Source organism: Paenibacillus illinoisensis NBRC 15959 (assembly GCF_004000925.1).
In the GTDB taxonomy this organism is placed as follows: domain Bacteria; phylum Bacillota; class Bacilli; order Paenibacillales; family Paenibacillaceae; genus Paenibacillus; species Paenibacillus illinoisensis.
On sequence record NZ_BIME01000002.1, the window covers coordinates 576,715 to 692,057 of the forward strand.

The 115,343-nt window shown below is 44.9% G+C and carries 101 protein-coding genes and 2 pseudogenes (1 of these 103 running past the window's edge); 77 read left to right on the plus strand and 26 right to left on the minus strand.

What is annotated here, in order from left to right:
* Positions 1-157 precede the first annotated feature (157 nt).
* The 4 genes from PIL01S_RS07875 (at position 158) to PIL01S_RS07890 (ending at position 4,971) form a co-directional block, all read left to right on the plus strand.
* Positions 158-1,177 carry a LacI family DNA-binding transcriptional regulator gene (locus PIL01S_RS07875; protein ID WP_127537039.1) on the plus strand — a complete coding sequence of 340 codons (1,020 nt, stop codon included), beginning with the start codon at positions 158-160 and terminating at the stop codon, positions 1,175-1,177.
* 435 nt (positions 1,178-1,612) lie between these two features.
* On the plus strand, positions 1,613-2,815 hold the full coding sequence (locus PIL01S_RS07880; protein ID WP_127537040.1) for an MFS transporter: 1,203 nt from the start codon (positions 1,613-1,615) through the stop codon (positions 2,813-2,815).
* A gap of 34 nt (positions 2,816-2,849) precedes the next feature.
* Positions 2,850-4,037, plus strand: a complete 1,188-nt coding sequence (locus PIL01S_RS07885; protein ID WP_127537041.1) for an MFS transporter — start codon at positions 2,850-2,852, stop codon at positions 4,035-4,037.
* Positions 4,038-4,065: 28 nt separating this feature from the next.
* A complete protein-coding gene (locus tag PIL01S_RS07890; RefSeq protein ID WP_127537042.1) occupies positions 4,066-4,971 on the plus strand; it encodes a quinate/shikimate dehydrogenase in 906 nt (301 codons plus the stop codon).
* A 163-nt stretch (positions 4,972-5,134) separates the two neighbouring features.
* Here the strand turns inward: PIL01S_RS07890 and PIL01S_RS07895 are convergent, their stop codons facing one another.
* On the minus strand, positions 5,135-6,184 hold the full coding sequence (locus PIL01S_RS07895) for a YeiH family protein (protein ID WP_127537043.1): 1,050 nt from the start codon (positions 6,182-6,184) through the stop codon (positions 5,135-5,137).
* Positions 6,185-6,337: 153 nt separating this feature from the next.
* On the opposite strand from PIL01S_RS07895, the gene PIL01S_RS07900 reads away from it, so the two are divergent.
* Complete coding sequence (locus PIL01S_RS07900) at positions 6,338-7,231, plus strand: LysR family transcriptional regulator (RefSeq protein ID WP_127537044.1); 894 nt, start codon at positions 6,338-6,340, stop codon at positions 7,229-7,231.
* A gap of 93 nt (positions 7,232-7,324) precedes the next feature.
* On the opposite strand, the gene PIL01S_RS07905 is transcribed toward PIL01S_RS07900, so the two are convergent.
* On the minus strand, positions 7,325-8,860 hold the full coding sequence (locus PIL01S_RS07905; RefSeq protein WP_127537045.1) for a carboxylesterase/lipase family protein: 1,536 nt from the start codon (positions 8,858-8,860) through the stop codon (positions 7,325-7,327).
* Between the two features lie 202 nt (positions 8,861-9,062).
* Between PIL01S_RS07905 and PIL01S_RS07910 the strand changes: the two genes are divergently transcribed.
* On the plus strand, positions 9,063-9,878 hold the full coding sequence (locus tag PIL01S_RS07910; protein ID WP_127537046.1) for an AraC family transcriptional regulator: 816 nt from the start codon (positions 9,063-9,065) through the stop codon (positions 9,876-9,878).
* Positions 9,879-9,926: 48 nt separating this feature from the next.
* Here the strand turns inward: PIL01S_RS07910 and PIL01S_RS07915 are convergent, their stop codons facing one another.
* Together PIL01S_RS07915 and PIL01S_RS07920 are read right to left on the minus strand one after the other, a co-directional pair.
* Positions 9,927-10,130, minus strand: a complete 204-nt coding sequence (locus PIL01S_RS07915) for a hypothetical protein (protein ID WP_127537047.1) — start codon at positions 10,128-10,130, stop codon at positions 9,927-9,929.
* Entirely contained in the window at positions 10,131-11,294 is a 1,164-nt protein-coding gene (locus PIL01S_RS07920) for a glycoside hydrolase family 27 protein (protein WP_127537048.1), read from the minus strand.
* A 355-nt stretch (positions 11,295-11,649) separates the two neighbouring features.
* Here PIL01S_RS07920 and PIL01S_RS07925 point away from each other — a divergent pair, with 355 nt between their 5' ends.
* On the plus strand, positions 11,650-13,581 hold the full coding sequence (locus PIL01S_RS07925; RefSeq protein ID WP_127537049.1) for a fructose-1,6-bisphosphatase: 1,932 nt from the start codon (positions 11,650-11,652) through the stop codon (positions 13,579-13,581).
* A gap of 223 nt (positions 13,582-13,804) precedes the next feature.
* Here PIL01S_RS07925 and PIL01S_RS07930 read toward each other — a convergent pair whose 3' ends face one another.
* Positions 13,805-14,434, minus strand: a complete 630-nt coding sequence (locus PIL01S_RS07930; protein ID WP_127537050.1) for a flavin reductase family protein — start codon at positions 14,432-14,434, stop codon at positions 13,805-13,807.
* Between the two features lie 128 nt (positions 14,435-14,562).
* Here PIL01S_RS07930 and PIL01S_RS07935 point away from each other — a divergent pair, with 128 nt between their 5' ends.
* From PIL01S_RS07935 to PIL01S_RS07965, 7 genes are all read left to right on the plus strand, one after another.
* Positions 14,563-14,925 (plus strand): winged helix-turn-helix transcriptional regulator, encoded by a 363-nt coding sequence (locus PIL01S_RS07935; RefSeq protein WP_127537051.1) that lies wholly within the window; start codon positions 14,563-14,565, stop codon positions 14,923-14,925.
* Between the two features lie 58 nt (positions 14,926-14,983).
* The gene (locus PIL01S_RS07940) at positions 14,984-16,051 is read left to right on the plus strand and encodes a DUF1835 domain-containing protein (RefSeq protein WP_246058118.1); all 1,068 of its coding nucleotides are present in this window, start codon (positions 14,984-14,986) and stop codon (positions 16,049-16,051) included.
* 267 nt (positions 16,052-16,318) lie between these two features.
* Positions 16,319-16,507, plus strand: a complete 189-nt coding sequence (locus tag PIL01S_RS29805) for a hypothetical protein (protein ID WP_095286843.1) — start codon at positions 16,319-16,321, stop codon at positions 16,505-16,507.
* A 91-nt stretch (positions 16,508-16,598) separates the two neighbouring features.
* Positions 16,599-17,519 (plus strand): helix-turn-helix transcriptional regulator, encoded by a 921-nt coding sequence (locus tag PIL01S_RS07950; protein WP_127537052.1) that lies wholly within the window; start codon positions 16,599-16,601, stop codon positions 17,517-17,519.
* 23 nt (positions 17,520-17,542) lie between these two features.
* Positions 17,543-18,541 carry a cysteine peptidase family C39 domain-containing protein gene (locus PIL01S_RS07955; protein ID WP_127537053.1) on the plus strand — a complete coding sequence of 333 codons (999 nt, stop codon included), beginning with the start codon at positions 17,543-17,545 and terminating at the stop codon, positions 18,539-18,541.
* 18 nt (positions 18,542-18,559) lie between these two features.
* A complete protein-coding gene (locus PIL01S_RS07960) occupies positions 18,560-19,564 on the plus strand; it encodes a hypothetical protein (protein WP_127537054.1) in 1,005 nt (334 codons plus the stop codon).
* A 229-nt stretch (positions 19,565-19,793) separates the two neighbouring features.
* Entirely contained in the window at positions 19,794-20,213 is a 420-nt protein-coding gene (locus PIL01S_RS07965; protein ID WP_127537055.1) for a MarR family winged helix-turn-helix transcriptional regulator, read from the plus strand.
* Between the two features lie 243 nt (positions 20,214-20,456).
* On the opposite strand, the gene PIL01S_RS07970 is transcribed toward PIL01S_RS07965, so the two are convergent.
* Positions 20,457-21,308: an aldo/keto reductase gene (locus tag PIL01S_RS07970; protein WP_127537056.1), complete on the minus strand. Its 852-nt coding sequence runs from the start codon at positions 21,306-21,308 to the stop codon at positions 20,457-20,459.
* 171 nt (positions 21,309-21,479) lie between these two features.
* Here PIL01S_RS07970 and PIL01S_RS07975 point away from each other — a divergent pair, with 171 nt between their 5' ends.
* Positions 21,480-21,929 carry a MerR family transcriptional regulator gene (locus tag PIL01S_RS07975; RefSeq protein ID WP_127537057.1) on the plus strand — a complete coding sequence of 150 codons (450 nt, stop codon included), beginning with the start codon at positions 21,480-21,482 and terminating at the stop codon, positions 21,927-21,929.
* Between the two features lie 514 nt (positions 21,930-22,443).
* On the plus strand, positions 22,444-22,590 hold the full coding sequence (locus PIL01S_RS29435; protein ID WP_164764185.1) for a hypothetical protein: 147 nt from the start codon (positions 22,444-22,446) through the stop codon (positions 22,588-22,590).
* A gap of 202 nt (positions 22,591-22,792) precedes the next feature.
* Here the strand turns inward: PIL01S_RS29435 and PIL01S_RS07980 are convergent, their stop codons facing one another.
* The gene (locus tag PIL01S_RS07980; RefSeq protein ID WP_164764186.1) at positions 22,793-24,391 is read right to left on the minus strand and encodes a PucR family transcriptional regulator; all 1,599 of its coding nucleotides are present in this window, start codon (positions 24,389-24,391) and stop codon (positions 22,793-22,795) included.
* Between the two features lie 273 nt (positions 24,392-24,664).
* On the opposite strand from PIL01S_RS07980, the gene PIL01S_RS07985 reads away from it, so the two are divergent.
* From PIL01S_RS07985 to ggt, 13 genes are all read left to right on the plus strand, one after another.
* Positions 24,665-25,462 carry an ABC transporter ATP-binding protein gene (locus PIL01S_RS07985; RefSeq protein ID WP_127537059.1) on the plus strand — a complete coding sequence of 266 codons (798 nt, stop codon included), beginning with the start codon at positions 24,665-24,667 and terminating at the stop codon, positions 25,460-25,462.
* 30 nt (positions 25,463-25,492) lie between these two features.
* A complete protein-coding gene (locus PIL01S_RS07990; RefSeq protein WP_127537060.1) occupies positions 25,493-26,371 on the plus strand; it encodes an ABC transporter permease in 879 nt (292 codons plus the stop codon).
* Positions 26,372-26,397: 26 nt separating this feature from the next.
* Complete coding sequence (locus PIL01S_RS07995) at positions 26,398-27,426, plus strand: ABC transporter substrate-binding protein (protein WP_127537061.1); 1,029 nt, start codon at positions 26,398-26,400, stop codon at positions 27,424-27,426.
* A gap of 62 nt (positions 27,427-27,488) precedes the next feature.
* The gene (locus PIL01S_RS08000; RefSeq protein ID WP_127537062.1) at positions 27,489-28,301 is read left to right on the plus strand and encodes a cysteine hydrolase family protein; all 813 of its coding nucleotides are present in this window, start codon (positions 27,489-27,491) and stop codon (positions 28,299-28,301) included.
* Between the two features lie 21 nt (positions 28,302-28,322).
* Positions 28,323-29,510 carry an amidase gene (locus PIL01S_RS08005; RefSeq protein WP_127537063.1) on the plus strand — a complete coding sequence of 396 codons (1,188 nt, stop codon included), beginning with the start codon at positions 28,323-28,325 and terminating at the stop codon, positions 29,508-29,510.
* Between the two features lie 72 nt (positions 29,511-29,582).
* Entirely contained in the window at positions 29,583-30,425 is an 843-nt protein-coding gene (locus PIL01S_RS08010) for a creatininase family protein (RefSeq protein ID WP_127537064.1), read from the plus strand.
* Positions 30,422-31,288 (plus strand): fumarylacetoacetate hydrolase family protein, encoded by an 867-nt coding sequence (locus PIL01S_RS08015; RefSeq protein ID WP_127537065.1) that lies wholly within the window; start codon positions 30,422-30,424, stop codon positions 31,286-31,288. The genes PIL01S_RS08010 and PIL01S_RS08015 overlap by 4 nt, the downstream gene beginning before the upstream one ends.
* 35 nt (positions 31,289-31,323) lie before the next feature.
* A complete protein-coding gene (locus PIL01S_RS08020; protein ID WP_127537066.1) occupies positions 31,324-32,340 on the plus strand; it encodes an ABC transporter substrate-binding protein in 1,017 nt (338 codons plus the stop codon).
* 48 nt (positions 32,341-32,388) lie between these two features.
* Positions 32,389-33,723: an FAD-binding oxidoreductase gene (locus PIL01S_RS08025; RefSeq protein WP_127537067.1), complete on the plus strand. Its 1,335-nt coding sequence runs from the start codon at positions 32,389-32,391 to the stop codon at positions 33,721-33,723.
* Positions 33,724-33,819: 96 nt separating this feature from the next.
* A complete protein-coding gene (locus tag PIL01S_RS08030; protein ID WP_127537068.1) occupies positions 33,820-35,502 on the plus strand; it encodes a CocE/NonD family hydrolase in 1,683 nt (560 codons plus the stop codon).
* A 45-nt stretch (positions 35,503-35,547) separates the two neighbouring features.
* A complete protein-coding gene (locus PIL01S_RS08035; RefSeq protein WP_090898515.1) occupies positions 35,548-35,988 on the plus strand; it encodes a cupin domain-containing protein in 441 nt (146 codons plus the stop codon).
* Positions 35,985-37,313: an amidohydrolase family protein gene (locus PIL01S_RS08040; RefSeq protein ID WP_127537069.1), complete on the plus strand. Its 1,329-nt coding sequence runs from the start codon at positions 35,985-35,987 to the stop codon at positions 37,311-37,313. Before PIL01S_RS08035 ends, PIL01S_RS08040 begins: the two co-directional genes overlap by 4 nt.
* Before the next feature lie 57 nt (positions 37,314-37,370).
* A complete protein-coding gene (gene ggt, locus PIL01S_RS08045) occupies positions 37,371-38,951 on the plus strand; it encodes a gamma-glutamyltransferase (protein WP_127537216.1) in 1,581 nt (526 codons plus the stop codon).
* Between the two features lie 359 nt (positions 38,952-39,310).
* On the opposite strand, the gene PIL01S_RS08050 is transcribed toward ggt, so the two are convergent.
* Complete coding sequence (locus PIL01S_RS08050; RefSeq protein WP_127537070.1) at positions 39,311-40,519, minus strand: sugar efflux transporter; 1,209 nt, start codon at positions 40,517-40,519, stop codon at positions 39,311-39,313.
* A 304-nt stretch (positions 40,520-40,823) separates the two neighbouring features.
* On the opposite strand from PIL01S_RS08050, the gene PIL01S_RS08055 reads away from it, so the two are divergent.
* On the plus strand, positions 40,824-41,249 hold the full coding sequence (locus PIL01S_RS08055; protein ID WP_127537071.1) for a hypothetical protein: 426 nt from the start codon (positions 40,824-40,826) through the stop codon (positions 41,247-41,249).
* Between the two features lie 230 nt (positions 41,250-41,479).
* Here the strand turns inward: PIL01S_RS08055 and PIL01S_RS08065 are convergent, their stop codons facing one another.
* The 3 genes from PIL01S_RS08065 to PIL01S_RS08075 all read right to left on the minus strand — a co-directional run bounded on the left by PIL01S_RS08065 (position 41,480) and on the right by PIL01S_RS08075 (position 45,027).
* A complete protein-coding gene (locus PIL01S_RS08065) occupies positions 41,480-42,616 on the minus strand; it encodes an alpha/beta hydrolase (protein ID WP_127537072.1) in 1,137 nt (378 codons plus the stop codon).
* A gap of 34 nt (positions 42,617-42,650) precedes the next feature.
* A complete protein-coding gene (locus PIL01S_RS08070) occupies positions 42,651-43,310 on the minus strand; it encodes a TetR/AcrR family transcriptional regulator (protein WP_127537073.1) in 660 nt (219 codons plus the stop codon).
* A gap of 178 nt (positions 43,311-43,488) precedes the next feature.
* The gene (locus PIL01S_RS08075; protein ID WP_127537074.1) at positions 43,489-45,027 is read right to left on the minus strand and encodes a glycine betaine uptake BCCT transporter; all 1,539 of its coding nucleotides are present in this window, start codon (positions 45,025-45,027) and stop codon (positions 43,489-43,491) included.
* A gap of 642 nt (positions 45,028-45,669) precedes the next feature.
* Here PIL01S_RS08075 and PIL01S_RS30225 point away from each other — a divergent pair.
* Both PIL01S_RS30225 and PIL01S_RS08085 read left to right on the plus strand, forming a co-directional pair.
* Complete coding sequence (locus PIL01S_RS30225) at positions 45,670-46,122, plus strand: pentapeptide repeat-containing protein (protein WP_246058119.1); 453 nt, start codon at positions 45,670-45,672, stop codon at positions 46,120-46,122.
* A gap of 172 nt (positions 46,123-46,294) precedes the next feature.
* A complete protein-coding gene (locus tag PIL01S_RS08085; RefSeq protein WP_127537076.1) occupies positions 46,295-47,692 on the plus strand; it encodes a catalase in 1,398 nt (465 codons plus the stop codon).
* A gap of 144 nt (positions 47,693-47,836) precedes the next feature.
* Here PIL01S_RS08085 and PIL01S_RS08090 read toward each other — a convergent pair whose 3' ends face one another.
* The gene (locus PIL01S_RS08090) at positions 47,837-48,094 is read right to left on the minus strand and encodes a GlsB/YeaQ/YmgE family stress response membrane protein (RefSeq protein ID WP_024630063.1); all 258 of its coding nucleotides are present in this window, start codon (positions 48,092-48,094) and stop codon (positions 47,837-47,839) included.
* 155 nt (positions 48,095-48,249) lie between these two features.
* On the opposite strand from PIL01S_RS08090, the gene PIL01S_RS08095 reads away from it, so the two are divergent.
* The 5 genes from PIL01S_RS08095 (at position 48,250) to PIL01S_RS08115 (ending at position 53,432) form a co-directional block, all read left to right on the plus strand.
* Entirely contained in the window at positions 48,250-48,957 is a 708-nt protein-coding gene (locus PIL01S_RS08095) for a response regulator transcription factor (RefSeq protein ID WP_127537077.1), read from the plus strand.
* Between the two features lie 71 nt (positions 48,958-49,028).
* Positions 49,029-50,381, plus strand: a complete 1,353-nt coding sequence (locus PIL01S_RS08100) for a sensor histidine kinase (protein ID WP_246058120.1) — start codon at positions 49,029-49,031, stop codon at positions 50,379-50,381.
* 126 nt (positions 50,382-50,507) lie between these two features.
* Positions 50,508-51,209, plus strand: a complete 702-nt coding sequence (locus PIL01S_RS08105) for a hypothetical protein (protein WP_127537079.1) — start codon at positions 50,508-50,510, stop codon at positions 51,207-51,209.
* Positions 51,210-51,335: 126 nt separating this feature from the next.
* A complete protein-coding gene (locus tag PIL01S_RS08110) occupies positions 51,336-51,506 on the plus strand; it encodes a zinc-binding dehydrogenase (protein ID WP_307720981.1) in 171 nt (56 codons plus the stop codon).
* A gap of 186 nt (positions 51,507-51,692) precedes the next feature.
* Positions 51,693-53,432 (plus strand): ABC-F family ATP-binding cassette domain-containing protein, encoded by a 1,740-nt coding sequence (locus PIL01S_RS08115; protein WP_127537080.1) that lies wholly within the window; start codon positions 51,693-51,695, stop codon positions 53,430-53,432.
* A gap of 196 nt (positions 53,433-53,628) precedes the next feature.
* Here the strand turns inward: PIL01S_RS08115 and PIL01S_RS08120 are convergent, their stop codons facing one another.
* Genes PIL01S_RS08120 through PIL01S_RS08140 form a run of 5 tightly spaced genes read right to left on the minus strand, consistent with a single transcriptional unit; the run spans position 53,629 to position 55,942 of the window.
* Positions 53,629-53,925: a spore coat protein gene (locus tag PIL01S_RS08120; protein WP_127537081.1), complete on the minus strand. Its 297-nt coding sequence runs from the start codon at positions 53,923-53,925 to the stop codon at positions 53,629-53,631.
* A gap of 11 nt (positions 53,926-53,936) precedes the next feature.
* Positions 53,937-54,137, minus strand: coding sequence for a hypothetical protein (locus PIL01S_RS08125; protein ID WP_127537082.1), 201 nt, complete (start codon positions 54,135-54,137; stop codon positions 53,937-53,939).
* A gap of 31 nt (positions 54,138-54,168) precedes the next feature.
* Positions 54,169-55,305, minus strand: a complete 1,137-nt coding sequence (locus PIL01S_RS08130) for a zinc-dependent alcohol dehydrogenase (RefSeq protein WP_127537083.1) — start codon at positions 55,303-55,305, stop codon at positions 54,169-54,171.
* Complete coding sequence (locus PIL01S_RS08135) at positions 55,302-55,688, minus strand: spore coat protein (protein WP_095357838.1); 387 nt, start codon at positions 55,686-55,688, stop codon at positions 55,302-55,304. The genes PIL01S_RS08130 and PIL01S_RS08135 overlap by 4 nt, the downstream gene beginning before the upstream one ends.
* A gap of 11 nt (positions 55,689-55,699) precedes the next feature.
* Complete coding sequence (locus tag PIL01S_RS08140; RefSeq protein WP_095357839.1) at positions 55,700-55,942, minus strand: spore gernimation protein GerQ; 243 nt, start codon at positions 55,940-55,942, stop codon at positions 55,700-55,702.
* A gap of 185 nt (positions 55,943-56,127) precedes the next feature.
* Between PIL01S_RS08140 and PIL01S_RS08145 the strand changes: the two genes are divergently transcribed.
* The 7 genes from PIL01S_RS08145 (at position 56,128) to PIL01S_RS08175 (ending at position 63,041) form a co-directional block, all read left to right on the plus strand.
* Positions 56,128-56,403 carry a hypothetical protein gene (locus PIL01S_RS08145; RefSeq protein ID WP_127537084.1) on the plus strand — a complete coding sequence of 92 codons (276 nt, stop codon included), beginning with the start codon at positions 56,128-56,130 and terminating at the stop codon, positions 56,401-56,403.
* A 305-nt stretch (positions 56,404-56,708) separates the two neighbouring features.
* Complete coding sequence (locus tag PIL01S_RS08150) at positions 56,709-57,794, plus strand: L-dopachrome tautomerase-related protein (RefSeq protein WP_174818674.1); 1,086 nt, start codon at positions 56,709-56,711, stop codon at positions 57,792-57,794.
* A gap of 87 nt (positions 57,795-57,881) precedes the next feature.
* Positions 57,882-58,499, plus strand: a complete 618-nt coding sequence (locus tag PIL01S_RS08155) for a TetR/AcrR family transcriptional regulator (RefSeq protein ID WP_246058121.1) — start codon at positions 57,882-57,884, stop codon at positions 58,497-58,499.
* A gap of 359 nt (positions 58,500-58,858) precedes the next feature.
* Positions 58,859-59,710, plus strand: coding sequence for an SDR family NAD(P)-dependent oxidoreductase (locus tag PIL01S_RS08160; RefSeq protein WP_127537086.1), 852 nt, complete (start codon positions 58,859-58,861; stop codon positions 59,708-59,710).
* A 242-nt stretch (positions 59,711-59,952) separates the two neighbouring features.
* Positions 59,953-60,102 (plus strand): putative quinol monooxygenase, encoded by a 150-nt coding sequence (locus tag PIL01S_RS30165; RefSeq protein ID WP_371859939.1) that lies wholly within the window; start codon positions 59,953-59,955, stop codon positions 60,100-60,102.
* A 25-nt stretch (positions 60,103-60,127) separates the two neighbouring features.
* Positions 60,128-60,460, plus strand: a complete 333-nt coding sequence (gene csaA / locus PIL01S_RS08170) for a chaperone CsaA (RefSeq protein WP_127537087.1) — start codon at positions 60,128-60,130, stop codon at positions 60,458-60,460.
* Between the two features lie 334 nt (positions 60,461-60,794).
* Positions 60,795-63,041, plus strand: coding sequence for a glycoside hydrolase family 3 C-terminal domain-containing protein (locus PIL01S_RS08175; protein ID WP_127537088.1), 2,247 nt, complete (start codon positions 60,795-60,797; stop codon positions 63,039-63,041).
* 35 nt (positions 63,042-63,076) lie between these two features.
* On the opposite strand, the gene PIL01S_RS08180 is transcribed toward PIL01S_RS08175, so the two are convergent.
* Positions 63,077-64,300, minus strand: a complete 1,224-nt coding sequence (locus tag PIL01S_RS08180; protein WP_127537089.1) for a helix-turn-helix domain-containing protein — start codon at positions 64,298-64,300, stop codon at positions 63,077-63,079.
* A 153-nt stretch (positions 64,301-64,453) separates the two neighbouring features.
* Between PIL01S_RS08180 and PIL01S_RS08185 the strand changes: the two genes are divergently transcribed.
* The 7 genes from PIL01S_RS08185 to PIL01S_RS08215 all read left to right on the plus strand — a co-directional run bounded on the left by PIL01S_RS08185 (position 64,454) and on the right by PIL01S_RS08215 (position 75,815).
* Complete coding sequence (locus PIL01S_RS08185; RefSeq protein ID WP_127537090.1) at positions 64,454-67,183, plus strand: family 78 glycoside hydrolase catalytic domain; 2,730 nt, start codon at positions 64,454-64,456, stop codon at positions 67,181-67,183.
* A gap of 230 nt (positions 67,184-67,413) precedes the next feature.
* The gene (locus tag PIL01S_RS08190; RefSeq protein WP_127537091.1) at positions 67,414-68,841 is read left to right on the plus strand and encodes an MFS transporter; all 1,428 of its coding nucleotides are present in this window, start codon (positions 67,414-67,416) and stop codon (positions 68,839-68,841) included.
* Between the two features lie 119 nt (positions 68,842-68,960).
* Positions 68,961-70,193, plus strand: a complete 1,233-nt coding sequence (locus PIL01S_RS08195; RefSeq protein ID WP_246058123.1) for a cytochrome P450 family protein — start codon at positions 68,961-68,963, stop codon at positions 70,191-70,193.
* A 320-nt stretch (positions 70,194-70,513) separates the two neighbouring features.
* Positions 70,514-71,272, plus strand: coding sequence for an SDR family NAD(P)-dependent oxidoreductase (locus PIL01S_RS08200; RefSeq protein ID WP_127537220.1), 759 nt, complete (start codon positions 70,514-70,516; stop codon positions 71,270-71,272).
* 220 nt (positions 71,273-71,492) lie between these two features.
* Positions 71,493-72,704, plus strand: a complete 1,212-nt coding sequence (locus PIL01S_RS08205) for a sensor histidine kinase (protein WP_127537092.1) — start codon at positions 71,493-71,495, stop codon at positions 72,702-72,704.
* Positions 72,705-73,388, plus strand: a complete 684-nt coding sequence (locus tag PIL01S_RS08210) for a response regulator (protein WP_127537093.1) — start codon at positions 72,705-72,707, stop codon at positions 73,386-73,388.
* A gap of 201 nt (positions 73,389-73,589) precedes the next feature.
* On the plus strand, positions 73,590-75,815 hold the full coding sequence (locus tag PIL01S_RS08215) for an MMPL family transporter (protein WP_127537094.1): 2,226 nt from the start codon (positions 73,590-73,592) through the stop codon (positions 75,813-75,815).
* Positions 75,816-75,888: 73 nt separating this feature from the next.
* On the opposite strand, the gene PIL01S_RS08220 is transcribed toward PIL01S_RS08215, so the two are convergent.
* Complete coding sequence (locus PIL01S_RS08220) at positions 75,889-76,569, minus strand: TetR/AcrR family transcriptional regulator (protein ID WP_127537095.1); 681 nt, start codon at positions 76,567-76,569, stop codon at positions 75,889-75,891.
* Between the two features lie 120 nt (positions 76,570-76,689).
* On the opposite strand from PIL01S_RS08220, the gene PIL01S_RS08225 reads away from it, so the two are divergent.
* From PIL01S_RS08225 to PIL01S_RS08240, 4 genes and pseudogenes are all read left to right on the plus strand, one after another.
* On the plus strand, positions 76,690-78,036 hold the full coding sequence (locus PIL01S_RS08225; protein WP_127537096.1) for a glycosyl hydrolase 53 family protein: 1,347 nt from the start codon (positions 76,690-76,692) through the stop codon (positions 78,034-78,036).
* Positions 78,037-78,286: 250 nt separating this feature from the next.
* On the plus strand, positions 78,287-79,672 hold the full coding sequence (locus PIL01S_RS08230) for a lytic polysaccharide monooxygenase (RefSeq protein WP_127537097.1): 1,386 nt from the start codon (positions 78,287-78,289) through the stop codon (positions 79,670-79,672).
* 285 nt (positions 79,673-79,957) lie between these two features.
* The gene (locus PIL01S_RS08235; protein WP_127537098.1) at positions 79,958-80,746 is read left to right on the plus strand and encodes a glucose 1-dehydrogenase; all 789 of its coding nucleotides are present in this window, start codon (positions 79,958-79,960) and stop codon (positions 80,744-80,746) included.
* Positions 80,747-81,085: 339 nt separating this feature from the next.
* A pseudogene (locus PIL01S_RS08240) lies at positions 81,086-81,304 on the plus strand (helix-turn-helix transcriptional regulator); the annotation flags it as partial.
* Between the two features lie 89 nt (positions 81,305-81,393).
* Here the strand turns inward: PIL01S_RS08240 and PIL01S_RS08245 are convergent.
* Positions 81,394-82,341: an NAD(P)-dependent oxidoreductase gene (locus tag PIL01S_RS08245; RefSeq protein ID WP_127537099.1), complete on the minus strand. Its 948-nt coding sequence runs from the start codon at positions 82,339-82,341 to the stop codon at positions 81,394-81,396.
* Between the two features lie 266 nt (positions 82,342-82,607).
* Between PIL01S_RS08245 and PIL01S_RS08250 the strand changes: the two genes are divergently transcribed.
* The 6 genes and pseudogenes from PIL01S_RS08250 to PIL01S_RS08280 all read left to right on the plus strand — a co-directional run bounded on the left by PIL01S_RS08250 (position 82,608) and on the right by PIL01S_RS08280 (position 89,052).
* Positions 82,608-83,159 carry a dihydrofolate reductase family protein gene (locus PIL01S_RS08250; RefSeq protein ID WP_127537100.1) on the plus strand — a complete coding sequence of 184 codons (552 nt, stop codon included), beginning with the start codon at positions 82,608-82,610 and terminating at the stop codon, positions 83,157-83,159.
* A gap of 15 nt (positions 83,160-83,174) precedes the next feature.
* A pseudogene (locus PIL01S_RS08255) lies at positions 83,175-85,450 on the plus strand (ATP-binding cassette domain-containing protein).
* A gap of 407 nt (positions 85,451-85,857) precedes the next feature.
* Positions 85,858-86,418: a helix-turn-helix domain-containing protein gene (locus PIL01S_RS08265; protein ID WP_127537101.1), complete on the plus strand. Its 561-nt coding sequence runs from the start codon at positions 85,858-85,860 to the stop codon at positions 86,416-86,418.
* Positions 86,419-86,635: 217 nt separating this feature from the next.
* The gene (locus PIL01S_RS08270; protein ID WP_127537102.1) at positions 86,636-87,880 is read left to right on the plus strand and encodes a CynX/NimT family MFS transporter; all 1,245 of its coding nucleotides are present in this window, start codon (positions 86,636-86,638) and stop codon (positions 87,878-87,880) included.
* On the plus strand, positions 87,873-88,304 hold the full coding sequence (locus PIL01S_RS08275) for a universal stress protein (RefSeq protein WP_127537103.1): 432 nt from the start codon (positions 87,873-87,875) through the stop codon (positions 88,302-88,304). Before PIL01S_RS08270 ends, PIL01S_RS08275 begins: the two co-directional genes overlap by 8 nt.
* Positions 88,305-88,920: 616 nt before the next feature.
* Positions 88,921-89,052, plus strand: a complete 132-nt coding sequence (locus PIL01S_RS08280) for a sporulation protein YjcZ (RefSeq protein ID WP_127537104.1) — start codon at positions 88,921-88,923, stop codon at positions 89,050-89,052.
* 249 nt (positions 89,053-89,301) lie between these two features.
* Here the strand turns inward: PIL01S_RS08280 and PIL01S_RS08285 are convergent, their stop codons facing one another.
* Positions 89,302-89,655 (minus strand): winged helix-turn-helix transcriptional regulator, encoded by a 354-nt coding sequence (locus PIL01S_RS08285; protein ID WP_127537105.1) that lies wholly within the window; start codon positions 89,653-89,655, stop codon positions 89,302-89,304.
* 261 nt (positions 89,656-89,916) lie between these two features.
* Here PIL01S_RS08285 and PIL01S_RS08290 point away from each other — a divergent pair, with 261 nt between their 5' ends.
* The 5 genes from PIL01S_RS08290 (at position 89,917) to PIL01S_RS08305 (ending at position 93,606) form a co-directional block, all read left to right on the plus strand.
* Complete coding sequence (locus PIL01S_RS08290; RefSeq protein WP_218029806.1) at positions 89,917-91,050, plus strand: NtaA/DmoA family FMN-dependent monooxygenase; 1,134 nt, start codon at positions 89,917-89,919, stop codon at positions 91,048-91,050.
* 4 nt (positions 91,051-91,054) lie between these two features.
* On the plus strand, positions 91,055-91,255 hold the full coding sequence (locus PIL01S_RS29750) for a hypothetical protein (RefSeq protein ID WP_218029807.1): 201 nt from the start codon (positions 91,055-91,057) through the stop codon (positions 91,253-91,255).
* Between the two features lie 21 nt (positions 91,256-91,276).
* Positions 91,277-92,017 carry an oxygen-insensitive NADPH nitroreductase gene (gene nfsA, locus PIL01S_RS08295; protein ID WP_127537106.1) on the plus strand — a complete coding sequence of 247 codons (741 nt, stop codon included), beginning with the start codon at positions 91,277-91,279 and terminating at the stop codon, positions 92,015-92,017.
* A 178-nt stretch (positions 92,018-92,195) separates the two neighbouring features.
* Positions 92,196-92,927, plus strand: a complete 732-nt coding sequence (locus PIL01S_RS08300; RefSeq protein ID WP_127537107.1) for an NADPH-dependent F420 reductase — start codon at positions 92,196-92,198, stop codon at positions 92,925-92,927.
* A 238-nt stretch (positions 92,928-93,165) separates the two neighbouring features.
* Entirely contained in the window at positions 93,166-93,606 is a 441-nt protein-coding gene (locus tag PIL01S_RS08305; protein WP_127537108.1) for a MarR family winged helix-turn-helix transcriptional regulator, read from the plus strand.
* A 479-nt stretch (positions 93,607-94,085) separates the two neighbouring features.
* On the opposite strand, the gene PIL01S_RS08310 is transcribed toward PIL01S_RS08305, so the two are convergent.
* The 3 genes from PIL01S_RS08310 to PIL01S_RS08320 all read right to left on the minus strand — a co-directional run bounded on the left by PIL01S_RS08310 (position 94,086) and on the right by PIL01S_RS08320 (position 97,372).
* Positions 94,086-94,793, minus strand: a complete 708-nt coding sequence (locus PIL01S_RS08310; RefSeq protein ID WP_127537109.1) for an ABC transporter permease — start codon at positions 94,791-94,793, stop codon at positions 94,086-94,088.
* On the minus strand, positions 94,768-95,712 hold the full coding sequence (locus tag PIL01S_RS08315; protein WP_127537110.1) for an ABC transporter ATP-binding protein: 945 nt from the start codon (positions 95,710-95,712) through the stop codon (positions 94,768-94,770). The genes PIL01S_RS08310 and PIL01S_RS08315 overlap by 26 nt, the downstream gene beginning before the upstream one ends.
* Before the next feature lie 91 nt (positions 95,713-95,803).
* Positions 95,804-97,372: an FAD-dependent monooxygenase gene (locus PIL01S_RS08320; RefSeq protein ID WP_127537111.1), complete on the minus strand. Its 1,569-nt coding sequence runs from the start codon at positions 97,370-97,372 to the stop codon at positions 95,804-95,806.
* A gap of 121 nt (positions 97,373-97,493) precedes the next feature.
* Between PIL01S_RS08320 and PIL01S_RS08325 the strand changes: the two genes are divergently transcribed.
* Together PIL01S_RS08325 and PIL01S_RS08330 are read left to right on the plus strand one after the other, a co-directional pair.
* On the plus strand, positions 97,494-98,120 hold the full coding sequence (locus tag PIL01S_RS08325) for a TetR/AcrR family transcriptional regulator (protein WP_127537112.1): 627 nt from the start codon (positions 97,494-97,496) through the stop codon (positions 98,118-98,120).
* 676 nt (positions 98,121-98,796) lie between these two features.
* Entirely contained in the window at positions 98,797-99,141 is a 345-nt protein-coding gene (locus PIL01S_RS08330; RefSeq protein ID WP_127537113.1) for a hypothetical protein, read from the plus strand.
* Between the two features lie 198 nt (positions 99,142-99,339).
* Here PIL01S_RS08330 and PIL01S_RS08335 read toward each other — a convergent pair whose 3' ends face one another.
* Positions 99,340-100,728, minus strand: a complete 1,389-nt coding sequence (locus tag PIL01S_RS08335; RefSeq protein ID WP_127537114.1) for an MFS transporter — start codon at positions 100,726-100,728, stop codon at positions 99,340-99,342.
* Positions 100,729-100,843: 115 nt separating this feature from the next.
* Here PIL01S_RS08335 and PIL01S_RS08340 point away from each other — a divergent pair, with 115 nt between their 5' ends.
* From PIL01S_RS08340 to PIL01S_RS08375, 8 genes are all read left to right on the plus strand, one after another.
* On the plus strand, positions 100,844-101,731 hold the full coding sequence (locus tag PIL01S_RS08340; RefSeq protein ID WP_127537115.1) for a LysR family transcriptional regulator: 888 nt from the start codon (positions 100,844-100,846) through the stop codon (positions 101,729-101,731).
* A 285-nt stretch (positions 101,732-102,016) separates the two neighbouring features.
* Complete coding sequence (locus tag PIL01S_RS08345) at positions 102,017-103,777, plus strand: sensor histidine kinase (RefSeq protein WP_127537116.1); 1,761 nt, start codon at positions 102,017-102,019, stop codon at positions 103,775-103,777.
* Between the two features lie 35 nt (positions 103,778-103,812).
* The gene (locus PIL01S_RS08350; RefSeq protein ID WP_127537117.1) at positions 103,813-105,291 is read left to right on the plus strand and encodes a helix-turn-helix domain-containing protein; all 1,479 of its coding nucleotides are present in this window, start codon (positions 103,813-103,815) and stop codon (positions 105,289-105,291) included.
* A gap of 232 nt (positions 105,292-105,523) precedes the next feature.
* Positions 105,524-106,807 (plus strand): ABC transporter substrate-binding protein, encoded by a 1,284-nt coding sequence (locus tag PIL01S_RS08355; RefSeq protein ID WP_127537118.1) that lies wholly within the window; start codon positions 105,524-105,526, stop codon positions 106,805-106,807.
* A 23-nt stretch (positions 106,808-106,830) separates the two neighbouring features.
* Complete coding sequence (locus PIL01S_RS08360; RefSeq protein WP_246058125.1) at positions 106,831-107,781, plus strand: carbohydrate ABC transporter permease; 951 nt, start codon at positions 106,831-106,833, stop codon at positions 107,779-107,781.
* Positions 107,766-108,599 (plus strand): carbohydrate ABC transporter permease, encoded by an 834-nt coding sequence (locus tag PIL01S_RS08365; RefSeq protein WP_127537119.1) that lies wholly within the window; start codon positions 107,766-107,768, stop codon positions 108,597-108,599. The genes PIL01S_RS08360 and PIL01S_RS08365 overlap by 16 nt, the downstream gene beginning before the upstream one ends.
* Positions 108,600-108,604: 5 nt before the next feature.
* Entirely contained in the window at positions 108,605-109,774 is a 1,170-nt protein-coding gene (locus PIL01S_RS08370) for a glycoside hydrolase family 88 protein (RefSeq protein WP_246058126.1), read from the plus strand.
* Positions 109,775-109,926: 152 nt separating this feature from the next.
* Complete coding sequence (locus tag PIL01S_RS08375; protein WP_164764187.1) at positions 109,927-113,760, plus strand: polysaccharide lyase family 8 super-sandwich domain-containing protein; 3,834 nt, start codon at positions 109,927-109,929, stop codon at positions 113,758-113,760.
* Positions 113,761-113,999: 239 nt separating this feature from the next.
* Here PIL01S_RS08375 and PIL01S_RS08380 read toward each other — a convergent pair whose 3' ends face one another.
* Positions 114,000-114,905 carry a helix-turn-helix domain-containing protein gene (locus tag PIL01S_RS08380; RefSeq protein ID WP_127537122.1) on the minus strand — a complete coding sequence of 302 codons (906 nt, stop codon included), beginning with the start codon at positions 114,903-114,905 and terminating at the stop codon, positions 114,000-114,002.
* Positions 114,906-115,094: 189 nt separating this feature from the next.
* On the opposite strand from PIL01S_RS08380, the gene PIL01S_RS08385 reads away from it, so the two are divergent.
* A protein-coding gene (locus PIL01S_RS08385; RefSeq protein ID WP_127537123.1) for a carbohydrate-binding family 9-like protein crosses the window boundary here: on the plus strand, positions 115,095-115,343 show its 5' end (the start). 396 nt of this gene lie beyond the right edge of the window; the window shows 249 of its 645 coding nt (coding positions 1-249); it begins with the start codon at positions 115,095-115,097; the stop codon falls past the right edge of the window.

Genomic DNA, 115,343 nt, shown 5'->3' on the forward strand with positions numbered 1-115,343 from the left:
CGACGAACTGATGTGTGAAAAGCAATAACATCACCGAAAGTGGTTGTAGACGAGAATATGTAGTAAAATTCTTGTTGAAGCTTTTGATATAAGAAATATTTTTACTACGATTCAAATAAGAAAAAATATTAACATAGATAAAAAGTTGGTGGAATAGATGAAAAACACAAATTCAAAAAAACGAGTAACTCTGAAGGATGTAGCGGAGCACGCCGGTGTTTCTACAACGACTGCTTCTCTGGTGGTTAGAAATAATCCCAGAATTCCACAAGCAACTCGTGCAAGAGTGTTGAGTTCAATTGAGGAATTAGGTTACATCTATGACAGAGTAGCTGCCAATATGCGCTCACAAAGTTCAAATTTGATTGGCGTGATTGTGACTAATATTGCAAATAAATTTATTTCAGAATTTCTGATTGGAGCACAAGACAAACTTGAGGAATTCGGTTACACGGTGTTACTCGGTACAACTTCAGATAATGCAACCAAGCAGCAAAATTTAATCTCAACGATGGTTGAACACAGGATTGATGGTCTGATCCTAAACCCATCTTCTATAAGTTTAGAAAAGACAGTTAAACAGTTAAATAATCTGAAAATACCTTTAGTGCTAGCTAACAGGGAAATGTATAATATTCATGCCGATTATGCGGGTATCGACTATGAAGAAGGAACGTACCTGGCTATCACACATTTAGCAAAAAAAGGGCATCGAAGAATAGCTTTTCTAGGTGGCATTAAAGAATCTTCGACATGGACGAAAAGAATGGATGGATACCGGAAGGCGTTCATGGATCATAATCTTGAACTCGAAGAGAGCACTATCATAGCCAGCGACCCTACAAGCGAAGGCGGAGAGGAAGCCGCAAACGTATTATTAAGTCTACCGAATCCTCCTACAGCCATTTTTTGCTTTAGTGATTTGATTGCTTTCGGAGTAATGAAGGTGTTAACTAGAGAGGGGAAGGTTGTTGGACGGGATGTAGATGTTGTCGGATTTGATAACATACCAGACGCAGAAAATTACCACCCACCACTAACAACGGTCTCATCCTTCCCTAAATCAATCGGGATTCAAGCAGCCAAGCTTCTGCATAGTAAGATTATTGGTGAAAGTGAAGAACTTCAACGGATTATTCTTAAGCCGGAGCTAGTCGTAAGAGAAACATCTAAATAATATAAAGTTTTTCCAAATTCGATGAAATAGAAAAACACCTCCCAGTGAGATAAGGATCGTTAATCTAACGTTCCAAGTATCGCTGGGAGGTGTTTTTTTTGATTTCTCATTCAATTACTCAAATGAAAGGAGACTCCCCATAGGACGTTAAACATAATAACGAAACAACTGTGAAATTTATCACAATATTGACACATTTTTTTCAGAGGAGTATAGTAGGTTCTGCGCATCATTAGTATATCGATATACTAGATTTAACCCTTGTTTTTAAAGGATGATACTGTAGTTATTTAATTATTTTTGTACATCGATATACCGCGGTTTATACATCAAGGTATATTTCCTAATATTGGCGTACAAAATTGTATCATTAGGGGGCAAAGGAATGAAATTTTAACAAATTGTTGAAGTTGTATTTCGCAAAGGGGACAGCAAATGAAATTTCCGTACCTAAAAATGGGATTAGGGATTTACCTAAGTTATTTACTGTTAGGAATGGTCAATATCATGCTCGCATCCAATATGAGCTTTTTATCGGAGCGACTACATGTTGCCCAAACAGATATTAGCTTGCTTATTTCTGTTGTTGGGATTGGTCACTTACTAACCATTAATATTGCAGGTAAATTATCCGATCGTTATGGAAGAAAACCTTTGATCATTGCAGCTGCTGTGCTATACGCTGTTTTTCTTGTTGGAACACCATTATCAACTCACTTTCAGATTGCTCTCATATTTGCTTTCTTGGCTGGAATCAGTAATTCGCTTCTGGATTCTGGTGCTTACCCAGCCTTGAATGAAAGCTTCAAAGAGGCAGCAGGTACGGCAATTGTGTTAATAAAAGCATTCATGTCAATAGGAGCCATCATTCTACCGGCATTAATATCCTTTTTTATGTCTAAAGAATTGTTTTTTGGTTATGCATTTTTCATACCTGCGTTTCTGTTTGCTCTGTTAGGAATGTATTTTGTAACGATTCGATTTCCTGGAATGACTACCCAGAATCCTGACAAGCAGAGAAGTGAGACACATTCCGGTGAGCAAAGGACGGACTTGTATAGCTGGAAAGAAGGTTCTGCTCTGGTCATCATCGGTTTTTTTTCTGTGTCGTTGTCATCCGTTATTCAGACATGGCTGCCTACTTATGGTAAACAAGCTTTACACCTAAATGAAAAGAGTGCAGTTGAGTTACTTAGTTTTTACAGCATGGGCGGATTAATTTGTGTTTTGGTGCTTGCTTTCTTGTTGAAGAAATTCATTAAACCTATTACGGCAATGATCGTTACACCAGGTGTCGCAACCCTATTTTTGATTGTGCTGCTTGTGTCCCGTAATCCTTTGATGGCGCCGTTTATCGCATTTTTCCTTGGACTGTTTACTTCAGGAATGTATCAATTAGCTATGACGGTAATGATTGATTTATTTCCGGCAAAAAAAGGGGTAAGCGTCTCATACGTAAGTGCTGCTGCCAGTGTGGCTTTCATGGTTATCCCATTTGTCACAAGTTTACTCGTTAAATATATTGGCATATCCGCAGTATTTGTTTTTGACTTATGTATTGCTGTGATGAGTACATGTCTGGCGCTTTATTTATCCAAGCAAATAAGAAAGATCACTATCAAAATAAAGTCTCACTAAATATTTGCTTTTAATATAAGAGGAGAGAAATGAAATGAAGAATCCATATATTAAAACGTCTCTTGGCATGTACTTGAATTACTTCATGCTCGGGATGATCAATATCATTATAGCTTCCAATATGAGTGCCCTATCCGAAAACTACAATCGACCTGTTGAAAAGATCAGCCTGCTTGTTTCTGCAATTGGTATTGGTAAGCTGATTGCTTTATTCTTTGCCGGCCGCTTGTCCGATAAAATAGGCCGTAAACCAATTATCATCACAGGAAGTTTTCTGTACTTACTGTTCTTAGTGGGTATTCCTTTGATGTCAAGCTACCCCGTGGCGTTTGTATTGGCCATCACTGCCGGGATAGCGAATTCATTACTTGATTCAGGAACATATCCTGCATTGATTGAATCCTTTCCTAAGAAATCCAGCTCGGCGACGGTCCTGGTCAAAGCGATCATGTCCATTGGAGCTACTTTACTGCCATTCATTCTTGCGATTCTAGTTGCTAACGATATCTCATGGGGTTGGTCATTTTACGCTTTGGGTGCCTTGTTCTTGATCAGTGGAATTTACTTGATCTTTATGCCGTTCCCAGCATTTAAAACCAATGCTAAAGATGAGGTAGAGAGTGAAGGTGGAAAAAGTCGTTTCAAGGAAGAGCCGAAGTTCTGGGGAGAAGGACTTGCCATTATTTTGATTGGATTTACGTCCACCTCATTGTTTGTGGTTTGGCAAACGTGGCTTCCAGAGCTGGGATCCAAATTTATTGGACTGAGTGAAAATGTTTCAGTACAGCTCCTAAGTTACTTTAGTATTGGAGCATTGGTATCGGTTCTATTGCTTGCAGCTGTACTGGATAAGCTCGTCAAACCAATCACTGTTATGATTCTATACCCATTGATTGCCTTCTTATCCATGCTAAGCTTGTTCTTTGTTCAATCGTATCCAATTGTTATTATTATGACGTTTATCTTGGGATTATCTACTTCTGGTACCTTCCAATTGGCTATCACTGTGATGACACAATTCTTCGTCAAGAATAAAGGCACGACAACGTCATATGTAAATATAGCAGGAAGTCTTGCTTTCATATTGATTCCTTTCATCTCCAGCTTCTTGGTGGGACAGGTGGGTATTTCGATGACACTTGTTTTGGATATGATCATTGCACTTCTGAGTGCATTGCTGGCAGCATTTGTGCTTGTTCGTAGTAAAAAAGTGTTTCGTTAATAAATATAATGTATAAGGAGTCCTTACAATGAATAATTACGATAAAAACCTTGCAAAAATAGATGCCAAAACAACTTTGGTTGGATTACTTGCAACACCAATTGGACATAGCGTTTCCCCACAAATGCATAATGTGGGTTATACAATAAGTGGCTTGAATTATGCCTATTTGGCTTTTGAGGTTGGACCGGACAAGTTGAAAGAAACAGTTGAGGGTATGAAAGCGATGGGCGTCGCAGGATTCAACGTATCCATGCCCAATAAAATTGATGTCATTCAGTATTTGGACGAGTTAGATGATACTGCGAAGTTCTCAAGAGCCAGCAATACGGTTGTAAACCAAAATGGCAAGTTGATCGGATATAATACCGATGGATTAGGTTATGTTAAAAATCTTGAAGAACATGGAGTCGAGTTACAAGGGAAAAAAGTAACTTTAGTTGGCTCTGGAGGTGCTGCAACACCAATCGCCATTCAATTGGTGCAGTCTGGCATTAAAGAGATCAGCATCTTCGCAAGAAATGATAAATTTTTCTCCGCAGCAGAAGAGAATGCAGCATATATTAACAACGAAATGAAAGACTTTGGCGTGAAAGCTAACGTTTTTCCTTTAGAAGATAAAGAAGCATTTCGCAAAGAGATCGCTGAAAGTGCTGTTTTGGCAAACGCCACAAGCTTGGGCATGAAACCATTAGACGAATTAAGTATCGTTGATGACATGACCGATGTATTGCGCAAAGATTTAATTGTGACAGATGTCGTTTATAATCCTCGCAAAACCAAACTATTAACACAGGCCGAAGCAGCTGGTGCCACAGCGATCAATGGACTCGGTATGGTCCTATGGCAGGGCGCACTTGCTTATAAACTTTTTACTGGGGAAGATATGCCCATAGCAGAGGTTAAAGAAATCGTATTTGGTAAAGAAGTATAAAAAGAGATCAGGGTATGTCATTATTTCGTAGACCTATTGTCTAGGAACAAGAAGAAAGTTCCATCTTAAGCCGCTATTATTAGCGGCTTTTTTTCTATTTGTCGTAGTAAGGTTAGTCCAGCTTATAGGGTTCTAGAGGCATTGATGGCACATACCATTTTCATCAGCCAAGATTAAATAGTTTTAAAAATACATATCCGATGAGGGAAAGAACGATGGAGCCAATAAAGCCGGCTGCAAAAGCTTTTAGACCCAATTGCCGAAACGTAACTGTATTTACACTGAGGCCCAGACCAGCCATGGCCATTGCAATCAGCATATAAGCCGCAAGAATGATTAGATTCGTCAAACCTGAAGGAATGACCTGCAGCGTATTCAGAGCACTCATCATGAGGAATCCGAAAATAAACCAGGGGATCGGGAGGCATTTCAGGCTTCTCTTATTCCACTTGATGTTTTCTGAGTTTTTGGAGCGATCCAAACGATTCGTCCAGAATCCGATCAAGATGGCGACAGGCACCAGCATAGCTACACGCGTTAATTTAACAATGACAGCCAGGTCAACAGCATCTTGGCCCACTGGTTCTGCAGCTGCAATCACATGTGCGATTTCGTGCAATGTAGCCCCTGAAAACACGCCATATCCGGATGCAGACAAGTGTAGAAATGGATATAGAAGAGTGTAAACCATCGTAAAAATGGTTCCCAGAATCGCTACAGTCGCTGCACCAATGGCGGCTTCTTCGTCTTTGGCTTGGATCTGGGGTGCAATGGCTACAACTGCCGCAGCTCCGCATATCGCTGTTCCGCATGCAGTTAATAGCCCCAAACGTCTCTCGACGTGAAAAAATTTGGCAATGCCATACACAACAAAAATGGTTATGGTAATGTTCAGGAAGGAGATCAAGGCAACCTTGGGCCCCGCATGAAGAATATCCTTCAAATCCAGCCGCATGCCAAGCAAAATGATTCCATATCGCAGAAGCTTTTTAGCTGAAAAGGAAATTCCGCCCACTATATGATCAGGTACATCCCTGACCGCTCTCCAGATCATGCCAAACAAAATAGCAAGTACAAGCTGGCCCATGATGTGCAAAAAAGGTAAGCTGGCTGCATATTTGGCAGCAAGGGCAAGCATTAGAGTAAGCCCAATTCCCAGCACAAACCCTTGTTTATTCTTTTTCTCTTGTTGCATGACAGAAGTTGAATTCATGGATATCACGTCCGATTTCTTTATTTCTTGTTCACTTGTAACTATAATTAGTTATGATTGAAAAGAGAAATACCGGAATGAAATGCTGATCATAACGAATCATAATGATTGAAATGATATTTGGGGCTAAATACTATCAGGGAGATGCATTATATGATCGTGGAAAGCTTGAAAGTGTACATAACTGTAGTGGAACAGCGCAATTTTTCTAGAGCGGCAGAACTATTGCATTTATCGCAACCCGGTGTTAGCTTACACATTCGTAAATTAGAAAAGGAATTTGATGTAAAGTTAATGCATCGTTCGCCCAAATGGGTGAAACTGACGGAGGCTGGGGAGCTGCTATATGTACGTGCCAAGGAAATGGTGAATCTATACGAGTCGGCGAAATTGGATATTGCCAGATTACAGGATAATGTTAGCGGCTCATTGCAGATTGGGGCTAGTTTTACGATTGGAGAATATGTTTTACCTCGCCTGTTTTCGTCATTTGCCAGGCAATACCCTGAAGTGGCCATGGAAGTATTCATCGGAAATTCATCTCAAGTTGTTGAAGCTATTCGAGATAATCATATGGATTTTGGTTTGATTGAAGAGGACATTGAGGCCCAAGATCTGAACGTGACACCATTCATGAAGGACGAATTGATTATTGTGGCAGCGGAAGGATATCCTCTTAACGCTTCGGTGAATGCGGATCTGGAACAATTGCAAGATCAAGTGTGGATACTTCGCGAGATGGGTTCAGGAACCAGATCGTCTAGTGATCGATTTCTGGCTCAGACGGGACTCCGGGTAAACCGTTCATACGTGTTCAACAGCAGTCAGGGCGTCAAAGAAGCGGTGTTCTCTGGATTAGGCATCGCCATGTTGTCCCGCTGGGTTGTAAAAAGGGAGTTATCCGCTGGCATGTTGAAGGAAATCACGATTCCAGATATCCACATCGAACGAAACTTTTCCTTAGTTCGCCGGATAGGTCATATTCCTACCAGAGCAAACGAGGTTTTCGCGGAAAGACTGCTGAAACTGGATGGTCATTTTATCTGATCTAAATCATTAACAGCGACAGGTGAGACAACGTAAAGAGCCGTGCATACTTGCATGGCTCTTCATTGTCTGATTCATGTAAAAGTATAGATGTTACACAACGGGCTCACTCTGCTTTTTGAAATACTGTTCAATGACCAATTCAAGTACAGGCCCCGGCTCTGCACGCTGTAACTGGGACGTATCACCGAATTCCATGCGGTAAGGCTGCTCGGTACTGCTTGGAATCCAATAGGGCAAGGGTTTGCCAGTGGAATCCAGACCATTGGGATCACCTGTCGCGATAAAATTGGACAGATAATTACACATCTGGCGTGCCAGGTCATAATGTTTACCGACGAAAGGGCGCCAGCATTTGGCGAGAGTTTCGAAGAAAAACCACAGATCAACGGAATGGAACGTGCCTGGCTGATCCCAGCCCGGAATCTCCGCGTCGAAATTATAATAATAGAGCGGTGTCTCGGACGGATGACCACTATTGGAGCGGATCACAAGTTGAATCGCATGCTCAATCATGCGGATCGATGCCTGCTGCAATACATGATCGAGATCTCCAGTATCGGCGCCACAGCGCTGCAAAAAGGCGGGCGCATCCTCTCCAAACAGTTCAGTCGCCGTTTGCTTCAGTTCGTCCATACTGCTTACCGCAGGCTGGGTCCAAAACTCGGAAGAGGTATGCCCAAGCATGACGGGAACGAGTTCGCGCTTATGCTGTATGAAACGAATGAACGGATCACCTGTACAGAACTGATCATCGATGACTGTTCCCCAGAAGCTTTGATATTCCAGGATTTTATCCCGCAACGTGACGGCGTCCAGCTGTCTGGCTTCATCTAAACTGGATACGCCCAGAAAACGGAAAAAATCAACGCCCTTCTGCTCGGCATCCCGCAGTGTGCCGCGGACAGAAGGTACGCGCACATTGGGATACAGTTCGGTCGCAATTCCACTCATGATGACAGCTCGCTGGAACAGGCCTTTGTTCTGCGGGGAAGTCATCTGACTTAGCACACTGCCGCCGCCTGCAGATTGTCCACCGATTGTTATCTGATCCGGGTCACCGCCGAAGGCAGCAATGTTACGCTTCACCCAGGCCGTACCTGCCTGCTGATCCAGATGTCCAAAGTTCGCAGGTGCTTCTGGGGATTCAGCGCTAATCTCGGGGTGGCACAGGAAACCAAACGCATTCAGACGGTAATTGACGGTAACCACGACGATTCCCCTGCGGGCAATGCGCTCACCATCAAATTCCATTTCAGCAGTATGACCTACCTGAAGCCCACCGCCAAAATACCAGACAAACACAGGCAGCTTCTCATCCGTTCGTTTGGCAGGTGTCCACACATTCAAATACAGACAATCCTCACTCATCGGCAGGTCGGGATCAACAGCCCATTCTCGCGTATAGATGTTATTATCATCAATGACGGTCGGGGCCTGCATAGAGGTGGGGGCAAAATCGAAAGCTTGCAGCACCCCATCCCAATCGGATGCAGGTTGTGGTGCACGCCAGCGGTTCTGGCCTACCGGAGGGGCGGCGAATGGGATACCTTTAAAGCTTGTAACACGTGGGTCAGCGGCAGGCAGCCCCTGAACTTGGCCATTTTCTACCTTAACAATTCTAAGCAACACAACATTCTCCTCTCTGAATTGAGCATCCTTATTCATGTCGATCCAAGGTGTGTGTGGTTGCGCTTACATATCTGCTGTGGGTTATGAGACCACTATCTCGATCATAAGCAACTTGAAAGGAAGTTTCTAGCATCAAAATAAATCAAAAACTCTACAAAATCATATATAATGACTGGTATCAAGAAGGGAGGAGCCGGATGTGGACTCATCATGGACAGACGGGAGCAGGGCGAGTCAGGTTTATTTTATAAGCGGCGCCCATAAACCTGTCAATCTTCACCAGTGGGGACCGGGCGTGCGTGACGTTTATGCACTGCATTATATCATGCAAGGGCAGGGTACACTGGAAACCGGGGGCCAGCAATTTCGGCTGGGTGCCGGAGAGAGCTTTATTATTTTTCCGCAAAAAGAAATCTATTACTACCCCGATCCGGCCGATCCTTGGGAATACGTATGGATGGAGTTTAACGGACGAGACGCAGGACGACTTATAGAGTTGACACAGTTTTCGGTCCAGCATCCCGTACTGCCAGCTGCGCCGGAAACCTTGGAACCCTTGTTTCACCTGGCCTGGAATGCAGGGGCATCCCCCAGTGAAGTGTTAAGGGCGGATGCACGTTTACACCTGTTATTATCCTATTACATGGAGTACTTCCCACGCGAGACGCAGGAGGAAGCCAGAGATTATGTGTGGCTGTCGAGGACCTATATTGAGCAGAACTACTGGAAATCGACCTTGACGGTTGCGGAGATTGTACAGGCCGTGAATCTGGAGCGAAGCTACCTGTTCCGCAGGTTTAAAGAAGCTACAGGCGAATCCATCTCGGCGTATATAACGGCATGCCGTATCCGGCGCGCCTGTGAGCTGCTGAAGTCTTCCAGATTGTCCATTCAATCCATAGCCTATTCGGTTGGGTACAATGATCCGCTTTATTTTTCGAGAGTATTCAAAAAGTTAACATCGTATACACCATCAGCCTACAGGCTGTTACATCAGAAACAAGCAGAACACTAGGGGAATACGGTCGGCACACTAACCGTTAAGACAGATTTGAAATTGCTTTTATCGAAAAAGCGCACAGTTCCCGGATTCACGGAAGTAACGAATCAGCTTCTCAATCGGATCCCGCCCGCAATTCAGCTTCTCGCCGAGACAGTCGATACAGAGGAATTGCTGGGCTGTGCGAGAGACCAATTTGAGATAAATTCCCACATCATCGGACAAGAGCGGAACCTGACAAGTGGTGCACAGCCTACTCTGTGCCATTTATTTCACCAATTTGGCTCGCACGACGAGACAATCATGGGCCCCAACCACCGGTGCATAACGCTCGCGGAATACACCCAGCTCCTTGTGTTCCCAGCAATCGTAGAGTGATAGGGAATAACCCGCGGCGTAAGGTAGCCCCATATCCCAGAATTGAAGGGACAGCTCGCGTTGACTGTCACTCAGGTTGAAGAAGCCGATGGCAAGATCGCCGTCTGTCAGCACCTTCACCAGCATGAATACATCATCTGTATGGAACCATTGAGGCTCGGGTTTGATGCGATAGGCTCCGCGTGCCTCCGCATCCTGGTTGATGGCAAGCAGGTCCGGGTTCAACAAAATATCCTTGGTGGCCTGGTTGGCCTTGCGTACATCGCATCCAATCATGAGTGGTGATCCCATCATGGACCAGAGCGAGAAGTGCGTTTTGTATTCCGTGTCGTTACAGCCGCCAATGGTTCCAATAAAGTCGTTGTTGCTTCCGCCGTACATGCCTACGATGAGCATGTCCATGTCATTATGGCAGAAGGAGCCAGTGTAGCTTTGTTTGCCGAGCTGAGACAGCGCCAGGTCCTTGACCGATTGCCAGTTGTCGCGAATGTCACCGGTGGAGCGATACATATGAGCCCCTGATTCACGAATCCACTCATATACGTTGTCCTCTCCCCAGTTGCAGGCAGAGAACAGGATATCCCGCCCGCAGTTTTTGAGTGCAAGGCTCATGCGCTTGTATAACAGTTCACCTGAGATATGGCGCGGCTTGAAACAGTAGTCATATTTTAAATAATCCACGCCCCACTCGGCGAATAACGCAGCATCCTGGAATTCATGCTCGAAGCTGCCTGGATAACCTGCACAAGTATGTGTACCAACACAGGAATACATGCCAAATTTGAGACCTTTGTCGTGGATATAATCTGCAAGCGCCTTCATTCCGCTCGGAAATTTAGCGGGGTCTGGGACCAGATTGCCATCTACATTTCGTTCCTTCAGACTCCAGCAATCATCAATGACGATGTACTCGTATCCGGCGTCCAGATAACCCTCCGTTACAAACACATCGGCAACATCCCGAATCAACTGCTCATTGATGTCCCATGTGAAGGTATTCCATGAATTCCATCCTAGTGCAGGGGCAAACCCCATTAACGAATGATTGCTCATCATCTCGCTTCCTTCCTTATCCTGGTTTCATAAGTTATGAATAGCGTAAACACAATTCATATTTCAAAATAACTACAATGAACTTAAACGATAAATGTGAATTCAGCCATAGCTTGACGTTGCTTCCATATGGACTGATGTTGTCCGGTAGGCTTAAATGAAGCAAACGCCAAGTACATTCATTTTATGAAATTTGTTGAACCATAAGAAACTGGAGTATAATGACCTTTGCGGATAGCATTTAGAAGGAATTCCTTGTTTGGTAAAAAAACATATATAGAGTGGTTATAATTGCATTTGCAAAGATTGGACCCAACTATACATCACGATAATTCCTTGAAAGGGGACATCTGTTTTGGATGAGCAATTTTTAGATCTACTTGCTGAGAAATATGATACGGAAGAAAAAATCATAACAGAGATTATCAACCTTGAAGCGATCTCCAATCTTCCGAAGGGAACCGAGCATTTTGTCAGTGATTTGCACGGCGAGTTCCAGGCTTTTCAGCATGTACTACGAAACGGTTCAGGTACCGTTAAAGAGAAAATCAAAGAATTATTTCGTGAGGTTTGGACAGAGCAGGAAATTAATGATTTTGCGGCGTTAGTATATTATCCGGAAGAAAAAATAAAGCTGGTTATAGGGGACCTGAGCAATAAACAGGCTTTGAACCAGTGGTACAGACAAACGATTGAAAACATGCTTAAGCTTGTCTCTTATGCCTCTTCCAAATATACACGCTCCAAATTGCGGAAAGCTCTGCCGAAACAGTACGTATATATTATAGAAGAGCTTCTATACAAGACGGATACGACCAACAATAAGGATCCTTATTACGAGGAAATATATGGGCAGATTATATCCTTGGGTCAGGCGGACAATCTCATTATCGGCCTTGCTTATACGACCCAGCGTCTGGTGGTTGACCACCTTCATGTGGTTGGCGATATTTATGACCGGGGGCCAGACCCCGATAAAATTATGGATACGTTAATCAACTACCATTCTGTAGACATTCAGTGGGGAAACCATGATGTGCTCTGGATCGGCGCCTATGCAGGTTCACTGGTCTGCCTTGCGAATATTATCCGGATCTGCGCGAGATACGACAATTTGGACATCATCGAAGATGTATACGGAATCAATCTTCGCCCATTGTTGAACCTGGCGGAGAAATACTATGAAGATAATCCACCTTTCAGACCTAAGCTGCAGGGCGGCCATAACGTATCGGAGCAGGAAATTCTGCAGATCACCAAGATTCACCAGGCTATTGCCATGATTCAGTTTAAGCTTGAAATTCCGATTATCAAAAGACGCCCAGACTTTAATATGTCTGAAAGACTTCTGCTGGAGCAGATCGATTACGACAAAAATGAAATCAACATCTGCGGAAAAACATACCAGCTGGAAAACACCTGTTTTGCAACCGTAAATCCACAGAACCCGGAACAATTGCTGGAGGAAGAACGCCAGGTGATGGAAAAGCTGCTGTTCTCCGTTCAGCATTCCGAGAAGCTGGCCCGGCATATGAATTTTCTTATGAAAAAGGGCAGCCTTTATTTAAAATACAATGGAAATTTGTTGATCCACGGCTGTATTCCTTTGGATGAAGAAGGAAATATGGAAGAAATGCAGATTGAAGACAAGACGTATGCGGGCCGTCAGCTGCTTGATGTTTTTGAAGAGAACCTACGTTACGCCTTTGCGCATCCGGAAGAGACTGATGACCTGGCGACGGATATGGTATGGTACATCTGGACAGGGGAATGTTCCTCGCTCTTTGGCAAGAGAGAAATGACCACTTTTGAACGGTACTTTATCCAAGATAAGGAAGCGCATAAGGAGAGAAAGAACCCTTATTACCATTTACGTGAAAAGGAAGAGATCTGTCGAAAGATCTTGCAGGAGTTTGATTTGAATCCGGATCATGGACATGTCATTAACGGACACACGCCAGTTAAAGAAATTCGTGGAGAGAGCCCTGTTAAAGCAAACGGGAAAATGGTCGTCATTGACGGTGGTTTTTCCAAAGCTTATCAATCCACAACGGGTATCGCGGGATATACCTTATTGTATAATTCCTTTGGCATGCAGCTCGTCGCTCATCAGAAATTTAATTCAAAAGAAGACGTGCTATGTAACGGAACGGATGTGTTATCCATAAAAAGACTGGTGGACAAAGAACTGGCGCGGAAACTGGTGAGGGAAACCAATATCGGGGAGAAGCTGCTGCAGAAAATCTCCAATTTGACGGATTTACTGGAATATCGCTCAATGAAATGAACTATTGCTAACTGTACTCACCCGGACCATACCGTTTGAGTGCAAATTAGTGTACACGCTCGTATTGGGCAGGGGAGTCATGTTACCCTGCCTGTGCGAGCCTTTCCTTTTTGTAGGTCGATCTAAAACGCGGCAGGGTATAGTGAAGGTTGGGTGACGGGTTATCATCATATTCACTATAAATCATGATAAAGCACCTATGAAATCTATGTTGATATCTGTACTAATTTTCACGATCGGCAGGACCGATTGAAAATGGTGGGGTGTGTCCAGAAAAGTCACCAGCTAAGCTTGCTAGAGGCTTCCAACTATTAATTTCAATTTTAAAATCTCCTCCATAAACTGAATGATCCACCTGCACGTGTTCAACTGTTCCAAGAATCACATGATCTTCTCCCACAGGAATAATTCGATCCAGTTTAAGCTCAAAAGCTATGGGTGCTTCGAGCACTGCTGGCACACTGACTGTCTTGGAGATTTTAGGCGTGACACCTGCATACTCAAACTCATTCATTTGTGGCTCGAGATTAGCAGACGAACGCTGCATTGCTTCTCCTAAAGATTCAGGTACCATATTAATAACAAACTCGCCAACCTCACGAATATTGGTAAGTGTATCCTTAATTGTACCAGCTCTCTCTCCTACACCGGGTCCGATAGAGAGTAGCAATGTAGGCGGGGTGCGAGAGGCAATTGTGAAAAAACTAAAGGGAGCTAAGTTAAGAAACCCCTCTTTACTTATAGAGGAAACCCACGCGATTGGTCTGGGTACAACTGCGGCAATCATTAATTTATACATTTCTTGCTCGTTTACATCGGTGTTAGTAAAATGAAGTGAGTCATATCCTGGCATAACGATTCTATTGTCCTTTCATGAATTTATTTACTTGCTTACATACTCTAGTAAGTATAAACACGTGCTATAAGAATAATATAGTACGCACTTTGAAGTGCGTACTTACATTTAGGGAAGTGATCTTGATGAGCAATGACTCCGAACTTAGTGGAACCAATAACCTCCTAACTCCATTTGACTACACGTTAAGCGTGTTGGGCGGAAAGTGGAAGATGAAAATCATGTATCAAATAGCATGCCAAAAAATTTTACGATACGGTGAACTCAAGAGAAGTATTGTGGGGATCTCTCATAAGGTGCTCAGTTCTCAATTGAAAGAGTTAGAAGAAAGCGGGATTGTCAAACGGGTGGAGTACTCACAAACACCCCCAAAAGTCGAATATTCTCTAACTCCAAGGGGGGAAACTCTCATGCCGATTCTTGAAGAAATGTGCAAATGGGGGATGCACAATCTCCCCGATGAAAAGCGAGAAAACTTTCAGCAGTAAAATTACTTAACACGTCATTCCAGATTGAACGATGAAACGATTGAGGAGGGAAGTGGATTTGAATCTTAAAGATTTCCTAGTCATTAAAAGAGCAACCGATAGCTTGGGAGAAGGAGAATTAAAACCCTATTTTCAATTTATGCTCGCCAAAATCAAATTGATGAAGCAGCAAGAGAGAACAAGCGAAACCGTAGCTCACGAACTGATTGAACTATATGATGAGCTGATGAGTCTTCAAGAGAAAAAAGTCTTTTGGTCTCCAGTACCGACTTGTACTCATGTTCATATTGTGAATGGGGAGTCTTTTGCGGGCAGCATGAAACAAGCCTTAAGAGGACTCGGTTTCGAAGAAACGCACAAGGTTATAACGTTGCCGGAGAATTACGCTATTGGTCCGCTTGGTCTAGACTCGGCAGAAGGACGTATGGAACGCAGCAATTGGTTCAGGAATAACATCATCGGTGGATTTGAAGATTACGATGAATTCGAAAATGAATACAATGAGATTCTAGGCAAATTAGATCTAATACCAGAAGAAGCGGAGATCGTTGTTTGGACTAGTAGCAATGCTTGTGAGCAGATAGGCTTACGCCATGCGGTTCACTTACTTCACAGCAAACCTAATGCTATTTCGTTATATGATGCTTGTGCAGTCTGTGAAAAACTTTACAACCGGCCTGATGCATCCATTCATTACAGGTACTCAGGAGAGATCCCTTCTGAAAAGCTGCGAGAAGTAGTCACCAGACTAGACGATAAGAGAAGATTAAATTCTGCTGATATTACACGTCTGAAAGAAGAATGGAAGGTCATCACGGAGCAGTCAGGGACTTTACGCATATGGAGTGAACAAGCTGTGCTTGAAGTGCCAGCAGATTATTATGATGAGTACCTGTTAGAGAAATTAGATGATCTTAAGCCTCCTGCGGGTGACAAGGATTTCTTAAAATCAGCCCGTCTCATTGGAGAGGCAATCGGGTACTGTGAACAATATATCGGAGATTCTTATTTTGAATATAGGCTGCGGGAACTCATCTATAATGGAGTTCTTGAAATTAAAGGTGTACCCGCAGGGATGCGATTTTACAGCATCAGACGCAAGCAAAAAAGGAAAGCGGATTTATAGCGATTAATTATTATACTTTAGGATGGGAATTGGAGCATCGATTCCGTGGACAAAAACATATATTGTATGTAAATTCGCCAGTAAAACGGTTTTTTTGGCTTCATGCCTCTTTTTAATTTCGGAATGCACATTGTTCTGCAAGTTGTCCTTTCATCCAGAGAAGGGACTTTTTTATTTCAAAACGCACTGCTGCGACATTCTATGTCGTACCATGACCTCTATAATAACGGTGAACACACAAACTACATTGAAAAGAGGTTCACACCATTGGCAAAAACCAAAAGAGGACGCGTCTTGTGGAATATTCCTTCCCGGGGGCGGGGAACATGTCCGGTATGCAGCAGCACACGTATAAAACTGTTATATTCGCAAACGAAAACAGATGGGACAAGTCTGAAAGTATGCAAGAAATGTTCCAAAGCTGTGCAATCCAGAGTGGATAGAGCAACCGTATAACGTAGCAGGCCTGTTCTTCGGAGCGGGCCATTCGTTTGGTATAATGGGTTTACGTTTTGCACATTGTGGAAACAATTGGGGGTCTGTAATGATGAGTAATATGCATCGTATTCACTGGTTTGACGAGCAGATTCGAAGCGGACGTTTTCCGAACAGCAGCTGGCTTGCCCGTGAATTTGAAATATCCCGACGTCAGGCACAGCGCGATATTGAATATATGGCGATTTCATTACGTGCCCCTTTACTATATCTTGCGAAATATAGAGGGTATTGTTATGAGGACCAGACCTATCGCTTACCCCATTTATATATGACAGAAGAAGAACAGAGCGTCCTTAAGTATTTGGCTCATCGTTATCGGCATTTTAATCACGAACAATCTGATGTGGTAAAGCGTGTGGCGCATCTGTTAGAGCGATTTACGGCTGAAGAGCAGAAGATATTGAGCCGTCCACTTCCCACATTCGCTGCATCGCCGAAGCTTCTTCAGCACTTTGAATTATTATCCCATGCCATAACAGAATCACTTAAAGTACATATCTATTACAGAGACTTTTCCGGAGAAAGGCAGTTTCCTTGGTGTCCATTGAAGATCATATCCCAGTACAATGCTGATTACGTCATTGGCTATGAAACGGATCCTGTACAGCAAAGTGCCATACGGCTGGAGGGTATCGTTCATGTCCGATTGACGGATCAAACATTCGAGTGTAATTCAGACATGCAGCTCAGTGGATGGGAAGAACCTCTGCCTGTTCGAAAACCGTTTATAGCTGAGATTCGTCTGAAAGAAGTGCAGCAAACAGAGCAGTGGCAAGGGTACCCCATTCGGGACAAACAGGATCAGATCCACGCTATTGAATTTTATGACACAGAAGCTTTCATGCAGCAATTATTTATAAGTGAGTGGGAGGAATTAATATCTCCCGGGTGGCTAAGACGCAGGATACAGAGCCATGCAGACGCAATACTTAACAGACTTCACAATTCAAATCATGCTCAAGTGAAGTAAAGACCATGGAGGGAGATCTTATCTTGGCCGAAGTACAGTTAAACAACCTGGTGGTAAAGCGAGAGTCTAAATCATTTGTGGATAGTCTGCATGCTATATTGACCCATACAGGTCAGTTTCAAGGTGCAAAATATTTGCTCTCTGGGTATACGGGAATGGCTTTTAAACTTTCGGTGCATCGCAGGCTTCTTCCCATGTCGGTAACTGCGTATGGACAATGGGGAGAAGCACACCGCCCTGGAATTGACAACCTGGGAATATTCACAATCTGGGATGGAGGACGTACACGCCATTCTACATTCGATTATTATCAGCTAGATGCAGTGCAATGGGTAAAGCGAAGTCTGGACGAGGGAAAAGGAGTAATCTATTGGATTCCGGAGTTCGGGGTTATCCATGGATATGATGACGAAGATTGTATCTTTTACTTACAAGATGGGTCGAGTAAGGAGCCTCAGATTTTGCTATATGACAATTTCGGGCTAAACTTCACAGGTTTCTGGTATTGTCAGATCTTTGGTGAGCAGATTCCAATACCCAAACAGGATATGTTGTTGGAATCCTTACGACTTGCTATCGAGGATTGGGATATCCCTTATCGACTATTACCAGATCAAAACATCGCTTCTGGCCGATTGGCATATGACGTATGGGTGCAAGCTCTACGAAGTGGAGATTATGATCCATCAGGGGCAACTTATCTTTTAGAATCTTATTGTCAGTCTCGAAATGAAATTCGAATGTACCTGCAGGATATGCAAGGAATATGGGATGAGCTGGACCAAGCTTATTCATGTTATGACCAGCTTGGAACGTTAATTCACCAGATGAGGGGATTCATGATTCAGCAGGAGGACAAATGGACCCTGGAGCTGGATGCAGCGGAAAAACTGGCACAAGTTCTAATGGAAGCGAAAGCACTAGAAGAGCAAGCGGTTCATTTTTTTCGCATGATATCCGTAAATTTCCCTGATCGTAAGCGCTCTACTGTGCCACGATGGGGAGCACACTCGGCAAGATAGACAGAGGGAGGAAGGATAATGACAAAACAAGTTTATCTGGACTTGATTCAAGCCAAACAAACCCCGTTTTCTAAGGATCCAAACAGCATGGGCTCCTATGCAGATGTGATGCACCGCATTTTAATACATAAGAAGTGGACAGAATTCCCACGTCACATGATTGCGGGTATGACAGCAACTGTATTTCGATTGGTCGTAGATCGGCGTCTGACCGAAGAATCCATCTCAGCCTACAACTGGATGGCAGAAAACTTTGTAGCTGCTGATTTCATTGGAGTAACGGCCAGTCAGTCAGCAGGGTTTTCATTTGCACCGACGTTTCCTCTGTATCAAAAACAGGCATTGGTGGACATTAAGACATCCATTGATCGGGGTGTGGGGGCCATAGTATGGCATGACCAATTTGTTATTGCTGCCGGGTATGATGATGTGGAGCAAGTTTTGCTCATCTGTAACTGCGAAGGACATGACGTTACTCGTTTGCCTTACGATTCTTTTGGGCGAAATAGTACGCCTTATTGGTATTATCAAGTGCTGGAATCCTGTAGAGCGGTAGATTTATGGGAGGTCTGCAAGGAATCGTTGATTCAGGCCGTCTACAAATGGGAAATCCATGATTACATGCTGCCATCTCAAGATTATGCCTGCGGATCTGCTGCATATTCTGCCATTGCTTTAGCACTGGAAACAAGCGTTTATGATCCGAGGCAAGCTGCTGCAGTCCTCCGATATTATTGCAAATCAAGAGAGAATATTGCCTCCTATGTTGCAGGTCTTGGATACCTCTCTGACCAGATGGTTCAGGTCATTCAAGAATATACTTCCTTGTCAGATCTTTATTTGGAGATGATTCGTTGGGTTGATCATTCCAATTTATGGGATGTAAAAGAACCGGGATGTGTTCAGTCTGTGATAGCGCTTCTACATCAAGCGAGAGAAACGGAACAACGTGCCATTGATGCCATTAAGCAGGCCTTTCCTGAAACCATCGGCAATCGTTTTAAAGATGTTGGACTGAGATAGCACTGTCATCATGCTGTGAATAAAAACCGAACCGAGCTCATTGAAGCCTGGGAGGTTTTTTTGCGTTTATCTGGGATCGTAGGTAATTAAATATGGAGGCTTTTTTTAGTTATCAGTAACAAGAAATTTTGATCCCTGAGCTTGGTCTGAATTGACAAAAGTACATATAACAAGTAATATCTAAATAAAGAATCTTAAAACTGAGATATATAAAATGGAGTGAGAAACAATGAATAATTTTCGATATCAAGCATGTCTTCATTTCATTCAAATGTCAAAAATGATTCAGGACCAATTTCGGAGCGAGTTAAAGAAAGCAGATCTCAATTTCACGGAACTTTCTGTGTTAGTATCGCTTGAACATGAAGAGAAACAAGCAATTCAACAGCTTTCTCAACATGTATCTTTGACTAGTGGTGCTTTGACGTATATCTTGGATAAATTGGAGAATAAAAAGCTGCTAGCACGGATCCCTTGTCATTCGGATCGTCGAGTGATATTCGTACAATTAACGGATAAAGGCAGACACTTAATAGATTGTATACTTCCCAATCTGTATGACTTGGCTGATACTCAGTTCAATTCATTAACGATGGATGACGCTGATAAACTTGAAAAGTTGGTAACGAATATGGGGACCGTCGGTTAATACATCCTGGATGGCGAAAAATTCAATAACCTGAGTGAAGTCTATCCATTGGGATGAGGACACGATCGGGGAGACCGAATTGGGATATACAACTTGAATCTCAAAACACAACAAGGTTATATGGATGTAGAATGCTTCAATGTACGTGTCCTGAGATAGTCTGCTTTTGAAATCGGATGGATAAGAAAAACGAAGAATGTTGATCTGGCAGATCAACATTCTTTTTGCACATTACAATATGGTTTACAGATCAATCTTCCAGTTTCCCATCATCTTGGCGACTTCCGGATCGTGATACGATAAGAAAAGACTCTTCCGAGTATCAAGGGCCGTAATTTGTTCAATATCCTCGGTACTGAGCTCAAAATCGAATATGTTGAAGTTTTCGACGATCCGCTCTTTTTTCACTGATTTTGGAATTACAACGATTCCACGCTGGACAAGCCAACGCAGCACGACCTGCGCGACAGACTTACTGTGTTTTGCAGCAATGGATATGAGCACTTCGTTGCCAAACATGTTATTAAGCCCTTCAGCGAACGGAGCCCACGACTGATGTTGAACTCCTTGTTCTTTCATAAAGGTGGCACTCTCGGTTTGGTGATAGAACGGGTGAGTTTCGACTTGGTTAACAGCTGGCACGATCTCATTATGCACAATAAGGTCCATCAGACGGTCGGGCAGGAAGTTGCTAACACCGATCGCCTTGATTTTACCTTCATGGTACAGCTCTTCCATTGCACGCCAAGCACCGTAGTAATCACCAAACGGCTGGTGTATGAGATACAAATCGAGATAATCCAACTGCAGCTTATTTAAGGATTTGTTAAAAGCAAGCTTAGCATTCTCGTAACTGGCATCCTGGACCCAGAGCTTTGTCGTGATGAACAGTTCTTCACGAGGCACGCCACTGCGCTTGATCGCACGTCCCACCGCTTCCTCATTTAAATAACCGGATGCAGTGTCGATCAACCGATAACCAGCCATCAGCGCTTCATATACTGCATTCTCACATTCTTCAGCATCCGGAACTTGGTAAACACCAAAGCCGATAATCGGCATTTTTACCCCATTATTTAATGTTACGGTTTGCATAGTATTCCTCCTAATATTTAAATGTAATATGCAATAGCCCTAGATTCGAAATTGGGCACCTCAACAGGGCGTTCCCTTCAAGGTCGAGTTGCATTACAATGAGCCTATCACCTTCGTGTTACACGAAGGCAAGCATACTTTGGAATTTATATTTATCAAGGAGGTTTTCTCATGCACACCTTCAAAGAGGCCGCGCAGATCACAGGACTCACCGAGCATGCTATTCGCTTTTATACAGATAAAGGCTTGGTGCCAAGTGTACAGCGCAATCAGAATAATATTCGAATGTTTGACGAAGAATCAATCAACTGGTTACATGGCATCAAATGTCTCAAACAATCCGGGATGCCAATTGAAAATATTAAAATGTATGTTGATTACTGTCTCGAAGGAGATTCAACGATCCCACAACGGTACACACTTATGATGGAGCATAGAGAGGCAGCTCTTGCTAAGTTTGAAGAAGCCAAACAGCACTTAGCGCATTTGGAAGAAAAGACAGCTCTATATCAAGCAATAATGGAGAACCGCTCCCTAGACACAACCAATCCCGCTAACTGGAATCGAATTAAACATATGCATGGAGACGTATTTTACGCTTCCTCTGCTGTTGATCTATAATGAACAAAAACGCAGGTCAAAGTGCAGGTGCGAAATCAAGTATAGTCTCAAACATGAATTCCATTCTAGGTCAGTATACTTTTAGCGAGCAGTCATCGACCCATGAATTGATAGAGTTTACGTACAATCACTGCTGGGTTTGATACCACTCGCTGGCTTCAAATATGTAAAATCCCGCAAAGCACTCGAGATGAAAACACAGGAATGGTTGATATCCATCTATCTTCAGGCCAATATAAGTGTTACTTCTCTCATTCTAGCCATGTAGTGCTGGAAGAGTCCAAATATCGGAGTTATAGTCGACAACTTTATTTTCCGCGCCTAATATTTTTTTATCTAAACCTAGAAAAAAATCCCTTTACAATCATTTACAGTAGGTTATAATACAATCAACAAGTGGGTTACTTTACAAAAAACTGAAATGTTGTAATTCCTTTTTTTTGCAATCATGTAGTCACCCTCGACTCGTCCATTTTGCGTTGCTTATTACATAATAGATACCGGAGGTATGATTATGGTCAAGAAGAAAATGTCCACAACTCTCAGCGCAGCTTTAATCGTTTCTATGCTGGCTGCTGGCGTGATCGTCGCGATCCAAGGTACCACAACGTTAGAGGTAGCGAAGACAGCAGGGGATAAAAAGGTTGAAGTTATTAAATGAATAAGCTAGGTGCGGCTCTAGTCGTCAATTAGGGAGTATTCGAAGCACCTGATGCGAAATTCAAGCGGAATCAAAAGACACTAGAGTGGCAGCAGCTCAAGATAAGAGTGAACAAGTATAATGAATAAAAAAACCTCAGCTCGGTAAACCTGCTGAGGTTTTTTTATTGGGTGGAACAGAGTGCGGCGGCAATTGCCCTTTTTTAAATTTGCCTCTCAGGCGACATCAAGTGCCTAAACATAAGTCCCAGCTTTAAGAGCAGCAGATGGTCGGTATTCTTCAAATCCAGATTCAGCAGCCCCGAAATTTTCTCGAGCCTGTACAGCACTGTGTTGCGATGGATATATAGCTCACGTGCCGTTTCATTCACTTGGCCGTTGTTGGCGAAATAGGCTTCAAGTGTGTGCATCATCTCACTGGTGTATTCCTCTTCTTTGTCCATGAGTGAACGGAATAAATAAGAGCAATACCGGACCATAACCTCCTGCGGAATATGCTTGAAGAGATAAATAAACTCCAGGTCAGCAAACATGACAATCGGTTCGCTTAAACCAAGCTCCGTACTGATTCTCTCAGCATCCCCGCACTCCCGGAAGCCGTCGATGAACTCCTCCATGCCCGTTCTCACTTTACTGATAAAACATGTCCTTGTTCCGTGGTCCCATGTATGCATCAAATCCGCATACAAACGTACCGAATCCTCATACTTCCTTCGATCCTTGGCCTCTTCTTCTAGAAGGGGGAAGAGTGAATATATGCGGTTCATCACATAAAAATGATGGGATTCCAAGGAGGACGTTTTGGGATGGTCCTGAAGCCTATTCTGAATCTCCCTCAGTTTGCGCCTCTGACTTTCATGGTCCCAAGCATCCGCTCTTGTGGAAGATACCATGCATACGTAGGGTGTGCTCCAAAATGTGCTTCCCAATGCTTCGGCAAATTCGAGCACCGTTTTCAGAGAGGCATTCCCCTTTAAGTAACGTTCCATGGCCATGCCAAGACGACTGCCTGCCGCAGTAGCCTCCTGATTCTGGATGACCTCCAGATGATAGGAAAGAATAACGGCAGCTTGGTGAAAAATGCCTTCCATTTCATGTGCTTCCAGCAGATTTTCAGTTTGTATCAGCAAATAACCGTATGACTTTCCGTTTTTCAGGAGGGGGACCCGATACAACAGGTTCCTCGCCGACTTGTAAAACCGATTGTCCTGATTCCAGGGCCAATCGCTCAACAGCTCCATATCGGAACAGCGTGTCATATTATACAAGGTCTGTCCGTCAGAGGTAACGATGGCTAAAGGAACCCCTAAAATGCTTGTGATACTTTGAAAATAATTGGTGTACTCATCCGCCTGCATCGCAAAATCAACCAGCTTCTTCTGCGTTTCAAGCAATTCATTCAGCCGGCGGGTATCGCGTTGGAACTCGGATTGGTAGAGAGCGGTGATCTGCTCGGAGAAGGTAAACTCAAAAGGCAGCTCAATTAGGGGCAAGCCCAGCCGATCGGCTTCCAACAGGGCTATCTCTGGTATTTCCGCCCAGTATCGACCAAGCTTGATGCCAAGCCCGGAGGCCCCACGTTCATTCAGCTTTTGCAGCAAATTAACAAATTCCTCAGGTGAATCCCTAATCGCATAAGCTGTAGTCAACAAGAGCTCCCCTTCTTTCATCCAGTTGATCACATCCGGCGCATCCATCAAATTGATAGAGCTAATCGTTCGAGAAATTCCTTTTTGACCAGCTGCCAACTTCCCTTCCGATAACGGGTATACCGCCAACGCATCTTCTATAGTTAAATGCATGTCAATCCATCCTCCTAAACGATACATATCTGAATCAGGTACCGGACACCGCGTAACTTTTTAAGCAATTATATAGGGTCTTGTCGAATTCCTGCAATCCCTATTGTTATATATATGTCATATAAGGTGACCAAAAACATAGATTATTCTGTTTTTGAACCAACGTAAAGCGTATACCGTTAGATAAAAAACCAAAATTGTGTAAGGAATATTTACATGTATATTTTTTGGCTTTATGATAGGACACAACTTCAAAGAGAAGAGGGGATTCAGATGCAGCTCACCCAAAATCAACAGGCAGCGACCCAAAAGGACAGCCGTTCCATGCTTGTAATCGATGATGTCGGCAAAATCTATCCCAATGGCACTGTAGCTGTGCAGCATGCGAATCTGCATGTGGGGGAAGGAGAATTTCTATGTTTTGTCGGTCCTTCCGGTTGCGGGAAATCTACCATTTTCAATATGATTGCCGGTTTGACGGAACCGACCTCCGGTCATCTGACCGTGCTGGGTACTTCCCCAAAGGAAGCACGTAAACAGAATGAAATTGCCTTTGTATTTCAGGAGCATACCCTGCTCCCGTGGGCCAAGCTGATTGATAATGTCACCATGCCTCTTACTTTGCGTGGCGTATCCAAAAAGGAGCGGATTACCGAAGGCGAGCGGGTTTTAGAGTTGGTAGGTCTGAAGGATTATATGAAGGTGCTGCCCCGTGAGTTGTCAGGCGGAATGAAGATGAGAGTATCTATTGCACGAGCGTTAATATCTCGTCCCAAGCTGCTGTTAATGGACGAACCGTTTGGTGCTCTTGATGAAATTACCAGGCAGACGCTGCAGAATGAACTGCTAAATATTTGGGAACAGGACAAGAAGATGTCGGTTCTGTTCATTACGCATAACGTGTTCGAAAGTGTGTTCCTATCAACAAAAGTCGTAGTGATGACGCCTCGTCCCGGTAAAATTTCGGATTTCATTGATATTCCGTTTGCCTATCCGAGGGATGATGAATTCCGGACCCAGCCTGAATTCGGTGAATATGTACGCAGCGTGTCCAATGTACTAAAACATTGATAGCCAGAAATGAGAGGAGAGGGAAGCAACATGGAAGAGATGGTAGCTAATCCAGCCGTTGAAACGACACCAGGCATCCGAGCTTCTGGGAAGGACAATGTCCGCAGCCATCATCCGGCAGAAGAGAGCCCAGTCATTGGACTGCTGAAAAAAATTCTGCCGCCAATCGTCGTGTTTGTCCTGTTTATCGGTGGATGGGAATTAATCGTGCGGATACTCGGAATGCCCCCATATATCTTGCCCAAGCCATCCGATATTGCCGCAGCCGCAGCTGAGAACAGCGCGAATCTGATTACGTCGGTAAGCACAACCATTGTTGAGGCATTGATCGGTTTTACGATCAGTGTAGTGCTCGGTATTTCATTGGCCATTCTGCTGGCCCTGTCCAAAACAGTGGAAAAAAGCGTATATCCCTACGCTATTATCCTACAGACTATTCCGGTCGTTGCGGTAGCACCAATCATTGTAATCTGGTTCGGAGCGGGAATAAATGCGATTGTAATTATCTCATTCTTAATTAGCTTTTTCCCGATTTTATCGAATACGCTGATCGGATTGAACTCAACGGATCAGAACATGAAGAATTTATTCTACTTGTATAATGCTAGCAAGCTGCAAACCATTTGGAGGCTGAGATTTCCTGCGGCACTCCCGTACATTATGGCAGGGCTGAAAATTTCATGCTCCAGTTCGGTTGTCGGAGCGATCGTGGGTGAATACATTGCAGGCATTGGTGGCGGACAAGGCGGACTTGGTTACGGGATTACCGTTGCAGCAACCCGCCTGCAAACTCCTTATCTGTTCGCCTGCGGTTTAGCAGCATCGGCCCTAGGAATCGCATTTTTCCTGATCATCAACATGGTGTCGAACAAACTTTTGAAGTCCTGGCATGAATCAGCAATGAAATGATACCAGAACCGGGGGAGAGATCCAACATGTCCAAACATCATATGAACTTTCGTTACAAGAAATGGCTGCTGTCGGCTGCATCTTTGATCCTACTGCTTCTAAGCGCATGCTCCAATTCCTCCGCTCTAGAATCCGCCGCCTCGGCGGGTGGGGAAGCCGGAACAGATTTGAAGCAGGTGAAACTGATCGAGGGCTGGTACGCCAAAGGGGAAGATGGGGGCTATTTTGCGGCATTGCAGCAGAACTATTATAAGGACAAAGGGATCGACATGACGATTCAGCCAGGAGGCCCCGAGGTGTCAACCATGCAGCTTGTCGCTGCAGGCAAAGCTGAATTCGGTATCTCTTATGCGGATGAAATCTTGAAGGCCCGGGAACAGGGAATTCCTGTTGTCGGTATCCTTGCCGGTTTTCAAAGCACACCGCAGGTTCTGATGTACCACAAGGGGGAGAACATTCAGGACTTCACAGACCTGAACGGCAAAACCGTATACATCGGTACAGCGGTGCCTTACTGGGAATATATCAAGAACCAATACAATCTGACAGATGTAAAAGAAATGAAGTATAACGGGCAGCTTGTCAATTTTATCAATGACCCGAGTTCGCTCAATCAGGGTTACATCACGAATGAGCCTTACGCACTTTCTCAGCAGGGGGTTGAGGTGGACTATCTGAAAATCGCCGATTCCGGTTACGCGAACTATGCAGACGTTCTTTTTACGACGGAAGATTATCTTAAAGAGCACCCTGATGTTGTTGAAGCTGTGGTGCAGGCAAGTCAGAAGGGTTGGAGCTATTATCTAGACAACTATGAAAAGGTAAACCCGTTTATTCAAACCTATAATCCCGATATGACGGTAGAAGCAATGAATTATGAAGCAGTGCAGGAAAAACCCTTTATTCTTAACAAAGAATCTGAGGCAAATGGTATTGGTTACATGACAAAGGAACGCTGGAGCACCCTGCAGGATCAGATGATCAAGGGCGGAGGATTAACGAAGGCACTAGATGTTACCCAGGCGTTTACAACGGAGTATCTGATGAAGCCATAAACCTGAACCAAAGGATTTGAAGCTTCAAATCAGAAATTTCAGAAAAAATGAGGGGACCTAATATGTTCAAACTTGGAAATCGAAAGAGCTATTGGCAAGTGTCCGAAACGCTGGTGGATCTAAGGCGAACGCAAAAGTACGGCAAGTCAGTAACCCTCCCTGCACAGCCGCAGGAAGTCATATTTGATCTCGAGCATACGGCAGTTATTGTCATCGATATGCAGAATGATTTCTGTACACCGGGTGGATGGCTGGATTCCATTGGGGTTGATACCTCTCCGCTCCTTAACCCGGTCAGCAGGCTGAACCGACTGATGCCCGAGCTGCGAAAAGCGGGAGTGCCTGTGATATGGGTGAACTGGGGCAACCGGGAAGACCGAATGAACGTGCCGCCATCCGTACTTCATGTATACAATTCGGATGGGCGGGGCAACGGCATTGGGGACCCGCTGCCGGGGAACGGATCCAAGGTGCTGGAGAAAGGCAGTTGGGGAACGGCAATTGTCGATGGTCTGGATTCGTCCACCGATGATATCTATGTGGATAAATACCGCATGAGCGGGTTTTGGGATACACCACTGGATAGTATTCTACGCAATCTTAATATTCAAACGGTGTTGTTTGCCGGGGTAAATCTCGATCAGTGTGTCATGCATACACTGCAGGACGCGGCTTGTCTCGGATATGACGGCATACTTCTGGAGGATTGCTCGGCAACAAGCTCCCCGGATTTCTGCATAGAAGCGACCTTGTACAATATCAAGCAATGTTATGGCTTCGTTACGGATTCCACCTGGTTGGTAGAAGAGCTGAACGGGGCAGCGACCCCTATAGAGAGAAACAACTCGGAAGAGCTGGCATCGCTAGAAGGCTGAACGGAAGGATGGGATGACGCAATGAAGGACCAATGGAACGCCGTTGTCAACCAGGTAAACGTTGAACCGACAGGGCAGGGTAGGCTGAACGGACTCAGCTTTATGGTCAAGGATGTGTTTGCCGTCCGTGGCCATACAAATGGCGCGGGTAATCCACGTTGGCTCCAGACGCATGGGCCCGAGGCGGAACACGCGGAAACGCTCAACCTGCTATTGGAGCAAGGAGCAAGGCTAACGGGGATGACGCATACGGATGAGCTGATGTTCAGCTTGAATGGTGAAAATGTTCATTATGGAACACCAGTGAATCCAAGGGCTCCCGATCGTATCCCTGGAGGTTCATCGAGCGGATCGGCGGTAGCTGTCGCCGCTGGGCTTGCTGACTTCTCCCTTGGAACGGATACGGGAGGATCGGTGCGTGTGCCATCTTCGTACTGTGGAATTTATGGAATGCGTCCATCGCATGGCATTGTCTCCGCGAAAGGCGTTATCCCACTCGCTCCCAGCTTCGACACCGTCGGCTGGATGGCACGGGATCTCGAGACGCTGTACCGGGTAGGAGAAGTGCTTTTGCCGCAGACAGACTCGGGTACAGGCTTCAGCCGGGTGCTCATCGGTGAGGATGCGTGGGAGCTTGCTGATACTGAGAGCAAAGAGGCGCTTGCCCCTTACCTGAAGCTGCTGTACGGCATGGCTGCGAGCCATGAAACGGTTCGCATCGCCCCGCAGGGTCTACCTGAATGGATGACCATGTTCAGGACGATCCAGGGCTATGAAATATGGCAGGAGCATGGGGCGTGGATTGAACGTGAGCAGCCGACCTTCGGGCCAGATACGGCAGGGCGATTCTCCTGGGCAAGCACTGTTGAACGTGGAGATCAGGAGAATGCAGCTGAACGCCGGGTTGAGGTACGCAAGCACATGGCTGACCTGCTCAGAACGGATACGGTGCTTGTGATTCCGACGACGACTGGAGTGGCCCCGAAGCTGGGCTTGGACGGGCCTTTAATTGAAGAACGAAGAGTGAAAACGATGCGTTTAACCTGCATTTCCGGTTTGTCGGGTCTACCGCAGCTTACGATCCCCGCTGCCGGGGTGCTGGGATGCCCGGTCGGTATTTCGATCATTGCCGGTCCGGGACAGGATCAACGTCTGCTGGAATGGGCCACATCCTTTCTTTCAGCAGTAAATTCAGAAATAAAAGGATAAGAGCATCATTCGATATATGGACATGAAGCTACGCGTAAAAACAATAAAGCCGCAGGAGAAAGGGTGTCAGTTATGTTTCAACGATATGAAGGAACAGCGTGGGAGGAACGATTTTTGCCCCGTCTGACAAGCAAACAGGTCAAAGAACTGCCGAAGGATAAGGCGCTGGTTATTCTCCCAGTCGGAGCTGTGGAGCAGCATGGCCCCCATCTGCCCGTATATACAGACACTTTGATTGGGGAAGCGACATTATCCCAAACGCTGGAGCGGGTGCGGGCGGATAAGGAGATCTGGCTGCTGCCTCCGGTCTCGTATGGCAAAAGCAATGAACATATCGGACTTCCGGGCACCATTTCCTTATCGGCGAGCACACTGCATGCCATCATGCTGGACATTGCAGAAAGCCTGAAGGCTAGTGGTTTTCGCAAGTTACTGTTGTTTAACACCCATGGCGGCAACGTGGATTTGCTAAATACAGTATCACGAGAAATACGGATCAGAACGGGGATGATGGTTTTCTATCTCAGTCCCAGCAGTCTGAATGTGGCAGAGGATCTACTGTCTCCCGAGGAGCTGGAATACGGTATTCATGGTGGTGATTATGAGACCTCTCTCGTGATGTCCATTAAACCGGACTGGGTGAAGGAGGAGTTCCTCGTCAAAGAGCTTCCTGATATGTCCTCTTACCGCTTTCTTACATTAGAAGGGAAAATTCGTTTCGCCTGGAAGATGGCTGATATCTCTGCTACCGGCATTGCTGGTGATGCTACGACGGCCACACCTGAGAAAGGCAGCATTATTCAGGAACGAATCTCAACAATTTTGTCGGAGGCGCTGGAGGAACTGTGTGATTTCGAAATCACCGATGTCCGCGGGACTGAACCGGTTCAACAGCCAGCAGGAAGCACCCCGTGAAGCTCGTCAGTCTGAAACACGGCGATGGTGAACAAGCAGCAATTGAACACAGGGAACGATTCTTTCTTCTGGAGGAGATCAACAGGGCGGAAGGAAGCGCATGGGGCACCTCCGTTATGGAGATTTTGCAGCAAGGCCAGCTAGAGGAGCTAATCCAGTGGTATCAAAAGCACGGGGATAGAGCAGTTTCATCCATCCCTTTCATACCTTCAGAAGGAGCCATAGCTGCTCCTCTCTTCCGCCACCCTCGTAAAATATGGGGAATTGGCATGAATTATGTGCAAAAAGCGATCGATCTCGCATCTACTCCTCCAGAGCGTGAGCCAGTCTGCTTCATGAAGCCGGACTCAAGCCTGATCGGGCCGGAAGAGTATATCCAGCTGACGGCTCAGGATGTGAATGTGACATCAGAAGCAGAGCTTGGCATTATCATCGGCCGAACCTGCAAAAATGTGCCGGAAGAACGTGCGCAGGAGGTCATTGCAGGTTTTGCCGCAACGCTGGATATGACTAACCAGGACATTCACGCACGGAACCCCAGATTCCTGCAGCGATCCAAGGTATTCGATACATTTTTCAGTCTTGGACCACAACTAATAACACCTGATGAAATAAGTGATCTGCAGAACCTCGTCGTTGAAACTGTGTTGAATGATGAGGTTATTCATAGCAATACGGTGTCTCGCATGATTTATCATCCATGGTTCATTGTCTCGTATTTTTCACAGATGATGACTCTCTATCCGGGAGATGTGATCATGACGGGCACACCCGGATCCGTCCAGATTCAGCAAGGAGATGTCGCCGAGTGTAGAATCAGTGGCTTTATGACGCTTCGAAATCCGGTAGGGGAAGTCGTATAAATCATCAGTAATTTTCCTTGGGGAGTGGTAATGAGATGAACAAGTACAGACAAAAGGGAACTGTCGTTTTACTCGCAGCAATATTTTCCTTATCCACATTGCTGGCGGCTTGCGGGAATCAGCCAACTGCTGAGAATGCCTCTGCTACGGGGGGAAGCGAGGAACTGACGGCAATTACACAGGTGACGAACTGGTTTGCACAAGCAGAGCACGGGGGTCTGTATGCGGCAAAGGAACAAGGATATTACAATGAGGCTGGTCTCGATATGACCATCCAGGCAGGTGGGCCGCAGGTGTCTCCAACACAGATCGTGGCTTCAGGCAAGGCGCAGTTCGGACTGGCTACAGCGGATCAATTGCTGGTCGCTCGTGAAGAAGGAATCCCTCTTGTAGCAATTGCGACGATATTCCAGAAAAGCCCGCAGGGACTTATGGTTCATGCCAATCAGAGCATGTCCTCCCTGGCCGATTTGAACAACCGCTCCGTATACGTGGGGACGGGCTCGGTGTTTTGGGACTTTGTGAAGAGTAAATACCAATTGGGTAACGTGAAGGAATTGGCTTATACCGGTTCTCTGGCTCCTTTTGTAGCTGATGAAACGGTTGCCATTCAGGGATATGTAACCAGTGAGCCGTACGAGATGAAGCAGCAGAATGTAGACATTAATTTCCTGCTACTGGCAGATGCCGGTTATAACCCGTATTCCAATGTGCTGTTCACCACGGAGCAGTATATTCAGGATCATCCTGATATTGTGCGCGGTTATGTCGAGGCTTCCATGAAGGGCTGGGATTATTACAAGACCAATTATGATACCGTGAATGACGTCATTCTAAAGGAAAACCCTGATTTTACGAAAGAAAAGCTGAACTATGCCGCAGAAGCGCTTATCCCGTTTGTATATGAAGGTGATGCGGCGACACATGGTGTAGGCTACATGACAGATGAACGCTGGACGGAGCTCGGAAAGCAGTTAAAGGAGATTGGGGCATTGAAAGAGGAGCCTGATGTCAGCAAAGTATTTACGGATGAGTTCTTGCCGAATTCCTAAGAGATTCCTTTGGGAGATCAGTTATACAACATACGGGAGGGGAACCGAATGAATGAACATTGGATAGCCGTATTGAAAGAACGCATGGACCCAGAATTGCTGCAGTGGGAGGAGGCAGCCCTTGCCAAATATTCGATGGATTATCATCACTTCTCTCCTGTGCTGGCCAGTCAGCTGCAGGGTAAGGTCGCCGAGTGCATTGCCAGTCCGCGCACCAAGGAGGAGCTTGATGATCTGCTCTCCATTGCTGCAGAGCTGGGAGTTCCGCTGACGATCAGGGGGAACGGCACCGGCAACTATGGACAATGCGTTCCGGTCACAGGCGGAATCGTCCTGAATCTGGCCAAATACAACAAGGTGCTCGAAATGGGAGAAGGCACGATGCGGATCCAGGCCGGTGCTAGACTCGGCAAAATGGAATCCACTGCCCGCAAGGCGGGTTATGAGCTGCGTACGATGCCTTCCACCTTTCAATCCGCGACGATCGGCGGTTTTTTATGCGGTGGTTTTGGCGGCATCGGTTCGATCAGCTGGGGGACGATCTGGGATGGGCTGGTACGTTCTCTAAAAATCAAGACCGTTGAGGTTCATCCCCGTACCATTGAGCTCCAGGGAGACGAGGTGCTGCCTTACCTGCATACTTACGGTACAATCGGCATTTTGTCCGAAGTGGAAATCAATCTGGCTCCCCGAGTGGAATGGATGCAATGGGCAGTAACCTTTGACAGTTTTGAACAGGCTTTTCGCTTCGGGCAGTCGGTTGCTGAGGACACTTCCTTGGTGAAACGGCTAATTTCCATCCATGAATGGCCGGTACCATCCTATTTTCTTCCGCTTGATCTCCCCGCTGATCATGCTGTCGCATTACTGGAAGTGGATACAGCCAACGAATTCCAGCTTGAACGTATCCTTTCGGAATATGGAGGTCACTTGGCTATGAAGGTCTCTGCCGAACAGTATCACAAAGGTGTAGGGGTCTCCGATTTCACATGGAATCATACAACATTGTGGGCGCGCAAGGCAGACCCTGGCTTGACCTACCTGCAGCTAAATTTTGAACCCTCCAGTGCCCTTGAGCAAATCTCATCAATGAAAAAGGAATATCCAGAAGTGATGAATCACATCGAGTTTGCCCGCCAAAACGGAAATTTGCTGATCTCTGGCCTGCCGCTGGTTCCGTTCACAACGGAGGAAAACCTGAATCAGCTAATGGAACGTTACGAGGAAAACCGGGTTAGAGTAAATAATCCGCACACTTGGGATTTGAAGGAAGGCGGGCGATCATACGCCCATGATCGTTTGTGGGAAATCAAACATCGCAATGACCCGAAGGGCATTTTGAATCAGGAAAAATTAAAGCGTTCGGCTGTTAGCGGTATCTGATCAACGGGTGACGGAAGAATGGCGCAACCTGCAGCAGTTAACGTGCCATGCGGATTTTAATAGTCAATCCGTATCTACAGCAAAGGAGCGAGTTGCATGAAATTTGGAAATGTGGTCATCCGCCGAAAGGTCCCTTGCACGATGCGCGACGGTATAACGTTGTATTCAGATATATACCTGCCGGGCGAGACAGGAGAATATCCTGTGCTGCTGATGCGCCAGCCCTACGGACGGTCGATTGCTTCTACCGTTACGCATGCCCACCCCGTCTGGTATGCAAGTAAGGGATATATCGTAGTAATTCAGGACGTCAGGGGGCGTGGAGAGTCGGAAGGCGAATTTAATCCGTTTGTTCAAGAAGCAGAGGACGGATTTGATACCATCAAGTGGGCAGCCGGTCTGTCCGGCTCGACCGGGAACGTAGGCATGTACGGTTTCTCTTATCAAGGCCTAACACAATGGGCAGCGGCTTCCCTTCACCCCCCTGCGCTCAAGGCGATTGCACCGAGCATGTGTCCGGCAGACATGTATCATGGATTATTTTACCCGCATGGCTCCTTTGCACTTGGCAATCATTTGCCGTGGGCTTTCCAGCTGGCTCGTGACACGGCACAAAGAGCGGGTGACTTCGAAACGGCAGAGCAATGCTCCCGATTGATGCGGAGCCCCGAGGAGATGCTTTGGAAAATGCCATTGAATGAAAGGCATCCGATTCTGGAGCAATACTTTCCCGCATTTTATGATTGGATTGATCATCAAACGTACGATGAGTACTGGGAACAGATGAACTGGATCAACGATATCGTAAAGGAACCCGTGCCGGCGCTTCATATTGGGGGATGGTATGACGGTTTCCTCATGGGCACGTTACAGTCGTTTGAAGCTCTGCAAGCTACGGCCACGCCGGATTGCTTTCATCGGCTCATTGTCGGCCCGTGGGCCCATATTCCATGGGGGCGCAGAGCGGGCGGAATCGATCATGGCGAGCAGGCAGATGGTGGTCATCATCTGGAGCAGCTGCGCTGGTTTGATTATTGGCTGAAGGGCAAGGAAGACATGGAATTGCCTGGTGAATTGCAAATCCGATATTTTGACCAATTGAGTCATGAATGGCATACGGCGGAACAGCTGCCTTCTGTATTTCAGGATGGACACTCTCCGTCCGAATGGTATTATTTGTCCGGGTCACAGACCCCGGCGAACGGTGCGGCAGGAGGCGGGAGACTGGAAAAGCATAAGGAAGATGTGGAGGAAGCTGTGCCGGATGTATTCGTATACGACTCGCGTCTGCCGATGCGTCTTGACTCTTACCTGCCGTCCGACCGAGCTGCCATTCAGGAACGGCAAGAGATTCTGGTATATACGGGAGGACCGCTTGCAGAGGATATCCCGATTTTTGGGTCCCCGGAGTTATCCGTGCAGTACCAAACATTGGGAGGCCCGACGGATCTGGTAGCCATCCTCACCACCGTATCCGAGAAAGGGACGGCCCGGCTACTGAGTGTGGGTCGCACGGAAATCTGCAGTGAAGGAGCAGATGCTTCCAATGAATGGAGAACAGCGCAGATCCGGCTGCGTCCCTTGGCGGCCACCCTTCCGGCTGGCTCGTATGTCCGGCTTGAGTTGACAGGCAGCGCCTTCCCGTTATTCGCCCGGCATCCAAACGGTGTTACGGACGAGATAAACAGCACGGGAACGGGTGGGTTGAAGATTGCCACAACGGCTGTTCGCAGTACAGAACAGGATATATCCTGTTTGAGGCTGCCGTTAAAAAGATGAAAAGCAAGCATTAATTAAAATCAATCAAAGTGAGGTTGAATGTATATGGTGAACATTCCAGGTCTGGTTGCTGGTAACTTTGAGAATTGTCCCGTCCACAAAATTTCCGCACAGGATACGAATAAGTTCATCCTGCTGTGCGACAGGGAGCAGGTTCCTTTCACTTCATTTGTGGAGATCTTCGAGGTTGGAGGCAGAACTCCATCCAATGAACACCGGGAAGCTTATGAATATTTTTATGTGTTAAAAGGGGAGGGGCTAGCCAAAGTTGGCAACGAGTATGAGACTCCGATCCGCCAAGGCTCATTCATTATCATTCCACCGGGCAACCATCACGATATTATTAACACGGGCAGCACGCGTCTGTATTGTCTGACGACCATGGTACCAGACGAGATGTTCTCGGATATGATCAAAGCGGGTCCGGCCACCGAGCTTGACGAGGAGGATCTGGCCGTGCTTCAGGCGCTGGCTACCGCACAATGAGTGCAGGGCTGCGTTTCATTAATGTATGCCTTCCGCACCGAGAAGACCTCTGTCTTTATGAACTAAAGGCGGAGGTTGGAAAATGGGTTAGTATCCGTCGGCAAGATCGTTTCCTTGATGCACGGGAAAGCGGTGCTTCCCGTCTGATGGTCCCGCACCAGGCTGGATCGGATCTGAAACGGCTCGCAGACGCGGATTGCATCGATCTGCAGGGCGGGATGATGCTTCCTGGCCTGGTTGACTCTCATATGCATTTGGATAAGGCCTTCTCGCTTGAGCAGGTGTCGAACCGATCCGGCACGCTTCATGAAGCCATTCTTAATTACAGCCAGGCTGTACAGACATTCAGCAAGGAGCAGCTAGCGGAACGCATGCTGACTGCCGCTAGAATGGCTCTGAGCTACGGGACCACGACCATAAGGAGCCACCTTGACTTCCCTGTTCATTTGGGGAGAGAGGTGGCCTTTCGGACTATTGAGGCAGCCTTGGAAGTACGGGAGAAGTTGAAGGACAGTATGGCTATCCAATATGCGCTCATGGTTCCGTTCCGCGGCAATCAAGAAGCTGCGGATGAGGCAATCGAGGAAGCACTACGGATGGGAATTGATGTACTGGGTGGAGCCCCTCATCTGGCAGATGACTCTGAAAGAGAGATTGGCAGGATTTTTCGGTTAGCGGATCATTTCGGTGTGCCCATTGATCTGCATGCAGATGAAAGTGATCATCCCGAAAAAAAAACCGTGCTGAGCATCGCAGAGCATACGATTCGCCACGGTTATCAGGGCAGAGTGACAGCAGATCATCTGTGCTCGTTGTCTGCAATGACGGAAAAAGATGCACAGCATGTGATGGCGAAGATGAAGGAAGCCGGTCTGAACGCGGTAACGCTGCCTGCGGTGAACCTGTATCTTCAGGGACGGGAAGATCGCGGCCTGGTAAGACGGGGCACAACACGCATTCGCGAGCTGCTTGCAGAAGGCATTCCGCTTGCTGCGGCCTCCGACAATATTCAAGACCCGTTCCATCCGTTCGGCCGCGGGGATCTGATACAGATCGCCCAAATCACATCATATGCTGCCCATATGGGCAGTGAACGGGATTTAGTACAGCTGCTGCGGATGATCACGGATATACCTGCTGAAATTACGGGCTGCGACGAGTATGGGATTGAAGAAGGGCATGACTGCAACTTTGTTGTCACGGATGCTTCGGATGTCACGCAGCTGCTATCAGGTACAAAAATGAGTCGCTGGGTGTATGCCTCCGGCAGATGGCAGTCTGCTTTGCATACAGCTCAGACATTCGCTTCTGAATTGGTAACATAATAAGCAACAAACAGGAATTACCGTCAGTTGAACATAGAAGAGAAAGAAGGTGGCAAGATGGTTCCACAAGTCACAGGCACACAGACGATGGTAGTCAGTCCTCATTCTTTGGCCAGCGCGGCAGGAGCGCGTATTTTGCAGCAAGGAGGTAACGCCTTTGATGCCGCCGTGGCGGTGAGCGCCTGTCTTGCTGTCGTATATCCACATATGACGGGACTGGGAGGCGATTCCTTCTGGTTAACCTATAGCACCGAAGAGAGAAAAATCAGGGCATATAACGCGAGTGGGCGTTCGGGCAGCGGGATTACCGCAGCCTGCTTTGCGGGCGAATCAGCCATCCCGCAGCGGGGACCCCGCAGCGTCATTACCGTGCCGGGTATGGTGGACGGCTGGGATGCCATATTACAGGAATATGGCTCGAAGACGCTGGCAGAGGTGCTTGAGCCCGCGATCCGTTATGCGCTGGAAGGCTTCCCGCTGTCGCCGGACCAGCATGTCAATACGGCCGAGCGTTCAGATGTGCTGGCAGCTTATCCACAGACAGCCGCCATCTATCTGCCCGGAGGCAAGGTCCCGGAGCAAGGCAGCCGCTTTGTGCAGTCTGCTTTGGGAAGCAGCCTGCTGCAGGTTGCGGACCAGGGCCGAGACGTATTTTATTCAGGCAGTGTTGGTCAGGAGATTGTTCGCTCACTCAAGGAGCAGGGAGGTCTGCTGACACTGGAGGACTTTGCGAGACACAGAGGTGAATGGGTGGAACCGGTCAAAGGGAGCTACCGAGGGCTTGATCTTTATCAGGTCCCTCCGAATTCACAGGGCTTTACCGGTATAATGGCGCTGCAAATTCTAGAACAATTTGAATTGGAGAGTATAGAGCATGGTTCCTATGAGTACTATCACCTGCTTGTGGAGGCGCTGAAGCTGAGCTTCCGTGACCGCGATCGTTATTTGACAGACCCACAATTTTCCTCCATTCCTCTGGACCAGCTGCTATCCAAATCCTATGCCGCGAAGCTGGCGGCCTGCATCGATATGGAGCGAGCTCTGCCGATGGATACCCAGCCGGTAGGTCATGATACGGCATATGCGGCTGTAGTAGACAGTGAGGGCAATGCCGTTTCATTTATCCAAAGTCTCTATTTTGAGTTCGGCTCTGCTGTGGTTGGGGGAGACACCGGTATTTTGCTGCAGAACCGAGGCTCGTTCTTCTCCCTTGATCCGTCGCATGTGAACAGGCTTGAACCGGACAAAAGAACCTTTCATACGCTGATGCCGGCAATGGCTTGCCGCGATGGGAAGCCGTATATCTTGTACGGTACCCAGGGAGGAGAAGGTCAACCACAGACACAGACCGCGCTGCTGACCCGCATGGTGGATTATGGTATGACCCCCCAGACCGCTGTGCGTGAACCTCGGTGGGTGTGGGGAAGAACATGGGGAGAGGCAACGCAAGAATTGAGAGTTGAGGGCCGAATCGCGGCAGAAGTGCAGCAGCGTTTACGACTCGCCGGACACAAGGTACACACAGTTGAAGATTTTGCTAGAGTCATGGGACATGCGCATGCCATTATGATCGATGACAATGGCTTCCTGCTCGGGGGCACAGACCCCCGCTGCGATGGTGCGGCTATTGGATGGTAAAAACAGAACAGGGTGCAGCACGCTCTAATTAGGTGAGTGGCTCTAACTTTAAGAGAATTAATACCTTTTGTTGTATAAAATCAAGGCTTACAGCGAATCATCCCAGATCTCCATATCCCCAGGACATATTGTTGGGCAGAACTGATAAACTTTAAAACCGCCTCTAATGGCGGTCTTTCTATGTTCGGCGAATGCCAGCTGCTTACTCTATTAAACTATCGGTAAACGATTACTCAATAGCTGAACAAAAGCAGCTAATCAATGTGATCAGCAGCTTTTGTTTTAAGTTTAGAATAAGATGCCATACCCCAAACGTGGAAAATCCCAAATATCTATATTATCCCGTTGAATCGGCGTAATTAGGTTGAAATTTGCGGTTCATCTGCAGGCTGTCGTCCACTTACCGCAAGCATAATCACAGCAATAATGATTAGTATAAAGCAGAAAATAAATGAGTATCGGTAACCGACAATGCTGGCTACTCCACCACCAACAAGACTGCCAAGCAGTCTGCCGATTGTGGATGAATTGGAATATAGCGTGGAAGCATATCCTGGCATTCTGGGCAGCAGGTCCTGAATGTAGCTAATTCCAATTGCAGAAATGACGGCGACAAAAACAGCGAGCAAAATTTGTGCAGCAAGCATTTGCCACATCGCGTTTGATATAAGTATAACGAAATAATAAGCTCCTCCGAAAATAGCCCCGCAAAACACCAAGATTCGGTTACTATACTTTGCACTAAGTAGACCGAGTACAATCATAAAAGGAATTTCCAGTGCAGCACATATACTACTGACTAAACCGACATCGCTTGTTGTTCCCCCAAGATTGTTTGTAATAAAGAGAGCCGTGTTTATGCTGCTCATCCAATGAGCGGTATACATGAGTATCAGAATTAGAAAAGGAATTAAAATATCTCGGTTTTGAGCCAGCCGGAAACTTTTTATTTTCACTTCAGCTTGATTGCTCTTCATTTCCTTGTTTGATTTGAGAAATAGGAAAACAAGCAGAGCAACAAGTAGGAAAACTCCGATTGTACCCAAAAAAATCCCCTCAAATCCAATAGCAGCGAGTAATAAAGTGCCGATTAATGGACCTGTAATAAAGCCGAGAGAGAAAGCAGAACGCAAAGTAGAATTAGCAAACGCACGCTCCGTAAAATGACTCTTTATCACTGCTTCTCTGGAAATAGCGAACAACTGAGGCATCCCTGGTGCACCTAGTGCAGTAAACACAGTCATGTAAATGAACAAGATCGGAAAATCTTGAATGAACAAGTATCCACTAAAGGCCAGGGCATTAGCGAGAGTAGAGAAAAGATAAACGCCCTTTCGATTTAAGCCGAGGTCGGAACGTCTCCCGATTAGCGTGCTGATCCATATTCCTGCTATTAGTGTAACGCCTAGATAAAGACCAAACATGCCAATAGATACGCCAAGCCTTTCCGTGAAGTAAATAGATAAAAAGGGGGTGCTGAGCGAAATGCCCATTCCCTGCAATGCCATACAGATAAAGAGTAAAGCATACGAAGGAATGGAAAATAGGCTAACGAATCGAATGAACATAGTGTGAGATTACTCCTAAGAATTTTTTGTTGTGTAATCACCATACATGACCTTGCTTTATCTCGTCTAATTGTATTTTACTGGAAAATGATTTATATCCACTTGGGATCTGCCCACTTCGCTATCAACAGGTTGTTTTTAAGGAATTACATAGTCATTTTTAAGACAGTACATGTTGAGCATGATGCAAGGACCCATCCTGCTGTAAACTATGCTTGAAGGCAACAAAAATCCCTTTACAAGATAGGGGTCGGAGCGTTAAAGTTAACGCAATTATGGCGGACAGTAGATTTTAAAAGATAAGATGAGCACCAAAGGAAGGGATGCCCATGATAAAAAGGTTGAGATTTCAAAACAAATTGATGTTGAGTTACCTTCTGGCCTGCATCATTCCGCTATTATTGTAAGCGTATTCATTTTTCATCAGTCAGCTAAAGGGCTGGAAGAATCTTCACAGGAATTTGCCTCCTTGTATACATCCCAGATTAAGTCCTCATTGAATGAATTTATCAAGGAATACGACAAGATTACGAAGTCAGTATTAGTCGAAAACGAATTGATCTACAGGCTCGGAGAAGGGTCAAGCATACCCATGAACGAGGAGGTTAATCAGCGGGTGGCCGTACAACAGCTTCTCATGAGGGTGACATTGCTCAAATCCGAAATTGGCACCGTAATGCTGATCAGCCGCGATACAGCTAGAGACGTCGGAACGTCTGTTGTAATCTAAAACCACACCAATACCAAGATCTACAGACAACAGATGTTTAATATTTCTGCTGAAGGCAATCAGGTAGCGAAGGACATTAAAAGGGATGACACCAAGCTAAGATAGGAATAAACTTCAAATAGAAATAATGCCGAAATAGGAGAGAGCCGATAACCGCATAATTGGGTTGTTGGCTCTGTGTCTGTACGGCTAGTTCTTAGACATGCATTTATAGCAGCCTCTCGGGTATGTCACTTGTTGCTGGTCTTCTTGACCAAGTCCACGCCAACGTATGCCAGACTTTCCACACTTGCTGCCTTCTGTAGTATGTAATGATCAAAAAAGTTCTTCGTATAGTCTGTTACAAGATTTCGCATTTCCATAGCGTCCCGTTCGCCTCTGAGTTCCTCATTAACATTGGTAAACACGATGTCACAGTAATCTAAATGAGCAGCACCATCAACAGAGAAATAATAGGTTTCCATGCTATTGTTAGCGCCAATTATCGCATTCATATTATAGTTAGGTTCACTAAATAGTAGCAAGAAGGGTTTCTTGAGGTCGCTGCCCTGAAGTCCGAACGCACCGCTATCCAAGCCAATCCCGCAGGCGAACCTTTCGTCGTCCCGGCAAACAATCGCCGCCGTAGGCCCTCCATAAGAATGTCCGACTATACCCATGCCGATGTTAAGCCATAATCTGCCCTTAAAGATGGAATTCAGTTCTCCAGAGTCCAGTTTGAAAAGATAATCGGCTACATACCTTATATCTTCTGCCTGTAATTCGCTATGCTCTGTTAACTTGGCAAGTATCGGCAGTGTAAGCACGTTTTGGCACATCTCAATGGCAGTTTCTTCGTCAGGCCGCATCTCCATCTTACCAGCCAACTCCACCATTTCCGGATCTTCAGAAAACGCCATAATAACATCCGAAAAATCCTTTGATACATTAAACAGGCGTCCATCTTTACACTTATACATGGTGCTATTCTGGTGGCCGACGCTTACCACTACATATCCCATGCTTGCCAAGTCTGTACAGATCACGGTACCCCATTCTGGAGAACCTCCCCCGCCGCAAACATAGAATAATACCGGATAGTGCTTTTCCTTCCCAGAGAGAGCAAGGTCGTCGTAACACTGGGTCTGGATATCGATAGAGTAAGCATCCTTCAACGCAGTGAGAAGCGGCTGCTCATTCAACATCTCGTATACTTCAGGAAACATGTACGTTGATGTCGTCTTCCCTTCGTTACTGTCGGACGGATAGTACACAAACGCCGTCAGTTCTCTTTTTGAGTGATCTGATGCCATGTACTCAAAATCCATCTGGGTTCGACCCACCGTATAGCCGCCAATGGGTTCTGGAAATGCATCATACGTTTTCATTTTCTTATTCCCCCTATATTCGTTGGAATCGTATCTACTCCTTGGCTTTCTTGAGATCGCTAACCATTTCAGAATATTTATGATCTTCGAGCAGCCCATGACCCATAAAGTCAGTAAAGTACTTGCTAATCTTCAGTTGCAGCTTAGAGTCCTTGATATCGAATTCTCGAAAAAACATGACAAGATTAAACTGCATGGACTCAAACATAAAAGAAATCAGGTCGTCGTCAATATCAGGTCGGAGAGATCCATCAACCCTCATTCGGCGTAAAATGTTCTTGATGATGGGGAATGACTCTCCCTTTAGCACATCCAGATAGACTTTAAGCAATATGTCCTCAGGAATGTATAGTACTGTTTCAGTAAGTTTGATTTCCAACTCATTCAATGGCTCGGTTATCATGCCATTAACATTACCAAATAAGCCAGTAAGGAAAAACCGGTAAAGGGAATCGTCATTCGTGTTATTAAAATACGAAGCTCTTTTCTGGGTCACATTACGTATTAAGAGACAATAAAGGTCATCTTTGTCTTCAAAATAGCGATAAAATGTTCCAGGGTGCATGGATAAACAATCCAAAACCATCTTCATCGATATATCCTCGTAAAGATTATTAACAAAAAGATGCATAGCGCTATTAGATATTTCCTCGCGTCTTGCTTCATCTAAACGAAAGAAAGTTTTTTTTGGCATAGAGTACTCCTTAATATAAAGTGTGAACTCATTCACACCTTATCGATAATTGATTCACATGTCAAGTAGTACTGAAATATTAAATATCAATAATGTAGGACAGACAAATCAAAAGGCACCCGCCTATAGGCAGGTGCCATCTCTATAGAGATCAAGTATAGATTATCTATGGGGAACTTCATTTTGCAAGTTCCTGTTCCTCCAGTAATCGTTTCAATTTTTGGCGCTGCCGTTTTTCCTTTTGACGGCGTTCTCTGTCCTCAGCCTGCAGAGCTTTAAGTAGGGAGACACACATGCCGATAAGGACAACAGCGAACGGCAGTGCGGCCACAATGGAGGCTGTCTGGAGGCCGTTCAATCCCCCGCTGATCAGCAGAACTACCGCGATGGCGGACTGCAAGATTCCCCAGGTTAATTTTACTCTTGTACTCGGGTCCAACTTGCCATCTGAAGTCAGCATGCCCAGCACAAAGGTAGCCGAATCCGCCGACGTAATAAAGAAGATCATGATCAGAAGAGTAGCAACGAATGCTGTAATCGTGCCTAAAGGCAGCTGCTCCAGCATAAGGAATAAAGCAGTTGTTGTGTCTTCTTTGACGGCTTCCGCCAGATGAGCGGCATTGAACAATTCCAACTGAAGTCCTGTTCCCCCAAAGACGGAGAACCAGATAAATCCGAAAAGGCTTGGAATAACCATGACGTAAATTACAAATTCTTTAATGGTTCTTCCTTTGGATACCCTTGCGATAAACGTGCCAACAAAAGGAGCCCACGAGATCCACCATGCCCAGTAAAATAACGTCCAGGTTCCAATCCAGGTTTCTCTTGAAAACGGCGTCAGTCTCAAACTCATGTTAATAATATTCTGCAGGTAACTTCCCAAGGTGGTCGTGAATGTGTCAAATATAAAAGAAGTCGGCCCAGTCACCAAAACAAACAACATTAATAGCACAGCTATAACGAGGTTGGTGTTGCTCAAAATCTTAATACCTTTATCCAGACCGGAGGTTGCCGAGATTAAAAACAATACAGTTACAATGGCGATGATGACAACCTGGGACAGCGTTGAGTTGGGAATACCGAATAAGTAATTCAGCCCCCCGCCGATCTGAAGTGCACCCAATCCAAGCGAGGTCGCAACTCCGAAGATGGTGGAAATGACGGCCAGAATATCAATGACCTTACCAAGCCAGCCTGCAGCAAGACGTTCACCGATCAAAGGAATAAAGGTCGAACTGATCAGCCCCTTATGGCCTTTCCGAAACTGGAAATAAGCAAGCGCTAAGCCGATGACGGTGTAGATGGCCCAAGGATGCAGACCCCAGTGGAAAAAGGAATAACGCATTGAAAGTCTTGCGGCTTGCGTAGTTTCGGGTACCGCTCCCTCCGGTGCAGATAAATAGTGGGACAGCGGTTCTGCAACTCCCCAGAAAACCAGACCTATGCCCATACCAGCGCTAAACAGCATAGACAGCCAGGAAACCGTAGAATATTCCGGTTCATCATCGTCATCCCCCAGCCTGATACCGCCAAATCGGCTGAATGCCAGATAGAAAGCGAAGATCAGGAAGAACAGTGTTGCTAGCAAATAAAACCAGCCAAAATTCTGAATAGAGAAGTTGTAGGCTACGTCAGCCGCATCAGCCAGCTGATCAGGAGCGACAGCTCCCCAAATTGCAAATAGTGCAACGATGATAATTGTGATTGTAAATACCATGAAGAGAACCCCCGTTATGTAAGCTTCATCCAACTTTTCCTTAGTATGTACTAGTCCAGCGTGTAATATTTCGGAAAGCCAGCTGTTGATAAAATAAAACAAACCGCCTTGTATTGAAACACCCGTCGGTTTGTTTTGATCTCTCCAGAATAGTAAATTATCTATGATCGCCTGTTAAACTGAGATGGTAGATTGAGAATTTCAGATTTTAGTTATATAGAAATAACTTGAAAAATCTAAGAGGGAATCATCACTTTTAGGAGCAGCATTTGAAAGTATAGTGTATTTTTAAATATAAGAGATTCTGAAGAAAGAAATGAAAGGATGAGAAGGATGATAAGACTCGAGTCTGGTATGTCCATAGATAACGAATTATTTTCTGATATTGTCAGGTATGAGCACGTAACGATAAGCAGAACGACTATAAAAAACTCGAATGTTGGTTCACCTATCTTTTGGAGCTGTAATCTGAATCAACTTGTGTTTGATACCTGCGATCTTAACAATGCGAGATTTTTTGCCGATACTACGATTGATCATTGTACATTTATTCGTTCCGACTTGCGCTCAGTTGGCATTGCCAAGGGCGAAGCTGTTTTCACCAATTGTGAGTTTTCCTCCTGCGATATGAGAGGCATGACATTGGAGAATGCAACGTTCATCGATTGTACTTTTGTTAAATGCAGATTCAATGACCAGATTTTACAAGCGGCGAATATCGTTAATTGTTCCTTTTCCGGCAAGCTGGTTGATATTACGTTTGAGGGAAATGGCAAACAAAAGCTAATCGCCAATTTTGAAAACTGCATCCTTGAAGGTGTTCGTTTTGTGAACTGTGACCTGACGCAATGTATTCCGCCAAAATACAAAAATCATCTGTATGTTGAACAGGTATCCTCACGTGTGAAAAATGCGATGACGAAGATTGACAATGACCCTAATCTATCTGACGATGAACGGAAAGTACTGGTACGCAGTCTGCGCAAGCTTGAGCATATGAATCAATATATTTTTAACACAGTACATATGAAGAAAATATATGGTGATGTTTTTGTTGAACGATTTTTCAGTAGTCTGGACGTTCAGCGAGAATGATCCTGTCACAGGTCTGTTATTAAAAAACCGCATCGAAGTTTCAAACCAAGGATTGTCCCAGTAGTTGTTCGTTGAAGGTTCTAGATACAGCCTCCGAATATGACATGCTGTCATATTGAGTACCTAGCCATGCATATATATCCCCGAGAATGTAGGTATAGGGGGCGGAACAATGGACGGTAACAATGCTAATAATCAGGGAAACAATCGAAGCAGGAAGGGAGGCAATGTGCAATCCGAGTGGCATGCCATGCAGTCGCCAGAACACCATTCACAGACAGTAGGGGAACGGGGGCCGATTCTGGAGCAGGACAGCATGCTGCATGAAACACTCGAAACCTTTGTCCACGAAAAAATTTTAGAGCGCCCGGTCCACGTAAAGGGATTCGGAGCATTGGGTTATTTTGAAACCCTACACTCGATGGCCGCTTATACGAACCTGTGCTTCTTACAAAAACCAGGACAACAGGTTGCTGTTACCGTTCGTTTCTCACTTGCGGTCAGCAACAAAGGAACACCCGATACATCCCGCAACGTTCGTGGATTTTCGACGAAATTTTATACCGAGCAAGGCGTTTTCGACCTGCTTTGTAATCATATCCCCGTGTTTCTCGTACGAGACCCGATCCGGTTTCCTGAGTCAATTCATGCTTTCCTGCCATCACCCGTTAACAATCTCATTGATCCGAATCGATTCTGGGGGTTCATTGCTAGAGCACCAGAGGCAACCCATTTCGTTGTACGACTGTACTCGGACGAAGGGACGATCAAGAGCCTCCGCCATACGCCAGGACACAGTGTTAACACCTATGTTTGGAAAAATGCAAAGAACGAACGCTTCTACGTCAAATATCGCTGGATTCCATTAGCTGGAGAGCAATATATCGATGCGGAAGAAGCGGCTCGCTTGGCTAGCGAGAACCCCGATTATTCGGGTAAAGACTTATATGACACGATTGCACAAGGTACACCTGTCCAGTATGGGCTGTATGTGCAGTTGATGAACCCACAGGATGAGGCAATGCTGCCGTTCGATCCGTTGGATGACACGAAAGTGTGGGATGTGCGTCAATTCCCGCTTCTGCCCGTTGGTCGACTCGTCTTGGATAAGAACCCGACGAATTATCAGGAGCAGATCGAGAAGCTGGCATTCTCCCCGTCCAACCTTCTGGATGGTGCTGAGCTGTCCGATGATAAAATGCTGCAAGGCCGCAGTAATATTTATTGGGATTCACAGCGCCACCGCCTTGGATCGGACTTTCGCAAAATTCCGATTAACCATCAAGCCAACTGGTCACCGATGGATCAGGTAACGAGCGGAGAAGGGCGTTATGTAGCTGGCCGGCTCGTTCGATCCGATATTCCGAAGGCTGATAATTTCACCCAAGCGGGACAATTCTACCAGTCGCTAACAGGGGTTCAACAGGATCATCTTGTTCAGAACCTCGCTGATGACTTATCGGCAGCTTCTCATGAGATACAGACGATTGTGTTAGGCTATTTATACGAGGCTGATGCAACATTAGCCGAAAGGGTAGCACGCCAGATCGCTGCGTTGAAGAAGGGATAATTCAGTACAAAAACGGACCGTAAGTGTTCATCTTTCATCGATGAATGCTTTCGGTCCTTTTGTTTTTATCCTTTACCTACTATGCCGTGGCAGCAAATTAATAAAATTCTAATAAACGATGGTATCGGTTTCCGCTTCACTTCGTTAACGTCTTCGGAAGGCTCCGCCGCGTGCCAGAGCGAAGAAGATGAGCAGGGCAATAATCGAGCCAACGATGGCTGGAATAATATGAAATCCGCCAATCACCGGACCCCTTGGTCCCAGCAATTCTGTTCCTAACCAGGAACCGATAAAACCCGCAATGATATTACCAAGTACACCGCCCGGTACGTCACGCCCAATCAAGTTGCCGCTTAACCAGCCAATAAGTCCACCAACAATGAGTACCCAGAGCAGATCCATTGAGTTGTTCTCCTTTCTTCGGGTTTATTACAAGTTATGTTGGGCTCAGTGGAATATACCTCAGCTTCCAGTTGGTGGAGGAATCTAAAGTGTCTGTGCTAAGATTGGGTTAAATATAATTGAAGCTGGAGAACAAGGCTAGATAGGGGTGTACATTGAAGAAAATTCTAGTCATTGATGATGAAGCTGCCATCAGAGATTTAATCGAGCTCGTACTGAGGAGAGAAAACTACGTTGTTCAAACTGCTGAAAACGGTAAAATAGCCCTGCAGCTGCTGGATGCTTTTGGGCCGGACCTGGTGGTGCTTGACTTGATGCTGCCTGACTGCTCCGGATATGACCTGTGCAAGGAAATCACCGGGAAACGTGCCGTTCCTGTCATCATGCTCTCTGCCAAAAATGAGGTAATCGACAAAGTGCTCGGACTTGAGCTAGGAGCGGAAGATTACATGACCAAACCCTTTGACAATCGTGAATTGCTCGCTCGGATCAAGGTGATTCTGAGAAGAAACGAGAGCAAGGAGAAATCCAGTGAAGGAACAGAGATGAAATCAACACCCATCATTCATGAAGAGCTAACATTTGATCTGGAAAGCCGAAGGGTGCTGAAAAACGGTGTACCCGTGTCTTTAACGGCCAAAGAGTTTAAAATTCTGGAAACGTTACTCAAAAGGCCGGACAAAATCTTTACCCGGGATGAGCTGCTGCAGATCGGATGGGGATATGACTTTATGGGAGACAGTCGCAGTGTGGATATGACCATCATGCGATTACGGAAAAAGCTGGAGGATAACGCGGACGAACCGAAGTATGTCAGGACGATCTATGGATTCGGCTATCAGCTTGGAGGTGGCGAGGCCTGAAATATGCAACCCGGTTACTGCTGAATTATTTATTTTTCTCCGTGCTGTCCTTTGGCATCATCATTTTTGCGGTGAATAAAGCCATTGATTACTACAGCTTCGTTACTATTGAGAAACAAATGATGGAGAAGGCGGATCTGTCCGAGCTATCCTTTCGAGAGGTGTTAGCACAGCATAGGTCATCGTCAGTAGAGCCCCAGACCCAGGAAATCGTCAGACTTGCTCTGGAGAAGCTGAAAGCTTCAGGGAAGGAAGTACGAATTTATGACAGCTCCAAGCAGCTGCTGGGCCTCGCTGTGGATGGCATCATCATTAATGATGGCAAACCTCTTATTTTTGACAAAAATATTGAGAAAGCCCTGAGCGGCAGTTATGCCTACACCGTAACGGAAGATCATCTGCTTTATTTTGCGACTCCCATTCAGAATCAATTTTACGAGAACGCTTATGTGTATGAGTTCGTGGACGACATTTCGTACTTTTATGTGATGATGGATCAAATCCGTTATATCCTGTTTGCGGGTGCGGGCGGTTTCATTGTACTGATTACGTTAGCCAGTCTGTGGATTGCCCGCAACACAACCAAGCCGATTAAGGTGCTGCTTGGCGCTGTGCAAAGCTTCTCTAGACAAGAGTTTCAAAGAGTTCATCTTAACCGGAAGGATGAGCTGGGCATGCTGGCAGATGGGCTGGATTCCATGGGGCGTCAGCTACATGATTACATTCAGTACCAGAAACAATTTGTCTCCAACGTATCTCACGAGTTAAAAACACCCTTGGCAGCGATTCGTGGTTTCTCTCAATACTTGGTTGAAGGGGAGAATGAGAACAAGGAACTGCAAAAAATCTATGGTCATCTGCTGCAGGAGTCGGATCGGTTGACACGCTTGATTAATGAACTGTTGCTGCTATCCCGCTTCGACAAGGCTGGTTCTAACGAACTGGAAGCCCGGAAAACGGAAATGAACGAACTGATTCAGCAGGTGGCAATGAATATGGAAGCGAAGTCTAAAGATAAAGGGATCAAGATTATGGTTAGTAAAGCACAGGGAGAACCGGATGATGAGGGTACAACAAGAGTTTATGCCAACATCAATCCAATGTTAATGTCCCATGCAATCGCCAACCTTGTGGACAACGCTATCAAGTACTCAGGCAATCACTCACAGATTAAAGTAGAGATGGAACATACGCCAAGCGAGATCGTTATTCGGATACGTGATCAAGGAATCGGAATTGCGAGCGATGAACTGGAGAGAGTGCAGGAACGCTTTTACCGGGCAAAAAATGCAAGTACAGCGAACGGTTCAGGTCTTGGACTTTCGATTTGCAAGGAGATTGTAGAGCGGTTTAATGGATATATCGACATGGAAAGTCAGATCGGGGAAGGAACGAGCGTTACGATTGTTTTGCCTCGTGTGTAGACCGCATTCTAAACCCAAGCCTAATTAGGTAACGTTACAAGATTGGTACATTTCTGTTATGAGACTAACAAATGCTTTTTTTATAATCACTTCATAAGAACAAATCACATTTATGGAGGGATCATGATGAAGTTAACAAAGAAAGCTGCAGGTTTTATCGTACTAGGTGCTTTACTAACGGGGGCATTAACGGGCTGTCAGTCCAGTGATGCTACATCTCCAGCAACCGGACAGAACACAGCAAATGAACAAAGCAAAGGTGAAGGAGCATCGAATTCCACAGCACCTCCTTCTGAAAATTCCGAAGAACAGAGTGGTGAAGCGATTAAGGAAGGTTCGATGGAGAAGGAAGGCAATGTGGTGCTGAAGGAGCTTGCTTTTGTCTATAATGAGCACACCATTGCGATTTCCGATACAGCGAATGAAGAGCAGATGGAACAGATGCTCGGGAAACCGGATAATCTGAAATCCCATACGTACACTGCCGACGATGGAACCAACATGGATACGTTAATCGGTTTTACAGAAAAGGTATATACGTATCCTGGTCTGGAAATTAAAACAATCAGTATACCGGAGGGGAAACAAGACTCCATCTTTCATATCGAGATTACAGATCCTAAGTACGCAACAGTACGAAACATTAAAGCAGGAGATAGTCTGGATACACTCAAAAACGCCTACCCTGAGGGGAAACTGCTTGGTGATGGAGCCCCTGATGAGGAGGATGACTTCCGTTACGAGCCGTCCAACTATGTGGATGTGATGTCGTTTCATATTAAGGATGCCAAGGTGGAGAGCATTCAGATCTACAGCCTTCTGGACTAATATATAGTGATCGACGTTGGTAAGCCATTCATACGATTCACCTTTAATACCTGCCCGGAAGAGGGCAGGTATTTTTTCGTTTGTAGACTCGTCAGCAAGTGAAAAAAACATGAACTTCTCTATTCATTGGGTGCTGATCAAGTCATTCATTACAGAAAGGAAAAATTTGAAGAGATTCTAAAAGATATCGATTTAGTATTTGACACGATGGGTGGAGTAGTAGCTGAGAACAGCTATAAAGTGCTTAAGCCAAATACCGGAAGACTGATTACCAAATTACCAATAAGTAGGCATTGAAACTTTGGGAGTTTTCATTTCCGCAAGATGGCAAAAGGGAATGGTGGATAAATGATACCTCAGTACATATTACTGGGGAAAGTAAAATAGATTGAACTAGTCGGTAAACAGTGTTACTCTGAAAGTCTATGTTCAATAATATATTTAATAATAGTCACCATTTAGGTTATAAAGAAAGGTAACACTATGATAAAAGTTGATAACTTATCCTTCTCATTTCCGCAAAAAGAACTATATAACAACATTTCATTTACGTTAGAAGAGGCACAACATTGCGCTTTTATAGGAACAAGTGGCAGTGGGAAAAGTACACTGGTCGATATACTGATAGATCCGGAAAGATATTTGTTCGAGGGCAAGTTAGAGATAGACCCGGAATGCAGAATAGGGTATGTCAGTCAGTTCTCGCAAGTCGACAAAACGAAAGAAACAACCGTATTTGAATATATCGGAGAAGAATTTATTAAGATACAAGATGAAATCACTGCACTGTATGCGGAGATGTCCACCACGTCTGACATGGATTCGCTGATGGAGAAGGTTCAATCGGCTTTGGATGCATTCGAATCGATGGGTGGGGATAATTTCGAAAACACCATCAATAAGCAGCTAAACCTGGCCAACCTCATGAAGCTCAAAGATCTTAATATATCCGACGTGAGTGGTGGGGAATTCAAACTTATTCAAGTGATGAAGGAAATGCTCAATCGTCCAGACTTATTGATTATGGATGAACCCGATGTATTTTTGGACTTTGAAAACCTAAATTCGCTTAAAAAATTAATTAATTCCCACAAGGGAATGCTGCTCGTTGTTACGCACAACCGTTATCTATTGAATCATTGTTTCAACAAAATTATTCACCTTGAAAATACGGAAATCCAAGAGTTTGACGGGCGATATATCGAGTACAACTTCTCGCTGCTTCAGACTAAGATCGAGCTGCAAGAAATCGCGGTTGCTGAAGCTGAAGAAATAGAGAGATACGATCACATCATCGACAATCTTAGAGAGATCGCCACGTATAATTCGGAAGCCTCAAGAGGCAGAGCGTTAAAAGCCAGAGTCAAGTTTCAAGAGAGATTGGAAGCACGTCGGATAAAAGAGCCGTTTGTCGATATCAAGCAGCCGAATATCCGTTTTGGTATCAATAAGGAAATCGAAGACACCGTTGTTCTTAAAGTCAATCATTATAGCGTTTCCTTTGACGAGTTGCTTTTGGAAAATGTGAACTTCGAGATCAAATCAACAGATAAAGTAGCCCTGATCGGTCCAAATGGTACCGGGAAAACCACTTTACTCCGTGAAATCTATAAAAACAATCAGGATTCCATTGAAATAAATGATGATGTTAATGTGGCTTATTTATCTCAGCTTCAAGGTGAAATGCTTAAAGATTCGAATACCATACTACATGATTTCATAGATGCTGGATTTAAAACGTATGATGAGATCAGATCGCATCTTACAGATTATGGATTTGAAGGAGAAATCCTTGATCAAAAGATTGAATCATTATCTGGTGGAGAAAAAAACATGCTTCAACTGGCTAAAGTTTCTGGCAGTCAAGCGGGCGTGTTGCTTCTTGATGAACCGACAAGCCATCTAGACACTTACTCACAAATTGCACTGGAGAAAGCTATTGAAGACTATAAAGGTGCGATTCTCATGATTTCTCATGATTTTTATACTGTTGTAAATGGTATGGATTATGTTTTAATCATTGACGATAAAACGATTAGCAAAATGAGTATGCAGGAATTTAGACAGATGATTTATGCTAGTCATTTTAATAAAGATTATTTAGAAACTGAACAACAGAAAAAATCAGTTGAAATGAAAATAGAATTGGCTTTAAAAGATACTAATTTTGAACTTGCCAAAGTATTGGTTGATGAGTTAGAAGAGTTAATTAAGTTGCTCTAAAATGGAATTGTGCCCGCTAGTATCGCGAGGAATATCAAAGGAAAACTGGCGAAGGAAAAGGAACGAAACGCTTATTTAAGTTTTGTATAGTGACGCAGCAGAAACAAGGGCGGAGTGTATCCGCCCTTGTTTCATTGCTGGATTATGGACACAGTACACTATGCACTCTGAAGTCTCCGGCAGTGGTTAAACGGTGTCAGGACGGAATGTTCATAGCCGTTTGAATGTTTTTCAGATCAAGCTGAATTTGTTCTGAAATATGGTAAGGGTGGTATAAACCTTGCTGTACCATGTAATTTGATATCTTTTCATGAGAGACTATAGCTTCATCGAGCTGTTTCATCAAAATTTGCTTGATTTCGGGGGTGGCACATTCAGTCACAGCCATGGCGTAATTTCTGACTCCGCTCTTGGCATTTATCAACAAATCCATTGCGATTACGTCATCAGTAAGCGTATGAAGGCCTGACATGTGTTCTAATATTGGGTTCATTTTTTTATCTCCTATACAGTCGCTTTAGACAGCACTTCACCGAGCTCCTGAAGCTGCTGTTGTGATAATGTCACATCTTGTTGCAAGATTTGCATGAGTTCCGGATCTGTTACCAGAGCTTGCATGGTCTGGGATTTAGTCAAGCAAACCGTCTTGAATGCAGCTATTTCATGTACCTCAAGCACCTCATGCAATGCGTATTTGGAATTCATTCGGATTGTCCTCCCAAGTATCTATCCATATTTAAGGCTTTAAGATGACTTTAATACAATTGTCCGTTTTTGTATCGAACACTTCATAGCCCCGCTTGGCATCGCTGAGCGGAATGACGTGAGTAACAATGTCGCCGGGGTCCACTTTGCCAGACGTAACCAACTCGTACATATACGGCATATAGTGAATAACTGGAGCTTGTCCGGAACGGATATTCACGTTTCTCTGCATGATGTCACCGAGCGGGAAGCCGTTATAACGACCACCGTATACCCCAGTGACTTGGATGGTGCCGCCTTTGCGGACAGCCTGAGAAGCAATGATAAATGCGCTCATGGTGCCGCCTTGCAGTTTCAAACCGCTGGCTAAATATTCAAGATCACTCATCTTGCCATCCATGCCTACTGCATCAATGACAACATCGGCGCCACCTTTGGTCATTTCCTTGAGTGTATTGCCAATGTTCTTATCTTGTTCGAAGTTTACGATTTCGACGTTGTTCGTTCGCTTCGCATGCTGCAAGCGGTAATCGACATAGTCAACGGCTATGACCCGCTTTGCTCCTTTCAGCCAGCAGAATTTCTGGGCCAGGAGTCCAACTGGGCCGCATCCGAGAACGATGACCGTATCTCCATTTTTTACGCCGGCATTATCTACGCTCCAGAATGCCGTGGTCATGGCATCAGCAATCAAGCTTAGCTTTTCGTCCGGTTGTTCGCAGTTCTCAGGAATTTTGAAGTGGGTGAAATTGGCAAACGGAACCCGTAAATACTCAGCTTGCCCGCCAGAATATCCGCCCGTCGTTCCCGAGTAGCCGAAATATGCCCCCATATCTCCGTTCTCGTTGGAATTGTCACATTGGCTTTCCAGCTGGTTTTTGCAATAAAAGCATTCTCCACATGCGATGTTAAACGGGATGATTACACGGTCGCCTTTTTTTAGGTTGGTCACGCCAGGGCCTACTTCTTCTACGATCCCCATCGGCTCATGTCCGATGACATAGTTCTCCTGAAGGTTAGGGATCATCCCGTGAATAAGATGAAGGTCAGAACCGCAAATGGCGGTACTGGTGATCTTTACGATCATATCGTCCGGTTTCTCAATCTTCGCATCCGGAACCTCTTTGACCACGACATTTTTAACCCCTTGATACGTTACCGCCTTCATGCTTTATGTCCTCCAATATGTTCATCTGGGGTCCGATCAAACATCCCTTTACGCGACGTATCTCCCGGGAACAGATTCATCTGCCCGATCATTACCGTATTATTGGCCGATAGCTGGTCGAGTTGGTACTGTTCATTCAGCTCGTAAGGATGGAACCACTTTTTGCGAATCATGAGCTCCGAGATTTCCTGGTGCATTGCAATCCCTTGTTTAAGCTGAGTGTGCAGAAGGGCTCTTACATCTGGTGAAGCCGTTTCCGTCAGGGCGATAGACAGATTACGTACACCTTCCTTGGCACGAATAAGGAAGTCCATGGCAAAAGTCATATCTGCCATTTCCGGCATATTTAATGAGTTAATCGGGTCTAAATAATCGGTATTCATTTGAGCTCCCCTTAATGTGTTATAGGTGTCGGACTACTCGGAACAGGTGCTTGGAAAGGAGCTTTCGCGTAGATTGCTTGCAGCTCGGCGATCTGTTGTATGGACTCAGTGACGTCTTTCTGCATTAAAGCTTTTAGCTCTTGGTCAAAGACCAGGCCTTGCATCAGTTTTGACTTAGCGATGCATAGCGTTTTAAAGTTTAAAGCTTCATGCAGTTCCATCGATTCGTGCGGCGCTAGTGTTGGTTTGTTCATGGAGAAATGATCACCTCCTTTTTCATTAGCGTTAGATTTTCCAACGAATCGGATCTTATACTAAAATGGATTGCGGGAGATGGGAGATCCGAATATTCCCATACAGTTGCAGGAATATAAACAAAATCATAATCCGATACTTATTTCTGTTTTAAATGATTTTGAAATAGGGAGGAGGACTCACTGTGCCCAATAAAAACAAAATTGATCTAGCCACCGAAAATGCAAGAAAACCGGCAGAAGGTGCCCTTAACTCGAGTGGAAATACACTGGAGCAGCATGCATCTAATGCGGTTTCTGAGGTGCAGACGGCTTTAAATCAGGCAATAAGCTCGTTAAATGAATCTAATGCAACAAATTCACAAGCGCTGGAAAAAGCCCGGCAGCAATTGACCCGAGCAGATGAATTTTTAGATCAAGCGCAAACTTCCGCAAACGCATTACGTCTCCCGGACCAATAATAAAACGGTGCTGGTACTGATAAGCTTGGCAGCGTTTTTCTTTCTATTCCGTATTTTCTCCGAAACTCTCTGCATGGGGATTTACCCTGCGTTGACGATCGGAGGAAGCAATTTTCCTAGAACACATATCGTTACGGTCAACATGCTTCGGCTTACGCCGAAGTTTTTTGTATTTTTAGATGTATCGGACAATTTCAAAATCACGGTTGATAAAGAATGATTAAGGGCCAGGCATTAGAAAAAGTCTTGAACATAATTATAGGTAATATCTATCCAACTATGTTGAGGAGGACATCATACAGCCTATGTTACCTATGGAAGAATATTTTGGTAAGCTAGAACTCGTTCATTCCTTTTACGGGGCTATGCCTACAGGCGTTAGTGTATCCGAAACCGGGCGAATCTTTATTTGCTTTCCGAAATGGGGAGATGACGTTAGATTTACGGTAGCGGAAATTGTTGAGGGACAGCTGCAGCCTTATCCTAATGTAGAAACGAATTTGATCAACCCATTGAATCTCGCGATGTCCTTCATTAGTGTGCAAAGTGTTGTTGCAGATGGAAGGGGAGCCCTGTGGGTACTGGACACGGCTGCACCAAATTTTTCTGAGCCCATTATAGGAGGGGCAAAATTAGTCGCGGTAGATTTAGAAACAAACACAATAAGAAAAGTTTATACATTTGCAGATGATGTGGTCCTGCCGACAACGTATCTGAATGATGTCCGATTTGACTTTCGTGTAGGTAACGCAGGTTACGCCTATATAACGGATTCTTCTTCCAATGGTCCCGGCGCTATTATCGTCGTAAATCTAGAAAACGGCAATGCGTATAGACGGTTGCATGGAGCAAGCTCAACCTCACCCGATCCGTATTTTGTACCGAAAGTGGAAGGTAAAATTTTGATGAATCGAAACGCAGATGGTTCGACATCTCCCTTTCGCTTGGCCTCTGATGGGATAGCCAATTCCCCTGATGGAAAAATGTTATTCTATTGTCCATTAACCAGTCGCCAGCTATACTCGATCTCAACAGAATCGTTAAGAGACAGAACGATACCGGATTTCAAGTTAAGTGATCTTGTGCAGTATTGGGGAGAGAAGGGTGCATCTGATGGGATGATCACGGACGCAAAAGGAAACGTGTATGCTGGAGATTATGAAAACGATAGTATTCGAAAGATATTGCCGAATGGAATCATGGAAACCATCGCCCATGATCCCCGAATTTTATGGCCAGATACGTTTTCTATTGGACCGGATCAATACTTATATGTAATTGTGAACCAATTACATAGACAGGCAAGATTTCATTATGGAAAAGACCTGCGAATAAAACCGTATAGTTTACTACGTTTGAAAATTGATGAATTACCTGCACCTACTTTTTGATAAATAGAACCCATTAAAACGAAATGAGGCAGTGTTTCACCATGTTGTGATCTCAAACGGGATGATCATGGTCATAGGAGTATAGCCTTGTCATGGACATACGTGTATAGCACTGCTATAATAGAGGTTATGAACACATATGACAAAATATTAGCAGCTGCTCTTAAGGTACTCGAAGAAGAGGGCGGAGCCCAATTTTCGACGCGAGCTGTCACTTCGATCGCGCAGGTTACGGCACCTACACTCTACCACCATTTCGGTAATGCAGATGGACTCCTGAGTGCAGCTATAGTGGAAGCGTTCAAACAGTTATTCGAAAGCAAAATTGCCGCAGTGGAGTCCCCAATTCCAGAGATGGCGCTTCGTCAGGGGTGGGATGACTATGTCCGCTTCGCGGCAGCCCGTCCTCGGATATATGCGGCAATGATGGGGCGGCTGCTTGAGGGCGCCCATATCGAAGCGGCAGATCAGTCATACCAAGCACTGGTGCAAAATGTTCAAAGAGTTGCTGCCGCAGGAAAACTGGCTGTTTCAGACGAAGCTGCAGCAGATCTGGTCTGGGCTTCAGCCAATACGGCCTCTTGGCTGTATGTGACGTCCCAAATACGCAAGGCACCCCCACCCCAGCCTCACGTCGTTGATCTCATTCGAGAAAGTGTGATGCAGATCATCTTGATCCCAATGCCGGACTCCGGTTCAAAATGAGGGATCGATGACAGAGCCTGGAGACTCCAGACAAAGCCCCAATGTGGGCTTTGTTTTGTTTCATGGTAAATGATGAAGGACCACAAATAGAGGCACATAAGAGATCGCCTATCCAAGCAGGATGGCGATCTTTTTCAATTCAGAGGGATTCGATGATCTCTTTCCTCACGCCACGGTATCTCGTAAGCATCGAAGTAACTCACGTTGCGCCCGTCATTAATGATGTTCAGGTCGCAGGAGGATCACAATATAAAAAAATATATAGCACCGCTATAGACAGCTCTGTATAGCGGTGCTATAATGACCGTATAACAGTGCTATACAGTGATTCATAACTTATTAAACTCAGGAGGTTTACAATGCCATATAAAACTCAAGAAATGGTTGTCGTCACAGGTACTTCAAGTGGAATCGGCAGGGCTACCGCGGAGCAGCTCGCCGCTGAAGGATTTCACGTTTTAGCAGGGGTTCGCCGTCAGGAAGATGCCGACAAAATCAAACAAAAAAATATCGAACCGGTGATTCTCGATATTACCGCTATCGACACACTAAGGGCGCTGGCCGAACGAGTGGAGCAAGATCCGCTTGGTCGCCCGCTCCGCGCAGTGGTCAACAATGCCGGCATTGCCGTTAATGCACCTCTTGAGATGGTTCCGCTTGATGAATTACGCCGTCAGATCGAAGTCAGCGTGATCGGGCAAGTTGCGGTTATTCAGGCGCTTACTCCCGCCTTGCTGAAGAGCAGCGGACGCGTAGTGAATATCGGATCCGTTGGTGGCAAAATCTCCATGCCCGGTTTCGGAATTTATTCAGCTGCAAAATACGCGATGGAAGCGATCAATGACAGCCTCCGCAGAGAGATGTCCTCGTTCGGACTCAATGTTATCATGATTACTCCGGGCGGTGTCAGCACCAGCCTGTCGGAGAAAGGGGTTACGACAGCCAATCGGCTGTCCAAGTTGATGACTCCCGATCAGCACAGACGCCATGGTCGTCTTTTTGACGCCGTGAAGGCGCAGGCTGAATCGTGGGCAACGAGCGGTATTCCTCCTAAGAAAGTGGCAGAAGTGGTTTCACGAGCCATCCACGCAAGTAATCCGCGCACCCGATATACGGCTGGCCGAGATTCGGCTCTGCTGACCCGACTGGTTCGTATTCTCCCGGATAAACTTCTCGACCGGATGCTCCGCAGCCAGATGAAGCTGCAGTAACGGGAGTATGACTGATGTCACAACAACCGTTTGAACATGCATTATTAATAACTTAGGAGGAATCAACATGAACGATACCAATAACCGTTACGTTACTGTACTCTGGGAGGCGAGAGCCAAGGCAGGGAGAGAAGCTGAGATGAGGGCGTTTATGACTGCAGCTGTCACCCCGTTACGGAACGACCAGGGTAACATTGACTATGAAGCTCACGAGGTAGAAGGGCCTGCCTGGTACATTTATCATCTACGAGCGCTGGGAAAACCGGGATGCTCTCGATCGACACCTGAACGCCCCGCGGATGCAGGAACTGGTGCCTCAGCTCTTAGAACTGATGGAGGGATCCATTGAGGAAGGGATTCGACTCCTGAAACCGTTTCGTCCAGCGCATTAAACTAGAACATTCGGGAGGTCAAACATTGGCAACAATTGATGAGTTTGCAGCACTAGATGTTCGTGTCGGAACGATTAAGGAAGCGGAGTTTTTTGAAGAAGCAAAGATCCCTGCGATTAAGCTTAAGATAGATTTTGGACCGGAGATCGGGATGAAATCCTCAAGTGCACAAATAACGAAGCGTTACAAGGCTGAGGACGTTATAGGAAGACAAATTGTTGGAATCGTCAATTTTCCTCCTCGGCGCATTGCTGGATTCAAATCGGAGGTATTAGTTTTGGGCGGAGTCCCGGAAAAAGGAGATGTTATTCTATTAACGCCGGATACTGAAATCCCTAACGGTACTCCTATTGCATAAGTTAGACGACGAGAACGTTAACTGAATACAAATAAGAAAGCAAGCTGACCAATGTGTGAACTGCACCCAATTGTTAGACACCATCTAACAGATTGGAGGTGCAGTTTTTTTGTCAAATTGTAATATGGACTCACTCTATTCGTTTAATCTTTGGAGTAATCATGAATTGGTTTATGAAGCAGAAATAAGGTTAGCACTTACGGAGTTCACACATTATAAATAAGATATTATTTTTCCAAAAAGAAAACGATCTTACCATATATTCAGGGTCATTTGCTCTACTCTTATGAAGTAACCGATTACATTATTAACGTTTACCAACGGAGGAGAGCGAATGAATCCTAATTTGAAAGAAATGATCAAGCAAATGACATTAGAAGAAAAAGCAGAACTCTGCTCAGGTAGAGATTTCACGAATACCAATACCATTGACCGTCTTGGGGTTCCCTCTATTATGATGTCAGATGGGCCTCACGGACTTAGAAAACAAGACGGGACTGCGGACCACCTAGGTATAAACAAAAGTTTACCAGCTACCTGCTTCCCATCCGGAAGTGGAGTTGCCTCATCGTGGAATCGTGAACTCGCCCATACGATGGGGACAGCACTCGGACAAGAAGCACAAGCAGCGGATATTTCGATTATTTTGGGGCCTGCTGTGAATATCAAGCGTTCCCCGCTGTGTGGCCGAAATTTTGAATATTTTTCTGAAGACCCTTATTTATCGGGGACTTTGGCAGCTAGCTATATTTCAGGCGTACAAAGCCAAGGCGTGGGTACTTCTATCAAACATTTTGCTGTAAACAACCAGGAATATAAGCGTATGTCCGTCGATGCAGTGGTGGATGAACGGACTCTACGGGAAATTTATCTTGCAAGCTTTGAACATGCAGTGAAAGAGGCAGAGCCATGGACCGTCATGGCCGCTTATAACAAAGTAAATGGTGAATTTTGTTCCGAAAACAGCCGGTTACTGACTGAAATTCTCCGGGATGAATGGGGATTTTCAGGCGTAGTGGTCTCGGATTGGGGAGCTGTCAATGAACGGGATCAGGGACTAGCTGCCGGTCTGGAACTGGAAATGCCCTCCAGTCATGGTGCGGGAAGCAAGAAAATTATTGAAGCTGTTCAATCGGGAAAGCTGAGCGAAGAGGTGCTGGATCAGTCTGTTGAGAGATTGTTGTCACTTGTATTCAAAGCTGTAGATAGCCAGCGGAAGTCAGTATCGGTTGATGTAGAGGCACAGCACCAATTGGCCAGAAAAATGGCAAGCGAATGCATGGTCCTGCTCAAGAATGAGGAGAGCATTCTACCTCTAAACACCAAAGATTCCATTGCAGTTATCGGAGCATTTGCGCAGCACCCGCGCTACCAGGGCGGCGGTAGTTCACATGTTATACCAACGAAGCTGGATAACATCTATGAAGAAATCCTTAAAACAGCCACTGACAGTGCAAACATCTCGTATGCGGCCGGTTATACATTGGACGAAGATGTTGTAAACGAAGAACTGATCCAAGAAGCAGTAGCTGCCGCAAAGAATGCACAGGTTGCAGTTATTTTTGCCGGGCTGCCTGAACGTTATGAGTCCGAAGGTTTCGACCGGAAACATCTTCAATTGCCCGAAAGTCACAGAACTTTAATTGAAGCAGTCGCGGAGGTTCAAGAGAACATTGTTGTTGTATTGAGCAATGGAGGTCCCATTGAAATGCCTTGGCTGGATAAAGTTAAGGGTGTATTGGAGGCATACCTTGGAGGTCAGGCTTTGGGCGGTGCAATCGCTGATATTCTCTTTGGAAGCGTAAATCCAAGCGGGAAACTGGCTGAGACATTTCCTAAAAAACTGATCCACAATCCGTCGTACTTGAATTTCCCCGGAGACGGCGAGACTGTCGAATATCGAGAAGGTGTTTTTACTGGCTACCGTCATTACGATACAAGAGATGTTGAGCCTTTGTTTCCATTTGGCTTCGGTTTAAGCTACACCCAATTTGATTATAGTGATCTACAGGTCAGTCATAAACAGATCAAAGATACCGACAGTGTAGCGGTTTCAGTAACAATTAAAAACACGGGTGAAACAGAGGGAAAAGAGGCCGTTCAGCTATATGTACGTGATGTGGAATCAACGGTCCCACGTCCACTTCAGGAATTGAAGGGGTACGCCAAAGTTTCACTTCAGCCTGGTGAAGAGACCACTGTACATTTTGAACTGGGCAAAAGAGCCTTTGCTTACTACGATGTTAAGCTGAAAGACTGGCATGTGGAGACGGGGAAATTCGACATTATGGTCGGAAAATCTTCAAGAGAGATTGAACTCACTGAAACGATCGAGGTAGAATCGAGCGTAATAGTTACCAAACCAATTACTAGGCATTCCACATTCGGTGAATTACTGCAGCATCCCGTCGGAGCTGAAATTATGGCTGCGATGGGGCAATATGACGGGAATGGAGCAGGATTGGGTGAGGGAATGCAGGAATTAATTATGGGTACCACATTGCACAATGCAGCACTTATGAGCAACGGTCTGTTCACAGAAGAAACACTTCAAAGTATCTTATCCGCTGTTAACCGTTGAATGAATGCATCGTTAGAATAAGCCCGCCATCGGGCTTATTCCTCTAACATATGATGCGTTTGTTGATACTGCTTAGGGGTTCTACCTGTGTGTTTTTTAAAAATCTTGGTGAAATAACTCTGATCCGTAAAACTCAAAAGAGACCCGATCTCAGAAAGTGGAGTGCTCGTAAAGTGAATCATATGTTTAGCTTCCTCAATTTTAATCTGTTGAATATATTTATTAACGGGAACTCCTACTTCTTTTTTAAAGAGTACCGATAGATAGTTTGGGCTAATACCGGCATGTTCAGCAATTTTTTCATGTGTCATTTTGGAATAACGGTGGTTATATATATAATTTTTGCAAAGTGTTACGATTTTAGAATGCTGCGATTCTTTAACCTGAGAGACTTTCTCGGTTAACGAAAAAAATGCTTCCAAGCAGCATTGATCGATCTCTTTATCGGTCCGTAGATCCTCAAGGCGCTGTATGTAAACATCACTTACCGAAAAAGCAATCTCCGAATAGAGACCCCCGTCAATTGCTGCTCTGGCTGCAAGAGCGATACCGATGATGCCAAGATTCTTTTTAGAACGGATATGACTTGATTTGGACAGGACTCCTGTATTTTCACGACCAAGTTGTGTAAAGTGTTTGAGCATATCCAATTTACCGTCCTTAACAATCGTTAACAATTTCTTTTCATTTAGCGGGTTGTGATGGAGCATCTCATCATAGCCTTTTGATGAATTTATGGAACTTTGTATTTCTTTTTCCTTGATATGAATACCGCGCAAATAGTCCTGTACTACATCCTCAGCTTCGATCAATTCGTGATTAAACATTTGATTAACCAAGATCGTGATGTTAATTAGCCTCTCATGTGTTATCACAGGAACAGACTGATAATAATGATATACTTGTTCCCGGTTCGCAAAGAGATGTGTGTCATTAATGAGCCCATTTATTTTATGTTCAATCAAGCTAAATGGAAGGGAAGGTCCTAAAATGATGGTTCCTTCATCGTTCAGATCGTTACCAATACGAATTAAAATGTAGTTCTCAAAAAACATCGTTCTTACAACTGAAGGATCTTCTTTACACACGGATGGATCAAACCCCAACACTGAAAAAAAGAATTGTTTATCATTTTTATACAGCGGATTAAGTATTCGATTACCCATCAGTTCGAATTGAACCTCTCCGGTGGAGCTTACAAAGAAGATGGACATATCAAAAAGTTCTGCAATAAGTTTACATTGACGTTTTAGGTCCATTTTGTGTGTGACTCCTTTTTTTAATCATTTTATCACATCAAAATTATAAAATTACAATGATATTACCATATTGTGTGAGGAAAATTCTTTATGATATTTTAGTAAGCGTTAACATTTAGGTGTGTGAGATCTATGTTGAAGGGTGGTCATCTCATGGAATTAAAAGATTTCCGGATTGAATACATGCATAATCCGATTGGACTGGACACAGTAAACCCAAGATTCTCATGGAAATTAGGTTCTACTGAACAGGACGTAATGCAATCCGCTTACCGAATAAGTGTCACACAAGATTTGCAGAAAATCTGGGATTCTGAAAAGAGGGATGAAGACGTCTCCGTTTTAGTGGAATATGCTGGTCCTCGTTTACAGGCCTCGACTTTGTATCAGGTTCAAGTCGAAGTTTGGGATAACAAAGGTAATCACGCAGTCATGGAAGGACATTTTGAGACCGGGTTGCTGAATGGCAGCAACTTTCAGGCAGAGTGGATTACACATCCATTCCCGAGCGAAGAAAGTGCTCCACCCGTTTTCTACAAAGAATTCTCTGTCGAAAAGGAAATTCAGCAAGCCCGAATCTATACCACTTCCCACGGTGTTTATGAAATTGCGATCAATGGGACAAGAGTAGGAGAAGACTACTTTGCACCTGGATGGACGAATTACAACGAGCGATTGCAGTATCAGACTTACCGTTTGGACGGGATGCTGGAGAGCCAGAATAAAATAGAGATTACGGTGGGGAATGGCTGGTATAAAGGCATATTTGGTTTTACTTGCACTCCGAACCATTACGGGGATAGAGTTGCTGCACTTGCTGAAATCCATATTGTCTATACGGATGGAACAAAAGAGATCATTGCAACCGACAAAACCTGGCAGGTGACTACCGGACCCATCCGTTCAAGTGAAATTTACATGGGCGAGACTTATGATTCTTGTTTTCATGAAAGTCAGTCCTTCGATGTGGAAACGGCTTCTTTCGATAAAAATCGCCTTGTCGCTCAGGAAAGTGAATCTGTCAAAATCACAAAAAGGCTCCCTGCCCTTCAGTTGATTACAACCCCTAAAGGAGAATGTGTCATAGATTTCGGGCAAATCCTTACTGGGTTTGTAGAGCTTCGAACCAAAGGGCGGAAAGGTCAAACGATAACCATACGGCATGCTGAGGTTCTTGATAAGGAAGGAAATTTCTATCCGGATACGTTAAGACAGGCAGTATCCATTGATCGATTGATCTGTAACGGTAAAGATCAAATTTTCCGTCCTCATTTCACTTTCCATGGATTTCGGTATATCGCCATTGAAGGGGTAGATGAGATCCAGCTCGATCAATTCACAGCTTGCGTGCTGCATTCAAGTCTGGAGGAAACAGGCCGTTTCGTGACCTCCAATGCCATGGTGAACCAGCTGCAAAGCAACATTCAGTGGAGCCAAAGAGGTAACTTTCTGGATATACCGACGGACTGCCCTCAAAGAGACGAGCGTCTAGGGTGGACAGGAGATGCACAAGTATTTGCCGGGACCGCTGCGTTCAATATGAATGTTGCCTCCTTCTTCAAGAAATGGCTGCGCGACCTTGCCTCTGAGCAGACGGAGGAATATGGGGTTCCCCATGTCATTCCTAACATTCTTGGAAATCAGGAAGGTGCTGCTGCCTGGAGCGATGCCGCTGTTATTGTCCCTTGGGTCATGTACCAAACCTATGGAGATCTTCGATTGCTGCGAGAACAATATGACAGCATGAAGGGGTGGATTGATTATATTACTGCACGTTGTGGAACCAATGGACTATGGCAGACTGGTTATCAATATGGGGACTGGTTAGGGTTGGACAAAGAGGAGATTAGTAACGATAGAACAGGGGCTACAGATGTTTATCTGGTAGCAAACGCTTTTTATGCATATTCGACCGAACTGGTTGCAAAGACAGCCAAGCTTCTGGACAAAACCGAAGATGCCGTCCGTTACGAAGAATTGCACAGCCAGATCAAACAGGCTTTCAATGCAGAATATATCTCTTCAACTGGCAGACTGGTCAGCGAAACTCAAACGGCCTGCGTGTTAGCGCTACACTTCAACCTTGCTGAGGAAAGATACAAGGATCGGATTCGCAAGACGCTTGAAAACAATATAGCGAAACATAAAAACCATCTCACGACAGGATTTGTTGGTACTCCATATCTGTGCCATGCCTTATCGGACAATGACCTGCATGACCTTGCTGGTACCTTGTTTCTGAAAGAGGATTTCCCATCTTGGTTGTACGCCGTAAAAAAAGGGGCTACCACGATATGGGAACGGTGGAATTCCATTCTGCCTAATGGTGATTTCGATACATCAGGTATGAATTCCTTGAATCATTACGCCTATGGATCCATTGGGGAATGGATGTATAGAAAACTCGCGGGAATTAATCCAATTGAGGCAGGTTATAAGAAGATTCTGATAAAACCTCAATTCATCCGAGGAATCAGTTCGGTAGATGCTGCTTTTGATTCGGTCTACGGAGAGATAAAAAGCTCTTGGTCATGCAGGGCGGGTAACATTATTGTAAAAGTAACGATACCAGCAAATACAACCGCAATTATTGTACTGCCTGAGAAACCTGTGCCTGTGGAGGTTGGTTCCGGATCTTACAGCTTCGAATATGCGACGCAAACCAGTCTCGAAAGAGAACGGTTTACCATGGATTCGACACTCAAAGAGATTGTGGAAGAGCCCACAGCAGTTCGAATGTTAAACGAGCACGCTCCCGGTATGCTGGATCACCCGATGATTCAATATGCTTATGATTTATCTGTAAGTGAATTGCTCGCCAATACGCCAGAGGAGACCGAACAGTTATTTAGAAGAGTCATCCAAATGCTCAATGCATCTTAGGTATGAAGGGATAAGGATTGATTATGAAGGCGCTGCAGGAAACGAGCAGCGCCATTTTGTATTACAGAAATTCGTTATGGAAGAACGAAAAAATAGCACTTAAAAAAAGGATAAGCACCAATACGAATTTACTAAAAAAATAATGAAGTTACCATATTAAACCCTTGAGGAGGACTAAAATAATGTTTGAAAGCGGTACCATGAAGCGAATGAAATAAGGGGGAACAGCAATGAAAGCAGAGCGGGATATTTTTAATCCACCAGTTGGAAAGGGAAGTAAAAAGTCCAGGACATTAGGCCTTGATGCCCAAGGAATTCAGAAAACAATGCGCCCTTACCATTACTTAGGCGATGGAGCAGCCCAAGTAGCTTTAAACTCCATCAGCGGACTGATTGGGATGTTAACTTATTTTTATACAGACAAGGTAGGGATTGCTGCTGCCACAGTGGGCACGATTATGCTCATCACCAAATTTATCAATGCAATAACAGACTTGCTGATGGGTAGGATCGTTGATGCGACAAAATCCAAATATGGAAAGGCTAGACCTTGGATTCTATGGATGGCTCTCCCCGCAATGGCATCTATCATATTACTGTTCAAAGTGCCCGCCGAGGCATCATCAACGGTAAAAACCTTCTATGCGTTAGCTACAGTTGCCTTTGCTTCAGCTATTGTGTATACGGGAATTGCGATCCCTTTCGGAAGCTTGATGGCGATCCGTACCAGAAGTGTAGAAGAACGCGGTAAAATGGGCCTTACCCGAACCATCTTTGGATATATTATCGGGATGATTATCGCTATCGCATTAATTCCATTAACCAATATGCTTGGTGGGGATCAAAAAGCATGGATTATCGTTGCGGTTGTTCTGGGTATTGTATCTTTCATTTCCTTAATCCTGACCTTCTTAGCATCCAAAGAAAACAATGCTGGCGCAAGTATTGTTGAAAGCGATAACATTCCTTTCTGGGAAAGCATCAAGCTCCTATTCCAGAACAAATACTGGGTCATCATGCTGTTTGCTCAGTTATTGATCAACATGCTCTATACGCTTAATGGTTCAACAGGAATCTATTACACCAAGTATATTCTCGGGAATGAGAACCTGATCGGAATCATGGGGGCAGTTGGATTAGTCCCGGTTTTTTTGGGATTTGTTATGGTGGGACCCATGATCAAGAAATTCGGACTTACCAGAACTGCACGGATAGGCATGATTCTTGGCATCGTTTCATCACTTATTCGTTGCTTTATGCCATATAACTTTATTGCAGCTATAGTACTTGGCGGTATTGCGACACTGGCAACCATTCCAATGATGGCTGTCGGCGGAGTGTTGGTGAACAACACCGTGGAATACGGTGAATGGAAGACAGGTAAACGCTTAGTTGGGATGGTCAATAGCGCAAACAGCTTTGGCGTTAAAATTGGTACGGGCCTGGCTGCCGCGATGATCGGCTGGATTCTTGCCATGGGCAGCTACGATGGAGCGTTAGTAACACAGGCCGATTCAGCGATTACCAGCATCCTGGTTCTGACGGTATATCTTCCTTTGGTGATATTCGTTCTTACGTATCTCTGCTTGCGCAAATACGATTTGGATGAGAAGTATCCTCAAATTGTAAAAGAACTGGAAGAACGCTTGAATCCTTAGGAAGATGCAAGTTATAGCGGATTACTGGGAATAAATGAACTTATTTGAAAGTGAATTGTTAAATATGATAGTCTTTATATTGTAGTGATATTAATACTATCATTTTAAGGGGTGATGTGATGTTTACCAATGAAAATCAAGGTCGATCCAAGTCCAAAGTAGATTTCATGGATCATTCTTTCATTCAGCAGCCTTTCCCAGTCTACGAAAAACTGCGTTCCGAAGAGCCTGTCCATCGACTATTACTGCCAAGTGGGCATGCTGCGTGGATGGTTACCCGATATGAGGATGCCGTCAACATTTTGCAGGATGGTCGCTTTGTAACCGGGGTTCTCGATAACAGGAACGATGAAACGGAGGAGTCCCTTCCTCCGCATCAGGCGATTATTTCAAGGAATCTGATCAGTGTTGGTCCAGAAGATCATCGTCGACTGCGACGCTTGATTCAGAAGGCATTTACTCCTCGCATGATTGAGAGGCTGCGGGGACGAATCGTGGAAATAAGCGATGAATTGCTAGATAAGATTCAGGCCGGAAACTCTCGGGAGTTTGATTTAGTCGAGGACTATGCCTTCCCGCTGCCCATTATCGTTATTTGTGAAATGTTAGGCGTTCCGCTGAAGGATCAAGACAAATTCAGAGCCTGGTCCAACACCATTATGGAGAGTGTCAGCAATCCGCAGATGAACCAGGAGAGCGATGAAGTGATGAAGGCGTTTGTAGATTACTTACAAGAACTGATCACGGAGCGTCGTAACCATATTCAACAGGACCTCATCAGCGATCTCATCAGCATAGAGGAAGAAGGCGACAAACTAACAGAGCAGGAATTATATGCACTTGTGTTCGTACTCATCATAGCGGGGCATGAAACAACAGTGAATCTGATCGGGAACGGCATGCTGGCGTTGCTGGAACATCCGCAGCAAAAGCAACTACTTATGGAGCAACCGGATCTGATTCAAGCGGCGGTTGAGGAAGTGCTGCGATTTAATGGGCCGGCAGAAATTAGCAATGTTCGATGGGCTGCAGAAAATGTTGATTTTCAAGGAATACAAATTCGCCAAGGAGACATGATGCTGGTCGCTTTATCCTCAGCGAATCGGGATTCCAGTCGATATGAGAACCCCGATACGTTTGATATTACTCGCAAAGTCAATGACCACATTGCTTTTGGTAAAGGAATTCATTATTGTCTTGGCGCTCCACTTGCGAGACTTGAAGGCGAAATTGCGATCAACGCTTTACTTCACCGGCTGCCGGAGATTCGGTTAAATACGGATGCGGAACTGCTGGAGTGGAGGCCAGGTATGATCATCCGGGGACTTAAAGCTTTTCCGGTCGTATACTAATCGAAATCATAGTTTGAACCTAAATTAATCAATATATTGGAGAGATGAACCTAATGAGTTATGACGAGAATATCCGAATTGGTGAATTGTTGAACAACGCAGAATCGTTTGCTGTACTTGAAAAGCATTTGCCGGAATTCGTGAAGGAACCAACGTTCAAGATGGCCACTAACTTTACGTTGGATCAATTAGCTGCATTGCCTCAGGTAGATATTTCTTTGTCTACTCTTCAGATTTTGAAGCAGGAACTGGCAGCCATTGCGTTTGAAGCAACAGTCCAGAAGCAAGAAATTGGTGCACCGACAGGAAATAAAGAAGGTATTTCTCTGGAAGGTAAAGTGATCGTTGTTACGGGAGCTGGGAGTGGAATCGGAAGAGCCAGCGCCGTGATTATGGGATCTCGCGGAGCGAAGCTTGTACTGGTTGATTTCAATGAGCAGACAGGGGAAGAAACGTTAGCACTGGTTCGCGAAAATGGCGGCGAAGCTACTTTTGTACAGGCTGACGTATCCAAAGAGAGTGATGTTCAAAACTATATTCAAAAAGCAGTAGAAGCCTATGGAAAAATTGACGTGGCATTCAATAACGCGGGCATACTCCAGAAATTCCAACGTTTCCAGGATATCTCCGAGGAAGAATTTACACGGATCATGGATGTGAATGTGAAAGGGATCTTTTTAGGCATGAAATATGCCTTGCAGGTTATGGATAAACAGGGATACGGGCATATCATTAATACGGCGTCCACTACGGCTATTCGTGCTGAACACAGTCTGGCTGCATACACCGCAAGCAAGCATGCGGTTGCAGGTTTGACCAAAGCGGCGGCCCTTGAATATGTACGCAAAGGTATTCGTATCAATGCCATCTGTCCAGGCGGGGTAGCTACAACATTAACGGCTGCGGTTCCCCAATCGCTGCAGGAGAGCGGTTACGTGCCTGAAGAGTTTCCGAATATGCGGATCGGGCGTTATGCAGAGCCAGAAGAGCTCGCCCAGATCGTTGCGTTTCTTGCATCTGATTATTCCAGTTACATGACAGGATCAATCATCCTCGCAGATGGTGGCATCACACTCTAATTATTTGTTCAAATTCACATTCTGAAACGCTACAACAATAGGAACTGTCCGGAGGGAGATCCCATTGTGAAGTTTCGCATAATTATTTGAAATTATCGTCCATAAGTCTAACTTGTGGACGATTTTTCATTACAAAAGGGTATGTACGAAAGGGCATGCACGATCGTACATCTTTTTGGTCGTGATTTGGACTATAATGACTTATACAAGAGGTGATCCCATGAAAATAGTACGGAAGAAGGCAAATCCGTCCGGAATAAATGAAGAAACGGACCCTATTGCGTCTTCACGTATTCCCATAATCATCTGGCTTTGGCTTGTTGCCATAGCTACTTTGATCCTGCAAACGATGTCAGCCCCTAAATTAGTACCTAGTATTATCTTTGTAGCCGCAATGTTAATTCATACCATGGTGTACTGGGAAGTAAACAAACTTATACAACGATCCAAATTGCTCTATATACTTCTTCAATCAGGGTTAATTTACGGAAGTGCCATGTTAATGCCAGACGGTATGCCTGCTGTATTGATTGGTTTAATTCCGGTGTTGATTGGACAGACCTTTGCCATATACTATGAGACGGCAAAAATTGTACTGGTTGCATTTTTATTATATTTATTATTCTGCACGATAACCCTGTTTACACGATCTGGTACGGATGTTGCCTTGTTAATCCTATTACTGTTAATGATGATCGTTGTCGTGGTGTCCTATGCAGTGCTTTTCTATCGTCAGGTCAATGCCCGTGTTAGAACATTAACGTTTCTGCATGAGCTGGAGAAGGCTCATCAAAAAGTAGAGGAATTGACGCTAACAAGCGAGCGACAACGTATGGCAAGAGATCTGCATGATACATTGGCTCAAGGACTCGCTGGTATTATAATGCAGCTGGAGGCCGTCGATGAGCACATGAATCGAGGGAGCTTTCCGCGCGCCCACGAGATTATTCACAGTTCAATGGGCCAAGCACGCCAAACATTGGCTGATGCACGCAAAGCCATTGATGACCTTCGAACCAAGGCCACACCGGCTATTACCTTTGGAGAGGCAATCCAGGAACAGACGCTACGTTTCCAACAGGCAACCGGAATTGAAGTCGTTTTGGACGGGAATGCTCCGAGTTTCATATCCAAAGTAGGAATGGAGCACGTTTTGCACATTTTAAGTGAATCGCTAATGAACATAGCCAGGCATGCTCAGGCAACGAGCGTAACCATTCACATGGCTATGGAGAAAGAAGATTTCCATCTGATTATACGAGATAACGGAAGGGGCTTTAGCGTAGACCGAATCGGAAAACAATCCGGGCACTATGGCTTGATCGGGATGAATGAACGGGCCAGGCTGATAGGTGGCAACATTGAGATTGAAAGCGGAAAACAAGGAACGACTATTTTGTTTCGTGTTCCACTTGAAAAAGGAGAAGTCTGAATGAAATATAACATACTCATCGTAGATGATCATTGGGTGGTGCGTGAAGGACTTAAATTAATATTGGAGACCAGTGACAACTATCTAATTGTCGGAGAGGCTGAGGAAGGAGAAGAAGCTATCCGAATTATGTTAGACAAACAGCCTGATGTCATTCTCCTGGACTTGAATATGCCCGGGGGACTCAGTGGTTTGGATACCTTGAAACGTATGAACGAGCAACACATTCGTATACCTGTCATTATTCTAACGACATACAACGAAGATGACTTGATGATCGAGGGACTTTCCCTTGGAGCCAAAGGGTACTTGCTCAAGGATACGAGCCGAGAACAATTATTTCGAACATTGGATTCTGCCATTCGTGGAGAAACACTGCTTCAACCTGAAATAACGTCAAGATTCTTTGCGTTTCATGCGAAGTCTTCTCAAGAATCCAAAACACAGCCACAACTTTTAATTGACAAGGAGTCAACCCTGATTAGTGAGAGAGAGTTACTCGTTTTACAAGCCGTGGCTCGTGGTTTACGCAGCAGAGATATTGCTTTTGATATGGGTATTGCCGAGAGAACAGTAAAAGCATACCTCACTAACATTTACAACAAACTTGGAGTGAATTCGCGATCAGAAGCTGTTGCAGTAGCTGTTGCAGTAGCTGTCGAGAAGGGGATCTTACACTTGTAACTTGTAAGGCACTCTTTCGTAATCAAAGATAAAAAATGGTATGCCCCGTTATGACCTATCCCTTCTATGCCCCATCGTACATGAAAGGCTTGCCCTTTCGTACGATTTTTTTTTGTTTTTATTTCGTTACTATGGGGGGACAGAGCGTTTCCTTAGGTAGCTCTAGGATTTTTGTGGAAGTGAAAGGGGAAGAAATCAGCTATGGCAAAATGGTTATATCGTCTCGGGGTTTGGTCAACGAGAAAACGGAAAATGGTCATTACGATGGGGCTAGCACTTCTTATTGTACTTGCATCTTTAGGACTTGGTATGGGTACTTCGTTTACGGGTGAAATGACTATACCAGGAACGAAGTCGGATCAGGCGGCGAAAGTACTAAACTCAGAGTTTCCATCATCAGATGACGGTGGTCAGATCAGGCTCATTTTCAAAGCGAAAAATGATTCATTGACTTCCGAGGCAAACAAAAATTACATTCGGCAAGCCCTGAAAGATGTAAAGACGGATTTATCAGTCAAATCTGTAGCTAGTCCATTTGAGTCAATGACTCTAAGTGCGGATAAAAAGATTGGTTATGCGGACATTACGTATTCTAAACCCGCCAGTGAAGTGGATGAGCACTCGAAAGAACATGTGTTGAACATTGCAGAGTGGCTCGGTAAGGAAGGGATTCAAACAGAGATTGGAGGCAGTGTTGCCTTTTCTGAAATAGAAGTAGGGGGCATATCCGAAGTCATTGGTATCCTAATTGCCTTCATGATTCTAGCGTTTACGTTTACTTCGTTTCTAGCAGCAGGACTACCCATACTTACAGCGGTCATAGGACTCGGAATTGGTCTAATGACTGTAATCATTGGTTCTAATTTCGTATCGATGTCATCATTCTCCATTACGTTAGCAGTCATGCTTGCCTTAGCAGTCGGTATTGATTATGCACTATTTATCATGTCACGGTACCGTCAGCAGTTGGCAGAAGGATATGATAGAGAAACAGCGATAGCTCAGGCTAACGCAACAGCAGGAGGCTCGGTTGTATTTGCAGGACTGACTGTAATTATCGCATTAGTGGGTTTATCCGTCGTACAAATTCCCTTCATTACGATGATGGGACTTGCGGCTGCTATTAGCGTATTTGTAGCTGTCCTCATTGCGATCATTCTCGTACCTGCCATATTGGCTGCAGCAGGAGACCGCATCAGTCCGTCCCGCGAAAATCGTTGGCTGAGAAAATGGTCCGGGAGCAAAAAAGAGAAAACAAGCGAAGACGCATGGAGTCGAGTTGTCACAAGAAAGCCTTGGCTTACTGCCATTCTATGTATTGCCGTCTTAACGATGTGTACCTTGCCTTTTCTGCATATGCAACTTGGCTTGCCCGACAATGGCCTGAAATCGACTGAAACGACAGAGCGTCGTGGATATGATCTAATGGCTGAGGGATTCGGTGAAGGGTTCAATGGCCCACTCGTGATTGTCGCCAAAGCTAATCATAGTGACGATCCTCAAGCAGCAATCGCTCAAGCGACGGCTTACATCAGCGATCTGCCGAATGTCTCTAGTGCAACACCCGCAATACCGAGTCCATCGGGAAATGCAGCCATCATTACAGTGTTACCCAAGACAGGCCCGCACGATATTCGAACGACTGAACTTGTGGAGACTATACGTGAAAAAGCCGATCAACAAAACAATAAACAGGTCGAGATTATGGTTACGGGTGGAACTGCGGTTAACATTGATATTTCCGAGAAATTGCAACAGGCATTACCTAAGTTCGCTTTATTGATTGTTGGTCTTGCTTTTGTACTGCTTATGCTCGTTTTCCGATCTTTGCTTGTACCGATCAAGGCTGTACTTGGTTTTCTGTTTACACTAGGTTCAACACTCGGTTTTATTGTCTGGGTCATTCAAGATGGTTATCTGGCCAATATGTTCGGTATTCCTGAGCCTGGGCCGGTGCTTAGTTTCCTTCCCATTCTCGTCACTGGAATTCTATTTGGACTTGCCATGGACTACGAGGTGTTCCTTGTCAGCCGGATGCGTGAAGACTTCACTCAGACTGGAGATGCACGTCAATCGGTAAAAAGCGGGATAATCCATAGTGGCCCAGTCGTTACTGCTGCAGGCTTAATTATGATTGCCGTGTTCGCCAGCTTTATTTTTGCAGAAGATACCATTATCAAATCCATGGGATTAGCCCTGGCATTTGGCATACTCGTGGATGCTTTCATCGTGCGTATGACACTTGTGCCGGCTATAATGACCCTTCTTGGAAAAAGTGCCTGGTATATCCCGGCATGGCTTGATCGCTTGTTGCCTAACATCGATGTAGAGGGCGAGTCGGTTATGCGAGAAAACCATAAAGCCACCAGTGGTTTTGATCAAACTATTAAGGAGAAAAACTTACGAGAAGTAAAAAGTAGAGGATGAGGGCTGCCCATTACTGCAGCGCCTTCTCCGTTGGATGTCATGAATCAGTTTACAGCGTTCATACGAATTGAAGTCATGGTTTCAAAGACTCTAGAAAAAGAGATTTAAGTAAGTTGAATTGCTCGGATGGGTCTACACGAGTGTTGAATGCATCGATACCTTCTAGCATGGACATTTTCTTGGAAAATGTTCCGAATACATTCATCATCGTAAGTAGAATGTTGACGGAATTTGAACCGGCACGGACAGAATGATCCTGTTCTCCCAACGCTGCCAATTCGGTAAAAAGTCCAATGATTTTGTTATATTCGGTTTGATACAATTCCATATGCTCTACAGGCTCTTTCGAAAGCGCCACGTAACATTCAAAGGCTTCAATCAACTTGGAGTTTTGTTGATGCTCAGCTTGCTGAAAGAAAATCAGGGTGTCGAATATTTCGTTTAATTTCTCGTAACATGTTCCTTCTCCATGAACAATCTTTTCAAAGATAATCACTTCGGACTGAACAATATATGAAGCAACAGCAACAATCAAATGCTCTTTCTTGGGAAAATAGCGGAATACAGTAGCTACCCCAAGGCTTGCAGCCGTGGCAATTTCCTGCATGGTAGCCTTTTCGAATCCTTGCTGTGTGAAAATAGATATGGCAGCTTCAATGATGCTTAAACGGCGTTTCTCTCGCAGCTCGCTTCGCTCATTTTCCTGGCGTTGTCGGGGTTGAATAGGGATAACCTCCTTATCTCTGTAACTCAGGTTATGCTAACAATTGCAATTCTATTTGTCAACGAAGCAAGGTATGAAACGATTTTATACTCAAATAACCCTGATCAGATCACTAGCCAAGATAAGCTATAAAGGGAGACGTCATTATAAATGAACAAACTAAAATGGTTATTGCAGCATATGAGAACCAGAACGAAGATCATAATCTCTCTACTTATTATTGTTTTAATCGTAGCAGGAATTATTGTAAGAAATTTATCAGTCTATGTTGAAGAAGAAAATTATGTTCCTGCAGCAAGTACTGAGAGCTTTCGCGTAGCGCTTTCAGTGAGCCCATTTTCGGGGAACGCATTTCAGAAAGGTTACACCTACACTGCCGGGAATTTAACAGCGAATAACAGAGAGGATTTAGAACGAATGTACATGTCATCGGGTGCTACGGAGATGTACGCACGAATTGCGACAAAGAGATATCCTACAGAAGATAACCTGGTGAATGGTGAGGAAGATTCAAACGCTAATTACCACACGTTAGAGCAGGGATTAGAGTTAGCCCACATGGCAGCCAAATTAAAAATACCGTTAAACCCTGAACTCATGCTTGCTTACACTTATATGGATATGGACCGGCAACAAGCTCCTAACTTCGAAGTATATCCCGAGATCTTTGCCTTGCAAAAAGGGAAACAGTGGGAAGAATTAACATTGGATGAAATGAACGTCGTTCTGGAGGCTTACGGTGAGTTTGTCGCTACAGAAATTTTGAAAACGGGTGCGACAGTAGAGAACTGGAATATTGGCAATGAAGCTAACTATGGTTTTGCAGGAGTAAGCATCGGATTGAAAACCGCAGTAAACGAAAAACTCGAAAAAGTTCCGGGTTTTATGAGACATGTCTATTCTGTCATGTGTACCAACTGGCTCAAGAAAAATATATGGAAATACAATGCAGTACAGATGGCTTCAGTTGCTAAAGGAATTAAAAATGCTTACGAGAATTTGGGACTTAATTCAAGTAAGGTCAAGTTTTCAACTCATATCGCAACCGTAGTCACAACCGTTCATACAGCAGTCACATATTTCAAGACGTTAAAGGAAAATGGATTCCCAGTTGATACTGCTGGTATCAGTTTCTATCCTAGTGCGCCAGGAGTATACATTGATAAAATGGTTATGTATAAAAAAATCGTTACTGCTATTAACAAACAGGTAGGTATTCCTGTATTTATCGCCGAGTTTTCTTATCCTTCAGGTGAGGTGCAAGGTGCATATGCCGGATGGTCAAAAACCGTCAAGGGCTACCCACATAATGAAGAAGGACAAGCTGCTATCTATCATGATGTTATTGAGTGGGGAAAAACACACGGACTAATAGGGATCCGGTATTGGGCTCCTGATTTCAGTGAGTGGGGGAGTATGTCAATGTTTGATTACTTGGACAATGGCGCTAAAGCCAAGAAAATATTAATGGATGCTATTCACGAAGAGACCAATTAAAATAACATATATTCAAACAGAAAAGTCGCTTTTAGCGGCTTTTTGTTCTTTCTACTAAGAGAGGAGCGGTTCAATTATCTTATGTTCAAACCTAGAGCTAATACGACTTTTCTCCTGTTTTTCAACAAAACAAATATCATGAAAAGGGTTTTTTATCCAAAAGAAATTAGAACTTTGTTCTCTTACAGCTCCATGTAAAATTTTATAAAATTTTCTTGTTAACATCATCAGACTTTACAGGAGGATTATTATGTCAACTTATCTCTCAATCTCAGGTGCTAGGAAAACATCCTTGGTACCGAAAACGATCCTGGTATTTGCAACGGGTATATTGTTTTTGCTGGTGTATGCAAATGTCACCTCAGCTCATGGTTACTTAGAGTCACCAGCCAGCCGCGCATACTTATGCCAACAGAATCTCAATAGTAACTGCGGTCAGGTGCAATATGAACCACAAAGTGTGGAAGCAAAAGGGAACTTTCCGGCGGGAGGCCCATTAGATGGAGAAATTACAGGAGGAGGTATTTTTCCGGAGTTATATACTCAAACGGCAGAACGTTGGACGAAGCTAGACATGCAAACAGGAAGCCAAACCTTTACCTGGAAATTGACAGCGGCACATGCAACAAAAGAGTGGAAATATTACATAACCAAGAAAGACTGGAACCCTAATTCTCCGATTGAGCGTAAGGATTTAGAACTGTTTTGTACCTACAGTGATGGCGGGAAATTGCCAGAAAAATCGGTCTCACATCAATGTGAAATACCAGCAGACCGTACCGGTTATCATGTTATTCTCGGCGTTTGGGAAATCGCTGATACTGGTAATGCCTTTTATCAAGCGCTTGACGTAAATTTAACGAAATCGGATAGTGGAAGTGGAACAAACACCGATGTAACAGCGCCAACAGCTCCAATAAATCTAAAAGCAAGCAACATCACGACAAAATCACTTACACTTAGCTGGCATCCTTCGACTGATAATGTGAGTGTAATGAGTTATGAACTTTATCAAAATGGACACAAGATTGCGACTATTCCAGGAACGTCTATATCCTATGATGTAAGTGGATTAAGTCAAGGAACAACTTATATCTATGCGTTAAAAGCGATTGATGCTGCAGGTAATGGATCCCCTCTCAGTTCGGAGATTACAGTGCAGACAACTTCTGCAACCATACCTGACACTTTAGCTCCAACGGCTCCAAGTAATCTTCACGCACATACCGTGAGTGCAGCATCAGTAAGTCTGATGTGGTCCAGTTCAACGGATAATGTGGCCGTTAGCAGCTACGACATTTACCAAGGATCAGAGCGGATCGCTACTGTAAATGGAACCGTGACAAGTTATGAGGTAACCGGTCTGAAATCAAGCTCGACATATACATTTTCAATTAAAGCCAAGGATTCTGCTGGAAATGTATCTGTAGCGAGTAACGTCATTACAGTTACTACACTTGAGTCATCTCCGCCAGTTGTAGAACCGGATGCACCTGAAGCTTGGGCTGAGAATACGTCATACCACATCGGTGATCGTGTCCTTTACAAAGGGGTCGTTTATATTTGTCGTCAAGCTCACACATCAATATATACTTGGACTCCTTCCGAAGTCCTTGCATTGTGGTTGCCAGAATAGCCGAAAGTCACTCAGGATTTGTTCCTGAGTGACTTTTTTTGATGAGCGCTCGCGAGGATTCAGAGACAGTTTCAACATAATCGATGACAAATGTTTATTTTTGCATACTTGGGTGAACATATGAATATAAAACGTTGTTTAGCGGACACATGGCGTGCTGTTTGATTATTGCAAGTGAATTTTTTGTGATTTATTATTGCCAATGTAAGGTTTTAATTGAGAATTTTATTCTCATCTAAAATAGACGAACATTTCGTTAATTCACTTAATAAAGGAGTATGGATCATGAGTAAACGTTTTGAATCAAAAGTTATTTTAATTACTGGAGCAGGCTCAGGTCTGGGACAAGCAGCGGCACTTGAAATCGCAAAAGATGGTGCCAAGCTTGCTCTCGTTGACCTTAATCAACCTGCACTTGAAGAGACCAAAAAATTGATTCTGGAAGTTGCACCTGAGGCAGAAGTTCTTCTTCTTACTGCGGATGTATCTGATGAGCAAGCTGTTCAAAAATATGTAGATGATTCGGTTCAAAAGTTCGGTCGCATCGATGGCTTCTACAACAATGCGGGGATCGAAGGTACTCAGGCTCCTACAGCTGAATATAACAGTAAAGTGTTTGACAAAGTCATTGACATTAACCTTAAAGGTGTCTTTTATGGTATGAAATACGTTCTTCCCGTGATGAAAGAGCAACAATCCGGTTCCATTGTCAATGTTGCATCTGTTGGCGGGATTCGCGGAGTTCTGAATCAGGCGGCGTATGTCGCAAGTAAACATGCTGTATCGGGTATGACGAAAAATGCAGCAATCGAGTACGGACAATATAACCTGAGCATCAACGCTATCGCTCCAGGGGCAATTATGACTGCGATGGTTGTCGGTTCCCTTAAACAAATCGGTGGCGAAGAAGGATGGGAAGAAGCCGGCAAAGAATTTGTTAGCGTAAACCCTAAGAGACGTTTTGGTAAACCTGAAGAAGTAGGTCGTCTTGTTGCCTTCCTGCTATCCGGTGAATCCGAATTTATTAATGGTGCTGTCATTCCTATTGATGGCGGACAATCGAACCAATACTAATAACATGAAGATCCCTCTTTGGCAATGTCATTAAGAGGAGGCTCTAAATGAAGAAAAAGAGCAGGTCATCCAAAAGATGGCTTGCTTTTTTTTTGTGCTGAATAAGAAAATGAACTTGATAAGTAATTGGGAATATGAAAGAGGAAGCCATAGCCCAGCATAACATAGAGAAGCAGAGGGACCCGTATTCCGCTGTATGACATTAGGAAGCGTAGGGTTTAACAAACAGGTTAGCGTAGCGTCTAAAGAGTCGTATATCTCAAAGAACAACATCTGCACTTGCCCATTGAGATTGCGGACATTGCTAGGTCAGCAATGAGTTAAAAATACCATTTTCAGCGAATATTTCATGCAGTGACAGGTGTTACCGTAACCCAGTACGTGAGGAATAGGCGGCTAACGCTTACGGTGCAGGAGTTAGTGGGAACGGATTGTAAAGTCATTGATGTCGCGTTGAAGTACGGTTATGACAGTCCGGCAGCATTTACAAAAGCTTTTCAGCGGATGCATGGGGTAACACCTCTTGCGGCTAAGAAAATAAATGTACGAAGAAGATGAAATTCCCGGATGCCAAGCCATTTCACCTGCAAAAGAACACGACTTTTTACTCGAACTGTGTCCAACAGCCCATTATTATTACACCAAAACTATAATATCTGATTGAGCTTGCTTTCAGGCTCTTCACCATTCTCTACACGTTTTATATTCTTTATAAAGAAATCATATCTTTTTTTATGAAATTTCCGACCATCAGGCATTCCTGCTGTATGGGGGGTAAGTATCACATTACCCAGATTCCGGAGCTCACTGTCCATAGGAAGCGGTTCAGATTCAAACACATCCAGACATGCGCCTGCAATATCCCCGTTTTTTAATGCATCAATCAAGTCTCTTTCATTGACAATCCCGCCGCGGGCTGTATTGATAAACAGTGTGGTATTCTTCATTTTCTTGAATACCGCTTTGTTGATCAGTTGTTTGGTTTGCTGATTCAAAGGAATATGTACACTGACGATGTCCGATGTGCTTACAAGCGTATCGAAATCCGTCATTTTCACAAAACCATCCGACTGTACATTGGTATTTCTGGCATAAGCCAGCACATTCATATCAAAAACGTTGCTAAACGCAGCTACCTTTTTTCCGATAGCGCCCAAACCGACAATCCCAATTGTTTTTCCTTTTAATTCACTCCCTGTATAGTTCAATTGATTTTCATCCATCTTGTTTTTCATGAACGAATCAAGAAACGGTATGTTTTTATAAAAAGACATTATCATTGCCATTACGTGCTCGGCCACTGCCTGTGCGTTCACCCCTGCAGCATTAGCGACCCAAATGCCAAGCTGTGTGCAGGCAGGAATATCTACATTATCAAATCCTGCACCTGTCTGTACCAATTTTAATTTTTTTGCGGCAGAAAGCAGGCTGTGATCCACTTTAATATGCTCAGGGACGAGTACATGGCAATCTTCAAGGTGATGCAGCATCTCTTGTCCGGGCGGGACAATTACAACGTTCCAGTCTTGGGGAAAATACCTTGAAATAGTTGATTTTGAAGTTTCGCTAAAATAGCCAACGATGAGAATCTTCATTACCAAACCACCTTTCATGTTTTTAGCAATATCTTCGGAAAACGCGGTATCAAACAATTCTAAACAAAAAGTAAAATGTTGTAAAACTCAAATAAAGCGCCAGATCCACTGCCATGATCAGCTGAATCATATTCTAATGGAGAAGGACACCTTAGGAAATAAAATCTGTGATGACCGAAAGAATAATAGATCTGCTTTAAATACGACATAATTTGACGTAATTGAGATTTATAATGGTGATACATTAAAGAAAGGAGCAGCAAAATATGAAACGAACAATAATTTTAGATTTGGCGGTTACTCTAGATGGTTTTATTGAAGGCAAGAATGGTGAGGTTGATTGGTGCATTATGGATGCAGAGATGGGGTTCGATCAGTTTTTAAATCAAATTGATACCATTTTATTTGGGAGAAAAAGCTATGATTTATGGGGAAATTTCACTCCAGAAGGACCCACGGATTCCGATAAAGAATTATGGGGATTGTTTCATAGTAAAGAGAAATATGTCTTTTCCAGAACACAAATGGGGACAGACCATAAAGCAATATTCATAAACGATCGTATTTCTGAAGAAGTAAATAAATTAAAAAGTATGCCTGGTAAAGATATCTGGCTATATGGTGGAGCAAGTCTTATTACAACTTTTATCAATTTAGGGCTTGTTGATGAATTTAGATTATCAGTCCACCCTGTTGTTTTGGGAGAAGGAAAACCACTGTTTGTTGATATAAAACAGAGGTTGAATTTAAAAATGGTGAATACAAGAACGTTTTCTTCGGGTGTTGTACAACTAATTTATCATTTAGATGAAAATTAAATCCAAGGTGAGGCTATGAACGTCAATGAAATCATCATTGAAGGAGCACGCGAAAATAACCTGAAAAACGTGAGTGTGCGCATCCCGAAACGAAAAATCACGGTTTTCACCGGTGTTTCGGGTTCAGGCAAATCCTCTCTGGTCTTTGACACCATCAGCGCCGAAGCTCAGCGGCAGCTTAATGAGACGTTTTCCGCTTTCATCCGCAATCGGCTGCCCCGGTTCAGTCAGCCGGACACCGATCGGATTGAGAACTTGTCTACAGCGATTGTCATCGATCAGAAAAGGTTTGGTGGCAGCTCCCGTTCGACGGTCGGCACGATAACCGATATTTATGCGATGCTCCGGCTGCTGTTCTCCAGAATTGGTAAGCCCTTTGCCGGCAATTCGCATGTTTTTTCGTTTAACGACCCGGCCGGTATGTGTCCGGAATGCTCCGGATTCGGGCAGGTTGTACAGTTCGATGTTGACAAGCTGTTGGACAGGTCCAAGTCGCTGAATGAAGGAGCGATCCTGTTCCCTGTATTTAAAGTGGGGAGCTGGTACTTGAATACGTATGTCCATTCTGGTTTGTTCGACAACGACAAGCAGCTTGCCGAATATACGCTGGCAGAATGGGATACCCTCCTCCATGGCAAAGAAAGCAAGATCGTATACCGCACCAAAGGCGGCGACATCGAATCGGATTATGAAGGTCTGCTACCCAAGCTCACCCGCCTGTATTTAAAGCGGGATAACAGTGAAATGCCAGATGCTAAACGCGAAACTCTTGACCAATTTCTATCCTATAGCGGATGTAACCTTTGCAGGGGAAGTCGGCTTAATCAAGCGGCATTAAGCTGCCGGATCAACGGGTACAACATTGCGCAATGCGCGGGGATGGAGATAGGGGATCTTATTCGGATGATCGAGATCGTTCGAGATCCCGTTGCTAGCACGATAATAGACGGAATTCTGACACGGCTGAACCATCTGGTCGATATTGGGCTGGAGTATCTTAGTCTTGACCGACAGACAGCGACTTTGTCGGGCGGGGAGTCACAGCGCATCAAAATGGTCCGTCATCTGAGCAGTAGTCTAACTGACATGATCTACATTTTCGATGAACCGAGCGTCGGACTGCATCCCCGAGATGTCCATCGTCTGAACGGCATGCTGCGCCAGCTCCGGGACAAAGGGAATACCGTACTTGTCGTTGAACATGACCGCGAAGTCATGGAGATCGCCGATTGCATCATCGATGTCGGACCTTATGCGGGAACCCGCGGCGGGGAGATCGTCTACAAAGGAGACTTTGCGGGCTTGCTGCGCTCGGATACATTGACAGGAAGGTGCTTGAAGCAAAATCTGCCCTTAAAAACAACAACTAGGGTGCCGAAGGGCAAAATGACAGTAGCTGGTGTCAGTCTACACAATCTGAGGGATGTTACGATCGATATACCCGTTGGTGTGCTGACGGTGGTTTCTGGAGTAGCAGGCTCAGGTAAAAGTACGCTGATTAACGGAGCCTTCCTGCAAACGTATCCAGAAGCGATTGTCGTTGATCAGACGGCTGTGGGAACTTCCGTCCGCTCCAATCCGGCTACCTACACAGGTATGATGGATGAGATTCGGCGGCTCTTCGCAGCAGCTAACAAGGTAAGCGCATCCTTGTTCAGCTTCAACTCCAAGGGAGCCTGTTCCAATTGTCAGGGTCTAGGGATGATCTACACGGATTTGGCCTTTCTCGAGCCGGTAAGGACGACATGTGAAGTTTGTGAAGGCAAGTGGTTTAACAATGAAGTGCTGCAGTATGAACTGAACGGAAAATCCATCAGCGATGTCCTCGAAATGACAGTACGGGAAGCTTCGGAGTTCTTCAGCAGGAAGGAGCTGCTTCGTCAATTGCAGACATTGGAGGAGGTGGGACTCGGATACTTGACACTGGGCCAGCCTCTGAACACCTTATCGGGCGGTGAATGCCAGCGCATTAACTGGCCGGAGAACTTCACAAGGAAGGCAGTCTTTACGTAATGGATGAACCGACAACCGGACTGCATATGTCCGATATCTCCCGTCTGATGGACATAATGAACCGCTTGGTGGACGGGGTAAATACGTTGGTGGTTATCGAGCACAACCTAGATGTGATCAAGAGCGCGGATTGGATTATTGACATGGGTCCCGAGGGCGGTCACCGGGGTGGCCAAATTGTGTTCGAAGGTACTCCTGTCCAGCTTGCTGCTTACGAGCATTCGAAAACGGGGGCATATTTACGCAAGACAGAAGCCTGTAAATCAGCATCATCCTGATTGAAAAGGGAAAAGCCCGGTATTATTTGTAAAGATCATTTCCGCACTAATCGATGGACCCTTCGGGCGAACCTTTACATTTGCAGATCCAGACGGTCACTTAGTTACCCTTCACAGTAAAGCCTGATATGAAAGTGTATCTGGCTAAACAATAGGGATAATTTCTTCTGCGACAGTGAGCCAAATGTTATTACAACATGAAGAGCTTATTCCCAAAATCTGTATTCTCCCCATACAGTAGACAGGTGTAATAAATCCAGCCTGTTATTGTGAGGGGAGTTTTTTTCATATTGATGAATACCAGCGATCCAGCAACACCTCTTCCTTAGAACGTGAGGGAAGTCTGGAAAAGAATTCAGATAAACAATATACTAGCTATAACAGTTTATGGTTGAGGTGAATATTTAATGGATGAAATCAATGAATCAAAACAAATGGTATTACAATTGGGCGGTGCCTTGAAAAAGTACAGAAAAGAAAAAAATATGAGCTTGGATGACTTAGCGGAATTAACGGGCGTAAGCAAACTTACACTGGGGAATATCGAACGTGGCGAGACCAATCCAACGTTGGCGATTATATGGAAAATATCAAAAGGCATATCTTTACCGCTATTGGCTTTGTTCAAATCAGAAGAGCCTGTTAGTTTGTATCGAGCAGGCGAAGGACTGCGATTTTCTAATGATCAAAAAAATTGGATCATTGAACCCGTCTTTAAAAGCAACGGTATTGAAATGTGTCGGGCTTACTTGCAGCCGAATAGCTCGTATCACCCTGAAGGTCATCATGTCAACACAACTGAAATTGCAACAGTAATGACGGGTTCCATTGAAATTCAAGTCAACGAAGAGATTCACACATTGAATCAATATGATACGATCAGTTTTCGTGCAGATTGTCCTCACTCTTATACCAATCATACGAATAGCGAAACAGTGCTCCATATCTCCTTAACGTATGGTTTCTAAAAATCAAAATTCTACTTATCATACAACTCCGAATTCCATGACGGGAATTCAGAGTTGTATTTTTGTTTTTAAACGATTTAAAATATATTATAGAATATTTATTGTAAAAAATAATATATTATAATATACTTTTGTTGTCCGCGCGGATGTTATTGCCTCTTTTTTCAATCAGCAGGAAACAAACCATACGTATGAATTCAGAAAGGAGAATTGAAGAATGCCGAACCAACAAAATAAAAAAGCCGTACCATCTTCTATAGGGTTTATCATTCTCGGCATTATTGTGATTGCAGCTAATTTACGTACTCCCTTAACCTCAGTTGGGCCTTTGGTGAGTCTTATAAGGGATGACGTTCAAATTTCAAATACATTAGCCGGCCTCATAACAACGCTACCCTTACTTGCCTTTGCTTTATTATCGCCTCTAGTACCCAAATTAGCACGAATGTATGGGGTTGAACGCATCATTTTGATTGCACTCATATTTCTGACTGTTGGTATTGTAATACGTTCTTTATCTGGCGCAGCTAATCTGTATATCGGGACTGCAATTCTTGGGTTGGCAATTGCCGTATGTAATGTATTATTGCCCAGTATTATCAAAAGGGATTTCCCAAATAAAATGGGTTCCATGACAGGTCTTTACTCTATTTCAATGAGTTTAAGTGGAGCAATCGCATCAGGAATAAGTGTACCGCTAGCCGTGAACGCAGGTCTAAAATGGCAGGGAGCGCTAGGAATATGGGGGATTCTAAGCTTCGTATCGATCCTTTGTTGGTTACCGCAATTAAGAAATCGAACGAGGCAAACAGCCACGACGAGCCAACACAAGGACAGCAACGATGTGAATGTTTGGCGTTCCCCTCTTGCCTGGCAAGTAACCTTATTTATGGGTATACAATCTATGGTTTTCTATGTGTTGATCGCATGGTTACCCGAAATTTTAAAGCAACAAGGTATTGACTCCAACCAATCAGGATGGTACCTCTCGATCATGCAGTTAGCCATGCTTCCATTTACATTTGTTGTTCCCGTTATTGCTGGGCGAATGTCTAGCCAACGTTTGTTAGTGGTCATCACAACCACTTTGCTTTTAACGGGAACGCTCGGACTTCTTTATGGGAGTTCCGATATCATATTGTTGTGGATCATAATACTCGGAATTGGGGGAGGCTTCGCCTTTAGTTTGTCCATGATGTTTTTTGGATTACGTACCGAAAATGCGCATCAAGCAGCTGAACTGTCAGGCATGGCGCAATCGATCGGATATCTTCTTGCCGCAGTCGGTCCTGCCCTTATAGGATATCTGCATGATGCGACAAATAGCTGGAAACTGCCTCTTTTCATTCTACTTGGTGCTTCGGTCTTACTCTTTTTAGTTGGTATAGGAGCAGCAAGAAATAGTTTTGTAGGTAACCGATATAGCTACGAGCTGCACGGAAAGGACGATAAAAATGTTTGAGAACATTATGGTGGCCATTGATCAAGATCAAATAACGAACAAAATCCTCGATGCAACCGTTGAAATAGCCCGAAACAAACCAACTCAAGTTACCTTGATTAATGTCAGCCAGGAATATGTATCGAATGGCATGACATATGTACCAGAGAATTTCTTGGAAGAAATATTGAACGAAATGGAGAAGGCGAGCTTGGAACAATTACAACAAGCCAAATCCAAATTAGAATTTGCGGGGATTAACCCGAAAACAGTTCATCTTAAGGGAAACCCTGCACATGAAATATTAAGATATGCAAGGGATACTGAGCAGCAACTCATTATTATTGGAAGCCGTGGGCTAAGCGGGATAAAAGAAATCATGCTTGGAAGTGTCAGCCACAAGGTTTCACAGCTATCCGTTTGCCCAGTTCTTATTGTACATTAACGCCTCTGTGCTACAGAGATGATGTATTGATATACGAACGGGGAATGTACAGAGGCATTCTAGGGCTTTGTGTCCTACAATGCCGCTGTTTCGATATCCTTTTAGCTGACCAAATGCTGACGCTGAAGTTGAATGGAGGGAGGACCTGTCGACCATATGGTTTGAGCCTTCCTATGCTACAGAGCTCAGATACATGTTGAAGGATGCGAATGCAAAAGGGAGATTTTTCCAATAATGAAGAGCTGGCGAGGTAGCTTATAAAGAGGTTACAGCTATGTTCAACCATGAGACGGAGCACATTTACAAAATCTTTGCGAATTGGGTTAGACCTTTAAACTAACGGGCAGGTTAGTTCAGTACAAATTCAATTAGGCAGTATAGTAACGCTAGAGTTAGCTAAACTTGCATGTTCCGATGTTCGAGCATCCAAAAATGTTGTCATGAGATACCCACCTCCTAACGTTGTGGACATAGCAGGTATGATAAAGAAGACTCCCATTCATAGTTGATTGAAGCAGGCTTGCCTGTTGGTTGGTGGCCTTTTTTTTAATAAAGCCTTGTCAAAATGGATATACCTGAATAATCTATCCAATACCACAAAGAGGGGGATGGAAGCATGAGTGAAGTTGGATATGGTAATGATAATGTAGGAGGAGTAAGTGGAGGATATGGTGGCTTTACGTCCATTGGTGCAATACTCGTACTGTTTATTTTATTGGTCATTATCTCCAAGGCTTTCTTAGTATAAGAGTTCACTTCTTACTTTTCCCGCCAGCCTTACTGGCGGTTTTTTTGATTTGCTTACGTTCGTTGTACGATGATAAAAACTAGAAAGTCACCTCAGGTTGATATGTATTTAAAGAATTACTATAGCACGTTAAGCTAATGGGAAACGATAACTCAATGATATAAAGAAAGCAGTTGATCAAAGCGACCAGCTGCTTTTGTTCAGCTAACGGGCAGTTTAGCGTAGTAATTGAGGGAACGTCCATTTAAATTAAATGTTTTCACCGAATTCTTTACCGAAGTCCTCCATCTTTTCAAGGATTGGAAGTAACTTCATTCCTTTTTCTGTCAAAGAGTACTCGACTCGTGGAGGAACTTCCGGATAAACATCACGTTGAATAACGCCATCATTCTCTAATTCCTTAAGTTGCTTGGTAAGCGAGCCTTGCGAGAGATCTCCAAGAAATTTTTTGATGTCCGAATAACGACGTGTTTCATTTTTTAAATACCATAATATAAAATACTTCCAGCGTCCGGAAAGAAGATTCTGCGTAAAGGCTATCGCGTACATATCACTATTTTCATTTATAAACTCTTGTTCAATTCCTTCATTACAAACCCGCATTGACATCATTCCTATTCTATAGGTACAGAAAAATGTACTATGTTCATTTAAATTGCCCTCTTTGCAAACGAAACGAATGCACTTATGATTGGGTCAACAACCCAAACAAACCCATTTGATATTGTTTTAAAAGAAGGAAGAATAAATTTTTAGTTTTATATTTAGCATGCTAAGTAATTATTATATTTTTTAATGTCATAGTTAGCAAGCTAAAGATTGTATATCCACTAATTGCTATGGAAAATGAAGGTGAAGAAATATATGCAAAAAAATAAGAAAATGCAATTGGCTCTACAGATGGTTTCGGGATACGGAGGTGAATTCAGCGCCTGGAGAATGCCTGGGACTGACCCAGCAGCTTATACGAATATGGATAGTTATGTAGAACGGGCGAAAATAGCCGAAAAAGGGAAGTTTCAAATGATTTTTATTGCCGATACTCCTTCATTAACTGTGAACTTAGGCCCTCAGACGCCTGCGTTCCCAATGGATCCAACGTTGGCACTAATGGCCGTAGCCCGAGAAACGAAACACATTGGACTTGTTGCTACACTCTCTACGACATTCAACTATCCATACAACATCGCTCGTCAGTTCAAAGCACTGGATGTAATTAGTCAAGGACGTGTAGGGTGGAATGCGGTTACTACATCCGACCCCTCAGCTGCAGCCAATTTTGGTGTAAAAGTTGCCAACCGTAAAGAGCGGTATGACAAAGCACATGAAAGTATTCAAATTGTTCAGGCTTTGTGGGGGAGTTGGGAGTCCGATGCTTGGACACTTGATGTAGAAGGCGGACAATTCGCTGATATGGACAAAATCAAGCCAATAAACCTTCAAGGTCAATATTATGCATCTCGTGGTCCTTTGCCAATACCTCCTTCTGAACAAGGCCAACCTGTTATTTTTCAGGCGGGAGGAGGGGATGAGGGATTAGAATTAGCTGGGAGATATGCTTCAGGAGTGTACGCGAATCCATATGATATCGAATCTGCTCGTGAACAAAGACTAGCGATTCGGCAAAGTGCCGCTCGTTTTGGCCGGAAACCTGATGATATCAAAATGTTTGCTGGTTTTATGTTTTCGCTGGCATCTACCGAAGAAGAAGCTTTGAACCGTCGAAAACAGCTTATGAGCTTTAATCCTCAGGAAATTCCTAGTCGGGTAAGTTATCTCGGTTCAATGATCAGTTTACCTTTGTCGGTAAACTCGATAGATATTGATAAACCACTACCTCCTGGCTTGTTGAAAAATGCATATGCTCAGCCAATGGACCCACGTTCACCAAAAGCCTTGAAATTACTACAGCGAGGGTTATCTGTTCGCGATGTTCTTGCTCATGGTGTCATTAATTATCATCCCGTCGTTGCAGGAACACCCACACCAGGTTGCTGATTTTTTGGAAGAATGGTTTTTGGCTGAAGCGTGTGACGGTTTCTCGATCGTCCCCGATATAGCTTTTGATGGTGTTGCGGATTTTGTAGAGCAGGTTGTACCTATCTTACAGGAACGTGGTTTGTTTCACACCGAATACGAAGGGAATACCCTTCGAGAGAATATGGGCGTTCCGTACGAATATGGGATACGGGAATTGGAATAAACAAATAAAGGAGAGAATTTAATGAATCACACACTTGAGTTGCTTCATAATCATACATCATTTCGTTCGTACACATCGCAACCCCTGGCTAAGGAACAAGTTGATGAGATCTTTAAGGCCGCCAGTCAAACTTCATCGTTCAGTCTTCTGCAGGCCGTGACCATTATTCGTATCACTGATCCGGCTCTACGAAAAAAGGTGAGAAAACTTTGTGTTGACCAACCTTATATTGAAGAAGCGGCAGAGTTTTGGATTTTCTGTGCCGATTTTAACCGAAACCATCAAATTGCTCCGGATGTAGATATCGAATATATTGAATTCCTGTTGATTGGTTCATTCGATGCCGGGCTCATGGCACAAAATGCATTAACTGCAGCTGAATCTATGGGACTAGGCGGTGTTTTCATTGGCGCGGTTAGAGCTAATATTGAAGAATTAACAGAGTTGTTGGGCTTACCAGAGTATGTGATTCCCTTGGTAGGATTATGCATAGGTACCCCCGCGGGGAATAAACCTGAACTGAAACCTCGTCTGCCTCAATCTATGATTTTAGTTGAAAATCAGTATCGGGCACTCGATCAAGATAAATTGGCTATTTATGACGAAACCATGTTGAAATACTATGAGAATCGTCCGGTAAGAGCTCCTTTCACAGTGAAAAAAGTAACAGGATGGAGTGATCACATTCAGGATCATCTACAAAGAAGTATCCTACCTCAAATGATGAACTATTTGAACAAACAAGGATTCGCCAAAAAGTAACATCGCACACCTTATCGCTGACCAGTTATGAATCAGCTATAAAGCAAACTAATATTCATATTTACTTGTCTGCTAACTAAACGCCGCATAACCCCCATATATCAAACCATTCAAATGAAGAACTATGTTATTAGTTGAAATGACTCACAAAATAGAATATCAAAAAGGAGCGAAAAAAATGAGATTCGGAATAATCGGGGCTGGCCCCATTGCTTTATCTATTTCAAAAAAGTTGGTAAATAATAACCATGATGTGAAAATTGCAGATGCTCGTGATATAGAACGATTGAAAGGGAAACCGATTAACGCAACACCTGTAATGGTAGAGAATGTTATTTCCAATATTGATGTTCTCATCATATCTATTCCTCTTCATGCACTACCTCATATTCGCAGTGTAGTTGAAAAAGCGGCGGATGAAGTTATTGTCGTCGATACTTCTAATTATTATCCTCAAATGGGAGTGAAAATTGATGAGATCGAGAACGGGATGGTTGAAAGTGTCTGGGTTACAAAACAATTAGGCAGATCAATTATCAAAGCTTTTAACAATTTGTTAGCCTATACTTTAGAACATGAGGGTACACCGGAAGGCAGCAGTCGTCGCATTGCGGCAGCTATTGCCGGTGATGACTTGCAGCAAAAGCAAACAATTATGAGCATAGTCAGCGAATTAGGTTTCGATTCGGTCGATAGCGGGAATTTAAATGATTCATGGAGACAGCAGCCAGGAACACCAGCATATTGCACAGAACTAACCAAAGAGGAATTAACTGAAGCACTTCAAAAGGCAAATAAAGAACAAGCCCCATTTCTGCGGGACAAAGTTATGGAGAAGTTGATCACGGCTTCTGGTGGATATTCACATAAAGAAATCGTCAACCTAAATAGAGAAATGTATAATTCCTAAATCAATAACTCTGATACTAATTTAGAAGAAGCGGCAGATGAAAGACACGCAATAATGTCTATCTGTCGTTTATTTAAAATTTTGGGCACATACAGTACAATTCTCAGCAGAAAAATTTGCTAAAAATGATGTCCTTAGCACCAGGGTAGTTTAACTCTAAAGTACATTGACTCCTAAAATAACGTCGTGATACATTTAGTTTACTAAATATTAATTAGCATCAAGGGAGGGATACTACATGACAGATGCAGTAGACTGTGACATTCGCCAGTCTTTAGATCGGATTTCCTCCCAAATGCGTCGAAATTATAGTGAATCATTGAGGGAACTTAATCTTTATGTAGGGCAAGATAATTTGCTGTATCGTCTGTGGATGGGTGACGGAGTAACACAGATGCAGCTATGTGAACACTTAAAATGCGAGCCTCCAACAGTAACAAACATGGTTAAATCACTGGAGCATAACGGATTTATATATCGTAAACGTGATGTACAAGATGCGCGAGTCATGCGTATTTATCTGACAGAAAAAGGAAAAGAGTTAGAAAAACCAGTTGATAAAAAGTGGAGGGAGCAACAAGAAAAATTGCTTTACTCCATACCTGAGGAAGAACGTCTGATATTAAGAAATCTAATGCAACAAATGGAGAGGAATATATCAGGTATCAACCATTGTTAAGTTATACGAGATTTTTGTCGCGAGACAAGAACATTGTTCATTCCAAGTCGCTATGATAGCGGCTTTTTTTGTTTTAAGGAACCAAGTTCTTGTCCCTAGCTGGGGACAAGAACCGTGTACTATTTTGCCGAAATGAGCAAGAACTTGGTTTTATACGGATTAGATAATTACCTAATTAGTGTCACGCTGGATATCATTTAACTAGATAAAAGTACATGAATATAAGACTTCGCTTGAATAAAGATTTTTTTTATTCCAGAAATAAGGTTTTTTCGACATATAGCTATAGGGTTGAATATGCCTATTAGAGCATGCTGATGGGTTATTTCGGGGAACCGATGCGCCTCGGTTATACTTGGAGACGCCACAAGGAATTTGTCGAAGAATTGTTTTTGATTGACAAAGAATTACAAGTTACTTTGTGCGTGCATCATCTTCTTCCAAATGGATTTTACGCAGAAGTCTTCCTTGTAAAATCATCACTGCTCCCTGTTTTGTAACCATTTAACCGTTCCAAAGAGACCTAGGAGTCCGACTAAGAAAACAAGTAAATAACTGGTACCCAACAAGGGAAATAAAGATACTCCGCTTTCCTGCAAATGCAAAGCAGGTACAGACCATGGCAGATAAGCTCCAAGGGCGGTTGGGCCGAACACTAATGCCAACATTAAAGTTGTAAATGCAAAGCCGATCGGTACCAGATAACCGCGTGATATACAAGCCAATAGGGCAAGAGGAGCACTTAATAATAGGTGGAGAGCACCAATTATAAGTATTAAGAACAAATAATGTTGAACAATTGCAAACGAAAAGCCAGGAAGTCTGATTGCAAAACCAAGTATTAAGGCATAAGCAAAGCTGATCAACATCATTACTAAACACCAGAATATAATTGCGACATATTTGGCAATCGCGATTTTACCACGTGATACAGGCAAAACGAGCAAATCTTTGAGCGTTCGATCGGAATACTCTCGGCCAAATGTCCAACTTGTTACCAATCCAAACCCCAGCAGCCCAAACACAGATGCATACAAAAATGCAGTCCGTTCAAAAAATGAACGCCAATTGGGCTGTCCTAAGAACAATGTGGTGACAAACAATATAAACAGAAGCGTGCCCCATAAAACATAGGAACGACGCAATTTGTAAACTTCAACACTACAGGCTGTCAACAATGGTCTCAATCCGTTTTTCCTCCTCGGCTCCGATTACATTGAGAAAATAATGCTCCAAATTCTCTTCTTCAATGTTAAGCATGGTAAGCGGTACTTCATGATGAGCAAGCAATCTCGCAATATGTTCGGGATGTTTAACGGCATGATCGTCTGGTAGCGCAAAGCCGTTCGAAGTCGAATGTACCGCATACCCGGACTCTGTAAGAATAGCTTGAGCCTTTCGATCATCTTTTGTCCCGATTATCAACTGCTTTCGGCGGATAGTTTCAAAGTCTTTTGTTGTCAGTTCTTCAAGCAATACGCCTTTGTGAATAATGCCGATTCGAGAAGCCATTTTGGATATTTCCTCAAGGATATGGCTCGATATAAACACGGTAACCCCTTGTTGAGAAGCTAGAGCTTTCAGCAGCTCCCTTATCTCGACAATTCCGGCTGGATCAAGCGCATTGGTTGGCTCATCAAGAATCAGGACGTCAGGCTTATGAATTAACGCTTTGGCCAATCCAAGTTTCTGCGCGTTACCAAGTGACAAATCTCTTGCCTTACTATCCGTATATTGGGTCAAATTCAATTGCTCCATAATTTCGTTAACTGCCCTCGGAACCGATAATCCTCGCAATTTGGCCATTAAACTCAAGTTTTCCCTAACCGTAAAGGTAGGGTAGGCATAAGGAACTTCCACCATATAACCTACTCGTCTTGACAAATCAGGATTCCCATTCGCCCAGCGCTGACCAAACAAATACACTTCTCCGGAAGAAGGCTTACTCATTCCGAGAAGAGCTCGGATGGTTGTCGTTTTCCCTGCACCGTTCAACCCCAGGAATCCATAGATTTCTCCTTTCTTAACGGAAATCGAAACGCGATCTACAATGACTTTATTCCCGTACTGCTTGGTCAAGTTAACGGTTCGAATAATATCTTCCATAGTAACAGTCCTTCCATAACCTAAATTAAAAGAATAAAAGAGCCGATAGCCATATGAGATGTTGAAAAGAATTCCACTGGCCTTGACCAAATCAATTTGCGCGATAAATGGAATTCAAGTAATTCGAAATCGATGCGGTATCATGAATGTAGGCCCGCAGTGCGATGTAACCGTCAGGACGAATCAATACGAGTTCATTACTTTTTATATCGTAAATCCGATAGGCATTCCCTCCGGTATCCGTTATACCTTCCACTTTTTCCACATGCGATGGAAGGATGCAATGCACATGGAGTTCGTCGTAGGCGAAGTTTTTCAAAGAAAGATGATCTGTGCGGTTTACAAAAGCCAACAGAGTCCAGTGTGGGCCGCGCAATAAGTCAAATACACTTCCTGTAAATCCTATACCTTGCAGACCCTCGGCATTAGGAGCACGGTCCCCGGCCAATGAACGGGTAACATTCCTGCGAGCAGACGGGCGGGTAAGAGAACTTGACCGATAGGAAATGAGAAGCCCACTTGTCAGATCGTCGGATATGGTGCTCAACGATTGGGACAACCCTCCGCCTTCAGTCGCCGTTCCTATGACCCCTTGCATCTTCTTCGTGCTGTCCTCAAGCACGGCTTGAGCCACTGGGCGGCGCTCCTCATCGTATGTGTCGAGCAGTTCGGTGTCTGCTCCGCGTAAGACAGCCGCCAGCTTCCAGCCGAGGTTGTACGCGTCTTGCATCCCCGTATTCATGCCTTGACCGCCGGCCGGCGAATGAACGTGAGCAGCATCGCCTGCAAGGAAGACCCGGCCGTTACGGTAACATTCAACCATACGGACATTGACCCGGTAGATGGAAAGCCAGGAAGCATCCGTGAGCTGAACAAGTCCTGTCCCGGCCCGACGCTCAAACATGGCTTGATACGCCTCGAGTGACGGCTGCTCTGGTTCTTCGATGTCTGCCGGAATTGTAGCCTGCAGCTGCCAAATATCGGATTTCGGCAGTGGTGTCACCCCGACCATCCCCTCCGAAGATGTCCAGATATGAATATGATCGCGGTCCAACCCTTCCAATCGTACATCGCCAAGATACCATCGCTCCTGATCGTGTGTTTTCCCAACCAGCGGTAAGTGAATAAACTTGCGGATATTGCTTTTCCCCCCGTCAGCGCCGACGACATAACGAGCGCGAATTTGCTCTTCTCCTTGCGGTGTATTCAAGGTTACCGTCACACCATCCAAATCCTGTTCAAGCCCTACAGCTTCCACGCCCAACTCGACTTGACCGCCAAGCGCCGCATAGCGGTCGCGCAATGCTTTTTCCACATCATACTGAGCAATCCAGACCGGATCACGATAGGGTGTCTCCAGTTCGGCGCTGGCTGCAACGGTAATAGCAGGCTTGTCGACACTCCTGCCATCTGCGGTATAGTAACGAACAGGCAAATCCACAACACCTGTGTCCATAATGTAATTAACGGCCTCCAAATCATCAACAACCTCAAGCGAGCGGGGCTGGATTGCTTTGGCGCGAGACGCTACGTTATATAAGGCGCTTCGTTCAATAATACGATGGTCGACGTTTCGACGGGCAAGGTCGCAGGCAAGTGTAAGCCCTGTTGGGCCGGCCCCGACAATGAGAACATCAACATAAGACTGCGCGGTTTTCATGGATAAATTCCTCCTTGATCATTGATATTCATATGTTGCATTGATTATACTACACCGTGCAGTGTAGTTTGTAAAGTGGAACTCATTTTTGATAGTATACCTATAGGGGGGAAACATAAGGATGGATAATACGGAAAACAAAAAAATCCGCAAAGGCTCTTCAGACAAACGAGCCAAAATTATTGCGGCAGCACGAGACCTGTTTCTTTCAGATGGGTTTGATCGTTCCAGCGTCGATGCAATTGCAGCTAAAGCGGGAGTTTCCAAACGGACCGTTTATGATTATTATGGCGACAAACAGAACTTGCTGCTTGCTGTTGTGGAAGAAACCAGTGAGGCGGTTCTGGACATGATCAAGCAAGGGATATCAGACTACCTCTGGGAATTTGAGGATCTAGAGCAGGCGCTTATCTTATTCTGCGAACAATTCGTAGCTTCTGCGAACGGTTCGTCCGATTACAGCGCTTTGATGCGTCTGGTTACTATGGAAGCCGCCAACCTGCCAGGCTCGTTTTTGGAAAAGCTGGATAACGCAACGGAAGAGGGGATTATCAGGAGGTTTACCGAGTTTGGACAAGCCGGACTGCTCGCTGTGCCAGATCCTGTAATGGCTACAAAGCACTTTGCTGCCTTAACGTTTTTGTTGGTATTTGATCAACCGATAAAAGCAAGCGATTTGGAGGAGGAGCAAACCAAACGTATCATCACAGAAGGCGTACGCGTCTTTCTTTGCGCTTATGGAAAATAGCAGGGAAGAGAAGTGAGGAGATCAGTGTTCCTCTCTTAAAGAAAATCATTGAGATGAGATATCAATCGTTCCCAAAAATAGCTCACAAGTATAGTTATCAATAAGCAAATAAATTACATCGACTGAAATCTCAAAAAAATAGTTGATTCATATGAAAACATATCGAATTTTTTAAAACCGTTAAGTTTAATATTAACGGTTTTTTGTTGTAATATCGTCGTGGTATTGAAAAATCTCCATTGAAGAATATACAGCGGATATCGAGAGACTAGAACATGGTCCCATTGCCAGTTAGGCGTATATCTAATCGTATCTTGCCCTTCAATTCATTCAACTAACAGGAGAACTTTACTTCAATGTCGTATAGGAGCCGGTCGATCATAAGAACCGCCTATTTTTTAGAACTTAAGAATAGGATGAGTAAATAAGTTCGTCATATGATTTAGTTTAAGTTGACTAGGAAAGGAGTTTCACAAGTTGCCTACTTTAAAAGAATTCGACTTAGATATTCCTTACCATTGCTTCTCTTTACGAACGTTATTTTGGAAAATATAAAACGAATGATGCATGGAAGGTCTTAATTAGTTGTGTATCTGAAGTTACTGATCCTAGAGTAGTTACCTCTGGAGGAGTTTGCGAAACGCAAATACAATTTCCTGTTGATTCATTCTTCTTGATGAATGATCAACAAAAGAAACAAGTGACATTTGATTTGTTAAGAAAAGGGCTTGATAAGGTCATTCCTGAAAAGGGATGGGATTCAGATTCTTTCGAGCAGGCGTTCTTAAAGGTAATTGAAGGAGATATGAGAAACGAATGGTTTTGGAGAAAACTAATTTCAAGTCCTGACAGAAGATTAAAAGCAGGTTTATATATTGTGCATGAAGTAACTTTTGTAATTGGATACTTAATTGTCATTGATAAATCAGATCAAGAAGTTCTTCGTATAGAGGCATTTTGGGATCGTCCAAACGAATGGGCTTATGCTCAACATCTCGGAAAAATACAATGGCTCTCTTAGAATGAAGTTTCTCTTTTCAATAAAGACAATAAGTTGGTCCGTCAAATATCGCTAATGAACAGATGATAAGACTACCCTGCCGCTGCCGTCATTATACCAACGAGAAACGTTAATTCAACAAGATATTACGGTAGCCGATTTTCATAATCAGCTGCCGCTTTCTCTTGAGACGAAGGATAATTTACATCTGTCAGATAACTAGGACTCATGCAACTGCCCTGTCTCCTTGTGCCGCCAATGTATGAATACCAATGACAATGCAATTAACGTGAGGATCATTCCAAGTATTCGAAATCCTTCGAAGCTGAAGTTATCTCCCATTACAATGCTAATCAGCAAAGAAGAGAGAATGGTTCCCAGGTATCTTGAAGTATTGAATATTCCAGATGCTACACCAATAATTTCTTTTGGTGAACTTTTGAATAAGGCCGCTTGCATAGCGACACTGTTCAACCCGTTGCTAATACCGAATGCAGCTAAAGCAAGACACACACTGATAACCGGTGAAGTCTGATCCAGTGTCACGATCAACACGGACCCCAATGTCATCAGCATTCCGGACATAAGCAATGCTGGCCCGGGTCCTGATTTATCGATCCAGCGTCCTGCTATTGGAGAAGCAATGAGCGAACACAAGCCTAAGCTTAGCATGAGCATCCCTGTATGAAACTCGCTGACTTGACGTACGATTTGCAAGTAGGACGGAAGCCCAAAAAAGAGAGAGTAAAAAAGCAAGTTAACGACCATGAATTCGACGTTGATCCAAGTCATTGCAGGATATTTAGCGAATGTGCGTAAAGGAATAAAGGGTGCCTTCGCTTTTAACTCATGTCGCACGAAAGCTCCCAGTCCAACGAAGCCAATAAGCCCGACAATAACGTTGTTAAATGAAATCTGACCAGATGATTTTGCGGACAATAATCCAACGAGCAGAGCAACGAGACCCACGGTGAATAGCAGAACTCCTGATGCATCAATCAAATCAAACCATTTGCGAAAGGACATGTTGCGAGCAACGGATGTGGTAGACGGATCATCCTCAGGAATATGCCTCCAAGCTAATAAAAAGCTTGTTACCACGAAAGGAATATTAACCAAAAAGATAGCAGGCCAGCCCCACCAGTGAATGATGACCCCGCCAATAAAGGGGCCAATCGCTGCCGCTCCGGACAGAAATATGGACAACACTGACAGTGCAGTTGCTTGTTTCTCCGTAATATGAATTCGCACAATGGCCATTCCAACCGCAACCATCATGCTTGTTCCGATGGATTGCACAATGCGGAACACGATGAGCCATCCAAAGTTTGGGGATAGTGGAGCTAATAATGATGCAGTGAAGGATACAACAAGTCCGCTAAGAAATATCCTCCTCCTACCGAATAAATCGCTGGCTTTTCCCATGATCGGTTGAGCGATAGCACTCGCAATGTAGAACGAAAAAATAATCCAGGATACCACTGTAAAGTCGAGATGGAACACATTTTGCAGCCTTGGAATAGCAACTGAAACCATTGAAGAATTCAAAGGGTTCAATAGAATCCCTAGTCCAACGGAAATCATCAACCACCTACTGCGAATACTCATTTCAATCCTCCACTCTGTATATTAGTGTCATCATCGTACTTGAAAACATTTATTTATTCCAATGCATTTCATGTTATGATTTCATTGACTCAAAGGAATGAGTGGAGGGTGTAAAATGGAACTTCTTCAACTGAAATATTTTCTCGAGGTAGCTCGTTTGGAACATATGACCGAAGCAGCACGAAGTCTGCATGTCACTCAATCATCACTAAGCAAAACGATTGGGCGCTTGGAGGAGGATTTGGGAGTCCCGTTATTCGATCGAGTAGGGAGGAAACTGCGATTGAATGAGTTTGGTAGCAGATTCTATCTCCGTGCAGAAAGGGCATTGTTTGAATTGGAACAGGGGGAGCAGGAGATTAGCGATTTGTCCAGCCCAGAACATGGCACACTCGAATTGGCGGTGACCACCGCAAGCACATTGCCTCAGATCCTTCGAGAGTTTCGGAACAAGCGACCCGATATCCAATTTCATGTGCAAATGCTCACCACGCAGGAAATGGTTACGCTTCTTCATAGAGGAGAGGTTGATTTTTGCTTGTCCTCACCTCCTATACGAGGGGAAGACATCGAATGTCAAATCATGTTTGTCGACCCGATTCTTGTAGCTGTTCCCAAAGGGCATCGGCTTGCTGACCGAAACAACATATCTTTGACTGAGCTAAGGGATGAATGTTTTGTTGGTGTAAAAAGAGGCTACGGTACTCGCGATCTGGTGGATTCTATATGCAAATCGGCTGGATTTATACCTACATATGTGTATGAAGGTGATGAACCTGCAAGGCTAAGTTCTCTAGTGGAAGCTGGGATTGGCATAGCCTTTATACCAAGTACGGCAAGGTATTCTGAGGCACATATCAAATATCTCAAAGTAGAAAATCATGAATTGGTACGGGAGATCGCTTTGTTATGGCAGAGGAGTCGGTACATTTCACGAGCGGCTCACGAATTCCGTGAGGTAGTTATAGAATATTTCAGGACGATATCCAAACAGACAATTTAATTATCCGACATCTAATACCATCCGTTTATTCCGCGAGGTAGAAAAGAAAAATGTTGAGGGACAAGGATATGGTCCCATTGAAGTCGCTATTTAGCGGCTTTTTTTATTGTATCGGTACAAGTTCTTGTCCCAAGATCACTACATGCATGCATTCATTCATTGCTGATCCTTTTCCTTCCTTTTTTTCTTGAAGTCCAAGCTCATTTGACACATACTTAAATTTATTTACTCCAACATTACGGCTTGGCGGGAAAAATTCCTTGGTCTTACAGGGGGTGGAAGGTTGTGAGCACAAAAATCACCAGATGGACGCTGCGATCCAAATTCATCGTGATCTTGCTGTTCTTCGGTGTGTTTCCCATGATTGTTATCGGCTGGGCTGGATATGACGCCTCCAGACGTACAATCATTCACCAAGCTATGGAAATCCAGTCTCGTTTACTCGAACAGACAGTTGCCTCGGTAGACAGTGAGCTGTCCATGTACCAAATGCTCGCTGGATCGTTTGGGCAGGAGGAAAGCGTCCGCCAGATGCTTGATCCGGAATCTTCACCAGACGATCTGAGGCGGTACATCAAGGAATGGGATATGTTCAATCAATTGATGAGCAAACTGGTCTTTTCCAAATTCGACAAAACGCCCTCCATCATCATTTACGGCTATAACCGTAAAGTGTTCACGAGTTGGGGTGCTGACGGCAGTAGGCTAGCCGATTATCTGGACAGCAAGGCGGAGTTCAAAAAAGTGCTGAAAGCCGGAAGCGGCGGACGGTTCGTATGGGTAGCTCCACATCTGGCGTTCGATCCGTCAAGCGCGCCAGAGCCTATGCTCACTTATGAGGCCGGATATACGGATGCAGAATCCGGTGCAGAGTGGGGGAAAATACTGATTTCGAGTTCGGTGGCGGCCCTGGTAGACGATCTGGCTTCAAATAACCAGTTTATCATCGCGAAACCGGATGGTTCGCGGGTGTATTCTGACTCGGATGCAACCGTGCCCGATGCAATCCTCCAAGAAGCTGTCGCAGCAGATTACGATAAAGTCGCCACCGTATTGAATCAGGGGGAAAGCATGAACAATTCTCTCTATATATCTGCCAAACTCCTGAATGATTGGGTCGTCGTCAAGGAAATTCCCTACCAGAATTTACTGTCCGAGCTGGCACAAATCCGCAACATCCTGCTGGTGGTCATCGGACTCTGCGCATTACTATCCATCCTACTTGGACACTTGTTCACCGGTAGAATCCTGCGGCCGATTAAGCAGATGGTCCGCGTCATGAGAAGGATCGGGTCCGGGGAATGGACGCATCTTCCGCTTATTCGCACCGACCCTGAGCTTGACCTGCTCCAGCGTTCATTCCTGAGCATGACCTCCGATTTGAAGGAATTGCATGAGCGCATGGAAATGGAGCAGCGACAGAAGCTAGAACTAGAGTTACAAACGCTGCTATCACAAATTCAGCCCCATATGATTAAGAATACCCTGGCGGTGATCAGTGGGTTGGCGTTACACGGACAGATGGAGCAGATCCGTGAGGTCGTCCATGCTCTGGGATACTTTCTATCATCAAAAATATATCCAGAGAACCCCCTCGTGACTGTTGAAGAGGATCTGGATGCACTGCAGCATTATCTGACCATTATGCGGATTCGCTACCCGGACCGCATTCATGTCCTGATTGATGTACCAGACGCACTGCTTGGGCAGTATATCCCCCGCTTTACTTTGCAGCCGCTGGTGGAAAACAGTATCTATCATGGTATGTACGGTGAGGCAGCCATTCATATCTGGATTCAGGCTTATGATATATCCGACACCTTCACCATCACCGTTTCCGACAACGGGGCCGGTACAGCCAGTCGTCCACTCGAATCGACCTTAGAAGTGGAGGATATAGAGCAGATGCAAACATATTCTGGCATTGGGTTGTCCAATATTCAGCAACGCATTGCCCTGTATTTCGGTGGAGCAGGAACCTTGCAATTCGAAAGCTCTCCAGGATCCGGCGCCCAGGTGGAGATAACGATACCGAAGCGACAATAAGATAAAAAATGCTGTGTTCATAAGGAGGCGACAACATGTCCATTCGAACGATGCTGGTCGAAGATGAGTGGCTAATTAGAGAGGCGTTGCTTAGAACAGTACCCTGGGAGCAATATGGCTTTGAAATTGCGGGCCAGGCGGGCAATGGAAAAGATGCGCTCGAAATGTTCATTCGGCTGCAGCCGGATGTTGTCATTACGGATATCCGCATGCCGGGAATGGACGGGCTAGAACTGATCGCCAGTATCCGCAAGATATCACCGACAGTGCTAATTTGTATACTAAGCAGCCATACCGATTTCGAGCTCGCTAGGCAGGGTATACGCTACGGGGTGTTCGAATATCTGGACAAGCTGAATCTATCATCCGGCGAGATCGAACACTGTCTGGAGCGGCTGTATGATACCTTTTACGGGCAGCTTTCCGAGCAACGTGGCGGTTCCGGACTACTGGAAGCACCACAGCCTGAAGTCCGTATACTTGAGCTGCAGTCTCCATCCGCATGGCTGAAACAGTTCAGGCCAAGTGCGCGGGATTGCGCTGGCTGGAGATGGATTATTATGCTGATGGACCGAGAAATATGGGGGCAGACGGATATTTATGCTTGGTTGGAGGGGTTTCCCTATCCGGGCGTCATTGCGGAGAGGCGATTGTTCGTTGACACGGAGCAGCGGCTGCATCTTATTCTAGAGGACGAGACAGAAGTGCCGCGCCTGCTGCTGGAGCGCTATGAAGATACGGGTATACTGATCAGCTCCAGAGTGGCCGGACCGAGCGAGTGGGAGAAGGCTTACCGCGAAGCCGAGGAATTGCAGGCGGACTTATTCTATACGGGCTGGAACCATATGGTGGAGTATGGAAACAAGCGTATTTATCAAATCTCCGTCCCGGTACTTAAGGCTGAACAGGAGGAGAATCTGATTGCCTTGCTGGCGGGCGGCAATGCGAATGCCATCATGGATTGTTTAGATCAGCTGATGCAGGACGCCGAGCGGCGCAGCGTTCATCCGAAGCGGCTGGTTCAGGCGCTAACGATGCTGCTCACGCGGAATATTCCCGGCAGATATTTTCAAAGTGAGCATATTGCAGCTTGGGGGGAAGCCATCAGTCTTGCCCATTCCTGTACGACCGCCAGACAATTCATGGAGCGTATGTCAACTGCTTTAAGGACCGTGATGCAGGACAATGAACGTTCGGTGACCATAGATGTGGAATCGGCGATCCGCTATGTGCAGGAGCATTATGCAGAGAAGCTAACACTTGGCCGCTTGGCCGGTGCTGCTCATCTGAATCCAAATTATTTCTCCACGCTGTTTAAGGAACAGACTGGAGAGACGCCAATGTCCTTCGTGGCCAGCCTTCGGGTGGAAAAGGCTAAAGAGCTGCTCAGGCGCAGGGAGGGAAGCATACAGGAGATTGCAGAGCAGGTAGGTCTGCATAATCTCAGTCATTTCTCACGGGTATTCAAAAAAATGACAGGAAAAACGCCCTCAGAATACCGCGGGTATCTGTAAAACAGAATACATAACTGAATATTCGACTAGCCAAGGGGATACACCCCTTTTTTTTATGCCTGTATGTTATGTATATGAAGTGTTTAATAACATAAATGTTACGGGAAGCGCTATCACAAATGTGAATAACTCAACAATTGTACTGGGTTTTGTGCAAAGACAAAAGCCTAGAACTCTATTATAGTTACATCAAGTAAGAAATGCTCACACATTCAAACGTGGAGGGGAATACATGAGAAATTGGTTAAAACCTTTGATTGGAATTATGGCCAGTGCAGTGCTGCTGGCCGGATGCGGATCAAGCAAAACGGATGACACAGCAGGGAATACATCAGCTTCTGAGCAGGCAGTTGCCATCAAGTTCATGCTATGGAACGACAGCGCCTCAGAGCGGATGTATGATGAACTGGCTCAGGCGTTCGAAGCGAAAAACCCGGGCATCACCATTGATTTTACCAAAAGTGATGCGAATACTTACAGTGAACGTTTAACCGTTACGCTGACAGGCGGTGGTGAGGTTGATGCTTTTGCTTTTAAAAGTCTGGATGAATATTACAAGCTGGCCTCGTCGGGGCGCGCGCTGGCACTCGATGATCTTGCAACTGCTGACAACACAGAGCTTTCGGGTGTTCATTCCTTCTTTAACGATCTGAAAATAAACGATAGCCTATACGGCTTGCCTTTCCGCTCGGACGGCTGGGCGCTCTACTACAATAAAGATCTTTTTGATCAAGCAGGGGTTGCATATCCCGGCGACGATCTGACTTGGGAGCAATACGTTGAACTGGCCAAGCAGATGACGAGCGGAAGCGGGCAAGACAAAATTTACGGCTCCTTCATGCCAGACTGGCCACAGACCTGGTACTCCTATGGGCAGCAGCTCGGCAGCTCGCTCTACAGCGACAACTTAACTCCTTATGTGGAAGGACTTAAGCTGCGCAAAGAGCTGTCGGAAAGCGGAGCACAGCCTTCCGTAGCCGAGAACAAGGCAACCAATGCACATTACAGAACGGCTTTTCTGACTGGGAAATATGCAATGGTTGTTACGGGAACATGGTTCCCTGGCATGCTGGAACAGGATCAGAAGGACAATAAGCTGAGCTTTAACTGGGGGATGACGTATGTTCCTCATCCGCCGGGAGTGCAGAAGGGCACAACAATGACTGCCGTGGTTGTTCATGCCGTGAACTCGGATTCCAAGCATCCCGAGGAAGCCAAGAAGTGGATCAGCTTCATCTCCAGTGAAGAAGGGCAGAAGATCGTGGCCAAATATCAGACACCAGCTTCCGCAGCCGATAGTGTCAAGGATCAGTACAAAGCAACCTTTACCAATGATGCGGTGAACATGGATGCCATCTTCAATATTACATCTGTCCCGGAACGGGAATTGCGCAAGGGAATTACCCAGATGAATACGATCGCCACAGAAGAAGGAGAATTAGCCCTTCTGGGCGAGCTAACACCTGAGGAAGCAATCGAGAACATCAAGAAGAGAAGAGACCAAGAGATTCAATAGATCAAGAGGTGGGAAGTGATGAAATGTCTTCTTTGAATAAAAGCGCACTGGGGGCACAGGGAACCAGCCTGCTGGAAAAAAGCAAAAAACCGTCATTGTGGCAACGGATGATGCATCCGCAAGCGAGAACAGCCTATCTCTTTCTGCTCCCAAATCTGCTAGGGTTCTTGCTATTTATTGCTATTCCGAGTGTGATGGCGTTCGGGCTTGGCTTCACAGAATGGGACGGGTATAATCCGGTGAAATGGAACGGGCTGGATAATTATTTCAGACTTGTGCGGGACGAAAACTTCCGAATTGCTTTACAGAATACGCTGCTCTACACCTTTGGCTCCTGCCTCCTCGTTATCATTGCATCTCTATCACTGGCTTTGCTTGTTAACCGGAAAATGAAAGGGATGTCACTCTACAGAGCGGCATTCTTCTTCCCCCATATTGCATCGTTTATCGCAGTAGCGGTGGTCTGGCAGGCCATTTTCAATCCAACGCTCGGACCGCTGAACATGTTCCTCAGCAAATTTATGGAGCACCCCCCCGGATGGCTGGTCAGCTCGAACTGGGCTTTGCTCAGCATCATCCTTGTCTCCGCCTGGAAGATGGCCGGCTACTATATGCTGCTCTTCCTGGCAGGATTGCAGGGAATTTCCAAAGAGCTGTACGAGGCAGCCAACATTGACGGCGCCAATATCCTACAACGCTTCCGCAATATTACACTGCCTATGTTATCTCCAGTAACGTTCTTTGTCATCATTACCTGCATTATTAATCTGTTCAAGTCATTTGATCTTGTGTATGTCATGACCGGTGGTGGTCCGGGCCGCTCCACGAAGCTGCTCGTCTATGATATCTTCGTTCAATCCTTCCGCAATTCCGCATTTGGTTACGCTTCGGCTGAGGCCATCGTGCTGTTCCTGATCGTTCTGGCGATTACATATGTTCAATTCAAGGGGGAGAAACGATGGGTCAACTACTAGGTCGAGCAGTGCCGAAATCTCTGGCGCATCTGTTCATGCTCTTAATATCCCTGGTCATGATCATACCTTTTCTGTGGATGTTGTCTACCTCCTTTAAGTTGCAGGAGGAAGTGTTCCAGTATCCGATCCAGTGGATTCCGCAGGTATTTCACTTCGAAAATTACGTCGAGGTATGGACCAGTATTCCATTTCCGTTATACTATTTCAACTCTCTGAAGGTCTCTATCCTGGTTACTTTGGGGCAGCTGATCACCTGTTCTCTGGCGGGGTACGCATTTGCCAGATTGGATTTCCCCGGGAAGAACCGATTGTTCATCATGTATTTTGCAGCCTTTATGATCCCTTATCAGGTCATCATGATTCCGCAGTATTTCGTCATTAAGAAGCTAGGCCTTGTCGACAGCCATTGGGCACTAATCCTGCTTGAAATCTTTAGTCCCTATGGCGTGTTCCTAATGCGCCAGTTCTTGTCAGGAATCTCGAAGGAACTCTCTGAAGCGGCGCGGATCGACGGCTGCAACGAATTTGGCATTTTTGCGAGGATCATCATGCCGCTGGCCAAGCCGGCGTTAGCGACACTTGGAATCTTCGCTTTCTCCTGGGTGTGGAATGATTTTCAGGCTCCACTTATTTATCTTACCAGCGACAGCCTTAAGACATTACCGCTCGGCTTGGCCAGTCTGAACGGAGAGTTTACATCGCAGACCCAATTGATTATGGCCGGTACCGTACTGTCACTTATTCCAGTAGTCACTGTATTTCTGTTCTTCCAGAGATACTTTATCACGGGCATTACTGCCGGTTCAGTGAAAGGATGAAAACTGTGAAGAAAACGCTAGTAAAGAACGTTAAATGGCAAGAGGCCATCGAATATGCAGTCCTCAAAACGAAACACAATTTGTCCCTGCACAACCAGAAGTTCCCCCATATTTCCAATGACAAGTGTTATGAATGGGGTGATAACGAGGACTGGATCGAAGGCTTCTGGACTGGGATAGTCTGGCTATGTTACGAGTACAGCGGTGACGAATATCTGCGCTTGCAGGCTAATACCCAGATTGATAGCTTTCATCGCAGGCTCCAGGCCAAACATGCTCTAGAACATCATGACATTGGCTTCTTATATGGCTTATCCGCACTCGCGGGCTGGATCGTTGAGGAGGACGAGCGGCACAAGCTGCTTGCACTGCGCGCTGCTGACCATCTACTGGGACGTTGGAGAGAGGAATCTGGGCTCATTCAGGCTTGGGGGCCGGAAGATGACCCCGAAAATGGAGGGCGTATCATCATCGACTGTTTAATGAATCTCCCGCTGCTGTATTGGGCTTCCAACGCAACCGGCAATTCTCGCTATGCGGAGGTTGCCGTCCTACAGGCTGAGTTGTCAAGGAAGTTTCTTGTGCGGGGAGATGACTCGTCCTATCACACCTTTTATTTTGACCAAAGTGGAAATTCGCTTAGAGGGGGAACACATCAAGGCTACAGTGACGGGTCTACCTGGACGCGAGGACAGGCGTGGGGCATCTATGGTTTTGCTCTATCTTATCGCTACACGGGAAACATAGGTTTTCTGGAAACGTCGAAGCGCCTTGCTGTTTATTTCATAGAACGAATACCGGCTGACGGCATCGTCTATTGGGACTTTAATGTTCCCGTGACGGGCTCCACCAATCGAGACAGCTCGGCTTCCGCCATTGCTGCTTGCGGCATACTGGAACTACTGGAGCATCTGGAACCAGCTGATCCGCTCAGACAGCGACTAGAGGATGCAGTCATGCTGACCATGACGGCACTAGCCAAGTCCTCAATGGACATGTCGCAGGAAAACGAAGGCCTTATCGATCATGGATCATATCATGTCAGGGGCAACTATGGGTTGGATGGTTATATGATCTGGGGGGACTATTATTATCTTGAAGCGCTACTGCGCCTGGAAAAGCAGATTCCTGGGTATTGGTATGAGCGGGATAAGAGTGAACCTTACCATATTTGAACAGTGGAGTAGTTCCCGGGCAGGTGGTTAAGTCGCCTGCTGCCTGCGATTTACCCGAGAGTTCATTCTTCCTGATTTTTTGAAGCGGCTAGAATTTCGTTCGCATGTTTATAGGCGTTTGCTGCAAAATCAAAAATTTGGGAGGGGTTGGTATGCAAGTGTATAATCAGCCATTCATTAAGGCGTTTTTCTTCCGTCTTATCATTATGCTGCTGGTTCTGTCGCTCATCATTCCCGCTGTAGCCTTGCCGCCGGCGTTCGCTGCCGGCACCGTATACGTAAATGTTAACTATGATGAAAGCGGAAATGCCAAGAATACGAAGCTCTATAACGGCTCCACATACAGTGGCTCGGTCGGCGGTGGTTGGGGCATCTATAATTCTTCGGCAGAAACAGATTATGTAACTATAGAAAACGCTCCCCAGCGTGAGGATTACAGTCTCAAAATCGTCTCTAATACCAAAAACGTGAGTACCGGAAGAAATAATCTGGGCGGAACGGTAGCTGGCAATACTGGCATCGCCGGAAAGCTGGTTTTTGAAGCATCAGTTTATATGAACAGTACTACGCATCGCAGGGAGATTCAGTTCAGAAGCCTGAACGCCCCTTACCCCGCTACAAGCACTACCAATGTTTCCGCCCTTACCTTCAATACTGCAGGAGAAATACGGGATGCCAGTAATCAGCTCCTGGCCCACTACGAGAAGAATTCATGGTACAACATAAAAATGTTCATAGACAACTCAGCCCGCTCCATATCCTATTTCCTGAATGACCAGTATTTAGGGGAAGCCTCGCTGCCTTCCGTCTGGCTGAATATTAGACATATATACCTACATCAGTATTTTCAAAGCGGGCTGCAGGCAGAGTGGATGGTCGATGACCTGAAACTGGCGAATTACGTACCACTTACGGGAATCCGTAGTTCAGTGGCAATGTTTGAGCTGCCGGAGAGCGCCAGCACCAATATAGCGGTTACGCTTTTGCCGCAAGATGCTTCCGACCAGCGCTTACTTTGGAGTACGGATGACCCTGACGTGGCTACGGTGACTAATGGTACGGTTTATGCGCTCAAAGAAGGCAGCACTACAGTGAATGTAAGCACTTATGAAGGCAATTATTCGCTTGCGGTTCAAGTGACAGTGACCAAACCGGTGCTTCCGCTGGGCATCATATTGCCGGATGAAGTTAATCTGGCGGTAACAAGCACGCAAGTACTGAAGCCTGTATTTAATCCCCAGAATACGACGAATCAGGCATTGGACTGGAGTTCCAACAACCCTGCTGTTGCCACCATAAATGCCGTTGGAGAAATTACCGGAATATCGGTCGGCTCTACGGTGATTTCAGCAGTATCACAAGCTGATTCGACGATCTTCGCAGAGGTTACCGTTGTTGTTACTCCATATATTCCTGTCACCTCTGTTACCATTACCCATCCACCCTCACAAATTTCCAAATACGACAGCCTCCAACTCACTGCGAATGTAGAGCCGGCGAATGCAACGGACTCTGAGCTAAGCTGGGTTTCCGATCACCCTGAAATCGTAAGTGTGACTGCAGATGGCACAATACAGGCACTTGCCGTCGGTACGGCTACGGTGTCCGCAAGTACGGTTAACGGAGTAGCGGATTCGGTTACGCTTGAGGTGGTTGCTCCCCAGCCGGAAAATCCCGAGGAATATGATGAAATCAGGCTGCGCTGGAAGGAGACTCTGATCGGCAAAGATTCTCTGGATGTCAATGACGCAGCGGTGCAAGCCATTATTGAAGCCAATGCGTCTGCAGCTCAACAATACTGGGAGAGCATGCAACTCGCATCGGGAGGCACAACGCTCTGGAATGACCTGCCCGCTTCCGCCAGTGATTCTACTTTTATCAACAACCACTATACCCGATTGAAGACAATGGCATTAGCCTATCAGACTAAAGGAACCTCTCTATACCATAATTCCGGGCTAAAGGACGACCTGTTGCAAGCCATGGACTGGATGCTGGATGAGTTGTATACGGACACGGGCACCGAATTCGGCAACTGGTGGAACTGGGATATCGGCGTTCCCAATCGTTTGGCCGATATTCTGATCCTGATGTATGACGATTTGACACCGGAACAAATTCTGAGGAATACGGCCAGCATCGATCATTATATCGGGGACATCACCGCCGCCTCTTTTACACAGACAGGTGCCAACCGCTCCGATATTATGCTGATTCAAGTCCGCATGGGGCTTGTCGAACATAACTATGACCGGCTAATTCAGGCCAGGAATGGGATGAGTGAGCTATTTCAGTACACAGCAGCAGGCGACGGATTCTATGAAGACGGCTCGTATGTGCAGCACAGCACGATAGCCTACACGGGAAGTTATGGGGAGGTTCTGATACAGGGGATGGGGAACCTGCTGTTTCTGCTGAACGGAAGCACCTGGGAGCCGGTTGTTCCCGAGATGAATAATGTCTATCGGTGGATCGACGAAGGATTTGCTCCTATTCTATATAAAGGGCAGGCTATCGATATGACGAGAGGACGCGCAATCGTCAGGCCGGCAGGAGATGCTTATTACTCCGGCAGAAATATTCTGGTAGGTATCGCACGAATTGCACTGACCTCTCCTGCCGAACTTTCACTTAAATTAAAGAGCTTGGTGAAATATCATGTAGAATATCAGCTGAGCCGGGGGGTAACCTACTATCAATTTCCGCTCGATTTGGCAGATACGATCAGGCATTGGGTGGAAGATCCTGCGATAGTTCCTGCTAGCGAGGTTCAGGCACACTATGAGTTGAATGGTATGGCTCGCAGTGTACATTGGGGAGAGGACTTTCTGTTCGGAGTCAGTAAAAGTTCAAAGCGCATTGCCACCTATGAGCTTACCAACGGAGAGAATCCTAAAGGCTGGTATACTGGTGACGGGATGACGTATCTCTACAACCAGGATTTGTCCCAGTATACAGGCAGCTTCTGGGCAACGGTGAACTGGAACCGGCTGCCGGGCACAACAGTTGTCTCGCGCACAAGGAATTCCAGCAATTATCAAAACGGGGATGGTGAGACCGTCCCGCTTAATTCCTGGGCAGGCGGTACAACGTTGGATAGTTTCGGCGTTACAGGCATGGAACTGATTCAGAGCGGCACACAAATGAAGGCACGGAAATCCTGGTTTGCTTTTGACAATGAAATTGTTGCGCTAGGTGCTGGCATTGCAAGCACAGATAACCTTCCTGTAGAAAGCGTCATTGAGCAGCGGAAGCTGAAGGAAGACAACTCCAACAGTTTCTTCCTGGATGGCGAAGCCCTGAATGGGATCATCGAAAATGAAGAGATAGAGAGGCCATCATGGGCTTATCTGGAGGGTAATGTGACAGATTCGAACATTGGTTATATCTTCCCGGATCATTCGTCCATCAAATTAACCAGACAAATTCAAGAGGGAAGATGGTCCGACGTTAATCTCAGCAACCCTCCTTCTGCAACATCACCTACCGACCTGCTACAGAATTATTTCCTGACCATGTGGATTGATCATGGGGATAATCCTGCTGACAGCAAGTATGAATATATGATTTTGCCAAATGCAAGCAAGCAGGAAACCAAAGAATACGCCGATTCCCCGGATGTCACCATTCTTGCCAATTCACAAACGGTTCAGGCGGTCCGAGAGAATACGCTTGACGTTGCCGGGTATAATTTCTGGACGGATACTCTGACTTCGGCAGGTGGTGTTACTTCGAATAAGCAAGCCTCTGTCATGATTAGAAACAATCCGGAGGCGGATACGATTGAGCTTGCGGTGTCTGATCCTACGCTGGAGAATCAGGGTTACATTGAACTGGAACTGGATGCAGATGCAGCGGGCATACTGGGTAAAGACGATCGGATCGAGGTCTTGCAATTATCACCCACGGTGAAGCTGAAGATTAATATGCGAGATACCCTTGGACAGACATTGCTGATTACACTGCAAACCCAATTGGAACCATGACAAAGCCGATTGTCTTGTGGAACAGGAGTGGAGATTGGCTTATTTTGACACACAAGAGCATGAACTCTTCAAACAACAAATCCATCTGTTCTTAAATGATATACCGAAGAATTCTGATAATTCTGATCATTTATAAGTCAGTTAAATAAAGATGAAAAGGGGATTAAAACATTAATTCCTTGGAGACAAAAGCGTTAACCTAAAAGTTCCTTCATCCACGAATGGATGAAGGAACTTTTTTATAGCATTCGTGATAATTTCCTGTACTCTCGAGGAGATATTCCTTCATGTTTGCGGAATGTGCGACTGAAATAATGAATATCAGGGTAACCGCTTTGTGTGCCTACGACCTCGATGGGACAGTCCGTTTCCCGCAACAATTTGCGGGCTTCCCTTAGGCGGATGGATTGAATGTATTCGTTTGGAGGCATGCCAACCATTTGTTTGAACAGTTTTGCCATGTGGTCTATGCTAAGATTCATTTGTTTGGCTATGCCTGAATTGGTCCAAGGCTCTGAGGGAGCATCTTCGATCTGCCTCATGAGTTCACGCAGCTTATCCCCATGAACGGAAACATGGCGTGATGAGTTCAGATAAGGTGATCGCAGCAGATGGGTGAGCAATTGCAGCATCAAGGCTTTGCATATGAGCTCATAACCTGGCGGACGCATCGTAAATTCATGGACCAGCTGTTCCATAAGTTGAACTGCAGAAGAGGACGGTGAATAGACAGGGGTCGCGGATAAAGGTGGCATCCCTTCTGCGCAGGCTTCTGCGGCGAATTTATGCAGCTGAATAGTCTCTTCATTTACAACCATATCTGCCTCAGTTTGAATGGTTAACTCGTTGAAAAAGTCAAAGTGAATACCAATGAAACGTGCCTCGGGACGAGATACGACTTCATTTTGATGATATACCCCGGAAGGTAACATAATGAGTTCTCCAGCTTTTAGGGTATAGCGTTTATCGTCCATGTAGGTCGCTGCTTCACCCTGACAGACGTAGAGAAGTTCGAAATCATACAGTCGCCGTCTGGGGAGTTTGCCTGGAGGTAGAGTCTGAAATTGTGCATAGTGGACATTGGGAGACCATTCCTTGTAATTGGCAGTTCTTTGTACTGGATAATCCCTTTGCGGAGGTGACACAGGCTTCAACTCCTCTCTATGTAATTCATTGCCATGATCAGATTATGAAAACAGAACGGAATTGTACAAATAATCTCTTGATCTTCTAAATCAAATTCAGAAAAGGTTATATATAATACAACTATTATTACATCTTCATTCCATATATACAATATCACGGATTAAGTCAAATTAAGGAGATGAAGCGGGATGGACTTTCTTCCTGTGGAACGGAGCAGCCCCTACCATTGTCATGCATTCAAGTTCACGACGCAGGGAAAGTTGCCAACTCCTTCGGATTGGGAACATTGTGTGCCTCTGAATTTGGTCAATACAGTGACGGGTTTGCCACCTCTGCAATCAACCGAAGTACGTTTGGGGTGGAGTGAGGAATACCTGCATATCCGTTATGTGTGTCAGGACCCCTACGTCGTATCCAATTTCACGGAAAGAGATCAA

What these genes read in the sequence shown, in the direction of transcription:
- PIL01S_RS07875 (WP_127537039.1), top strand. Translation starts at nt 158, where the DNA reads ATGAAAAACACAAATTCAAAAAAACGAGTAACTCTGAAGGATGTAGCG.
- PIL01S_RS07880 (WP_127537040.1), top strand. Translation starts at nt 1,613, where the DNA reads ATGAAATTTCCGTACCTAAAAATGGGATTAGGGATTTACCTAAGTTAT.
- PIL01S_RS07885 (WP_127537041.1), top strand. Translation starts at nt 2,850, where the DNA reads ATGAAGAATCCATATATTAAAACGTCTCTTGGCATGTACTTGAATTAC.
- PIL01S_RS07890 (WP_127537042.1), top strand. Translation starts at nt 4,066, where the DNA reads ATGAATAATTACGATAAAAACCTTGCAAAAATAGATGCCAAAACAACT.
- PIL01S_RS07895 (WP_127537043.1), bottom strand. Translation starts at nt 6,184, where the DNA reads ATGAATTCAACTTCTGTCATGCAACAAGAGAAAAAGAATAAACAAGGG.
- PIL01S_RS07900 (WP_127537044.1), top strand. Translation starts at nt 6,338, where the DNA reads ATGATCGTGGAAAGCTTGAAAGTGTACATAACTGTAGTGGAACAGCGC.
- PIL01S_RS07915 (WP_127537047.1), bottom strand. Translation starts at nt 10,130, where the DNA reads ATGGCACAGAGTAGGCTGTGCACCACTTGTCAGGTTCCGCTCTTGTCC.
- PIL01S_RS07920 (WP_127537048.1), bottom strand. Translation starts at nt 11,294, where the DNA reads ATGAGCAATCATTCGTTAATGGGGTTTGCCCCTGCACTAGGATGGAAT.
- PIL01S_RS07930 (WP_127537050.1), bottom strand. Translation starts at nt 14,434, where the DNA reads ATGCCAGGATATGACTCACTTCATTTTACTAACACCGATGTAAACGAG.
- PIL01S_RS07935 (WP_127537051.1), top strand. Translation starts at nt 14,563, where the DNA reads ATGAGCAATGACTCCGAACTTAGTGGAACCAATAACCTCCTAACTCCA.
- PIL01S_RS07950 (WP_127537052.1), top strand. Translation starts at nt 16,599, where the DNA reads ATGAGTAATATGCATCGTATTCACTGGTTTGACGAGCAGATTCGAAGC.
- PIL01S_RS07960 (WP_127537054.1), top strand. Translation starts at nt 18,560, where the DNA reads ATGACAAAACAAGTTTATCTGGACTTGATTCAAGCCAAACAAACCCCG.
- PIL01S_RS07965 (WP_127537055.1), top strand. Translation starts at nt 19,794, where the DNA reads ATGAATAATTTTCGATATCAAGCATGTCTTCATTTCATTCAAATGTCA.
- PIL01S_RS07970 (WP_127537056.1), bottom strand. Translation starts at nt 21,308, where the DNA reads ATGCAAACCGTAACATTAAATAATGGGGTAAAAATGCCGATTATCGGC.
- PIL01S_RS07975 (WP_127537057.1), top strand. Translation starts at nt 21,480, where the DNA reads ATGCACACCTTCAAAGAGGCCGCGCAGATCACAGGACTCACCGAGCAT.
- PIL01S_RS29435 (WP_164764185.1), top strand. Translation starts at nt 22,444, where the DNA reads ATGGTCAAGAAGAAAATGTCCACAACTCTCAGCGCAGCTTTAATCGTT.
- PIL01S_RS07980 (WP_164764186.1), bottom strand. Translation starts at nt 24,391, where the DNA reads ATGCATTTAACTATAGAAGATGCGTTGGCGGTATACCCGTTATCGGAA.
- PIL01S_RS07985 (WP_127537059.1), top strand. Translation starts at nt 24,665, where the DNA reads ATGCAGCTCACCCAAAATCAACAGGCAGCGACCCAAAAGGACAGCCGT.
- PIL01S_RS07990 (WP_127537060.1), top strand. Translation starts at nt 25,493, where the DNA reads ATGGAAGAGATGGTAGCTAATCCAGCCGTTGAAACGACACCAGGCATC.
- PIL01S_RS07995 (WP_127537061.1), top strand. Translation starts at nt 26,398, where the DNA reads ATGTCCAAACATCATATGAACTTTCGTTACAAGAAATGGCTGCTGTCG.
- PIL01S_RS08000 (WP_127537062.1), top strand. Translation starts at nt 27,489, where the DNA reads ATGTTCAAACTTGGAAATCGAAAGAGCTATTGGCAAGTGTCCGAAACG.
- PIL01S_RS08005 (WP_127537063.1), top strand. Translation starts at nt 28,323, where the DNA reads ATGAAGGACCAATGGAACGCCGTTGTCAACCAGGTAAACGTTGAACCG.
- PIL01S_RS08010 (WP_127537064.1), top strand. Translation starts at nt 29,583, where the DNA reads ATGTTTCAACGATATGAAGGAACAGCGTGGGAGGAACGATTTTTGCCC.
- PIL01S_RS08020 (WP_127537066.1), top strand. Translation starts at nt 31,324, where the DNA reads ATGAACAAGTACAGACAAAAGGGAACTGTCGTTTTACTCGCAGCAATA.
- PIL01S_RS08025 (WP_127537067.1), top strand. Translation starts at nt 32,389, where the DNA reads ATGAATGAACATTGGATAGCCGTATTGAAAGAACGCATGGACCCAGAA.
- PIL01S_RS08030 (WP_127537068.1), top strand. Translation starts at nt 33,820, where the DNA reads ATGAAATTTGGAAATGTGGTCATCCGCCGAAAGGTCCCTTGCACGATG.
- PIL01S_RS08035 (WP_090898515.1), top strand. Translation starts at nt 35,548, where the DNA reads ATGGTGAACATTCCAGGTCTGGTTGCTGGTAACTTTGAGAATTGTCCC.
- PIL01S_RS08040 (WP_127537069.1), top strand. Translation starts at nt 35,985, where the DNA reads ATGAGTGCAGGGCTGCGTTTCATTAATGTATGCCTTCCGCACCGAGAA.
- ggt (WP_127537216.1), top strand. Translation starts at nt 37,371, where the DNA reads ATGGTTCCACAAGTCACAGGCACACAGACGATGGTAGTCAGTCCTCAT.
- PIL01S_RS08050 (WP_127537070.1), bottom strand. Translation starts at nt 40,519, where the DNA reads ATGTTCATTCGATTCGTTAGCCTATTTTCCATTCCTTCGTATGCTTTA.
- PIL01S_RS08055 (WP_127537071.1), top strand. Translation starts at nt 40,824, where the DNA reads ATGAGCACCAAAGGAAGGGATGCCCATGATAAAAAGGTTGAGATTTCA.
- PIL01S_RS08065 (WP_127537072.1), bottom strand. Translation starts at nt 42,616, where the DNA reads ATGAAAACGTATGATGCATTTCCAGAACCCATTGGCGGCTATACGGTG.
- PIL01S_RS08070 (WP_127537073.1), bottom strand. Translation starts at nt 43,310, where the DNA reads ATGCCAAAAAAAACTTTCTTTCGTTTAGATGAAGCAAGACGCGAGGAA.
- PIL01S_RS08075 (WP_127537074.1), bottom strand. Translation starts at nt 45,027, where the DNA reads ATGGTATTTACAATCACAATTATCATCGTTGCACTATTTGCAATTTGG.
- PIL01S_RS08085 (WP_127537076.1), top strand. Translation starts at nt 46,295, where the DNA reads ATGGACGGTAACAATGCTAATAATCAGGGAAACAATCGAAGCAGGAAG.
- PIL01S_RS08090 (WP_024630063.1), bottom strand. Translation starts at nt 48,094, where the DNA reads ATGGATCTGCTCTGGGTACTCATTGTTGGTGGACTTATTGGCTGGTTA.
- PIL01S_RS08105 (WP_127537079.1), top strand. Translation starts at nt 50,508, where the DNA reads ATGAAGTTAACAAAGAAAGCTGCAGGTTTTATCGTACTAGGTGCTTTA.
- PIL01S_RS08115 (WP_127537080.1), top strand. Translation starts at nt 51,693, where the DNA reads ATGATAAAAGTTGATAACTTATCCTTCTCATTTCCGCAAAAAGAACTA.
- PIL01S_RS08120 (WP_127537081.1), bottom strand. Translation starts at nt 53,925, where the DNA reads ATGAACCCAATATTAGAACACATGTCAGGCCTTCATACGCTTACTGAT.
- PIL01S_RS08125 (WP_127537082.1), bottom strand. Translation starts at nt 54,137, where the DNA reads ATGAATTCCAAATACGCATTGCATGAGGTGCTTGAGGTACATGAAATA.
- PIL01S_RS08130 (WP_127537083.1), bottom strand. Translation starts at nt 55,305, where the DNA reads ATGAAGGCGGTAACGTATCAAGGGGTTAAAAATGTCGTGGTCAAAGAG.
- PIL01S_RS08135 (WP_095357838.1), bottom strand. Translation starts at nt 55,688, where the DNA reads ATGAATACCGATTATTTAGACCCGATTAACTCATTAAATATGCCGGAA.
- PIL01S_RS08140 (WP_095357839.1), bottom strand. Translation starts at nt 55,942, where the DNA reads ATGAACAAACCAACACTAGCGCCGCACGAATCGATGGAACTGCATGAA.
- PIL01S_RS08150 (WP_174818674.1), top strand. Translation starts at nt 56,709, where the DNA reads ATGTTACCTATGGAAGAATATTTTGGTAAGCTAGAACTCGTTCATTCC.
- PIL01S_RS08160 (WP_127537086.1), top strand. Translation starts at nt 58,859, where the DNA reads ATGCCATATAAAACTCAAGAAATGGTTGTCGTCACAGGTACTTCAAGT.
- PIL01S_RS08175 (WP_127537088.1), top strand. Translation starts at nt 60,795, where the DNA reads ATGAATCCTAATTTGAAAGAAATGATCAAGCAAATGACATTAGAAGAA.
- PIL01S_RS08180 (WP_127537089.1), bottom strand. Translation starts at nt 64,300, where the DNA reads ATGGACCTAAAACGTCAATGTAAACTTATTGCAGAACTTTTTGATATG.
- PIL01S_RS08185 (WP_127537090.1), top strand. Translation starts at nt 64,454, where the DNA reads ATGGAATTAAAAGATTTCCGGATTGAATACATGCATAATCCGATTGGA.
- PIL01S_RS08190 (WP_127537091.1), top strand. Translation starts at nt 67,414, where the DNA reads ATGAAAGCAGAGCGGGATATTTTTAATCCACCAGTTGGAAAGGGAAGT.
- PIL01S_RS08195 (WP_246058123.1), top strand. Translation starts at nt 68,961, where the DNA reads ATGTTTACCAATGAAAATCAAGGTCGATCCAAGTCCAAAGTAGATTTC.
- PIL01S_RS08205 (WP_127537092.1), top strand. Translation starts at nt 71,493, where the DNA reads ATGAAAATAGTACGGAAGAAGGCAAATCCGTCCGGAATAAATGAAGAA.
- PIL01S_RS08210 (WP_127537093.1), top strand. Translation starts at nt 72,705, where the DNA reads ATGAAATATAACATACTCATCGTAGATGATCATTGGGTGGTGCGTGAA.
- PIL01S_RS08215 (WP_127537094.1), top strand. Translation starts at nt 73,590, where the DNA reads ATGGCAAAATGGTTATATCGTCTCGGGGTTTGGTCAACGAGAAAACGG.
- PIL01S_RS08225 (WP_127537096.1), top strand. Translation starts at nt 76,690, where the DNA reads ATGAACAAACTAAAATGGTTATTGCAGCATATGAGAACCAGAACGAAG.
- PIL01S_RS08230 (WP_127537097.1), top strand. Translation starts at nt 78,287, where the DNA reads ATGTCAACTTATCTCTCAATCTCAGGTGCTAGGAAAACATCCTTGGTA.
- PIL01S_RS08235 (WP_127537098.1), top strand. Translation starts at nt 79,958, where the DNA reads ATGAGTAAACGTTTTGAATCAAAAGTTATTTTAATTACTGGAGCAGGC.
- PIL01S_RS08245 (WP_127537099.1), bottom strand. Translation starts at nt 82,341, where the DNA reads ATGAAGATTCTCATCGTTGGCTATTTTAGCGAAACTTCAAAATCAACT.
- PIL01S_RS08250 (WP_127537100.1), top strand. Translation starts at nt 82,608, where the DNA reads ATGAAACGAACAATAATTTTAGATTTGGCGGTTACTCTAGATGGTTTT.
- PIL01S_RS08265 (WP_127537101.1), top strand. Translation starts at nt 85,858, where the DNA reads ATGGATGAAATCAATGAATCAAAACAAATGGTATTACAATTGGGCGGT.
- PIL01S_RS08270 (WP_127537102.1), top strand. Translation starts at nt 86,636, where the DNA reads ATGCCGAACCAACAAAATAAAAAAGCCGTACCATCTTCTATAGGGTTT.
- PIL01S_RS08275 (WP_127537103.1), top strand. Translation starts at nt 87,873, where the DNA reads ATGTTTGAGAACATTATGGTGGCCATTGATCAAGATCAAATAACGAAC.
- PIL01S_RS08280 (WP_127537104.1), top strand. Translation starts at nt 88,921, where the DNA reads ATGAGTGAAGTTGGATATGGTAATGATAATGTAGGAGGAGTAAGTGGA.
- PIL01S_RS08285 (WP_127537105.1), bottom strand. Translation starts at nt 89,655, where the DNA reads ATGCGGGTTTGTAATGAAGGAATTGAACAAGAGTTTATAAATGAAAAT.
- PIL01S_RS08290 (WP_218029806.1), top strand. Translation starts at nt 89,917, where the DNA reads ATGCAAAAAAATAAGAAAATGCAATTGGCTCTACAGATGGTTTCGGGA.
- nfsA (WP_127537106.1), top strand. Translation starts at nt 91,277, where the DNA reads ATGAATCACACACTTGAGTTGCTTCATAATCATACATCATTTCGTTCG.
- PIL01S_RS08300 (WP_127537107.1), top strand. Translation starts at nt 92,196, where the DNA reads ATGAGATTCGGAATAATCGGGGCTGGCCCCATTGCTTTATCTATTTCA.
- PIL01S_RS08305 (WP_127537108.1), top strand. Translation starts at nt 93,166, where the DNA reads ATGACAGATGCAGTAGACTGTGACATTCGCCAGTCTTTAGATCGGATT.
- PIL01S_RS08315 (WP_127537110.1), bottom strand. Translation starts at nt 95,712, where the DNA reads ATGGAAGATATTATTCGAACCGTTAACTTGACCAAGCAGTACGGGAAT.
- PIL01S_RS08320 (WP_127537111.1), bottom strand. Translation starts at nt 97,372, where the DNA reads ATGAAAACCGCGCAGTCTTATGTTGATGTTCTCATTGTCGGGGCCGGC.
- PIL01S_RS08325 (WP_127537112.1), top strand. Translation starts at nt 97,494, where the DNA reads ATGGATAATACGGAAAACAAAAAAATCCGCAAAGGCTCTTCAGACAAA.
- PIL01S_RS08330 (WP_127537113.1), top strand. Translation starts at nt 98,797, where the DNA reads ATGAATGATCAACAAAAGAAACAAGTGACATTTGATTTGTTAAGAAAA.
- PIL01S_RS08335 (WP_127537114.1), bottom strand. Translation starts at nt 100,728, where the DNA reads ATGAGTATTCGCAGTAGGTGGTTGATGATTTCCGTTGGACTAGGGATT.
- PIL01S_RS08340 (WP_127537115.1), top strand. Translation starts at nt 100,844, where the DNA reads ATGGAACTTCTTCAACTGAAATATTTTCTCGAGGTAGCTCGTTTGGAA.
- PIL01S_RS08350 (WP_127537117.1), top strand. Translation starts at nt 103,813, where the DNA reads ATGTCCATTCGAACGATGCTGGTCGAAGATGAGTGGCTAATTAGAGAG.
- PIL01S_RS08355 (WP_127537118.1), top strand. Translation starts at nt 105,524, where the DNA reads ATGAGAAATTGGTTAAAACCTTTGATTGGAATTATGGCCAGTGCAGTG.
- PIL01S_RS08360 (WP_246058125.1), top strand. Translation starts at nt 106,831, where the DNA reads ATGTCTTCTTTGAATAAAAGCGCACTGGGGGCACAGGGAACCAGCCTG.
- PIL01S_RS08365 (WP_127537119.1), top strand. Translation starts at nt 107,766, where the DNA reads ATGGGTCAACTACTAGGTCGAGCAGTGCCGAAATCTCTGGCGCATCTG.
- PIL01S_RS08375 (WP_164764187.1), top strand. Translation starts at nt 109,927, where the DNA reads ATGCAAGTGTATAATCAGCCATTCATTAAGGCGTTTTTCTTCCGTCTT.